Consider the following 95,064-nt stretch of genomic DNA (forward strand, 5'->3'; position numbering starts at 1 on the left):
TTTTTATAACCACCCCCGGTCTTATCCCCCCCCCCCCGCCCGGGGGGGGGGGGGCCGGGGCGGGGGGTGCCCCGCGCGCCCGGCCCGAAGGCAGGGAGGACACGGTGTCCGAGCCGGGCGGCGGACGGACGGGCAAAGGGACCGGCGGCAGCGTCCGCACGGCCCCCCGGACGGGACGGCCGGCGGGGGCCAGACCTGCGGGCACCGGCGCGCCGGACGCGAAGAAGCCGCGCCGCCGCCTCGTCGTCACTTGGGGCGGCGCCAAGGGCCGCCCGAACCGGCTGACCGGCCGCGCGGGCATCCTCGCGCTGGTGCTGTGCACCCTGGCGATCGCCCTCGTGGTCCCGGTGAAGCAGTACCTCAACCAGCGCCAGGAACGCATCGACCTGCGCGAGCAGACCAAGAAGCACGAGCAGGAAGTCGCCCGCCTGCAAGCGGAGATCGAACGCTGGAAGGACCCGGCGTACGTCCGCCAGCAGGCCCGCAAGGACCTGCATTACGTGAACCCGGGGGACACCCAGTACTCGGTGGTCCCGCCGCCGAGCGCCACGCCGAGTCCGGGCGCGAGCGGGGGACCGAAGGGGAGCATGCCGAGCCAGTTGTGGGATTCGGTGAAGAGCGCCGACGCGACGCCGCCGGCCGAGACCACCCCGACGGGACCGCCGCCGGCCCCCGCCGAGAGCATCGGCGACTCCCGCAGTCCCCGGAGATAGCCCACCCGCCGCGAGCCCCCATCCCTCGCCTCGAAAATCGGAAATACTGCACAGCATGGATCAGCAGGACGTCGCCGCCGTCACCGCTCAGCTCGGACGTACTCCCCGCGGCCTCCGCGGGGTTGCCCACCGCTGCCCGTGCGGCCTGCCGGACGTGGTCGAGACCGCGCCCCGCCTCGAAGACGGCAGCCCCTTCCCGACGATGTACTACCTGACGTGCCCGCGCGCCGCGTCCGCGATCGGCACGTTGGAGTCCGACGGGATGATGCGCGAGATGAACGAACGGCTCGCCGCCGACGCCGACCTGGCCGCCCGCTACCGGGCCGCGCACGAGGACTACCTCAAGCGCCGCGACGCGATCGACGTCCTGGAGGGCTTCCCGTCCGCGGGCGGCATGCCCGACCGGGTCAAGTGCCTGCACGTGCTCGTCGCGCACTCGCTGGCCGCCGGGCCGGGCGTCAACCCGCTCGGCGACGAGGCGATCGCCGCGCTGCCCGAGTGGTGGATGAAGGGCCCGTGCGTCCGCGCCGAACCTGCCGAACCGACCGAACCTGCCGAACCGACCGAGACCACCGACGGGGGCACGGCATGACGACCGAACGCGTCGCCGCGATCGACTGCGGCACCAACTCCATCCGTCTCCTGGTCGCCGACCTCGACCCGGAGACCGGCACGCTCACCGACCTCGACCGCCGCATGGAGATCGTCCGGCTCGGCCAAGGCGTCGACAAGGCCGGCCGCCTGGCCCCCGAGGCGCTCCAGCGCACGTTCGCCGCGTGCCGCTCCTACCGCGAGGCGATCCGCGCCCTCGGCGCCGACCGGCTGCGCTTCGTGGCCACCAGCGCGAGCCGCGACGCGGAGAACCGCGACGAGTTCCGCGCGGGCGTGCGCGAACTCCTCGGTGTCGAACCCGAGGTCATCACCGGCGACGAGGAAGCCAACCTCTCCTTCACCGGCGCGACCCGCGAGCTGACCGGCACCGCCGGGTTGGACACCCCTTACCTGGTCGTGGACATCGGCGGCGGCTCGACCGAGTTCGTGCTCGGCGCGGACCGCGTGGAAGCGGCGCGCTCCGTGGACATCGGCTGCGTCCGCATGACAGAGCGCCACTTCACCGCGGACCCGCCCACCGCCGACCAGATCGCCGCCGCGAAGGCGGACATCGACGCCGCGATCGACCTGGCCGCCAAGAGCGTCCCGCTGGACCGCGCGGAGACCCTGGTCGGCCTCGCCGGCTCGGTCACCACCGTCGCGGGCATCGCGCTGGCGCTGCCGGAGTACGACTCCACCCGCATCCACCACGCCCGGCTGACCGCCGAGCAGGTCGCCGAGGTCACCGCCCGGCTGCTCGCGACGAGCCACGAGGAGCGCGCCGCGATCCCGGTTCTGCACCCGGGCCGCGTCGACGTCATCGCGGCCGGCTCGCTGGTGCTGCAGACGATCATGGAGCGCGTCGGTGCGCGCGAAGTCGTGGTCTCCGAACACGACATCCTCGACGGGATTGCCTGGAGCGTCCTCGGCTGAGCCCCGCGGTCCCCTGCGGGGGACCGCCGAACACCCGTCCGGAAGGCCCGGAATCCCACCTCGTGGGACTCCGCCCGGAATTGTTTGTGAAACTCTTCACATGGCACCCGGGCAAACTTTTCGTCACTTTGCCACTAAGTGACTTTGTGAAAGCTTTCTCGATCACCCCGGCGGGTCGGTTGACTGCGTCACGTATCCCGCCCGCGCGGGCATGGCGCGGATCACGTAACCGCCGGGAGCGCCCCGCGCGTGTGGATCGTTGCAGGTCATAACCCTCGTCGAGGGTCGGGTTGCGATCACAAGGCGCAGCCGCCCTCCCGCCCGGACAACCGCAGGCGCGCCCCGCCGAAAACAAAAACGCGCAGGGTATCACAGGCGTGCCCGAGGGCTGCCAGCGGGCTCCCGGCAGGGCGTCGCGGTGCTCCGGGATACTTCCCTACATGAGCAGCTCCACGGATCAGCCTCGCATCCTCGTCGTCGGTGGCGGGTACGTCGGCCTGTACGCCGCGCAGCGCATCCTCAAGAAGATGCGCTACAACGAGGCGACCGTGACGGTCGTTGACCCGCGGTCGTACATGACGTACCAGCCCTTCCTCCCCGAGGCCGCGGCGGGAAGTCTGTCGCCGCGCCACGTCGTCGTCCCGCTGCGCCGCGCCCTGCCCAAGGCCGATGTCGTGACCGGGCGGGTCACCACCATCGACCAGGACACCAAGGTCGCCCGCATCGAGCCGCTCGTGGGCGAGGCGTACGACCTGAAGTTCGACTTCCTGGTCGTCGCCCTCGGCTCGATATCCCGCACGTTCCCGATCCCCGGCCTTGCCGAGAACGGCATCGGCTTCAAGACGATCGAAGAAGCCATCGCGCTGCGGAACCACGTCCTGGGGCAGCTCGACGTCGCCGACTCCACGACCGACCCGGAGATCCGCCGCAAGGCGCTCACCTTCGCGTTCGTCGGCGGCGGCTTCGCCGGCATCGAAGCGCTCGCCGAGATCGAGGACATGGCGCGCGATGCGGTGAAGTACTACAAGAACATCAGCCGCGACGACATGCGCTTCATCATGGTCGAGGCGATGCACCGCATCCTCCCCGAGGTCGGCGACGAACTCGGCAAGTGGACGCTCAAGAAGCTCAAGGAACGCGGCATCGAGTTCTACCTCGAGACCTCGCTCCAGTCCTGCGTCGACAAGCACTGCGTGCTGTCCGACGGCACCGAGTTCGACGCGAGCACCATCGTGTGGACCGCGGGTGTCAAGCCCAACCCGGCGCTCGCCGAGTTCGGCCTGCCGCTCGGCCCGCGCGGCCACGTCGACACCCGCCCGACCCTGCAGGTCACCGGCATGGACCACGTGTTCGCGGCCGGCGACAACGCGCAGGTCCCGGACCTCGCCGCGGGCGAGGGCGCGTGGTGCCCGCCGAACGCGCAGCACGCGGTGCGCCAGGCGAAGCAGCTCGGCGACAACGTGATGAGCGTGATGCGCGGGTTCCCGCCGAAGGAGTACCGCCACAAGAACCTCGGCGCGGTCGCGGGCCTCGGCCTGCACAAGGGCGTCGCGATCATGATGGGCAAGTTCAAGCTCAAGGGCCTGCCCGCGTGGCTGTTCCACCGCACGTACCACATGTACGCGATGCCGACGTTCAACCGGAAGACGCGCATCGTCGCGGACTGGACGCTCGCGATGTTCTTCCGCCGCGAGATCGTCTCGCTCGGCTCCATGGAGCACCCGCGCGACGAGTTCGCCGAGGCCGCGCTGCCGCCGGCGCCGAAGAAGGAAGAAGCCGGCAAGACGATCTGATCATCGTCTCGTCAGCCGACCGCGCGTTTCGCTGACCCGCCGTCAGGGCCCGTACCCCGGAAGGGGTACGGGCCCTTTCGCGTTTCCCGGGTAGGCCCGGTGTGACCGGGCAAACGACTGAATCGAGCGTCATTTGCGGTGATCAGGGGCAAAGTACCCACGGATGGCCTCCCGGCCGTCCGGGTCCGTCCCCGTCCCCGCGGCGCGCAGCGGGAGTGAGGCGAGAACGCAGTGAGCACGACGAGCACCGGTCCGAAGCACACCGACGAGACGCGCCACGGCGACCCGGCGGGGAAATCCCCGGCGCCCCAGGAGCGTTCCGCATCACCGGCGCGGCCGGCGGCGGACCGCTGGCCCGGCTTGGCGGAGGTTCCCGACGTACCCGCCCGCGCCCGGGTGGCGCGGCGGATCTTCCGGCACGCGGTGCGCAAGCTCCGAGTCCGGGTCCATCTCCCCGGCGGGAAGATCGTGGGCGCCGGCGGGTTCGGCGATCCGGTCATGCGCATCGCCCGCCCCGACGAGTTCTACGCCCGGATCGGCGCCGACGGCCTGATCGGCTTCGGCGAAGCGTGGATGACCGGCGCGTGGGACGCCGACGACCCGGCGGGCGTCCTCACCGTCTTCGCGCGCAAGCTGCCCGAGCTGGTCCCCGCACCACTGCAGAAGCTGCGCCGCTGGGCCCTCGCGGTGCGTCCCGCGGACGAGGAGAACACCCCGTCCGGCGCGCGCGGCAACATCAGCCGGCACTACGACCTGTCGAACGACCTGTTCGCGCTGTTCCTCGACCCGTCCATGACCTACTCCTCGGCGCTGTTCGCGCCGGGCGACGACCTGCCCGCCGCGCAGCACCGCAAGATCGACGCGGTGCTGGACGCGGCCGCCGTCGGCGAGGGCACCCGGGTCCTGGAGATCGGCACGGGCTGGGGCGAACTCGCGCTGCGGGCCGCGGCGCGCGGCGCCGAGGTCGCCACGATCACGTTGTCCGAGGAACAGCGCACGCTCGCGCGCCGCCGTTTCGAGGAGGCCGGGTACGCGGACCGCATCGAGGTCCGGCTGTGCGACTACCGCGAAGTGACCGGCACCTACGACGCGGTGGTCAGCGTCGAGATGATCGAAGCGGTGGGGGAGCGCTACTGGCCCGCGTACTTCGCCGCGATCGACCGGGCACTCGCACCGGGCGGCCGCGCGTGCGTGCAGTCGATCACCATGTCCGACGAGCGCATGCGCGCGGCGCGCGACACGTGGACGTGGATGCACAAGTACATCTTCCCGGGCGGCCTCATCCCCTCGCCCGAGGCGATCGACGGCGCGTTGGAGAAGCACACGCGGCTGCGCGTCGTGCAGCGCCGCGATTTCGGGCCGCATTATGCGGAGACGCTGCGCGTGTGGCGGGAGCGATTCCTGGCCGAAGGCGCCGCGGTCGAGGCGCTCGGGTTCGACGCGACGTTCCGGCGGATGTGGGAGTTCTACCTCGCGTACTGCGAGGCCGGGTTCCGGTCCGGCTATCTCGGCGTCGCGCAGTTCACGCTGGCCCGCGGCGTGCGCTGACCGGCGATCCGGTGACCGGGTACGGCGGCACCGCGCAAGGGTGCCGCCGTACCTCGGCGGCCGGTATTCGTCCAGGTCACGAACTTGTGGTCAACAGGGTGCTGTCTTGCCGCTACGCTCGGCATCGCGCCCGGATGGTGGAACGCAGACACGGCGAGCTTAAACCTCGCTGGCCGCACGGCCGTGCCGGTTCGAGTCCGGCTCCGGGCACCGGATGAAAGAGGCCCTGACCTGGGGAAACGCTGCCGACGCCGCCACGTCGGACCAGCTTCCCGGCAGTGCCCCGAGGCGCCCCAAGGCAGCCCGTCCGGCCCTCTTCCCGTGCCCGCGTCCGGCCTTCCGGCGGCGCGCCGGCCCCCTCCCGGCATCCCCGACCCGCCCGGCGCCCCCGATCTTCCATAGAAGACCTGATGCCGGTGCCTCGCCGCACCGATGACTGGTGCGTCGAAGGTCCGCTCAAGGTCCGCTCAAGGTCCGCCAGGGCCCGTTCCGGGGCCCGCCTCCGCGGCACAAACGGGACTTGCCGTACGTTGTCTGTTCCGGGTCCGTTCGGGTTCCGACTTGCGGGTCCGCTTCGAGTACTTCTCGAGGATGGGGCAAGGATCCTGCTTGGGGATCCCCCAAACGGCTTTACTAACCGATTACTCTTGACCCACGACCCCACACATACGCAGGGGCATGGAGGAGTTGACATGAGGAGCAGCAACCCGGTCCTCTCGCGGCGGGGGGCATTCGGGGCGCCGCAGGCCGGGCAGCAGGCGCCGCAGTACGGCGCGCCCTATGCGCAGCCGTCCGGCACCGGCAACCCGTTCGGCGGCAACGGCGCGCAGCACGCGCAGCCCGCGTCGGCCGACCAGCTGAACCAGATGTACCACCAGCAGTCCGCGGGCCCGCTGCAGACGGGCCGCATGACGATGGACGACGTGGTCGCCAAGACCACGATCTCCCTGCTGGTGCTTCTGGTGGGCGCGGCCCTCGGCTGGGCGTTCATCCCGTTCGAGAACTTCGCATGGGCCGGTGCCGCCGCGCTCCTGGCGTTCGGCGTGTACCTCGTGCTGATCTTCAAGCGCGCGGTCTCCCCGGCTCTGGTACTCGCCTACGCGGCACTCGAGGGTGTGTTCATCGGTGCGGTGAGCCATGCCTTCGAGTCCATGTACAGCGGCATCGTGGTCCAGGCCGTGCTCGGCACCGGCGGTGTCTTCCTGGGCATGCTGTGGGCCTACAAGTCGGGCCGTGTGCGGGTGACCGCCCGTGCCACCCGGATCTGGTTCGCGATCGCCATCGGCTTCCTGACCGTGGCGCTGGTCGACGCGATCGTCGTTTTGGCCGGCGGCGGCCACGGCATCGGCATCGACCAGGGCCCGATCGGCATCGTGTTCGCGCTCGTCGGCCTCGGCCTCGGCGCGTTCTTCCTGGCGCTGGACTTCCACGAAGCGGAGCAGCTCGTGGCGGCCGGCGTCCCGGAGCGCGAGTCGTGGCGCTGCGCGTTCGGCCTGGTCCTGGCGCTGGTGTGGATCTACACCTACCTGCTGCGCCTGCTGGCCATCCTGCGCGACTAACGTGCGGCCCGGAGTTCCTTCCGGATGTGACTCCGGACGTGACGGAGGCGGCGGTCCCTGCGGGGACCGCCGCCTCCGGCGTTTCCGAGCACTTCTCGTGGACTCGTGGAAGGGGCGGGACGGGACGGCCGTCTCCGACTCAGCGTTGGCCTCGCGACCAGCGGCGCCGGTCGTGCTCGCGCATGATGGCGAGGGCGTGGCCGTGCGCGACGCCGTGTTCGTCCTGAAGCCAGTGAACCCTGTCCTCGAAGCGCGAGAAACAGGGTCCGTCGTCGATTTCCTTGAACCACTGCGGGAGTTCGCGGCCGGTGACGGCCGGGACCCGCGCGAGGAGGTTCTGGTGCGTCTCTTCGGAGAAGTGCAAGGACATAAGCGCCTCCGGTGAGCGTTCCGTGTCCCGAGCGTGCATGACGGGGGAACGGTTGGCAACTGCTCGGAGCGCATCCGCCCGAGGAATCCCCGAACGGTACGCTCCGGATATGTCCTCCCTCCCCGATCGACAGCCAGGGAAACCGACCCCGGCGGCTCCGAATTCGGCGTCGGGCCCGGCCGCGGCGGACGGCACCCCGGACCCGGCCGAGCTGGCCCGCGCGGTGCGGCGGCTGGCCGACCGGTACCGGCACTTGTCGGAGTCGCGGCTGCGGGCACGGATCGACCCGGACGGGCATTCCGACGACACCCGCGCGACGCTCGGCCTCGCGTTGGCACGTCGGCTGGCCGCGCTCGGCGACGCGCCGGGCGGGGCAGAGGTCCCGGATCTGGGGGTGTTCGCGGTCGGGGACCAGATCGCGGTGACGGGGCTCGACTTGGTGCGGGAGTTGGAGGGGGCTTGGGGGGAGCCTGGCGCCGGGGGTGCGTTGGCGGAGGCTTTGGCTGCGGTGCGCGAGGTCGCCGCGCTGGTGTGAGCCAAGGGCGGCGCCTTGAAGGGCCTTCCCTCCTCATGGGGTTCATCGGGTCGTAGTCGGAAACTCGATGAGTGGCCACCGGCAGGTGAGCACTGCACTCCTGAGCCGTTTGAGTTCTGGTGGGAGACTGTGCCTCTTGCCGGGTGCGGCCGGGAGGCCGGACGGCTGATGGGATGGCGCGCCCGCCGGGGTTGTGCCGGTGTGAGCACTGGTCCCGCGCGACAGGGGCGACGCCCACGCGACGCCGGCCGACATGGTCAGCATCGACCGGGACCGGTTGCGGCCGGTCGCCGGGGACAGCGACCCAGGCCCAGGCCGTTAGGGTCGTCGCCCGCGCCAAACACCAGACGCTCGTCTGGGAACGCACCCGCGCCTTCCAACAGCTGCGGGCCGCGCTGCGCGAGTACTTCCCGGGCTCGCCGGCCGCCTATGCCGACCTGGAGCTGACCCCCGATCGCCGCAGCTTGACAGCCCAACGCCATGGGATGTCTCCCACCTTCTCCGGGATTCGGTCTCGCGTAGAAGGCCCCTCCCCCGCCCCCTCCGCCATCGGACCCTGGAAGCCCGACGCCCCCACCCTGCCCTGGCGACGCCACCCACCGCACCCCAGCCTGTGGACAATCGGCTCAGCTTCCCGGCCTCGCATAAACCCGGTCGGCCAAGCAGTAAGCCGTGCTGCCCCCCACCAGGAACGTCAGCGACCGTCCGCTGCCGACCTCGGAGGTACCGAGCAGGTGGACTTCCCGCCCGGCCTTCAGCGCGCCCGCGATCTGCGCGGCGATCTCCGGGTCGGCCGGCATGACCACGAGCGATCCGCCGTCCGCGAAGTCGAACACGTCGAGCCCGCCCGCGGTGCCCGAGCGCAGTCCGGTGACCGCCGTGCGGCGCGCGGCCAGGCTCTGCAGGTGGGCGCCGGTGAGCTGGGGCGGCAGCATCGGCGCGAGGCCCTGCGAGGGGTGCGGGGTGGTGGAGCGCAGCGGCGGAAAGGCGTCGGCCGGCACGGGCTCGGGGGCGGCCTCCGCCTCGGTGAGCACGCTCTCGGCGTCCTCCGCGGCGCCGGCGCCGGGTTCGGGCCCGCGGGAGTCCCGCGCCTCGGGCACGAACACCGGCCCGAACTCCTCGTTCCGGGCCTCCGCCGCACGGCGTGCGTCCCGCACGCGTCGGACGCGCCGCACGGCGGCGGTGAGCCCGGCGGCGCAGGCGGTGGCGATCACGGCGGGGACGACGTACGGAGACATGCGGGAACCCGGACCCTTCGCAGGCGTGGCGGTCGGCGCTCCGCCGGAGGTGGTGCAGGTGTCCGGGGGAGTGGTTCCAGGTTCGCCCGCCGGAGCGGGTCGCTTGCAGGGTGCGACGGCCCGACCTCGCCGGGACTTTCGGCGGCGGGTGGGTGTCCCGGCCGGGAATGCCCGCCGGACGCGGCGAAGCCCGTCCGAGAAACTGCTGCTCGGACGGGCTTCGCCGGTGGTGCGATGCGGTGCGGTGCCGCGGGACCTTCGGTCTGCCGAGGCCCGCGGGTCACGCGGGTCACGCGGGAAAAACAGGGGGAGCAGGGACCGCGGGGGTCAGCTCAGGCGCTCGAGCACCATCGCCATGCCCATGCCGCCGCCGACGCACATGGTCTCCAGGCCGAACTGCTTGTCGTGCCACTGCAGCGAGTTGATGAGCGTGCTGGTGATGCGCGCGCCGGTCATGCCGAACGGGTGGCCGATCGCGATGGCGCCGCCGTTGACGTTGACCTTGTCGAGTTCGAAGCCGAGGTCCCGGTAGGACGGGATGACCTGCGCGGCGAACGCCTCGTTGATCTCGACGAGGTCGATGTCGCTCGTGGTCAGGCCGGCGCGCTGCATCGCCAGGCGGGAGGCCTCGACCGGGCCGTAGCCCATGATCTCCGGCGAGAGGCCGGTCACCGCGGTGGACACCACGCGGGCGAGCGGCGTCAGGCCCAGCTCGCGGGCCTTGGTGTCGGACATGACGACCACGGCCGCGGCACCGTCGTTCAGCGGGCACGCGTTGCCCGCGGTGACCGTGCCGTCGGGGCGGAACACCGGCTTGAGCTGCGAGACGGCTTCCAGCGTGGTGCCCGGGCGCGGGCCGTCGTCGGCGCTGACGACCGTGCCGTCGGGCAGCGTGACCGGGGTGATGTCCTTGGCCCAGAAGCCGTTGGCGATCGCCTTCTCGGTGAGGTTCTGCGAGCGGACCGCGAACTCGTCCTGCTCGGCGCGCGTGATGCCCTTGAGCTGGGCCAGGTTCTCCGCGGTGAAGCCCATGCCCATGTAGACGTCGGGCAGCAGGCCCGACTCGCGCGGGTCGGCCCAGGTGTCGCCGTTCTCGACCGAGGCGACGGTGCGCGCCATGGCGTCCGCGAACAGCGGGTTCTTGGTGTCCGGGATCGAGTCGCTGCTGCCCTTGCCGCGCGTGGAGGTGACGACCTCGACACCGGCCGAGATGAAGACGTCGCCCTCGCCCGCCTTGATGGCGTGCATGGCCATGCGGGTCGTCTGCAGCGACGACGAACAGTAGCGGGTGATCGTGGTGCCGGGCAGGTGGTCGAAGCCGAGCATGACGGCCAGGTTGCGGCCCATGTTGAAGCCCTGCTCGCCGCCGGGGAGGCCGCAGCCGAGCATCAGGTCGTCGATGTCGCGCGGGTCGAGCGAGGGCACCTTGTCGAGCGCGGCCTTGACCATGAGCGCGGCGAGGTCGTCGGGACGGGTGTCCTTGAACGAGCCCTTGAAGGCACGGCCGATCGGGGAGCGCGCGGTGGCGACGATGACTGCTTCGGGCATGGGAAACTCCTTGGCCGTCGGTACGAGGACGCAGGGGAGGTCTCTCGTCTGAGCTGAAGCTACTTCCTGGTAGTCGCGGTGGCGAGGGGCTCCCGGGATTCCCCGGGTGCGATCTGTCCCACGTCGCCTCCTGACGGTCAGTCAGATCAGGCTACTCGACGCGGGCTCGGCCACCTCGTCCGCCTCCGCCGGGGACGGCTCCGGCTCGGCGATCTGCTTCCGGCGGCGGTGCCGCAGCAGCGCCCAGCGCCCGCGCGGACCGCGCTCGGCGCCCGCGACCTGCGTGCCCGCGACCTCGGTGCCGCCTTCCTCGACGGCCTCGACAGCGGCCACCGCGATCGGCAGCACGCCTTCGCCGCGGAAACTGTCCGGGCGCTCCTCGTCGAGCGGCCACAGGTCGAGCGCCGCGCACACCGACGGCAGGATCGCCATCGCGGCGGTCGCGTAGCCCTTCTCGGACGGATGGAAGCGGTCCGGCCCGAACAGCTCGCCCGGCCGCGCGGCGAACTCCGGACCGAGCAGCGAGCCGATCGACACGGTGCGCCCGCCCGCCTCGACCACCGCGATGGTCTGCGCCGCGGCCAGGCTGCGGCTCCACTGCCGGGCGATGTAGCGCAGCGGCTGCGCGATGGGCTCGATCGTGCCCAGGTCCGGGCACGTCCCGACGACGACCTCGCAGCCGGAGGCGAGCAGCCGACGGGTGGCCTGCTCCAGCCGCCGCACCGAGTCGGCGGGGCGGACCTGGTGCGTCACGTCGTTCGCGCCGACCATGATGAGCGCGACCTCGGGCTCGGCGGCCAGCGCCAGCGTGGTCTGCCGCTCGAGATCCGCGGACTGCGCACCGGACTTGGCGACGTTGACGAGCTGCACCGGGCGTTCGGCGACCGCGGCCAGGCCGCCCGCGATCAGCGCGCCGGGCGTACGCAGCGGATCGGATACGCCCAGGCCGGCCGCGGACGAGTCGCCGATCACCGCGAAGCGGATGGGGCTGCCGGGGTTGTCCGGATCGGAAGGGGAGAGCGGCAGCGACCCGTAGACCCCGTCCGCGGTCGGCGGCTCGCCGACCGGTTCGCCGACCGTGCGCCGGGCGATCCGCGCCTCGGTATACAGCAGCGCCACCATCGCGCCGGTCAGCACGCCCACTCCGCCGCCGCCGAACGCCGCCGCAGCGGCGATCCGCCGCGCGGTCCTGGTGCGGATCATCTAACCCCCGCTTCGGTGGTGAGCTGCCGGTGAGCTGCCGTGCCCCGACCCTAACCGACGGTCACGACGGGGGATTCCCGCGAACGGCCGCGAAGCGCGCGTGGAGCTGCACCGCGGCGGATATTTCGCCCTAAGGTGTCCGTTGACCGGTGATCCCGGAAACCCCCTGCCGACCAGGCCCAAGGATGCGAAGGAGCCCTGTGCGCTACGTCGACTCGATGCTCGATCTGATCGGCGACACCCCGCTGGTCAAGCTCACCGGCGTCACCGAAGGCCTGCAGGCCACCGTGCTGGCCAAGGTGGAGTACTTCAACCCCGGCGGCTCGGTGAAGGACCGTATTGCGGTGCGCATGATCGACGCCGCGGAGGCGTCCGGGCAGCTCAAGCCGGGCGGCGTCATCGTCGAGCCGACCTCCGGCAACACCGGCGTGGGCCTGGCCATGGTCGCCCAGCAGCGCGGGTACCGCTGCATTTTCGTGTGCCCCGACAAGGTGAGCACCGACAAGATCAACGTGCTGCGCGCGTACGGCGCGGACGTGGTGGTGTGCCCCACCGCTGTCGACCCGGCGCACCCGGACTCCTACTACAACGTGTCCGACCGCCTGGTGCGTGAGACGCCCGGCGCGTGGAAGCCCGACCAGTACTCCAACCCGCACAACCCCGAGTCGCACTACGTGGCGACCGGCCCGGAGATCTGGGAGCAGACCGACGGCCGGATCACCGCGTTCGTCGCGGGCGTCGGTACCGGCGGCACGATCAGCGGCACCGGGCGCTTCCTCAAGGAGGTGTCCGACGGCAAGGTGAAGGTGATCGGCGCCGACCCGGAAGGCTCGGTGTACTCGGGCGGCAGCGGGCGCCCCTATCTGGTCGAGGGCGTCGGCGAGGACTTCTGGCCGACCGCCTACGACGCGGCGGTGCCCGACGAGATCATCGCCGTGTCCGACCGCGACTCGTTCCTCATGACCCGGCGCCTGGCGCGCGAGGAAGGCCTGCTGGTCGGCGGCTCGTGCGGCATGGCGGTCGTGGCGGCGCTGCGCGCGGCCGAGACCATGGGCCCGGACGACGTCGTCGTGGTGCTGCTGCCGGACTCCGGCCGCGGCTACCTCTCGAAGATCTTCAACGACGAGTGGATGGCCGACCACGGCTTTCTGGAGGCGGGGCCCGGCGAGGCCAAGGTCGCCGATGTGCTGTCCCGCAAGCAGGGCGACCTGCCCGCGCTGGTGCACGTCCACCCGGACGAGACGGTCGGCGAGGCGATCGGCATCCTGCGGGAGTTCGGGGTCAGCCAGATGCCGGTGGTGAAGCCCGGCGCGGGGCACCCCGATGTGATGGCCGCCGAGGTGGTCGGCAAGATCGCCGAACGCGACCTGCTGGACGCCCTGGTGGCCGGCCGCGCGGTGTCCGGCGACCCGCTGGAGAAGCACATGTCCGCACCGATGCCGGTGGTCGGCTCCGGCGAATCCGTGGCCCGGCTCGCCGCGGTGCTGGAGAGCGCGGACGCGGCGCTCGTCCTGGTGGACGGCAAACCGCAGGGCGTGGTCACCCGCCAGGACCTGTTGGGACACCTGGCGGGCAACTGACATGCCGGTGTAGCCCGCGCGTAATACGTGCGGGGCAAGGTTGATCACGTGCCCGAACCCGCACGGAGGTGATCAACCATGGCGCTGTGGCGTGTCCGCGCGCAGGTCGACGACGATCCCGGACGGCTGGCCCGACTCGCGTCGGTGCTGGCCGCCCGGGACGCGAACGTGCTGGGACTGAACGTCCAGGCCTGCGAACGCGGCCCGGTCGACGAGTTCTTCGTGCACGCTCCGGCGGGCGTCGCGGCCGCCGACCTGGAGGACGGCCTCACCGCGGCGGGCGGCCGGGGCGTCGTCGCGGTGCCTGCCGACGCGCACGAACTCGTCGACGGCCCCACCAAAGCCCTCGTGCTCGCCGCGCACTTGCTGGCCCACCCCGACGCCCTGCCGCAGGCCCTCGCCGAACTTCTCGGCGCGCACGAGGCCGGCTGGATCGGCGCCGAGACGTCCCTGACCGGCGTCTACACCGGTGACCCGGACGTGCTGTTCGTGCCGGTGCCGGACGGCCGCGCGGTGCGCGTGGCGCGGCCCGGCATGCCGTTCACCATGACCGAGGCGGCCCGCGCCGCGGCGCTGGCCCGGATCCCGTCCGAGGCCCCGCTGCCGCCGCCCGCGTCCACCGGCACGTGGCTGCTGCTCGCGGACGGCACCGAGGTGCTGGTGCGGCCGGGCCGCGCCGACGACGTCGAAGGCGTGCAGCGCATGCACGACCGCTGCTCGGCGGAAAGCCGCCGGCTGCGCTACTTCACCGCCATCCCGCGGCTGCCGCGCGCCGCCTTGGAACGACTGCTCGTGCCGCGGGCCGGCGTCACCCTGGTCGCGGTCCGCCCGGACGGCGGCATCGGCGCGGTCGGTTCGCTGCTGCACACCACGGAGCCGGGCAGCGGCGAACTCGCCCTTCTCGTCGAGGACGCGTGGCAGGGCCGCGGTGTCGGCACCGCGATGCTGCGCCGCCTCGGCTCGCTCGCGCAGGCCCGCGGCCTGGCCGAGCTGCGCGCCCATGTGCTGCCCGGGAACCGGCGGATGCTGGGCGTTTTCGACCGGGCGGGCCTCACCGGGCGCCGCACGTTCGAGGACGGCGTGGTCCGGGTCAGCGTTCCGGTCGTGCCGTCGGGCGCGCCGCGCCGGTGCGCGTGACGGCGCGTCACCCGGAAGGTCCCGTCCGTCGCGCCACTAGGCTCCTCGGCATGGACACCGCACCTGTTTCCGAGAGCCCCCAGTTCATCCGGCTGAGCCTGGACATCGTCCTGGAGGTCACCGACGAGGGGCTCCTGCGCGCGGCCGCGCTGGAGGCCGTCAAGGGCGACGAGGACCTGTCCGCCGAGGAGCGCAACGACGCCGTCGCGGCGATCGAGGCCGACCTCGCCGAGTCCGTCTCCTACCTGATCGACCCGTTCCGCCTCGTCGCGGAGGTGCCGGGCACCGAACTCAGCGAGGCGGGCTGGCAGTCCGAGGGCGCCGAGTACGTCCCCGAGGACGACGACGAGGCGGCCGACGACGAGGACTGAGCCGCCGCGGGCCCGGATCGGCGGCCGTTGACGCAGCCGCGCGACGCGCGGTTGCCCGACGCCGCCGACTCCGTCCCAACGAGTGAATCGCGCCCAAAGGCGTGCCCCGCTTGGGGGTCCTTCGTTGTCCTGGATGCCGCGCGAGTTCGCGTGGCCCTGCGACATGGAGGAACTATGAACACGGTCAAGAAGGCGGTCTTCGTTTCCGCCGCCGCCGGCGGTCTCCTGGCCGGTGGCATCGGTGCTGCCTACGCGAGCGCCGGCGCCGACGGTGCCGCCACCGGCTCCCCGGGTGTGCTGTCGGGCAACGTCGTCCAGGTTCCGGTCCACGTGCCGGTCAACGTGTGCGGCAACACGGTCAACGTGATCGGCCTGCTGAACCCCGCGTTCGGCAACACCTGCATCAACCACGGCTGACGCAGCGCCGTCCCGGCCCCATGGGCCACAGCGAACGGCGGGTACCGGAAGGGGACATCCACTCCCCGGTCCGGCACCCGCCGTTCGGCGTCTCCGTGTTCTCGCCTGCCGTGCGCGCTTTCTCAGCCGCGCGGCGGCCGTGCGTCAGGCGTGCGTGCCGCCGTCGATGCGCAGCGTCGTGCCGGTGACGAACTTGCCGTCCTCGGAGGCCAGCGCGGCGATCATGCCGGCGATGACGTCCGGGTGCGCCATGCCCTCGCCGATGATCGGCATGAGCTTGCCGAACAGCTCCCACTCGGCGTCCGCGGGCACCTGGTTGGGGGTGTCGTCGACGATGCCGCTGGAGATGCTGCCCGGCGCGACGCACAGCGCGCGCAGGCCCTGGCGGCTGTACTCCAGGGCGATCGCGTGGGTGAACGCGTCGACGCCGCCCTTGCTCGCCGCGTACGCCGCCATGTACGGGTGCGCGAACGAGGCGGACGTGGAGCTGAAGTTGACGATGACGGCGCCCTCGCCGGTCTCCAGCAGCGCGGGCAGCGCGGCCTTCGTCATGAGGAACGTGCCGGTCAGGTTGATGTTGATGATCTGGTTCCACACGTCGAGCGAGAACTCGTGGGTGTGGCCGGCGCGCAGGATGCCCGCCGCGTTGACCAGCACGTCGAGGCCGCCGAGGCGGGCGACGGTCTCCGCGACGCCTTCGCCGACGGACGCCTCGTTCGACACGTCGAGGACGGCGGTCGACAGCTTCGCGGCGACACCCGCTTCCTCGGCCATCGCGCGGGTCTTCTCCAGACCGTCGGCGTTCACGTCCACGGCGTGCACGGTGCCGGCCTCGCGCAGCAGGCGCAGCACGGTGGCCTGGCCGATCCCCGAGCCGCCGCCGGTGACGATGATGCGCCGATCCTGGAACCTCTCCACTGCTTCCTCCTCGCCTGGGACGACCTGCGGCCGCCCGGTGGTGTGCCCCCATCACATGCGCAGAAGAGCGCCGGTTCAAGAGCCGTCTCCCGCGAATTGAAACACGTTCCACCCGGGGGGCGGCGAAGCCCTCCGACCGGCGATCCGTATTGGCATGATTTTCCGGGGAATGTCCGGACGGGATCGGGGGAATGTCTTGTTCTCGTACCCGCGACGCCGTACGGCAAGGAGAGAGACCCCATGGCAGAGCGCATGGACAAGCCCGCCGACCAGAGCGCCCCGGCGCGGCGCGACTCCCATTCGGTGCAGGTCTCGGCGCTGGCGTCGGACAAGGGGCGCACCGCCATCGCCGACTCGGTGGTCGCGAAGATCTCCGGCGTGGCCGCCCGCGAGATCCCCGGCGTCCACGCGCTCGGCAAGGGCGTCTCCCGGGCCTTCGCGTCGATGCGCCAGCGCGTGCCGGGCGGCAAGCCCAATGTGGCGCAGGGCGTGAGCGTAGAGGTAGGCGAGCGCCAGTGCGCCGTCGACCTGGTGATCATCGTCGAATACGGCGTGGCCATCGCCGAAGTCGCCCACGCGGTACGGGAGAACGTCATCGACTCGGTCGAGCGCATGACGGGCCTCGAAGTCGTCGAGGTCAACCTGTCCGTCGACGACGTGCACATCGACAGCGACGACGACAAGGCCCCCGGACGCTCGCTGGAGTAGCGGCAGCCGCGCGGACGGCCCCCGGAGGCTGCTCCGGGGGCCGTCCGCGCATGGCGCGTGCGGGTCGGGTGTGCTTCGGCTGTGCGGGGTGTCAGGTGTCGAACGGCGGCGGGCCGAGGATCTCGTAGCCCGCACGGTGCGCCGCGTCGGTGACCGCCGCACTGGTGGCTTCGTCGAGCGGCACGTCCGCCACGTCCGCGGCGAAGTCCTCGAACCCCGACGGCGCGGTCAGCTGGAGCAGCCGCGCGGTGTCCGACACCACCCGGAACGCGTGCGGCACGCTGTGCGGCAGGAACGCGAAGCCGCCCGGCGCCAGTTGCCACCGGACGTCCCCGCAGGCCACCTCGATCGCCCCGTCGACGAGGTAGAACGCCTCGTCCTCGATGTGGTGGACATGCAGCGGCGGCGCGTATCCGCGCTCCAGCCGCTGTTCGAACAGGGTGTACTCCAAGGTCGTCTCGGCCCCGGTCGCGAGCATGCGCAGCGGCTGCGCGAAGAATTTCCGCGCGCCGCCGAGACCCTCGTCGGGACCCAGCGCGTACCGCCGGTCGTCGGTGGCCATGGCGCCCTCCTCGGCACGTGTAGCCCCCGGACAGCCCCCGCCGTCCCTGTGCCCCCCTCCTTCGCAGTATCCCCGTGTGACACGGCGGCTGCCCACCGCAGTGCCCCCGCCGCGGTCTTGTTCCGGGCTCGGGGGCGGAGAGACGCTGGTAAGTACGCGCGGCCCGCGCGTTCCCGAGCGCCGCTCCGCGGCGCCGTACGCGGACCGCGTACGGAATCAGGTGAGATCCATGAGGATGCTGCTGACCGCCCGCTTCGACAACGCGACCGCCACCGCGGCGATCGAGGACGGTTCGCTGTCGAAGACCTTCCAGGCGGCGATCACGAGCATGAATCCGGAAGCGGCGTACTTCACGTCGACGAACGGCCAGCGGACCGCGTTCATCGTGTTCGACATGCAGGAGTCGTCGCAGCTCCCGGTGCTGGCGGAGCCGTTCTTCGCGAGCGGGGCGAGCGTCGCGGTGCGGCCGGTGATGAACCTCGAAGACCTGCAGACCGGTTTGGCCAATCTAGGCCGATGACCGCCGCCCGGCGCGGACGGCGCGTGGCAGCGCCCGCTGCCGGGTATCGTTCCTTGACCCGGTCCCCAATCGAACGGAGCCGGTCATGACACTGCTGATCGTATTCGCGGCAGTCCTCGGGGCGGCCGTTGCGGCCACCGCCTACGTCATCGCCCGTCGCACCAGCCCCACGGAAAACCCGGAGGGGCTTGCCATCGAACGCGCCCGCACGTCGTCCGCACAACGCTCCGGCGGAGTCTTCGGCGTACACGGACTGGGCGCACAGACCACGTACACGCTGGGCACGGAGGAAAACCACAAGACGTTCGGCTGACGGCCGCCCCGGCGGGCAGCGCCGCCCGGCCTCGGCCCCCCGGCCGGGCCTCGGGCGCCGCTGCCGCTCGGCCCGGAGCGATCAGACGATCAAGAGGACCGTGCAGCTGATGAGGAGAACTGCGCTGCCGGCCATCATCAGCCATCCCAGCACCTTGGCGAATCGGCGGGTGTCCTGGTCACTGGCTTCGATCATCAAGCCGAGGTTGCCCGACTGCTGGGCTTGCATCCGCTTGTTCACGAGCTGGCGGCGAACGTACGTGTCCTGCAGTCCGCGGACGTTGAAGGCGAGTCCCGTCGCCCACAGCACGCCTGCGCATCCCATCAGGATCAGGACGACGAGCACGCCGACAGGCTTGCCTTCGTCGCCGGAGGCCAGCAGTACCGCCGAGGGAGTGTCAATCACGACCGGGAGCTTCCCATAAGGGGATTCCCGCCGGTAGGGGATTTGCCAGGCTGCCGGGGTGCGCCGCGGCGTCGGCGGCTTCCGGCCGACGCCACGGTCAGTTGACGACTACCCGAACCACCCGGCGCAGCCCTCGGCGTCCACCTATCGCGTCGCGGCGTCGCGCGGCAGCGCGGTGGGTTGTGCCTCCTCGTCAGCCATTCGCCTTCGCGACGCCCACCGGGCAGCTCACGCCGGTTCCGCCCAGGCCGCAGTAGCCGTTCGGGTTCTTGTCGAGGTACTGCTGGTGGTACGTCTCGGCGAAGTAGAACGGGCCGGCCGGGAGGATCTCCGTGGTGATGTCGCCGTGCAGGGCCTTGGTCAGGACCTGCTGGTAGGCGGCGCGGGAGGCCTCCGCGGCGGTCTGCTGGGCGGGGGAGTGGGTGTAGACGGCGGAGCGGTACTGGGTGCCCTCGTCGTTGCCCTGGCGGTAGCCCTGCGTCGGGTCGTGGGACTCCCAGAAGACCTTGAGGATCTGCTCGTAGGAGACCTGCGCGGGGTCGAAGACCACGCGGACGACCTCGGTGTGGCCGGTCCGCCCGCTGCAGACCTCTTCGTACGTCGGGTTCGGCGTCGTGCCGCCCTGGTAGCCCACCGCGGTGGTCCACACACCCGGGGTCTGCCAGAACTTGCGCTCGGCGCCCCAGAAACAGCCGAGGCCGAAGTCGGCGACCTCCAGGCCGTCCGGGTACGGGCCCTCCAGCGGGTTGCCCAGCACGGTGTGCCGCTCGGGCACCGCGAACGTCCGCTCGGCGCGGCCGGACAGGACCTCCTGCGGCTCGGGCATGCGCGGGCTGAAGTCCCTGCGGTCGAAGAGCACGGTGTCCTCCGTCGTGGTCGCGTGGCGGTCGGGAAAGTACGGAAGCGTTCGGCGCGCCGACACGTTACGCCGAACACCTCGCCCAACAAATCGGGCACCGCGGCGATTCCGGCCCGCGCGGCACCCGGCGGATAGCGTTGCGCCATGAGTGACGCGAACGTGAACATCCCGCACGGCTTCGAGACGCTGGCCATCCACGCCGGCCAGGAGCCCGACCCGCTGACCGGCGCGGTGGTGCCCCCGATCTACCAGGTGTCGACGTACAAGCAGGACGGCGTGGGCGGCCTGCGCGGCGGCTACGAGTACAGCCGCTCGGCCAACCCCACCCGCACCGCCCTGGAGGAGTGCGTGGCGGCGCTGGAGGCCGGCGCCCGCGGTCTCGCCTTCGCGTCCGGGCTGGCCGCCGAGGACTGCCTGCTGCGCACCGTGTGCACGCCGGGCGACCACGTGGTGATCCCGAACGACGCGTACGGCGGCACCTTCCGGCTGTTCGCCAAGGTCCTCGACCGCTGGGGCCTGGAGTGGACCCCCGCGCAGTCCGGCGACGCCGACGCGGTACGCCGTGCGATCCGCCCCGGGCGGACCAAGGTCGTCTGGTGCGAGACGCCCAGCAACCCGCTGCTCGGTGTGGCCGACATCGAGCAGCTCGCGGGCGTGGCGCGTGAGGCGGGCGCGCTGCTCGTCGTCGACAACACGTTCGCGTCGCCGTACCTCCAGCAGCCGCTGACGCTCGGCGCCGACGTGATCGTGCACTCCACGACGAAGTACATGGGCGGGCACTCGGACGTGGTCGGCGGCGCGCTCGTCGCGGCCGACGCGGAGCTGGGCGAGCAGCTCGCGTACCACCAGAACGCGATGGGCGCGGTCGCCGGGCCGTTCGACGCGTGGCTGACGCTGCGCGGCATCCGCACGCTCGGCGTGCGCATGGACCGGCACTGCGCGAACGCCGAGAAGATCGTCGAACTGCTCCGCGGCCACAAGGCCGTCGCCGAGGTGCTCTACCCGGGGCTGCCCGGGCACCCGGGGCACGACGTGGCGGTCAAGCAGATGAAGGCGTTCGGCGGGATGGTCTCGTTCCGCGTCGCGGGCGGCGAGAACGCCGCGGTGGAGGTGTGCAACCGCACGAAGCTGTTCACCCTCGGGGAGTCGCTCGGCGGCGTGGAGTCGCTGATCGAGCACCCGGGGCGGATGACGCACGCGTCGGCCGCGGGGTCGCCGCTGGAGGTGCCCGCCGACCTGGTGCGCCTGTCGGTCGGCATCGAAACCGCCGAGGACCTGGTGGCCGACCTCGAACGAGCGCTCGGCTAGGTACTGCCGACGAGGGCTGGGCCGCTCAGCGGCCCGGCCCTCCGCATGCCCGGCACGACGCGACGAGGACGCCGTCGGGTCCGGTCACATCCACCGAGATCGGGCCGCCGCGCGAGAAGCCCCACAGGAACGCGACGCCGGTCAGCCCCGCGGCCCGGCCGACGGTGAGGTCGCCGCTGCCGCCCGTGTCGGACATCCGCCCGTGCAGCTCGCCGGGCGCTCCGGGCCGGTCGACGACGACCACGACGACGAGCGTGAAGCCGTCGGGCGCGTAGTGCCCGGGATCGAGCACCGCGACGTCGAGCTTGCCGGTCACCGGCAGGAACCGGCACGAGTCGACGGTGCCGGTGCTGCCCCGCACCGCGATGTCGCCGACGCACCAGCCGGACATCTCCACCCAGGCGCTCGCCCCCAGGCCCACGCCGGTCCGCGGTATCTCGACCTGGACGGGATACGGGTTGAGCGTCGGCGTCTCCTCCGGAAAGGTCGGCAGCGCGGACCGTCCCGAGCCCCGCGGCGCCGCCCCGGCGACCACGAGCACGGCGACCAGCCCGGCCGCGACGATCCCCAGCGCGAGGGCCCGGGCGAGCGCCATCCGCCCCGCCGAACGCCGCGCCTGCCGCGCGAGGCCGGGCGGGAAGGGCCGCGCGGGGAAGTCGGGGACGACCGCGGGCGGCACGGGGCCCGGAGGCAATGGGGCGGGGTGGTCCGCGCCCGAGGGGTTCGGTTCCCCGCTGATGCTCACCGGGCCCCCGGGGGCATACCGCGACTCGGATCGGCCCGCGGCGCGGCGAAGTCCGCCTGCCACACCACGGCCGCCGGTCCCGGGGCGAACCCGCCGGGCCGAGGCGCCCTGCCCAGCACCGGCGCCGCCCGTTCCTCCGCCACGAGCACCGCGTCGACCGGCAGCCCCAGCGCGTCCGCCGTGTCGAACGCGTCGAGCAGCGCGTACCAGCGCAGCACCGCCACCGCGCGTTCGACGCGGCTCAGGCGGTCGAGCGCGCACAGCGTGGCCGACCGCGCGTCGTCCGGGCCGGACGACGGCCGCCGGCGCCACGGCCGAGGCCGCCACGGGTCCAGGTAGCCCGCCAGCAGCGCCCGGTACGCGAGCCGCATCGGATCCGCGTCGGACGCCCGCCACCAGTGCAGGCACGTGCGCGCCAGCGCCCGCCGGACCCGGCGTTCCGCGCGCCGCGGGTCGCCGGTCAGGAGGTCGGCGGTGTGCAGCAGTGCGCCTCCGACCTCGTCCACGAAGGTGTCGAACTCACGGCGGTCGCGGCGCATGGCACCTCCTGGCGGCGGTCGGACGGACGGCGGACGGATGGCGGACGAGCGGCGGGCGAGTGCGCGATTCCGGGCCGGCCAGGGCCCGGCGGACAACGGGCGAACGGTGCGTCGGGCAGGTGCGCGGTGAGCGGCGCGTCACCGGTCGAGCGTCGGGCGCGGTGCCGGGTGGAGCTTCCGGCGGCAGCGCGGCGGGCAGCGGTTCACGGGTCGAACACCGGGCGTCTCCGCGCAGGCCTCGCGTCCGGCCCGAGCGCGTCCCCCGGCCGGCCGCACCCCCGGCCCACCCCGGCGCCGAACCCGCAGGCACCGGTCGGCGATTCCCCCTCTAGAACGAAACGAGTCCCTTGACCGGAATATCACGAGTAGACATCCATCTGGACCGTTTCCCGCGGATTTCCCCGCCCACACCGCCGGTTCGGTTGCCGCGGCACCCGCCGGCATCCCCGGATCCCTGCGGACATCGGCCGCGCACGTCCGGCCGGGGCCCTATTCTTCGAGCCACCACCACCCGATGACGAGCGAGCGGCAATGACACCCGACCTGGCGCCCGACGACGCGCTGTACGACCGCCTCCAGCACGAAGTCGCGCTGTTCGCGCGCCGCGCCGAGCAAACCCGGCTCGGTGCCTCGGGCGCGCTGCGCTACACCATGGACCGCGCCGCCTACCTGCTGCTCGGCCGCCTCGAAGTGGACGGCCCGATGGGTGTCAAAGCCCTCGCGCAGGCCATGCAGATCGACTCGTCGACGGTGACCCGGCAGGTCACCCCGCTCGTCGAACAGGGCTACGTGGACCGCGTCCCGAACCCCGACGACGGCCGCGCGGTCCTGCTCCGCCTGTCCGACCTCGGCGCCGACCGGCTGCACGAAGTGCGTCACGCCCGGATCCGGCTGATGGCCGAAATGGTCGGCGACTGGGACACCGACGACCGCGAACGGTTCACCGAACTGCTCTCCCGCTTCAACCAGGCGATGGCCCGCCGCCAAGCCCGCGCCGCGAACGCCCCCGAGACCGACGGAAGCTGACGCCCCCTCGGCCGCGGAGACGAGTCGCCGGGGGCACCCGAGAGCACCAGGAAAACCGACACACCCGGGAAAGCGGAATCAGGGTTGTCCCCGAGGCGCCGCCCCGCCCCGGCCGGACACCATGGACTCACCGATCGCCGTGGCGTTCCGGCGGACACCAGGTGAGACCCCGCTCGCCCGGTACCGCCGACGTACGGAGGGCTCCAGGGGGGAGGCCTGCCGTACGGGGTTCCGCAATCGACGTGCAAGGCCCGCATCGACCCGGGCCGTGCATGCGGCAAACCTTGGGGGGATTGCCATGCGGAGCCCGAGAACGCAACGGCGATCGCGTACGTCCGGATCCGCCCGGCCCGGGCCCGGGCACGAACGGCGCGCGATCCGGAGGAGGAGCCGGTGACGGCAACCGGCTCACCGGTCACGGTCGTCTTGGTCGACGACCACGAGGGATACCGCAGATTGGCGACCCGCCTGCTGACCGCGTGGGGCTACGCGGTCGTGGGAGAGGCGGCCGACGGCCCCGGCGCCGTGGACGCGGTGCGTACACTCCGTCCCGACCTGGTCCTGCTGGATGTCCAGCTTCCGGGCTTCGACGGCTTCACGGCCGCCGGATTGATCCGGGAAGATGACGCGGGGGTGGGAATCGTGCTGATCTCCGGTCGGGACCGGGCCGACTACGGCGACCGGGTCGTCCGCGCGCAAGCGGACGGCTATGTCGCGAAGGAAGAACTCTCGCCGCAGAGCCTCGCGGCGGTGCTGGCCACGGCGCGCCGCGCCGCGCGCGGCACCGCCGAACCCGCGTGACCGGGCCGACGGGACCGCCATGCTCCGCTCCAGACCGCGCAGCCGCCTGCGCACCGCGTTGACCGCACCCAGCACCCCGCTGCTGCTCGCCGGCCAAACCCTGGCCACCGTGCTCGGCATCGTCGGTGTGCGCTACGGCGGCTACGGCCTGACCTGGGCCGACACCGTCAGCCACACCGTCCTGCCGCTCGCCGCGGCATGGGCGTTCACGTGCTGCGCGATCGTCGCCGCGGAACGCCGCCGCCCCACCGAAGCCGTCTGGCCGATGCTGCTCGCCGCCGGACTGTGCATGCTGCTGCTCCTCGGCGGCATCAAGAACCAATTGGCGTTCCAGATCGCGTTCCTCTCCGACTGGCTCGTCATGGGCGCGATCGCGCACGTCATGACCGACTTCGCCCGCGGCGCCGCCTATCCGCGGCTGCGCCGCGCGCTCGTCGTCGCGGGCTACGTCACCACCGGCCCGTGCGTCCTGGTCTGGTTCGTGACCGCCGGCGGACTCTCCGCCCGGCCGCGCGACCTGCTCGCCGAGATCCAGGTCGACACCGTCAGCGTCGACACCGCCGACATCGTCTTCTCGATGCTGCCGACGATCGTCTACGTCGTCGGCCTCGGCCTGTTCTGCGTCCGCTGGGCCACCGCGAGCCGCATCCTGCGCCGCGGCTGGACGACCGTGCTGCTCGGCAACATCGGCATGACCGGCGTATACGTCTACACCGGCCTGATGATCATGGTCCCGGCGCTGCGCTCCACCTACGGCACCGGCATCGCCGCCTCCCGCGTCGGCCTCGCCGTATGGCCGCTGTTCCTCCTCGCCGGCCTGGTGCGCGCCCGCGCGGGCCGGTCGGTGGCCGCCGACCTCGCCGCCGAACTCGGCCACGCCCCGCCCCCGCCCGGCCGCCTGCAAGGCGCGCTCGCCCGCGCGCTCGGCGACCCGAGTCTGCGGCTCGTCTACTACCGCCCCGCGCACCGCGACTACGTCGACCCCGACGGCCGCCCGACCCCGCTGCCCGAATCCGGCCCGGACCGCACCGTCACCGTGCTCGCCGGGGTCGGCGCGATCGTCCACGACCCCGCCCTCGACGAGTCCCCGGACCTGGTGCGCGCGGTCGCCGCGACGGCCCGCCTGCTGATGGAGAACGAGCGGCTGCACGCCGAAGTCCGCGCCCAGCTCGCCCAGGTCCGCGCCTCGCGCGCCCGCATCGTGGAAGCCGGCGTCACCGCCCGCCGCAAGATCGAACGCGACCTCCACGACGGCGCCCAGCAGCGCCTCGTCACGCTGGCCCTGATGCTGCGCATCGCCCGCGGCCAAGTCCCCGAAGGGGATGCCTCGCTGGCCGCCGCCATCGACGAAGCCGCCGTCGAACTCCGGCACGCCATCGGCGAATTGCGCGAACTGGCGCGCGGCATCCACCCCGCCGTGCTCACCGAGGCCGGCCTGTCCTCCGCACTGGTCTCGCTCGCCGAACGCTCGACCGTGCCCGCCGAGGTCGTCGAGGTGCCGGAGGGCCGGTATCCGCCGGGCGTCGAGGAAGCGGTGTACTTCGTGGTCAGCGAATCGCTCGCGAACGCCGCCAAGCACGCCGGCGACGCCGCGCGCGTCACGATCACCGTGGTCGCGGGACTCCATGGAGGAAGGCAGACGATGACCGTCGAGATCGCCGACGACGGCAACGGCGGCGCCGACGCGTCGCGCGGCTCCGGCCTGCGCGGCCTCGCCGACCGCGTGGAAGCACTGGACGGCACCCTCACCGTGCACAGCCCCGCCGGGCACGGCACGCGCGTCCTCGCGGAGCTGCCGTGCGTATCGTGATCGCCGACGACGCCCTGCTGTTCCGCGAAGGCGTCGCCCGGCTGCTCGCCGAAGCCGGGTTCGCGGTCGTCGGCCAGGCCGGCGACGCGGTCGAGCTGGTCGACCTCGTGCGGGCCGAGCGCCCGGACGTCGCCATCGTCGACATCCGCATGCCGCCGACCCACACCACCGAAGGCCTCGACGCCGCGGTCACCCTGGACACGGTGCACCCGGGCATCGGCGTCCTCGTGCTGTCCCAGTACGTGGAAGCCCACCACGCCGTCCGCCTCCTGGGCGACGACCTCCCCGGCCGCGGCTACCTGCTCAAGGAGAGCGTCACCGACCTCGACCGGTTCGCCGACGCCGTCCGCACCGTCGCGGCCGGCGGCGTGGTCGTCGACCCGGACGTGGTCACCGAGATGCTCGGCCGCCGCCGCAGCGGCGGCGCCCTCGCCGGACTGTCCGACCGGGAGGCGGAAGTCCTCGGCCTGATGGCGCAGGGCCGCTCCAATCAGGCCATCTGCGCCGAGCTGTTCCTGAGTCCGAAAACCGTCGAGACCCACGTGCGGAACATCTTCACCAAGCTCGGCCTGCCTGCCGGAGCGGAGGGAAATCGGCGGGTTCTGGCTGTTCTGACCTTCCTCCGCGAGGGCCGGATCCGGCGGTGACAAACTGGGGGTCATGAGCCCCGCTGCGCCGGTTTCGGTGACCATCGACGACATCCGCGTCGCCCGCAAACTCCTCGACGGCATCGCCCGCACCACCGAACTGGAGAGCTGCCGTGCCCTCACCGACCGGCTCGGCGGCCCGGTGTACCTCAAGTGCGAGAACCTCCAGCGCACCGGCTCGTTCAAGATCCGCGGCGCATATGTGCGCATCGCCGGCCTGAGCGAATCCGAACGCGCCCGCGGCGTCGTCGCGGCCAGCGCGGGCAACCACGCGCAGGGCGTCGCCCTCGCCGCCCAGCAGCTCGGCGTACGGTCGACCGTGTTCATGCCGGCCGGCGCGCCGCTCCCGAAGATCGCCGCGACCCGCGGCTACGGCGCCGAGGTGCTGCTCGAAGGCACCACCGTGGAGCACTGCCTGACCGCCGCGAAGGCGTACTCCGAGGAGACCGGCGCGGTGTTCATCCACCCCTTCGACCACCCGGACGTGGTGGCCGGACAGGGCACCGTCGGCCTGGAGATCCTCGAGCAGTGCCCCGAGGTCCGCACGATCGTGGTCGGCACCGGCGGCGGCGGGCTGCTCGCGGGCGTCGCCGCGGCGGTCAAGGCAGTGCGGCCGGACGTCAAGGTGGTCGGCGTGCAGGCGGCCTCGGCCGCGGCCTACCCGCCTTCGCTGGCCGCCGGCCACCCGGTGGTGCTGCCGAGCGTCACGACGATGGCCGACGGCATCGCGGTCGGGCGGCCCGGCGACGTGCCGTTCGGCCTGATCCGCGACCTGGTCGACGAGGTCCGCACGGTCAGCGAGGAGTCCCTGTCGCAGGCGCTGCTGCTGTGCATGGAACGGGTCAAGCTGGTCGTCGAACCGGCCGGTGCGGCGTCCGTCGCGGCCCTGCTGGAGTCCGCGGACGCGCCGCTGGAGGCCCCGGTCGTCGCGGTGCTGTCGGGCGGCAACGTCGACCCGCTGCTGATGCTGCGCGTGCTCCGGCACGGTCTGGCCGCCGCGGGCCGCTACCTGTCGCTGCGCATCCGGCTCCCCGACCGGCCCGGCGCACTGGCCACGCTGCTGGCCGAGCTGGCCGGCACCGACGCCAACGTCGTCGACGTCGCGCACGTCCGCACCGACGCGTCCCTGCAGCTCGGCGAGGTCGAGGTGGAGCTGCACTTGGAGACCAAGGGCACCGAGCACTGCCGCGCGGTGGTGGCCCGGATGAGCGCGGCGGGTTATCCGGTCAGCGAAGGGTGAGCCGCCGCGGGCGGGGTAGTCGCGCGTCACCGGCGTTTTAACCGGTCGCCAGTTGTCGGAGCCGGAAGGCAGAGTGGGAAAGATCGACCTGTTTTCCGGCCGCGACACACGACCGAAGCGGACTTCCCCTCCGCCCTAGGAGTGAGCCACGAAATGCAAGACGCGATCCTTGCCGAAGGCCTGGTCAAGACCTTCGGTGATGTGCGCGCGCTCGACGGCGTCGACCTGAATGTGCCCACCGGCACCGTCCTCGGCCTGCTCGGGCCGAACGGCGCAGGCAAGACGACGACCGTGCGCGTGCTGACCACCTTGCTCACCCCCGACTCCGGCCGCGCGTTCGTGGCCGGGCACGACGTCCTGAAGCACCCCAACCGGGTCCGGCAGTCCATCGGGCTGTCCGGCCAGTTCGCCGCCGTCGACGAGTACCTGACCGGCCGCGAGAACCTCCAGATGGTCGGCGAGCTGTACCAGATGAGCGGCCGCGCGGCGAAGTCCCGCGCGGTCGAGCTGCTCGAATGGTTCAACCTGGCGGAGGCCGCGGACCGGCCGACCAAGACGTACTCGGGCGGCATGCGGCGGCGACTGGACCTCGCCGCGGCACTCGTCGTCCGCCCGCCGGTGATGTTCATGGACGAGCCGACCACGGGCCTCGACCCGCGCAACCGCCTCGCGCTGTGGGACGTGATCCAGAAGCTCGTCGAGGACGGCACGACCCTGCTGCTGACCACGCAGTACCTGGAAGAAGCCGACCACCTCGCGCACGACATCATCGTCGTCGACCACGGCAAGGTCATCGCCCGCGGCACCGCCGACCAGCTCAAGGCGCAGACCGGCGGCGAGCGCGTCGAGGTCGTGGTGCAGGACCGCGACCTCATCCCGACCGCGGTCGAGGTGCTGCGCGGCTTCAGCCGCGAGGACGTCGCGGTCGACAAGCACACCCGGCGCCTCACCATCCCGGTGCAGGGCGGCGCCAAGCTGCTCGCCGAGGTGATCCGCGAGCTGGACGCCCGCGGCATCGAGATCGACGACATCGGCCTGCGCCGCCCGACGCTGGACGACGTGTTCATCTCGCTGACCGGCCACCACGCCGAGGCGGCCGTCGGAAGCGACGACGAGGACGGTCCCGGCTCCGGCGAGGACGGTCCCGGCCGCGACGCGGGCGAGGCGCAGACCGCCGCGGCCGGAAAGGACGCCCGATGACCGCCGACTCGCTGACCAAGAGCCCGCTGGCCGCGGACGCCTACACGCCCAAGGCCCGCAGCCCGCTCACCCAGTCCGCGCACGACTCGCTGATCATCGCCCGGCGCAACCTGCTGCGCATGAAGCGGATCCCCGAGGTGGTCATCTTCGGGCTGATCCAGCCCGTCATGTTCGTGCTGCTGTTCGCTTACGTGTTCGGCGGCTCGATCAACGTCGACGGGTCGACCGACCCGAAGATGTTCCGCGAATTCCTGATGGCGGGCATCTTCACCCAGACGGTGACCTTCGCGACCGCCGGCTCCAGCGCCGGCATCGCCGAGGACATGACCAAGGGCCTGATCGACCGGTTCCGGTCGCTGCCGATGAGCCGCGGCGCGGTGCTCACCGGGCGCACCATCGCCGACCTGGTGCAGTCGGCGCTCACCATGGTCGTGCTGGTCGTGGTCGCGCTGCTGGTCGGCTGGCGGATCCACGAGGGCGTGCCGAAGGCGCTCGCCGCGTTCGGGCTGATGATGCTGCTCGGCTACGCGTTCACCTGGATCGGTGCGCTGATCGGCCTGTCGGTGCGCAGCCCCGAGGCGGCGACGTCGGCCGGGCTGATCTGGCTGTTCCCGCTGACCTTCGTGTCCAACGCGTTCGTGCCGACCGCGGGCATGCCGGGCTGGTTGCAGACGATCGCCGACTGGAACCCGTTCAGTGCGACGGTGCAGGCCGGGCGCGTGCTGTTCGGCAACCCCGGTGTCTCGGAGTCGGACGCCTGGCCGATGGAGCACCCGGTGTGGGCGTCGTTGTTCTGGTCGCTCCTCATCATCGCGCTCTTCCGGACGCTGGCGGTGCGGAAGTACCGGCGCGCGGCCGGCTGAGCCGACCCGGACGGGTGTACGCGGAAGGGCCCCGGCGGCGCGCCGGGGCCCTTCCGCGTACTCGACCGAGTGCGGGTCAGCCGGTGTAGGGCTTGACCTCGATGATCTCGACGTCCATCGACTTGCCGTTGGGCAGCTCGTAGGACGCGGTGTCGCCGATCTTCTTGCCGTTGATCGCGGTGCCCAGCGGCGACGCGGGGGAGTAGACCTCCATGGCGCCGCCGACGTCCTCGCGCGACCCGAGCAGGAAGGTCATGGTGTCGTCCTTGTCGCCGTCGAAAGCGATGGTCACGACCATGCCCTGCCCCACCACACCGGTGTCCGCCGGTGCCTCGCCGACCTGCGCGTTGTCCAGGATCCCGCGGAGCTGGCGGATGCGTGCTTCCGCCTTGCCCTGCTCTTCCTTGGCCGCGTGGTAGCCGGCGTTCTCCTTGAGGTCGCCCTCCTGGCGGGCTTCCTCGATCTTGGTGGCCAGCTCGGTACGGCCGGGACCCGACAGGTGCTCCAGCTCGGCGCTGAGCCGGTCGTACGCCTCCTGCGTGAGCCAGGTGACGTTGTCGCTGGTCTGGGTCACGGATGCTCCTCGTCGGTCTGGGTACGTGCTTCTGCCCCGAATAAATCAGCGCCCCCTCACCATCCGGCGGTGTTGCTCGGCACCGGCGATGAAGGGACGAAACCCCGAGACTAACAATTTCCCAGGCGAAGGGGCACTCACGCCTGCGCCGGAAGGATCCGGTCGGGGTCCGGGAGGGCGCCGGGACGGGGGTTGCGCAAGGGATCCGGCGGGTCAGCCCGCGACGATCTTGCAGCCGTCCAACTCGGCGGTATTGGGCCGCGCCGTGGTCTGCAGCACCTCGGTGACGGTCGTGGTGCGCGAGTCCGCGGCCGGGATGCGGACCTCCTTGCGGCCCACCTCCGAGCCGTCCTCGGAACGCGACCGCAGGACGCACACGGCTTCCTTGGTCTTGTCCTTGACGACCTCGACCTGGACCTCGACGCTGCGGTCGGAGGTGACCTTGAACGACGGAATACTCGCGCGCACGTCGCGGTTCGCGTTGTCGAGGCCGATCCATACGGTCCCGGAGACCAGCAGCACCAAAAACACGACGAAGGCGATCCGCATGTTGCGGTCGGAGCCCCGGCCGCCGGAGCGCGGCGTCTTGCGGCCGTAGCGGTCGCGGGACGGGGCGTCGCCCGTGCCGGAAGGCTGGCTCACTGGGTACTCCCGCGGATCGGCGTGCGGGTCCGCGGTTTCGCCCGGACCCGCTGGTTCGGCCACTATATGACGGGTCTCCGGAGCACCAGGAGGCCGCCTCCGTCAAGCCCGGGGGCGCGATTCAGGAGGAGCGACTTTTCCGTGAGCGAGCGGCTTCGGCTGATGGCGGTGCATGCGCACCCCGACGACGAGTCCAGCAAGGGCGCGGCGACCATGGCGCGGTACGTCCGCGAGGGCGCCGAAGTCCTGGTCGTCACCTGTACCGGCGGCGAACGCGGTTCGGTGCTCAACCCCAAACTCCAGGGCAACCCGGAGATCGAAGAGAACATCCACGAGATCCGCCGCGCCGAGATGGACAAGGCGCGCGAGATCCTCGGCGTCGACCAGGCCTGGCTCGGCTTCGTCGACTCCGGGCTGCCCGAAGGCGACCCGCTGCCGCCGCTGCCCGACGACTGCTTCGCCGTGCAGCCGGTCGAGAAGGCCGCGGAACCGCTGGTACGCCTGATGCGGGAGTTCCGCCCGCACGTGGTGACCACGTACGACGAGAACGGCGGCTACCCGCACCCGGACCACATCCAGACCCACCAGGTCAGCGTGGCCGCGTTCGACGCCGCCGGGGACCCGGACGCCTACCGCGAGGCCGGCGACCCGTGGCAGCCCCTGAAGCTCTACTACAACCAGGGCATCAGCAAGGCCCGCATCGAGGCGCTGCACGCCGCGATGCTGGCGCGCGGCCTCGAGTCGCCCTACGGCGAGTGGCTGGAGCGCTGGGGCGACCGCCCCGAGCGCGACATCACCACCAAGGTGCCGTGCGCCGACTACTTCGAGCTGCGCGACCAAGCGCTGATCGCGCACGCCACCCAGGTCGACCCGGACGGCTTCTGGTTCCGCATCCCGCTCGACGTGCAGCGCGACGTCTGGCCCACCGAGGACTACGAACTCGTGCGGTCGCTCGTCGACACCGAGCTGCCCGAAGACGACCTGTTCGCCGGAATCCGCCAGGCCGCCAAGGCCTGACCGGCCCGTTCCCCGAACGAGCGACACGACGGGCCGCGGTGCGGCCGCCCCTCTTTCCGCTTCCGCCATCCCGGATGCGACCCTGGAGGGGCGGCCGCACCGCGCCCTGTCGACTGGAGGACCCCCCATGACCCCGATCGCCCTGCAGTTCGCCTTGGAGGATGACAAGGTCGCCCCGGGCCTGCTCGGCTTCACCGTCGTCGCCGTCATCGCGGCGGCCACGTGGTTCCTCCTCAGGTCGATGACCAAGCAGCTCAAGCGCGTCGACTTCGAGGAGAAGACGCCCGACGGCACCACCGCCACCGACCGCTCCGGCGACGGCGACGGGGAAACCGGCGACGCGGCGAACAGCGACGCGGACCACCGCGAGCCGCAGGGCAACGGCGCCAAATAGCCGGTTTGGCGGCGCTGCCGCGCCGCCGGTGCGACCGGGCTCCAGGGACCTCACGTAGCCCTGATGATCACGCGGCTTCCGCAGAGCTTCGACCAGTCGTCGCGGTCGGAGGTCAGGACGATAGTGGGAGCGGGCGCGCGAAGTGCCAGCGCTGCGACCAGCGCGCCGATCGCGTACTTGTGCCCGTGTAGCCCGCCCGCGTCGCGGAGCAGCACCACGGCGGTCAACGCGTCCTCTTGGCCGACCGGTTCCACCTGCAACCGGGAGAGGACCCATTTCAGCCGGGCCAGGTCGGTCTTCCGCTGCGCCGCTTCCACGATGGTGAGCACGGAAACGAGCACGGGCACACCGGCTTGCCGGGAGGCCTCGATGCGCGCCGCCATGCCGCGGTCGTTGCGCAGGAGCAGGGGAAGCGCCTCGGAGTCGAGCACCAGCGATCGGGCAGGCTGTTCCTTCACGCAACGCCTCGTGCGTCGTCTCGGGTGTCTGCGTCCCCGAACAGATCGCGGCGAGCGGCTTCGATCTCCTGCTCGGTGAGTGCGCCGTGTACTTCTTCCGGGAGCGCCGGGAGTAGGGCAATCATGAAATCTCGCGGCGCCGGCACATGGCCCTGCGGCGGGTTCCGTCCGCGGACCTCGCCCGCGCTGCGAGGATGGCCCCATGGCTAACCGTCTCGCCGGATCGACCTCCCCGTACCTGCTCCAGCACGCCGACAATCCCGTGGACTGGTGGCCGTGGGGGGAGGACGCGTTCGCCGAGGCCCGGCGGCGTGGGGTGCCGGTCCTGCTGAGCGTGGGCTATGCCGCATGCCATTGGTGCCATGTCATGGCGCACGAGTCGTTCGAGGACGACGAGGTTGCGGCGTACCTCAATGCGCACTTCGTCGCGGTGAAGGTGGACCGCGAGGAGCGTCCCGACGTGGACGCGGTCTACATGGAAGCCACCCAGCGGGTGACCGGCCAGGGCGGCTGGCCGATGACGGTCTTTGCCACGCCCGACGGCGAGCCGTTCTACTGCGGCACGTACTTTCCGCCGGACGCGCGGCACGGGCTGCCGGGGTTCCGGGAGCTGCTGGAAGCCGTCGTCGACGCGTGGGAGAACCGCCGCGACGACGTGTTGGCGAGCGGGGCCAAGGTCGTCGAGGAGCTGAGTAAGCCGCACACGCCGCCGGCCGGCGATCCGCCCGGGGCCGACGAACTCCACGCGGCGCTCGTGCTGCTCTCCCGCGAGTACGACGACAGCCGCGGCGGCTTCGGCGGCGCGCCCAAGTTCCCGCCGTCGATGGTGCTGGAGTTCCTGCTGCGCCACCACGCGCGCACCGGCTCGCAGGCCGCGCTCGACATGGTCGAGCACACCTGTGCGGCCATGGGCCGCGGCGGCATGTACGACCAGCTCGGCGGCGGCTTCGCCCGCTATTCGGTCGACGCGGACTGGGTGGTGCCGCACTTCGAGAAGATGCTCTACGACAACGCGCTGCTGATTCGCGCATACACCCACCTGTGGCGCGCCACCGGATCCTCGTTCGCCCGCCGGATCGCGTTGCAGAGCGCCGACTTTCTGCTCCGCGAACTCCGCACTCCGGAAGGCGGGTTCGCGTCCGCGCTGGACGCCGACAGCCCGGACGCGGACGGGCATTCGGTCGAAGGCGCGTTCTACGTCTGGACCCCCGACCAGCTCACCGACGTGCTCGGCCCGGTCGACGGCGCCTGGGCGGCCGGCCTGTTCGGCGTCACCGACGCGGGCACCTTCGAACACGGCACTTCCGTCCTGCAGTTGCGCACCGACCCGGACGACCCGGCCCGCTACGACGCGGTGCGCGAGAAGCTGTTCCGCGCTCGCACCGACCGCACGCCGCCCGCGCGCGACGACAAGATCGTCGCGGCCTGGAACGGCCTCGCCATCGCCGCACTCGCCGAAGCGGGCGCGCTGTTCGTCCGCACCGACCTGGTCGAGGCCGCGATCGCCGCGGGCGACCTGCTGGTGAGCGTGCACCTGGGCGCGTCCGAGAACGAGGACTGGGGCGACCGGCTGTCCCGCACGTCGCGCGACGGACACGCCGGCCCCAACGCGGGTGTGCTGGAGGACTACGCGGACGTCGCCGAGGGCTTCCTGGCGCTGTACGCCGTCACCTCCGACGACGCGTGGCTGACCTTCGCCGGGGTGCTCCTCGACGTCGTGCTCAGCCACTTCGCCGGCGCCGACGGCGGGTTCCACGACACCGCCGACGACGCCGAGCAGTTGTTCCGGCGGCCCCAGGACCCGACCGACAACGCGACCCCGTCCGGATGGAGCGCCGCCGTCGGAGCGCTGCTGTCCTACGCCGCCTACACCGGATCCGCGCCGCACCGCGAAGCCGTGGAACGCAACCTCGGCGTCGTGCGGGCTTTGGCCCCGCAAGCCCCGCGGTTCGCCGGGTGGGGCCTCGCGGTCGCCGAAGCGCTGCTCGACGGGCCCCGCGAGATCGCCGTCGTCGGACCGTACGACGACCCGGCCACCCGGGCCCTGCGCCGCGTCGCACTGGCCGCCACCGCCCCCGGCGCGGTCGTCGCGGTCGGCGCCCCCGACGAGGACACGGTGCCACTGCTGCACGACCGCACGCTGCGCGACGGACGCCCGGCGGCGTACGTATGCCGCCACTTCACATGCGAGGCACCCACGACGGACGCGGACGTGCTGGCGACCCAGGTGGGGGCCCGGCAGGACGACTGACGGCGCGTCACCCGAACGGCCGACCGCACGCCGCTCGGCTTCTGCTTTTCCGGTGTATTCCGGCTAATGTCGGGCACCGGCAGAGCGGGGGACGGTCGGCTGATGCGGGTATCCATGTCCGGGCAAGGCAAAGCGCTTCGCGGGACACCCCGCACCTGGTGGGACAACCTCCGCGGCCCCGGCGCCCCCGCCCCCGCCGCGCTCGCCCTTCTGGTCGTCTCCATCGCGATGTACCTGATGGTGCGCGGCCTCACCAGGCCGTCCATGGTCGACCTGCGCGTCTACCGCATCGAGGGCGCCGCGGTCGCCGGCCACGCCGACCTGTACGGCCCGCTCCCCACCCCGCACGGACTCGCCGCGACGTACCCGCCGTTCGCCGCGCTGCTGTTCACCGGCCTGATCCTGCCGCCCTACGAAGCCCTGCGCATCGCCGTCATCGCGCTCAACATCGTCCTGCTGCTGGCCGTCGCCGCGCTGTCCTGCCGTCTGGTCGGCGTCGACGGCCGCCGCCGCGCCACCGTCGTGGTCACCGCGACCGCGCTGGGGATCTGGGCCGAACCGGTCTTCACCACGTTCCGCTACGGCCAGATCAACCTCGCGCTGCTCGCCCTCGTGCTCTGGGACTTCACCCGCCCGCCGGACGCCCGCACCCGCGGCATCGGCATCGGTCTCGCGGCCGGTTTCAAAGTCACCCCGGCGATCTTCATCGCGTACCTGCTGCTCACCCGGCGCTTCCGGGCGGCCGCCGTGTCCGCGGCGACGTTCGCCGCCACCGTCGCGATCGGCCTCGCCGCGCTGCCGGACGCGTCCCGGCGCTTCTGGACCGAGCTGCTGTTCGACACGGACCGGGTCGGCCGTCCGGAGAACGCCGCGAACCAGTCGATCCAGGGCCTCGTCGTACGGATCAGCCACACCCGCGACTTCGCCCACGTCTGGCTGCTGCTCGTCGCCGTCGCAGCCGTCGCCGGCATGGCCTGCGCGGTCTTCGCCTACCGCCGCCTCGGCGACCGGTGGGGCCTGCCCGCCGTCGCCGTCACCGGGCTGATCGCGGCGCCGATCGCCTGGACGCACCACTGGGTGTGGTGCGTCCCGATCGCCGTTCTGCTGTGGGCCGACGCGCGCCGCTGGCTCGCCGCCGCGGCGATCTTCTGGACGTTCGCGGTCTGGGCCGTCCCGCACGCCGGTTCGCTCGAACTGGCTTTCGCGCCGTGGCAGATCGCGTTGTCCGCCTGGTACGTCCTGTTCGGCGTCGGCTTCCTGGTCCTCACCGCGCACCTGGCCCACCGCGCGGGCCCGACCGCTCCCGGGACCCCGACGCCTGCGCGGTCCGAGACACCCGCGCCGGTCGGGCCCGCCTGACCCCTCGCTCCGGACCCGGTGCGCCGCCCCCGGGCCGAGGTCAGTACCCGCTCAGCGCCGACTCCAGGAAGTCCAGCGCGTCCTCCATCACTTCGGACGGGCTGCCCACGCAGCCGGCTTCCGCCCACGCCAGCATCGCCTCGTTCAGCGCGCCGCCGACGGCCGCGGCCGCGTACCGCAGGTGCCGGTCGGCGCGGCTGCGGCCGGTGCGCTCCGCGTACAAGTCGGCGAGCAGCCGCCAGCCTTCGGTCTGCTGCTGCGCGCTGCGCGCCTGCAGCGCCGGCACGCTGACCAGCAACTGCATCCGGGTGACCATCTCTTCGCGCTCGGTCTCCATGAGGACCTTCAGCGGCCCGATGACGGCGCTGCGCAGCGTCTCGATGAACGTCCGGTCCGCCGGGCTTTCCCGGATGAGCCGCTCGATGACCGGGTCGTACTCGTCGGTGAGCACGACGTCCTCCTTGGTCGGGAAGTACCGGAAGAACGTGCTCGGCGACACCTCGGCCGCCTCGGCGATCTGCTCGATCGTCGTGGCGTCGTAGCCCTGCTCGCGGAACAGCCGGTACGCCTCGCGCCGGATCGCCTCGCGGGTCCGCCGCTTCTTGCGCTCCCGCAGGCCCAGCGGGGGCTCGTCGAGGAGCGCGCGGGCCTGCGGGTCGGGGGCGGGGGCGTTCGAGGTCATACCGGCAATTCTGGTGGACCGTCCGCAGCCCGACCAAGCACGTCCCCGCCCGCGCGCCATCAGGCGTGCACCGTTTCCGACGCGGCGCCCGAGGCCGCGTCTCCTGCCGCCTCGGCGGCAGGCGCCTGCTCGGCGCCTTGCCCCTTCCGGCCCGGCAGGAATGCCGCCACCAGCGCGCCCGCCACGATCGCGGCGATCCCGCAGGCGATCAGCACCACGTCCATGCCGTGCACGAACGCGTCGCGGGCGTGCGCGAGGAGCGCCGGGTCGCCGGTGCGCTGCGCGATCTCCACGGCACTGGCGACCGAGTCGTTCGCGGGCCCGGACACGTCGAGCCGGCCGGTGTAGGCGCCGGCCAGGATGCTGCCCAGCATCGCGACGCCGAGCGCGCCCGCGACCTGCTCCAGCGTCTGCATCAAGGCCGATCCGACGCCCGCGCGTTCGGGGGAGAGGGTGGCAAGCACCGCGTCCATGCCGGGGATCATCGCCACCCCGAGCCCGAACCCGATGATGCCGAGCCAGACGGCGGTGAACGCGTAGCCGTCCGACGGGCTGCCGGTCGCGCCGAGGAAGGCTCCCGCGGCGAGGAGCAGCATGCCCGTCGGGATCACTCCGCGGAACCCGAACCGCGCCACCAGCGGGGCGCTCACTCCGGCGGACGCGAGCAGTCCGCCCATCAGCGGCAGCAGCCGCACCCCGGTGCCGAACGCGCCCTGCCCGTCGACCGCGGCCAGCCGCTGCGGCAGCACGAACAGCACGCCGACCATCACGAACGACGGGACGACCGCCGCCAGCGAACCCCACAGGAAGTTGCGGTTGCGGAACAGCGAGAAGTCGATCATCGCGACGCTCCGCCGGGTCTCCCGCAGGACCACCGCGCCGATCAGCGCGAGTCCCGCGGCGATACCGCCGAGCACCACCGGGTCGGTCCACCCGCGCCGGGCCGCCTCGTTCGCACCGAACACCAGGACGGCGAGCCCGCCCGCGGCCAGTACCGACGTGACCGGGTCGATCTTCTTGGCGGCGGGGTCACGCGATTCGGGCAGCCACAGCGTGGCGGCGACGATCGCCGCCACCACCAGCGGCACGTTCATCAGGAACACCGAGCCCCACCAGAAGTGCTCCAGCAGCGCTCCGCCGACGATCGGGCCGAGCGGCAGCCCGAGCGCGGTCGCGGCCGCCCACACCCCGATGGCCTTCGACCGCTCCTCGGGCGGGAAGACGCTCGGCAGGATCGACATCGACAGCGGTGTCACCAGTGCGGCGCCCGCGCCCATCGCCGCCCGTGCGGCGATCACCTCGCCGACCGAGCCCGCGAAGACGCCCAGCAGCGACGCGGTGCCGAACAGCGCGAGGCCGGCCACGATCAGGCGCTTGCGGCCGAATCGGTCGCCGAGCAGCCCGGCGGGCACCAGCGCCGCGGCGAACACCACGACGTAGCCGTCGACGATCCACTGCAGGTCGCCGTTGTCCGCGCCCAGCGCGGTGGCCATCGACGGCAGGGCCACGTTGAGGACGGTCGAGTCCAGCCCGAGGACCAGCACGCTCGCCGCGAGCGCCGCGAGCGCCCACCAGCGGCGGGGGTGCGCCTGCTGTGCGGTGTCTGTCGTTGTTGCGCCTGCCTGTGCCATGTCTGCCTCCCGACAGTCCCGGTGCTCCCGGTGCTTCTGCATGCGGCTATGAAATGAGAGTAGCTGTCAAAAGATGGTTACCGTCAAGAGGTTCGCGCTCTCATGTGGTGCCAGCATGCAAAAGACAGGCAAAAGGCCGAGGCCCGCATCCCTGGGGATGCGGGCCTCGGCCTGCGGCGGATCGAGTGGATCGAGTGGATCGAGTGGATCGAGTGGGGCGGTCGGGGTGCTCGGGTCGGGCGGCGCCGCGGCTCCGGGCGGCGCCGCGTCCCGGGTCAGTGCGTGTACGCGACGATCGAGACGCCGATGTAGTGCGCCGTGAACGCGGCCAGCGTGAAGGCGTGGAACACCTCGTGGAAGCCGAACCAGCGCGGCGACGGGTCGGGCCGCTTGAGCCCGTAGACCACCGCGCCCAGGCTGTACAGCGCGCCGCCGACGATGATCAGCACGAGGACGGCGACGCCGCCTTCGCGCAGGAAGTCCGGGATATAGAAGACCGCCGCCCATCCGAGGGCGACGTAGACCGGGGTGTAGAGCCATCTCGGTGCGCCGAGCCAGAAGACCCGGAAGCAGATGCCGGCGATCGCGCCGCCCCAGACCACCCACAGCAGCGGCGAGTCCACGCCGAACAGGATGATCGAGAATGGGGTGTAGGTCCCCGCGATGATCAGGAAGATGTTCGCGTGGTCCAGGCGGCGGAGCACCGCTTCGCCGCGCGGCCCCCAGTTCCCGCGGTGGTAGAGCCCGGAGGTGCCGAAGAGCATCGCCGCTGTGAGGGCGAAGACCGCACAGGCGATTCTCGCCTTGGTGCTGTCTGCGATGCTCACGAGCACGATGCCGCCGGCCACCGCCACCGGGAAGGTGCCGGCGTGCAGCCAGCCGCGCAGCTTGGGTTTGGCCCGGGCCAAAGCGGCGCCGGGCGTCATCGCGTGTACGTCCGCACTCATGCGGGAAGTGTACTTACGGGGACGTAAGTTACCGGTAAGTAGGACGTGAAACACATCACGGAATATCCCGCGTCGACCCGGGTTTCCACGCGGTTCTTTGGGTCATCCGTCCGGTTTGGGGGCACAACTTCCCGGCAGGCCCCCTCCCGCCCGATCCGGCCGTACGGGTGAAGCGTTAAAATCCCCGCAACCCTCAACCCCGACGCCGGGGGCTCGCCGTCCCCGGCGCGAAATGGAGCGATCGTGGCGTACGAGGCCCTTGGCCTGGACAAGGCCCCGACGAAACACAGTCAGCTGATCGAATGGGTGCGCGAGATCGCCGCGCTCACCCAGCCGGACCGGATCGAATGGTGCGACGGTTCCGAGGCGGAGTACCAGCGCCTCGCGGACCTGCTCGTCGAAAAGGGCACGTTCAAGAAGCTCGACGATGTGAAGCGTCCCAACAGCTACTACGCCGCGTCCGACCCTCGGGACGTCGCGCGTGTGGAGGACCGGACGTACATCTGCTCGGAGAAGCAGGAAGACGCCGGCCCGACGAACAACTGGGTCGCCCCGGCCGAGATGCGCGCCAAGTTCGGCGAGATCTTCGAGGGCTCCATGAAGGGCCGCACGATGTACGTCGTGCCGTTCTGCATGGGTCCCCTCGGCTCCCCGCTGTCGGCCTACGGCGTCGAGATCACCGACTCCGCGTACGTTGCGGTCTCCATGCGCACCATGACCCGGATGGGTCAGCCGGTGCTCGACATCCTCGGCGAAGACGGCGACTTCGTGAAGGCGGTGCACACCCTCGGTGCGCCGCTGGCCGAAGGCGAAGCCGACGTGCCGTGGCCGTGCAACGAGACCAAGTACATCTCGCACTTCCCCGAGGCTCGGGAGATCTGGTCCTACGGTTCGGGCTACGGCGGCAACGCCCTGCTCGGCAAGAAGTGCTACGCGCTCCGGATCGCCTCCGTCATGGCCCGCGACGAGGGCTGGATGGCCGAGCACATGCTCATCCTCAAGCTCACGCCGCCGTCCGGCGCCGAGCCGAAGTACGTCGCGGCCGCGTTCCCCTCCGCGTGCGGCAAGACCAACCTCGCCATGCTCCAGCCGACCGTTCCCGGCTGGAAGGTCGAGACGATCGGCGACGACATCGCCTGGATGCGCTTCGGCGCCGACGGGCGGCTGTACGCGATCAACCCCGAGGCCGGCTTCTTCGGCGTCGCGCCCGGCACCGGCGAGGAAACCAACGCCAACGCCATGAAGACCCTGTGGGGCAACGCGGTCTTCACCAACGTCGCGCTCACCGACGACAACGACATCTGGTGGGAGGGCATGACCGACGCGGCGCCCGCCCACCTGACGGACTGGAAGGGCAACGACTGGACCCCGGCCTCGGACGTGCCCGCCGCACACCCGAACGCCCGGTTCACCGTGCCCGCGTCGCAGTGCCCGACGATCGCCCCGGAGTGGGAGGACCCGGCGGGTGTGCCGATCTCGGCCATCCTGTTCGGCGGCCGCCGCGCCAGCGCGGTCCCGCTGGTCACCGAGTCCTTCGACTGGCAGCACGGCGTCTTCCTGGGCGCGAACGTCGCGTCCGAGAAGACCGCGGCAGCCGAGGGCACGGTCGGCGAGCTGCGCCGCGACCCGTTCGCCATGCTGCCGTTCTGCGGCTACAACATGGGCGACTACATGGGGCACTGGCTGAAGATCGGCCAGAGCACCGACGCGGACAAGCTGCCGAAGATCTACTACGTCAACTGGTTCCGCAAGGACGCCGACGGCAAGTTCGTCTGGCCGGGCTTCGGCGAGAACAGCCGCGTGCTCAAGTGGATCGTCGAGCGCTTGGAGGGCATCGCGGACGGCGTCGAGACGCCGATCGGCGTCCTGCCCACCAAGGACGCGCTGGACCTCAAGGGCCTGGACCTCTCGGAGAGCGAGCTGGAGCTGCTGCTCAGCGTCGACCGCGAGATCTGGAAGCAGGAGGCCGCGCTGGTCCCCGAGCACCTGGAGAAGTTCGGCACGCACACGCCGCAGGCGCTGTGGGACGAGTACAACGCGCTCGTCGCCCGCCTCGACGCGTGAGCCGGTAGATCCGCGAGCAAGAACCACGAAGGCCCCGCCGGTATACCGGCGGGGCCTTCCGCGTACCGTGAAAGGCCCGCAGCCCGCCTATCGTGAAAGAAGTGCGCGACACGCGGAGTCTTCACGGACTCTTCACGTCGCGCCGCCGGTCGGGTGATTCCTGCCGGGCGCACGCGGGAGTAGGGTTTCCGGGCGCGAGTGATCCATAGGACGGAGGAGCAGGTGGACATGAGCCTGCGGGACCTCGCCTACGGCGCTTACGGCCGGCGCATCGAGGCCTCCCTCGATCCCGGCGACGTCCCCCGCCACGTCGGCGTCATTCTGGACGGCAACCGCCGCTGGGCCAAGGCCTACGGGCACCGCGCCGCCGACGGCCACCGCAAGGGCGCCGACAAGATCCACGAGCTGCTCGGCTGGTGCGAAGAGGTCGGCGTCGAGGTGGTCACCCTGTGGCTGCTCTCCACGGACAACCTCAACCGCCCGCCGGAAGAGCTCACCGATCTCATGGAGATCATCGAGAACGCGGTCCGCGACCTGGCCGCGACCCGCCGCTGGCGCGTGCACCCGGTCGGCGCGCTCGACCTGCTGCCCGAGCACACCGCCGGGGTCCTCAAGGAGTCCGAGCAGGCCACCGCGGACATCGACGGTGTGCTGGTCAACGTCGCGGTCGGCTACGGCGGCCGCCGCGAGATCGCCGACGCGGTGCGGTCGCTGCTCCAGGAGCACGCGGGCCGTGGCACCTCGATCGAGGAGCTGGCGGAGGTGCTCGATGTCGAACACATCTCCGAGCACCTGTACACGCGCGGCCAGCCGGATCCCGACCTGGTGATCCGCACATCGGGTGAACAGCGGCTGTCCGGATTCCTGCTCTGGCAGAGCGCCCATTCGGAGTTCTACTTCTGCGAGGCTTTCTGGCCGGACTTCCGCAAGGTCGACTTCCTGCGGGCCTTGCGCGACTACGCAGTGCGCCACCGGCGTTACGGAACCTGAAGGGCGTACGCCACCCCCGCGCGACACAGCGAATTCGGTGCTGATACCCCGTCGGACCTGCATGTGAACACCCGGCAAATGATCGCGCGGATTGTGTTGCGACGCATCCGGTAGGGAATAACTCCGCCAGACCCGGCGGTCATCCGCCGGGTATTGCAACGCAGGTGACACCCCGTCATCTGCCAGGGAGGCCCTTCCGTGCGGATACTGCGCCGCGTTCCACGGCGACAGGAGGGCCAGGCACCCGGCCCTCGGGCCGGGTCCTGGACTCCGAGCGATCAGGGCGCCGGTGCGCGCGCCCTGAAAGGGGGCGAGGCATCCCGTGGCCACGAACCAACGCCGTGCTCCGCAGCGCCGCACGTACGTCCTTGACACGAGCGTGCTGCTTGCGGACCCCGCCGCATTCTTGCGGTTCGACGAGCACGAAGTGGTCCTGCCCGTCATCGTGATCACCGAGTTGGAAGCCAAACGGCACCACCCCGAACTCGGTTACTTCGCCCGGCACGCGCTGCGCAGCCTTGACGAACTGCGCACCCGTTACGGCCGTCTGGACTGCCCGATGCCCATCGGGGAGGTCGGCGGCACCCTCCGGGTGGAGTTGAATCACATCGACGCGACGGTCCTCCCTCCGGGCTTCCGGCTCGGCGACAACGACTCGCGCATCCTGGCGGTGTCGCGGCACCTCCAGGCCGAGGGGCACGACGTGACGCTCGTGTCCAAGGACGTCCCCATGCGGGTGAAAGCGTCCGCGGTGGGTTTGAACGCCGAGGAGTACCGCGCCGAACTCGTCAACACGTCCGGCTGGAACGGCATGGCGGAACTCCAGGTCGCCGCGTCGGATGTGGACGATCTGTTCGAATGCGACAAAATCACCCTCGACGAGGCGGCCGAGCTGCCGTGCCACACCGGCCTCGTGCTGGTGAGCGAGCGCGGCAAGGCCCTCGCCCGGGTGACGCCGGACAAGCGCGTCCGGCTGGTGCGCGGCGACCGCGAGGTGTTCGGCCTGCACGGCCGCAGCGCCGAACAGCGCATTGCGCTGGACCTGTTGCTCGACCCCGAGGTCGGCATCGTGTCGCTGGGCGGCCGGGCGGGCACCGGCAAGTCCGCGCTGGCGATGTGCGCGGGCCTGGAAGCCGTCCTGGAACGCCGCCAGCACCGCAAGGTGATGGTGTTCCGCCCGCTGTACGCGGTCGGCGGCCAGGAGTTGGGGTACCTGCCCGGTACCGAGAACGAGAAGATGAGCCCGTGGGCGCAGGCGGTCTTCGACACGCTGTCCGCGGTCACCACCGCGGACGTCATCGAAGAGGTCGTCGGGCGGGGCATGTTGGAAGTGCTGCCGCTCACCCACATCCGCGGCCGTTCGCTGCACGACGCGTTCGTCATCGTCGACGAGGCGCAGTCCCTGGAGCGCAACGTGCTGCTGACCGTGCTGTCGCGGATCGGCAGCAACTCCCGCGTGGTGCTCACCCATGACGTCGCCCAGCGCGACAACCTGCGGGTGGGGCGGCACGACGGCGTGGTCGCGGTGGTGGAGAAGCTCAAGGGGCATCCGCTGTTCGCGCACATCACGCTGACCCGGTCGGAGCGTTCGCCGATTGCCGCGCTGGTGACCGAGATGCTGGAGGATTTGCCCGGATAAGGGGCCGAACACCCCTGTGTCGTACGACCGGAAGGCCCGCCGCCGGCGGGCCTTCCGGCCTGTCGGCGTTCTCCCTGGGCGTTCTTCCTGGGCCGTACCCGGGTGCCGGCCGGACGTTGCCGGGGAAAAGGTTCGAGCGTAATCCCGGTCACAACTGCCGCGTGGAAGAACCGTATTGTTGCCCGTCTTTACGCTGCTGTGACGTTCGACACGCGTGCGGAAATTGCCTTGGCGGGTTGTCCTGCGGCACGCTCGATGACTTGTAGGACCCCGCGTACGGCTTGGTGTGCCCCGTTGTCGGGTGCATACACCGGCGAGAACTCGCCGTAGCTCCACGCAAACTGAACAGCTCGACGCCGTACGCCGCCCGAACGCAGTGCCCGCCCTTTCGGGGCGAGCCGGGCCAGAGCCTCCCGTGACCAGCACGAAGGGGAGGCCCGCGACCAAGGGGTGAGGCACGTCTGCCGCCGTCAGGCGACGGACGACTGCGGAAGGAATTTGTGTGAGCCGGGTTTCGGTCCGGGGGATAGCCGTGGCCTCTGCCACGGCCGTGACGGCGGTCGGCGCCGTCGTCGGTATCACGGGTACCGGCGCGGGGACCTCCAACGCCCAGACGGTCGACACCGCGAGCACCACCACGAAGCTCCTCGACGTGCCGGGCACCGCCCAGGTGCAGCAGGTCAGCTCCGGTGTTCTGACGCAGGCGGACGCGCAGACCGCCGCCTATGACGAGGCCCAGCGGGCCGCGGCCGAAGAGGCCGCGCGCATCCAGGCCGAGCAGAAGGCCGCGGCCGACAAGGCCGCCGCGGACAAGGCGGCCGCCGACAAGGCCGCGGCGGACAAAGCGGCTGCCGACAAGGCTGCCGCGGACAAGGCCGCCGCCGACCGCGCGAGCCGCTCCGACACGCGTACGCCGGTGGGCAGCGCCGCGACGGGCGACCCCAAGGCCATCGCGCGCAGCATGATGAGCGCCTCGCAGTTCCAGTGCTTCAGCAACATCGTGGAGCGCGAGAGCGGTTGGAACTACAAGGCGACCAACCCGTCTTCGGGCGCCTACGGTCTGGTCCAGGCGCTGCCGGGTTCGAAGATGGCCTCGGCCGGCTCGGACTGGCGCACCAACCCCGAGACGCAGATCAAGTGGGGCCTGAGCTACATGAACAGCCGGTACGGCAGCCCGTGTGGCGCTTGGTCGTTCTGGCAGTCGCACAACTGGTACTGAGTCGGACCCGGCGCGCCCCGCATCGGGGCGGCGCCGTCCGGCGGCCGTGAGAACGGGCCTGGCTGCCCGTCTGGGCGCACGACGAGCCCCGTCCGGTCCCCCTGAGGGATCCGGGCGGGGCTCGTCGCGTAGACGCGTTGTCTGCGGTTTTCGGCGCGTACCGGTCGGGGCGCTTCTCGGGGTGCCGGTTCCGGTCGTCTGCCGGGGTGCTTCGCCGTGGACCGGGGGTGGTGACCAGCGCACCGCCCGGGCCGGGTGAGGCGTGTGCGCCGCGGGGGAAGGAAGCCCGAGGCGTACGAAGAGGTAGCTACCCGGCGCGGTGGGGAGTAAACCGGACAACTGAGCGAATGCCCGGCGAACGCGCCGGACCCGGCGCGCCCTGACGGGCGGCCGGGTCCGGGGAGAGCGTCCGGGTCAGATGCGCTCGATGATCGTGCCCGAGGCGTTGGCGCCGCCCGCGCACATGGTGACCAGCGCGGTGCTGCCGCCGGTGCGCTCCAGCTCGGACAGCGCGGTGGTGAGCAGGCGCGCGCCGGTCGAGCCGACCGGGTGGCCGAGCGCGATCGCGCCGCCGTTGACGTTGAGCTTGTCCATGTCCGCGCCCTGCACCTTGGCCCAGGACAGCACGACGGAGGCGAAGGCCTCGTTGACCTCGTAGAGGTCGATGTCCGACAGCTTCATGCCGGACTGCTTGAGCAGGCGCTCGGTGGCGTCGTTCGGGCCGTCCAGGTGGTAGTACGGGTCGGCGCCGACGAGGCACTGGGCGATGATCCGGGCGCGCGGGCGCAGGCCGAGCGCGCGGGCCTTGTCCTCGTCCATGAGCAGGATCGCGGCGGCGCCGTCGGAGATCTGCGACGAGTTGCCGGCGGTGTGGATGCCGTCCGGGACGACCGGCTTGAGGTTCGCGAGGGCTTCGCGGGTGGTGTCGCGCAGTCCTTGGTCGACGGAGACGGTGCGGGTCTCGCCGGTGGGCTTGCCCTCGGCGTCCAGGATCGGCGCCTCGACCGGCACGACCTGCGACGCGAAGCGGCCTTCCTCCCACGCGCGCTTGGCGTTGGCCTGCGAGCGGAAGCCCAGTTCGTCGACGTCGGCGCGGGTGATGCCGCGGTTCTTCGCGATGCGCTCGGCGGAGGTGAACTGGTCCGGCAGGTCGATGTCCCAGTCGGACGGCTTGGAACTCTGCCCCGGGCGGGCGCCGTGGCCGAGCGGGTTGCGGCTCATCGACTCGATGCCGCACGCGACGCCGGCGTCGATGGCGCCGGTCGCGATGAGGCCCGCGATCAGGTGCACCGACTGCTGGGCGGAACCGCACTGGCAGTCGATGGTGGTGCCGCCGGTGCGGTGCGGCAGGCCGCCGTAGAGCCAGGCGTGCCGGACGATGTCGCCCGACTGCTCGCCGGACTGGGTCACGCAGCCGCCGATCACCTGGTCGACCAGCTCGGGGTCGATGCCGGAGCGCTCGACGACGGCGCGCTGGGCCTTGCTCAGCAGTTGCAGCGGGTGCAGCCCGGCGAGGTGGCCGTTGCGCTTGCCGATGGGGGTGCGTACCACCTCGACGATGACGGGGTTGCCCACGGAGTGGCTCCTTTGCTCGTCCGGGCTGCCGGCCCCCGGATCGCCGGATCGGGTGGTGCGCGCCGACAGGCTTCCACGATGCGATTCTATGACTTGGTCAAGGATATCCCCGCTCACGGTACGGCCCGTCGGCGGTACCGACAAGCCCCGGTTCGCCCGGGTGACGGAATTCGCAGGTCCACACCACTGCCGCGAGCCCCGCGGACAATTACGCTTAGTAGCGTGAACAGCGAGACGGGGGAAAACCCACGGGGCGCGCGTGTTCGGCCCTCGGACCGCCGTTCCCAAATCCTGCGGCACGCCGGGGCACTTTTCGCCCGGCAGGGTTACGGCGCGACGACCGTGCGTCAGATCGCCGACGCGGCCGAACTGTTGTCCGGAAGCCTTTATCACCACTTCCCTTCCAAGGAAGCGATGCTGCTGGACATCATGGAGGACGTCATTGCCGACGCCCTGCGCCGCTATCGCGCGGCGGTGCGGACGACAACCGACCCGGTTGTTGCGCTCCGTAATCTTGTTCGAGGAACGCTCGCGCTGATCCAGGCAAATCCGGACGGCACGATCGTGAGCGTGGGCGAGGGCCGGCGTCTGGCGAGGACGGAACGTTTTTTCTGGTTGGCCGAACGCACGGCCGAAGCCTCCGGGCTGTGGGTGGAGGCCGCCCGCGACGGGTGGGAGAAGGGCGTCTTCCGGCCGGACCTGCCGCCCGAGGTGGTCGCGCACCTGCTGCAGAGCACCGCCTGGTCGATGGCGCAATGGCTCCGCTCCGGCCGGGTGTTCGACCCCGACGAGGCCGCGGACCGGATCGTGGACGGGTTCGTGCGCGGCATCGCGGTGCCGGGTGCCTACCAGTCGCGCGACCTCGGCGCGGTGCTGGCCGCGGCGCGGCCGTCGTGCCCGGGCGGCGGCATCGATCCTGCGCTGCTGGTGCCCGTGCCCGCGCGGATCGTCTTCGAGGGTTCCGACGCGCGCACGCGCATCATGATCGCGGCGAGCGGGCTGTTCGCCCAGCAGGGCTTCGCGCGGACCACGACGCGGCAGATCGCGGAAGCGGCCGGTGTCCCGGTGGGCAGCCTCGCCCACCACATCGGCAGCAAGGAGCGGCTGATCTCGGAGATGCTGGCCGAGTTCCTCGACGAACTCCGCACCGGCTTCGCGAAGGACGCCGCGGACGCGGCCGGGCCGGTCGAGCAGGTCGGCGCGTTCATCGTGCGGACCGTGCGGATGCTGGCCGAGCACGGCGTCGCTTCGGTGATACAGCTCAACGAGTCGGCGATGCAGGAGTTGCCGCGCCGCGAGCTCGACGCGCTGTTCGGGCATGTGTCGCGGACGTGGCACGGGGCGGTGGAAGACGGCATCCGGGCCGGGGTGTTCCGGGCCGAGGTGGACCCGGACTTCGCGCACCGGGTGATCCGCACGGCGATCTCCGCGGGCAGCGGGGTGTACCAGGCGATGGGCGTGCCGGACGTGCCGGGGCTGTACCAGGAGATCGTGCTGGCGGGGGTCGGCGCGCGGCGCTGAGCGGGCCCACCGGAGCGGGGCCGCCGACGGCGCCGGGTCTTCCGGGGTCGGCGGGGGGCCTGCGAGGGCCTGCAGATGTATCGGAAACGCGCACGGGCGGTACGGAGGAGTCCTCCGTACCGCCCGTGCGGTGTGTGCGGGTGCGTCAGCCGATGACGGCTTCCGCCTCCAGCGTCGCGCCGACCGCGTTGATCACCGCGGCGATCTTGATCGCCTCCTGGACCGTCTCGCGCGGCAGGCCTTCCTTGCGGAGGACCTGCTCGTGCGACTCCAGGCAGCGGCCGCAGCCGTTGATCGCGGAGACCGCGAGCGACCACAGTTCGAAGTCGGCCTTCGGGGCGCCCGGGTTGGCCATGATGTTCATGCGCAGCCCGGCCCGCAGGTTGCCGTACTCCGGGTCGCCGATGAGGTGCATGGCCCGGTAGTAGACGTTGTTCATCGCCATGATCGCCGCCGCGGCCTTGGCCGCGTCGAACGCCTCGGGCGACAGGTGCGTCTTGGCCTCGGGCTCCAGCTCGCGGAGCACCTTCGGGCTGCGCGAGGCGATCGCGCAGGCCAGCACGGTGCCCCAGAGCGTCTGCTCGGGGAGCTTGGAGTTGCCGACGACGGAGCCCAGGTTGAGCTTCAGGTCCTTGGCGTACTCCGGCAGCTCGGCCTTGAGGACGTCGAGACCCATGTCAGCCCGCCATCAGCGCGGCGGCGTCCAGCGTCTCCGAGCCCTTCTGCCAGTTGCAGGGGCACAGCTCGTCGGTCTGCAGCGCGTCGAGGACCCGCAGGACCTCCTCCGGGTTCCGGCCGACGGAGCCCGCGGTGACCATCACGAACTGGATCTCGTTGTTCGGGTCGACGATGAAGACCGCGCGGTCGGCGACGCCGTCCGCGTTCAGCACGCCGCAGGCCTCGGCCAGCTCGCGCTTGAGGTCGGACAGCATCGGGAACGGGAGGTCGTTCAGGTCCGGGTGGTCCTTGCGCCAGGCGTAGTGCACGAACTCGGAGTCGACGGAGACGCCGAGGATCTGCGCGTCGCGGTCGGCGAAGTCCTCGTTGAGGCGGCCGAACGCGGCGATCTCCGTCGGACAGATGAAGGTGAAGTCCTTCGGCCAGAAGAAGACGACGCGCCACTTGCCGTCGTGCGACTTGTTGGAGATCTGCTCGAACGCCTTGTCCGCGTCGAGGGACACGACCGCCGTCAGGTCGTACTCGGGGAACTGGTTACCGACAGTAAGCACTGGGTCTCCTCCGCGATGGTGCCCGGCACACTGGGTTCGTGCGCCGTTCGGACGTACTCGGACGTACGCAGCACACCGTGCCATGTTTTCATTGATCAGAGAAATAGAGTGATCCTGATCATTTGATAGGGAGTAGTTATCAGTACCCGGATGCCGACGATTGCCCAGCTCAGAGCGTTCTCGGCGGTGGCCGACACGCTGCATTTCCGCGATGCGGCGGCCGTCGTCGGGACCAGCCAGCCCGCTTTGTCGAGTGCGGTGGCGGCACTTGAGGAGGCGCTGGGGACTCAGCTCGTGGAACGTACCACGCGGCGTGTCCTCTTGACGCCGGCCGGAGAGCGGGTCGCCCGGCATGCACGGAGAGTGCTCGCCGCCCTGGAGGATCTGGTCGGCGAGGCGGAGGCGGCTCGGCGGCCCTTCACCGGTCCCCTGCACCTGGGCGTGATCCCGACGGTGGCGCCGTACGTACTGCCCTCGCTGCTGCGGCTGGTGCGCAAGGAGTACCGCGAACTCGACCTGTACGTGCACGAGGAGCAGACCCACTCGCTGCTCGACGGCCTGGCGACGGGGCGGCTCGACCTGCTCGTCCTGGCGCTCCCGGCGGGTGTCCCGGGCGTCGACGAAATCCCGCTGTACGACGAGGATTTCACGCTCGTGGTGCCGGAGGGATCGGCGCTCGGCGGGCGGAGCGACGTGCCGCGCGAGACGTTGCGGAACCTCGACGTGCTGCTGCTCGACGAGGGGCACTGCCTGCGCGACCAGGCGCTGGACGTGTGCCGCGAGGTGGGCGCGGGCGAGGCGGGCGCGACGCGGGCGGCGTCGCTGCCGACCCTCGTGCAGCTCGTCGCGGGCGGCCTCGGGGTGACGCTGCTGCCGGAGACCGCGATCAATGTGGAGACCCGGCCCGGGTCGCAGCTGGAGGTGGCCCGGTTCTCGGCGCCCGCTCCCTACCGGCGCATCGGACTGGTGATGCGGGCGAGCACCGGGCGGGCGGCGGAATTCGGCCAGTTGGCGGCGTCGCTGCGGAACGCGGTGGCGGGGCTGCCGGTGCGGGTGGCCGAGCCGGCCTGAGTCAGCGGCGGACACTCTCCACGGCGGCGGCCATCCGTGCGGTGATCTCGCCGAGGATCGGCCGCGAGGTGGCCAGGTTGAGGCGGACGAAGCCGTCGCCGGCCGTACCGAACCGGCGCCCGTCGGCCAGCGCCACGCGGGCCTTCTCCAGGAAGAACGCCGCGGGGTCGGCCAAGCCGAGCGCCCGGCAGTCGAGCCACGCCAGGTAGGTGCCCTCCGGGGCGCGGTGCCCGAGTTCCGGCATGTGCCGGGCCACGGCCTCGTCGAATGCGCGCCGGTTGCCGTCCAGGTAGGCGACGGTGTCGGCGAGCCACGGGCCGCCGTGGTCGTAGGCGGCTATCTGTGCGGCGATGCCGAACGTGGTGGCGCCGTTGCGGGCGAAGTCCGGGATCGACCACCACGTCGCGGCGGTCCCGGCGTCGCCCAGCACGACCTGGGCGCACTTGAGCCCGGCGAGGTTCCAGGCTTTCGAAGCGGACGTCACGGTGACGCTGTGGGCGGCGGCGGAGGGGTGGATCGACGCGTACGGGGTGTGCGTCTCGCCGGGCATCGCCAGCGGGGCGTGGATCTCGTCGGCGATCACCCGGGCGCCGTGGAAGTCCACGACCCCGGCGAGTTCGAGCAGCTCGGGACGGGTGAAGACGCGGCCGACGGGGTTGTACGGGTTGCACAGCAGCACGGTGCGGGCGCCCGCGCCGAGAGCGCGCGAGATCGCGTCGATGTCCAGGATCGGCCGGTCGCTCGGCACGTCCGCGGTGGTCAGGGGCACCGGGACGGCTTCCCGGCCGGACCGCGCGACGACGTCGAAGAACGGCGGATATGCCGGCACCGGCACGACCACGCCGGTCCCGTGCGGCGAGAACGCCTCCAGGGCGAGCTCGATCCCGCGGACCACGTCCGGCACCAGGCCGACGCGCGACGGGTCGACATGCCACCCCCACGTCCGCGCCGCGTACGCCGCGAACGCGTCGGGCAGCCCGGTCCGGGCGTCCTCGTCCGGATACCCGAAGTCCTGCCGCGCGACCGCGTCGGTGACCGCCTCCCGGACCGGCTCCGCCACCGCGAAGTCCATTTCGGCGACCCAGGCGGCGAGCACGTCCCCCTCGACGGACCGCCACTTCACCGTCCGCCGCCGACGCAACGCAGATATGTCCACCTCGTCATGCATGCGCCTAGTCTGCACGCCTCCGTCGCGGGGACCACAAGCCGACGACTCGACCTACACCGCTTCCGTCGGCGCGGCGGCGGGGACGTCGGCCCAGTTCGCGGGCAGTTCGGGGAGCGGCCAGGCGGGGTCGGGGCGGAAGTCCGGCCACGGGCCGTCGAAGGGCGGGCCCCACGCTTTGATCACGTCGACGGCGCGGTGGCCGTCGGCGTAGATGGCGGCGACATCGGCGTCGGTGTAGCGGCCCGCGTCGCGGGACGCGGCGAGTTCGTCCTCGTCCTTGAAGTGCCAGCGGCGCTCGGGGGTGACCCAGATGTCGAGGGTGTGGTCCTCGGTGTCGACGCCGCCGGACCAGCGGACGCGGGGGCGTTCGAGGTTGACGTACCAGCCGTTGAGGCGCCACTCCGGGCTCCAGAACAGCCAGACCGACCACGGCTCGTCCGGCCGCGCGAGCATCAGGACGCCGGTGCCGGACCACTCGGCGACCGCCGGGATCCGGCCCGCGCGGAAACGGCGGTCGATCGGCAGCGCGCGGATGTCGCCGCCGTCCGGGAGGACCGGCTTGATCCGCCGGGTGCCGCCCGCGAGCCAGACGGCGAGTTGGTCCGGGTCGTCGCGCACGACCGTCACCGGTCGGCAGTCGAGTACTTCGCCGTTCCGCAGGTACCGCCACAGGATGTGGTCGCCGGGGGCCCAAGCCTCCGGCCGAGTGCGCTGTGCGCCGTCCGCCGTCATGCCGGGATGGTATGCGGCGGGACGGACGGATGGCGGCGCATTGCCAACTGTTCGGCTAAGGGCGGGTCATGCGCAGCACGTCGAGGGCCTCGTCGAGCTGGGTTTCGGTGAGGCGCCCGGCGGCGACGTGGCCGCGTTCGATCACCACCTGGCGGATGGTCTTGCGCTCGGCGAGGGACTGCTTCGCGATCCGGGCGGCTTCCTCGTAGCCGAGGTAGCGGTTGAGCGGGGTGACGATCGACGGGGAGCTTTCCGCGTACTCGCGCAGGCGCTCGGCGTTCGCGGTGATGCCGTCGATCGTGCGGTCGGCCAGGATACGCGCGACCGCGGCCAGCAGCCGGATCGATTCGAGCAGGTTGCGGGCGATCACCGGCAGCATGACGTTGAGTTCGAAATTGCCGGCCGCGCCGCCGAACGCCACCGCCGCGTCGTTGCCGATCACCTGGGCGACGACCTGGCCGACCGCCTCGGGGATCACCGGGTTGACCTTGCCCGGCATGATCGAGCTGCCGGGCTGCAGGTCGGGCAGGTGGATTTCGCCGAGGCCGGTGCGCGGGCCGGAACCCATCCAGCGGATGTCGTTGGCGACCTTGTTGAGGCCGACGGCGATGGTGCGCAGCTGGCCGGACAGTTCGACGAGGCCGTCGCGCGCGCCCTGCGCCTCGAAGTGGTCGCGGGCCTCGGTGAACGGCAGCCCGGTGGCGGCGGCGAGTTCCTCGATGACGCGGGCGGAGAATCCCGGCGGGGTGTTGATGCCGGTGCCGACGGCGGTGCCGCCGAGCGGGAGTTCGGCGACGCGGGGGAGCGACGCCCGGAGGCGTTCGATGCCGTACCGGACCTGGGCCGCGTAGCCGCCGAACTCCTGGCCGAGGGTGACCGGCGTCGCATCCATCAGGTGGGTGCGGCCGGCCTTGACGACCTCGGAGTACTCGTCGGCCTTGCGGCCCAGCGACAGCGCCAGGTGGTCGAGCGCGGGGACGAGGTTGCGGGTCACGGCCTCGGCCGCGGCGACGTGGATCGACGACGGGAAGGTGTCGTTCGACGACTGCGACGCGTTGACGTGGTCGTTCGGGTGCACGTCCCGGCCGAGGCGCTCGGAGGCGAGCGTGGCCAGCACCTCGTTCATGTTCATGTTGGACGACGTGCCCGAGCCGGTCTGGAACACGTCGACGGGGAACTCGGCGTCCCAGTGCCCCTCCGCGACCTCGCCCGCGGCAAGCCGGATCGCCTCGGCCACGTCCGCGTCCAGCACCCCGAGTTCGGCGTTGACCTTGGCGGCCGCCGCCTTGATCTGCGCGAGCGCCGCGATGTGCGCGTGTTCGAGGGTGCCGCCGGAGATCGGGAAGTTCTCCACCGCGCGCTGCGTCTGCGCCCGCCACTTCGCCGCCGCGGGCACCCGGACCTCGCCCATCGAGTCGTGTTCGATGCGGTACGCGCCCGTGTCCCGGGCCCCCTCGTCGCTCATCGCCGTGCCTCCGTGGTGCGGTGCTGGTGTACGGGGAACCCTCGCGCCCGGCCGGGTGTTCCCCGGCCGGGCGCGACGGCGGTCACCCCAGGACGAGGACGTGCAGGGTGCGCGGACCGTGCACGCCCGCGACGCGGACCATCTCGATGTCGACGGTCGCCGACGGGCCGCTGATCCACGTCTGCGGCCGCGTCGGGTCGAGCCGGGCGACGGCCTCGGGCACGGTGCCGACGACCTGGTCCGCACGTACGACGCACAGGTGGTAGTCCGGCAGCAGCGTGAGCGCGCGGCGGCCCTGGTCGGGCCCGGTGTCCAGCACGATGGTGCCGGTCTCCGCGATGGCCAGCGCACAGCCGGTGGCGACCGCGCCGATGTCCTCCAACTGCGTGTCGGACAGCGGCGGATCGTCGACGACCAGCTCGACGCCGGTGGCCGCCAGCCAGGACAGCCGCCTGTCGAGGTTGGGCACCGCGATCCGGCGGATGCCGGCGAGCGCCAGCAGGTCGTCGGCCGCGGCGATCATGTCGCCGGTCCTGATGTACCGCACAGTCGCGTCATAGTCCGCGAGACGGTCGGCGAACACCCCGACGACATCGGTGCCTTCCTGCCGTTCGCGGCGGTACGTGCGGTCCACCTCGACGCGCTCCGGCGGATGCTGCGCCAGCGCGCCGCGGATGCGGGTGAGGATCTCGGACTTGGCCTCGGACGGCAGTCCGGGGTTCGGGGGCGGGGTGGTGGGCGCGGTCATCGCTCGTCCCCGTTCGCCGGGTCGGCCGGTGCGAATCCTTCGGGTTCTTCGTCGTGTCCGCCCGCGGTGCGCTTGTACCAGGAGCGGAAGGACTCCGGCGGCGGCGCCGGAGCGTCGCGGCTGTCCGTCCAGCCCGCCACCGGGCCGGCCAGCAGGTGCGGGATCCGTCTGATGCGGCCCTTGCGGCCGATGAAGTGCCGGGTGAACGACGCGGCGTGCTGGGCGAGTCCGAGCCGCCACGGTTCGCCGAACGTCCACCCCGCAGCCGCCATCGCGGCCTTCTCGGCGGGATGCGACGGCCCGCGCTTGAGGTCGACCAGCTGGGCGCGCTGGCGGGTGAGGATCGCCGGGATGTCGATGCGGACCGGGCACGCTTCGAAGCACGCGCCGCACAGGGACGACGCGTACGGCAGCGACGCGGTCTGCTCGTCCACCTCGTGCTGGTTGATGCCGCGCAGCTGCGGCGTGAGGATCGCGCCGATCGGGCCCGGGTAGACGGAGCCGTAGGCGTGGCCGCCGACGCGCTCGTAGACCGGGCACACGTTCAGGCAGGCCGAGCAGCGGATGCAGCGCAGCGCCTGCCGCCCCAGCTCGTCGGCGAGGACGTCGGTGCGGCCGTTGTCGAGCAGCACCAGATGGAAGGTGCGCGGCCCGTCGCCTTCGGTGACGCCCGTCCACATCGACGTGTAGGGGTTCATCCGCTCGCCGGTGGACGACCGCGGCAGCAACTGGAGGAACACCTCCATGTCCCGCCACGTCGGCAGCAGCTTCTCGATCCCCAGCACGGTGATCAGCACGTCGGGCAGCGTCAGGCACATGCGGCCGTTGCCTTCGGACTCGACGACGCACACCGTCCCGGTCTCCGCGACGGCGAAGTTGCCGCCGCTGATCGCGACCCTGGTCCGCAGGAACTTCTCCCGCAGGTGGCGGCGCGACGCCTCGGCGAGGTCCGCGGGCACGTCGGTCAGCCCGGGGGGCGCCGGGGTGCCGGCATGGCGCATCTCGCGCGCGAAGATGTCGCGGATCTGCGACCGGTTCCGGTGGATCGCCGGGACCAGGATGTGCGACGGCAGGTCGTGCCCGAGCTGCACGATCAACTCGGCCAGGTCGGTCTCCCACGCGTGGACGCCGGCCGCGGCGAGCGCGTTGTTGAGGCCGATCTCCTGGGTCGCCATCGACTTGACCTTGACGACCTCCTCGGCGCCGTGGCCGCGGACGATGTCGACGACGATCGCGTTCGCCTCGGCGGCGTCGCGAGCCCAGTGCACGGTCCCGCCCGCCGCGGTGACCTTGGCCTCCAACTGCTCCAGGTAGCGGGGCAGATGCGCGAGGACGTCGTCCTTGATGGCAGCCCCGGCGTGGCGCAGCTTCTCCCAGTCGGGCACCTCGCGGACGGCCGCGGCGCGCTTGGCGCGGATCGTGTGGGTGGCGTTCCGCAGGTTGGCGCGCAGCTGCCGGTTCGCCAGCTCCTTGCGGGCCATGTCGGGGAACGCGGGCATCCCCACGAAAGTGGGTTCCGGGCGGACGGCGGTCACGGCGTCACCGCCGTCCGCACGGCACCCGAGGGGTACGGATCCAGCTCCGGATGCGGCCCTTCGGAGGCGAGGATGTCGGCCAGGTGCATCACCCGCACGCCCGCGTGCTGCCGGGACAGCAGCCCGCCGATATGGGTGAGGCACGAGTTGTCGCCCGCGCACAGCACCTGCGCGCCGGACTCCAGGACGGCCTCCGCCTTGTCGAGGCCGATCGCCGTCGACGTGTCGGCGTTCTTCAGGGCGAACGTGCCGCCGAACCCGCAGCACTCGTCGGCGCGCGGCAGCTCCACGAGCCGCAGCCCGCGGACCGCGCGCAGCAGCCGCAGCGGCTTGTCGCCGACGCCGAGCGTCCGGGCCGAATGGCAGGTGGGGTGGTAGGTGACCGTGTGCGGGAACACCGCCCCGACGTCCTCGACGCCCAGCACGTCGACGAGGAATTCGCTGAATTCGTACACGCGCGGCGCAATGGCGGCGACCGTCCGGGCGAATTCCGCCGAGTGCGAGCTGTCCGCGAGCGGTGGATAGGAGTCGCGGACCATGGCCGCGCACGAGCCCGACGGGGTGACGACCGCGTCGTACGGCGCGAACGTCTTCGCGAACGACTCGGCCAGCGGCCGGGTCTCGTGCCGGTAGCCGGTGTTGAAGTGCATCTGCCCGCAGCAGGTCTGCGCGTACGGGAACTCCACGTCGTGCCCCAACCTGCGCAGCACCCGGACGACCGATTTGCCGGTCTCCGGGAACAACGTGTCGTTGAAGCAGGTGATGAACAGGGCAACGCGCACGATTCACCTCCAAACAAGTGGAATCGACTCTAAGACGGTCCGGCCCGGTCCGCCCGTCGCATGCCCGCCCGTGGCGCCGCGCGCCACACCGTAGGGTCGGGCCATGACGTGGAGGACGGCGGTGCGCCGCCGCATGCCCGCGACCCGGCGCGGCCGGGCCCTGACCGCCGCCGCGGTCGCCCTGGCGCTGCTCGCCGTGGTGCTGGCCGCGGGGGCGTCGGGAGGCGGCGGGTCATCACCCGTCCGCAGCACCGAGCAGCGCATCGAGGTCGCCGCCGGACCCGGCTCGGCCGACCGGATCCCGCTCGACACCACCGTGTACTGGCCGGACACCGGCGCACCCGCGCCCGCGCTGCTCCTCGGCCACGGTTTCGGCGGCAGCAAGCTGTCGGTGCGGGCCGAGGCGCAGGACTACGCCCGGCGCGGCTACGTCGTCATGACCTGGTCGGCGCGCGGCTTCGGCGCGTCCGGCGGGGCGATCGCGCTCGACCAACCGGACTACGAGGTCGCCGACGCCCGCGCCCTGGTCGACTGGCTCGCCGCACGGCCCGAGGTGAAGTCCGACGGGCCCGGAGACCCGCGGGTCGGCGCCGCGGGCGCGTCCTACGGCGGCGCGCTCGCGCTGCTGCTCGCCGCCTACGACCCGCGCGTCGACGCCGTGGCCCCGCAGTGGACCTGGAACGACCTCGCCGCGTCGCTGCTGCCCAACGCGGGCGGCACCGGCGGCAACGACGGCGTGTTCAAGAAGATGTGGGCGGGTGTGTTCTTCTCCGCCGGTGCCGGCGGGGGCCTGCCGGGCGGTACTCCCGAAGGCGGTGTCCCGGGCGGCGCCGGCGCGGGCGGGGCGGGTGCCGCGCCGAGCGCGGACACCGCGCTGTGCGGCCGCTTCGCCCCCGACGTGTGCGCGGTCTACGAAGAGGTCGCCCGCACCGGCAAGGCCACCCCGCATGCCGTCGAGCTGATGCGCCGGGCCAGCCCGGCGCTGGTCGCCGACCGGCTGCGGGTGCCGACGCTGCTGATCCAGGGGCAGAGCGACTCGCTGTTCCCGCTGTCCGAGGCGGACGCGACCGCGAAGGCGGTGACCGCCAACGGCTTCCCGGTGGAGATGGCGTGGACCGCGGGCGGGCACGACGGCGGGCCCACCCAGGACGCGTGGGTGGCCGACAAGACGGTGTCCTGGCTCGACCGCTGGGTGAAGTCGGACGCGGGCGCGGCGCAGACCCGCGCGACCCGGGCCGGCGGCACGCGGCCCGTCGCCGCGGGGCCGTTCTCGGTCACCCGCTTCGGCGGCGTCGACACCTCCACCCGCGAACAGGTCGTGAAGATCGCGTCCGGGCCGAGCTACCCGGGCAGCGGCGGCAGCTCCCGGCGCGAGATCCCGCTGCTCGGGGTGCCGCAGACGGTGGTCAACCCGCCCGGCGGCGTCCCTCCGTCGATCTCCACGCTGCCCGGGCTGGGGGCGCTCGGCACGCTGGGGCAACTCGGCGGCGGCAGCGGCACGGTAGGACAGCTCGCCCTCGACATGCCCGGGCAGACCGCGGTGTTCGACAGCGCCACGCAGAACGGCACCTTCCGCATCACCGGCGGCACGACGGCGAAGGTGCGGGTCTCCGGGGCGGACGACATCGTGCTGTTCGCCAAGCTGTACGACGTCGACTCGGGCGGTTCGGCGGTCCTGCCCTACCAGCTCGCCGCACCGGTCCGGGTGTCGGGCGCCCGCGACGGCCGCGAGGTGGAGATCCGGCTGCCGGAGATCGACCGGGAGATCGACGCCGGGCACCGGCTGCGGCTCGTGTTCACCACCACCGACCTCGGCTTTGCCACCCCGGCCGAACCCGCGGTCTACCAGGTCGCCGTCACCGGCCCGCTCGTTGTGCCGTCGGTGTCCGGACTGAAGGCGCCGCCCGCCGGATACCCCTGGTGGACCTGGGGCCTGCCGCTGATCGCCGCCGCGGCGGCCGCGGTGCTCGTGGCCACCGGGCGCCGCCGGATCAAGGCGCGGGCGCCGATCGCCGGACTGCGCGACGTGCCGCTGCGGATCCACGGCCTGACCAAGCGCTACAAGGGCGGCAAACTCGCCGTCGAAGACCTGTCGTTCGAGGTGGCGCGCGGCGAAGTCCTGGGCCTGCTGGGCCCCAACGGTGCGGGCAAGACGACGACGCTGCGCATGCTCATGGGCCTCATCCACCCCGACGAGGGGGAGATCCGGATCTTCGGGCACGTCGTCACGCCCGGGGCGCCGGTGCTGTCCCGGCTCGGGTCGTTCGTCGAAGGGCCGGGGTTCCTGCCGCACCTGTCGGGACGGGACAACCTGCGGCTGTACTGGCGCGCCACCGGGCGACCGGAAGCGGACGCGCACGTCGAGGAAGCGCTGGAGATCGCCGGGCTCGGCGAGGCGCTGGACCGCGCGGTCCGCACGTACTCGCAGGGCATGCGGCAACGGCTCGCCATCGCGCAGGCCATGCTCGGGCTCCCGGACCTGCTGGTGCTCGACGAGCCGACCAACGGGCTCGACCCGCCGCAGATCCGCGCGATGCGCGACGTGCTGATCCGATACGCGTCGGACGGCCGCACCGTGGTGGTTTCCAGCCACCTGCTGGCCGAGGTCGAACAGACCTGCACACACGTCGTGGTCATGCACCGCGGCCGCCTGGTCGCGCAGGGCCCGGTCGAGGACATCACCGGCGACGGCAACACACTCGCGATCGGCACACCCGCACCCGAGCGGGCGGTGGCCGCGCTCGCGGGCCTGAAGGGCGTCGCCTCGGTCGAACCCGAAGGCGAAGGCGTGCTCGTGCACCTCGCGGGCGCCGAACCCTCCGCGGTGGTCGCCGAACTCGTCGGCGCCGGCGTCGCGGTCGACCGGGTCGCCGCGAAACGGCGGCTGGAGGACGCGTTCCTGACACTGATCGGAGAACAGCAGTGACCGCCGTCGACCCGGCGCCGGACGGCGCAGTCCCTGCGAACGAGCCCGTGGACGAACCCGCGCCCTCCCGCGCACACGGCTACCGGCCCCGGCACACCCTGCCCTTCCGGGTCGAGGCAATGCGGCAACTGCGCCGCCGACGCACGCTGGTGATGCTGGGGCTGCTCGCGGCGCTGCCGTGGATCCTGGTCGTCGCGTTCAAGGTGGGCGGCTCACCGTCGCGCGACAACGTGCCGACGCTCGTCGACGTGGCCACCCGCAGCGGGCTCAACCTCACGGCCTTCGCGCTGTTCGTGTCGACCGGGTTCCTGCTGGTCGTGGCGGTCGCGCTGTTCTGCGGCGACACCGTGGCGAGCGAGGCGAGCTGGTCGTCGCTGCGCTACCTGCTCGCCGCGCCCGTGCCGCGCGCCCGGCTGCTGCGGGTCAAGCTCGCGGTCTCGCTGGCCTACAGCGCGTTCGCACTGGTGCTGCTCCCCGCGATGGCGCTGCTCGCCGGGACGATCGCCTTCGGGTGGGGGCCCCTGGAGATCCCGATCGGCGGGACGCTGGGGGCAGGCGACGCGATGGAGCGCATGCTGATCGTCGTCGTCTACGGGATCGTGTCCCAACTCGTGGTCGCCGCGGTCGCGTTCTGGCTGTCCACGGTCACCGACGCGCCGCTCGGCGCGGTCGGCGGCGCGGTCGGGCTCGTCGTCGTGTCCAACATCGTCGACGCGGTGACCGCGCTCGGATCATGGCGCGATGTCCTCCCCACACACTGGCAGTTCGCCTGGGTCGACGCGCTGCAGGCCGACCTGGAATGGGAGGGCATGGTCAAGGGATCGGCGATCTCGGTGGCCTATGCGTGCGTCTTCATCGCCCTGGCTTTCCGGCACTTCGAGCGCAAGGACATCGTTTCCTGACCCCTGCGCGGGCGGGGTGAGCGGGCTCGACACGTGTCACCGCGAGCCGGGGCATTTTGCCTGATTCCGACTGTTCACATCTCCGCTACCGGCAGGTAGTTTGCGTCCGCACGTGTTCCTGTTACTCCCGGGTACACCCCTGCGACGAAGGCGAGGATCATGTCCCCATCCCTGCCGTCCCACCCCAAGCGAAGACTGATCGGGGCGCTCACGGCCGCCCTGCTCGCGGTCGGCGGCCTTGGCACGCTGGCCACTTCGCCGTCCGCCGCGGCGGGCACCACGGCGACTCCGCTGCGGGCCGACCTGGAAACGGTCCGCGCCGCGGAGGCGCAGCAGCTGTACGGCGACCCGGCCGTCAAGCCGATGGCCGACCGCAAGACGTCGCTCATCTCGCTCGGCGACAGCGAGATCTCCGGTGAAGGCGTCGGCACCTACGAAGCCCCCACCGACGGCCCGGACAACTGGTGCCACCGCTCGCCGCTCTCGGCGATCCACCGCACCGGCATCCCCGCCGACGTCACCTACAACGTCGCCTGCTCGGGCGCGTCGTCGGTCAACATCCGCATCGGCGGGAGCAAGCAATACCCCGACGAGCTGGTGCAGTCCGACAACCTCGCCATCAAGGCGCGCAACACGCGCCTGAAGATGGTCCTGCTCGTCATCGGCGCCAACGACGACCTGCAGTTCGGCCCGACCGTCACCGACTGCGTCACCAAACGGGTGTTCTTCCAAGGCGAGTGCTACGGCACCTACCAGCCGCAGTGGCCGGGCCGCATCGCCGCGCTCCAGCCCAAGGTCGAGCAGTCGATCCGCGACCTGCGCACCGTCATGACCGACGCCGGCTACGCCAACGGCGACTACAAGCTGGTCGTCATGGGCTACCCCTCGCCGATGAGCCCGGACGTCGAGGACAACCCGAACTTCCCGGGCTGGTACGACGGCGGCTGCCTCGGCTACCTGCGCGACATGGCGTGGGGCCGCAACGAGGCCGTCCCGATGTTCGCCGAAGCGGAACGCAAGGCCGCGGCGAACACCGGCGCCGTCTACCTCGACAACAGCCGGCTGTTCCACGGCCACGAAGTCTGTACCGACAACACCTGGGCACGCGGCCTGTACTTCGCGAACCTCGACCTGTTCAACGAGAACACCACGCGCCAGTCCTTCCACCCCAACGAGCGCGGCCACCTCGCGTTCGCGTCCTGCCTGACGCAGCTCTACAACTCGAACTACCAGACCGCGGGCTGCGTCGACCCGGCCAGCACCGGCACCCCGGTGCTCACCGAAGGGGTCAAGGACTTCCGGCAGTTGCGGAACGAGGGCACCGGGTTGTGCGCCGACTCGTACGGCTACTCGTCGCGCAACTACACCGCGATGGAACTGTGGGCGTGCAGCGGCGGCCGCAACCAGGGCTTCTGGTACGACCCGTCGTACCAGTCCCTGCACATCGAACTGAGCCACGACCGCTGCCTCGACCCGCAAGGCGGCGCCCGCACCACCGGCACCCCCGTGGTGCTGTGGAACTGCAACGGCGGTGACAACCAGCGCTTCGTGCTGACCGGCGGCACCATCCGCCCGGCCAACGCGCAGACGCTGTGCCTGGCGCCGTCCGGCGCGGATCCGACGCTCGGCGCCAAGCTCGTGCTGGCGGCCTGCGACGGCTCGGCGGCCCAGCGGTTCGTCTCCGAACCGCACCAGGCCGCGGTGTTCACCGAGCTGAAGGCCGGCAACACCGGCAAATGCCTGGACATCAACGCCGGGACGATGGCGAACGGCACCAACGTCATCGCGTGGGACTGCACCGGCAACACCAACCAGAAGTGGTACCGCAACCCGGCGACCGGCCAGGTGCACAGCCTCAAGGACCCGACGTACTGCCTCGACAACCGGGGCAGCGTGGCGGCAGGTGCCGCGCTGGGGATCTGGGCGTGCAAGGACGGCACCGGCGCGGTGCGCGACAACCTGCGGTTCGACGCGTCGAACGGGGCGCTGGTGAGCCGGGTGTCGGGGCTGCGCATCACGGCGCCCACGAGCGGCACGGGCGCGGTGACGCAGACCGCGGCCAACGGCTCGACGGCCCAGGTGTGGAACGCGGGGGCGAGCGCCCCGCTGACGTTCAGCCCGATCCCGTATGACGCTTACTGACCGGGGCTGTTCCGGTAGGTGAGTGGTGACACACCGAGGCCCGGCTCCGGGAAGGGAGCCGGGCCTCGGTGCTGCGCCCTTACGGGCGCTTGCCGATCTGCAGCGTCGGGCTGGTCACGTCGGCGAAGAAGTCGTTTCTTTGGTTTGTCTCACTGGAACGACTGCTAGCGTCCGGAGCATGATCGAGCAACCGCGCGTACTCGGGGGAGTGCGCCTCAGCGTGACGACGGACGACACGACGTCGCCGGAGCGCCAGCGCCAGGGCATCGAGCACTGGGCGTACGGGCCGACGGTGAACGCGACCATCGTGGGGTGGGCGGAAGACCTTGACGTCTCGGGTGGCCTGCACCCCTTCAAGCGGCCTGGACTCGGCCCATGGCTCACCGAACGGGCCGACGAGTTCGACGTCATGGCCTGGCTGAAACTGGACCGGCTGACGCGGCGCTCCGCGCATTTCTGCGAGCTGTACGACTGGTGCCAGGAGAACGGCAAGACGATCGTCTCCATCACCGAGGGCATCGACATGTCCACGCCGATGGGGAGGATGTTCGCCCAGATCATCGCGGCCTTCGCCGAAGGCGAGTTGGAGACGATCCGAACCCGGGCTCTCTCCGGCGCTCAGACGCGCCGGAACATGGGTGTGTGGGTGGGCGGAGTCGAGCCTTTCGGCTACGTCTTCCAGAAGTTGGAGACCGGCGGCAAGCGGCTGACTCCGGAACCCGAGTACGCCAAGGTCGCGGAAGAGATGATCGGCCGTCTCAAGGATGACTGGTCCACGTACAAGATCGCTCGGGACTTCAACGAACGTGGCGTTCTGACCTGGCGCGATCGACTCCGCGTCTTGAGGGGCGAGGAGCCCCGCGGCTTGCAGTGGACGTCCAGCACGGTGCTTGCCTGCGTCAGGAATGCCACCATCGCCGGGTACTACACGTACAAGGGGAACCTCGTCGAAGACGATGAAGGCAACCCGGTCGCCATCACCGATGAACCGATCATGCCGTACGCGGAGTGGGCGGAACTGGTCGCAGGATTGGAGGCGAACAAGCGCGTCCTCCGCTCGATCCCGTCGCGATCGATGCTGGGCGGCGTGCCCGGGTGCGGCAGTTGCGGCAGCCGCATGTCTGCTGCCCGCAAGTCCCGTCAGGGTTCGGCGCGTGAGTACCGCTACTACGTCTGCAATACCGGTACGCAGAAGGGGACGTGCCCCAATCCGGCACGGGTGCGCTGTGACGACCTGGACTCGGCGGTGAACCGCATCCTGGTGGACGCGATCGGCGAATTCCCGGTGGTGGAGCGTGTAGCGAGCCGGACCAGTGAGATCAAAGCGGAGCTGGCCACTGCCAAGGAACGCTTGAATCGCTTGGAGGCCGACTACCTTGCGGGCCGGTACGACGGCGAGGGACAGGCTGACTCCTACTGGCGTATGCACGCGCCGCTGAGTGCCAAGGTAGCCAAGCTGTCCGCTGCCGTGGCGGAGTCGGAGAGCGGGCCTCGGTACGTGGACACGGGTCGCTCCTACCGTGATGTGTGGTCGGGGATGGACGACGAGCAGAAGCGGGTGTTCCTCCAGCGCCACGAGATCTCGGTGATTGTCCGGCCTGCCGCGGATGCCGAGACGGCCGGTCAGGTGATCGTTACCGTGCCCAACATGCGGCAGCTTGCCGAGCGCGCCGGCCTGCGTCTCCCGTCGCAGCTCGATTGGGACGTCTGGGAGATGACAGAGGAACTCCCGGGCCGTCGCCGTCGTGGTGATGGACAGGTACGCCACTGACTCACCGGGAACGGCCGGGGCCGACGGTCCCGGCCGTTCTGGGCCTTGTGCTCCGCGGAGCCTTCGCTAGGGTTCACGTGGATCAACAACTCAATATCGCTGGGGGTTCCATGCGTGTCGTGTGGCATGTCCAAGACCTGGCCGATCACTTCGGTGTGAGCGCAGCATGGGTGCTGAAGAACGCGAGCCGGATGGGTCTGCCTCACCACGGTCACGGCGATGCGATGACTTTCGACCCCGGCGAGATTGATCGTTGGGTTGCGGCGCGCCGTCTGGCTGATGCCGCATGAGCGTCCTCGCCATCAAATCCGTGCAAGAAGTGCTGGCCGAATCGGCCGCCGTTCCCCCCTTCCTTGTGGAAGGACTGGTGAGTGCGACGGCAACGGTCTTGTACGGCCAGCCAAAAGCCGGAAAGGGCTGGCTGTCCATTTCGCTGGCGCATGCGCTCGCGACCGGAGAACGCGAGTGGCTCGGGCATCGGATCCACGGCTCTGCCCGGCGGGTCCTGGTTGCTTGTACTGATCCCGGTGGTGCGAGTGAGACGGCTACCCGCTATGCCGCCCTCGGCGGTTCAGGGGATCTGCTGATCGCCGATCTGCGCCCGAACGGCGATCCCGACTACTGGTCACGCCTTGCCTGCCAGATTGCGGGCGAGGGGATCGGCGTCCTGATCGTGGACAACTTGCTTGGGGCCATGCCGCCCGGGGGTGAGGTCAACAACCAGGCGCACGTGGCGAGCGTGACCCATGGCCTGAGAAACATCACGGATCAAGGTATCGCCGTGGTGCTGATCCACCATCAGGCCAAGGTGGGTGTGGACGGAGGCGTGAGCCGAACACCTATGGGGTCGCAGCAGATCAGGGCATGGGCACGGTCGTTGCTGCGTCTGGAGCGGCCCGGCGACGGTACGAGGCGTCTTCTGTACGTGGAGGGCAACAACGCGCAGCAGCAGACGCTCTCGCTTGCACTCGACGTTGTGGGCGGTGCCGGATACTTCACCGTCAGCGGCAAACACGAAGACTCACGGGTGCCGAGGAACCGGACAGCTGAGCGTGTGGCAGCGGAGAACGCGGAGGCGCGGTTTGTGCTTGCGTCGACAGAGGCCCGTCGGTTGACCGGCATGCCTCTCGGCCAGTGGCTGGCGGCCAACTCCGGGGAGTCGATGGCGTGCCGTACCGCCGACGCGTGGCGGAAGCGGGTCGAGCGCCTGGAGAAGCGCGGGTTCCTGGCGGCAGGGCCCGATGGCTGGCTCCCAGGCTGGCAGCTCGGCGCGACCGCGGGATAGGTGGACTGGACGGGACCCCCTTGAGAAATCCCCGTCCAATCGGATTGGTCCAGGTCGTGAACATCCAGCCATCGCGGTTGAAGTGAGCCGACGGAGACGGCCCCGGAGCGGGCCGTCTCCACGGAAGCCACACAACATAATCGGCCTTCCGTTGTGCTTTACGTATCAAATGATCGCGATGGATCTGGTCGTTACGTAACCCGTGATCGGCACCGGGGGTAGTACCCGCTGCCCCTCCGGGGGAACCCGCGGGAGGGCCCGCCCTCGCGCGATGTAGGGCCTGGGGTCTCAACGTGCGGCTTGGCATGCCTCCACATCGATGCAGACGTACCGCATGTCTTCGAACGATCCCGGCCTGTCGGAGGGGTAACAGATGTCGATGAGTTCGCGGCGGGGGCGTGGCGTGCCGCACTTGCCGCAGAGGATGACCGTGTCTGGTTCCTGCTTCCGGCACGTCAGTGCGACGCCGAGCATCGCGGCCAGTGCTTCGGCCAACGCGCGATGCTGCGCGATGGTCAGGTACTCCAAGGTGAATCCCTGCGATGGATCGCCGTCGCGGGCGAACTTGAGCAGCGTCGAGTACCCGTTGACGTCCGCCGGTGCCACACGCACCGGAGCGGTCTGCTGGCGTGTGCTCATGGCTCATGTCTCCTCAGGGGCCACGTACGGCAGTTCGAACCAGACGGCCTTGCGGCCGTCGCGGTAGTCCACGCCCCACTTGTCGGCGAAGGCATCCACGATGGCGATGCCACGGCCATGGGTTTCGTTGCCCGACGCGTACCGCAGGAGCGGTACGCGGGGGTCGTCGTCGGTCACGCCTACGCGGATGCGATCCGGGTGGATGGTGAGCGAGATTCCCACGGCGCCGAGCGGCGCCAGGGCGTGCTGAATGGCATTGGTGACCAGCTCCGATGCCAGCAGTCCGGCCGTGTCGGTCAATGCATGGTGGCCGTGATCCCGGAGCACGCTCACCAGAGCGTGACGCAGGAAGGGAACGGCCTGTCGAGTGGCCGACTGCCACGTCTCCCACACCGGCGTCGCAGACGCTGTCACCGTTTCCCCTCCCGATGGCCTGGCTGAGACCACTTCAGGGAAAGTAACGAGAGGCGGGAAATCGGGGGAGGGTGTTTCCCGACCTGGAAAATATCCGTGCTGGAATCCGTGCGGGTTCAGTGCGTCCGGTGGGAATCGCGGATGCGTGTCAGTGCTTCGCGCATGGCATCGCCGGCCAGTGCAGTGGCAGCGAAGCCTTCGAACTTGGCGACATACAAGGCCACGTCCCGCGGATCTGTCACCACGACTTCCGCATGGACGGTCTCCACACTGACGATCCGGTCGTCTCGGATGACGAAAGCATGGTTCGGGATGTCTGTCTGTGGCGCATCCAGGGGTGTAAGTCGAATATCGACGTGGGGCAGGCGCGAAACCGAGATGATGCGGTCGATCTGCGCAGCGAGCTTGGCTGGTGAGACTATCCGCCAGTGAAGGACCGGCTCCGTGATGATGAAGCGCAGGTCTTTGCTGGAGTCGTACAGAACCTCCTGACGCTCCAGCCGCGTGGCCATCGTGCGTCGAAGGACCTCATCACCCAGCGCATGACGCCCCAGCACTGCACGGATGTACTCGGGAGTCTGGAGCAAGCCCGGGATGAGCGCGGGCTGAAACAGACGCAGCAACGACATCTGCGCTTCCAGCGCCTTCGTCTTCTCTTGGGCCTTGTGGAGTCCCGCCCTGCGGATGATGCGCCACGCCGTGGTCTCGGTCGCCGCCGCGCGCGCGATGTTGGCGTACTCGGCTTTGACCTCGTCGGAGACGCCCACGGCCGTCAGGATCTGCTCGACGTCCAGGACGCTGGGACTGACCCGGCCAGTCTCGATCTTGCTGAGCTTCGGGGCGGACATGGCGGCGGCACGGGCCACCGCCTTGGCTTCCTTGCCGGATGCCAACCGCAGGGCCCGCAGTGCCGCGCCAAGTTCCGTCTTGTTCACTCGCCGTACTTCGCCCACCAATCGGCGAAAGGCACGGCGTGCCTCAGCGCTGTGTCTCGGAGCGCAACGTAGTCCGCAGCACTGTCCCCGGGCAGGATCTCCCGGCTGACAATGGCGCCGTCCGCGTCGTAGTTCATCGTGACCGCGGTGGCTTCGTCGAAGAGCCAGAAGTCCGACGCCGCTGATACGGGGTTCGGCTGATCTGTGGTGTCGAGGATGTGGAACTCTTCTCCCGCGGTTGCGTTTGTCCGGTAGCCCCAGCCCAGTTCAAACCGCAGGTACGGCGTGAGCGGCCGGCTCAGGACGTGGACGCGGTAGATCCGCTTACCGGCCTGAGTGATGGCCTGGACTTCCGAACACCACGCGCGGTTGTAGTCGTCCGGCTTGGGATGTCCGTCGAGAAACGCATGCAGGCTCGGATTGCTCGACGGAACCGAGTAGGTGTCGAGCGTCTCCAGGCGGAAGGCTTCTCGCTCGAACGTGTCGAAGAGTTCGTTGAAAGCGTCAGCCATGGTTCTCGCGCGCCAGCTTGTCGAGCAGATCGCGGGGAACCTCCACGATGGCTTCTCCGGGCGGGACATCAAGTCCGTGGTCTGCGGACACGTAACCCTGCACGAGGTACGTACCCTGCTCGGTCACGTAGACCGCAGGGCAGTCCTTCACATCGCAATTACCGGCTACTTTGACTGGCTTCTGCATGATGCCCTTCCCCCGGCCGGCAGCTTTCCGGTGTCATCCTCGCCACGTGGCCGGACGTCAGGCAAGACGCCATGGTTTCCGGAACGGGAAACCGGGTGCGCCAACGACAAGGCGCCCCGTCCGGAGAGGAGGGGGCGCCTGCTGTCGCGTCGTCAGGTCGCGACCGGTCCGGCCGGTGCCGGTTGCGGATCAGGACTTGCGGACCGGAATGTCCCGGATGAGGGCCTGAGTTGGTTCCAGTTGGTTAAAGAAGTCGTTGCCCTTGTCGTCCACGACGATGAACGCTGGGAAGTCCTCGACCTCGATCTTCCAGACGGCTTCCATGCCGAGTTCCGGGTACTCGATGACCTCGACGGACTTGATGCAGTCCTGCGCGAGGCGCGCGGCGGGGCCGCCGATCGAGCCGAGGTAGAAGCCGCCGTGCTTGGCGCACGCGTCGGTGACCTGCTGCGAGCGGTTGCCCTTGGCGAGCATGACGAACGAGCCGCCGGCCGCCTGGAACTGCTCGACGTAGGAGTCCATCCGGCCCGCGGTGGTCGGGCCGAACGAGCCGGACGCGTAGCCCTCCGGGGTCTTCGCCGGGCCCGCGTAGTACACCGCGTGGTCGCGCAGGTACTGCGGCATCTCCTCGCCCGCGTCCAGTCGCTCCTTGATCTTCGCGTGCGCGATGTCGCGCGCCACGACGACCGGGCCGGACAGCGAAAGCCGGGTCTTGACCGGGTACTTGGACAGCTCGGCGCGGATCTCGCTCATCGGCCGGTTGAGGTCGACGTGCACGACCTCGCCGTCCAGGTCTTCGTGCGTGGTGTCCGGCAGGTACTTGGCCGGGTCGGTCTCCAGCTGCTCCAGGAACACGCCCTCGGCGGTGATCTTGGCGAGCGCCTGGCGGTCCGCGCTGCACGACACCGCGATCGCGACCGGCAGCGACGCGCCGTGCCGGGGCAGGCGGATGACCCGCACGTCGTGGCAGAAGTACTTGCCGCCGAACTGCGCGCCGATGCCCATGTCCTGGGTGAGCTTGAGGATCTCCGCTTCCAGGTCGAGGTCGCGGAAGCCGTTGCCGAGCGGCGAGCCCTCGGTCGGGAGGGTGTCGAGGTAGCGCGCGGACGCGTACTTCGCGGTCTTCAGCGCGAACTCGGCGCTGGTGCCGCCGATGACCACGGCCAGGTGGTACGGCGGGCAGGCGGCGGTGCCGAGCGAACGGATCTTGCCGTCCAGGAACTTCAGCATCGCGGCCGGGTTCAGGATGGCCTTGGTCTCCTGGTACAGGTACGACTTGTTGGCGCTGCCCCCGCCCTTGGCCATGAACAGGAACTTGTAGGCCTCGCCCGCCGCGGCGTACAGCTCGACCTGGGCCGGCAGGTTGTTGCCGGTGTTCTTCTCGTCCCACATGGTCAGCGGGGCCATCTGCGAGTAGCGCAGGTTCAGCTCGGTGTACGCGTTGCGGATGCCGCGCGACAGGTGCTCCTCGTCGCGGCCGTCGGTGAGGACGTGCTGGCCGCGCTTGCCCATGACGATCGCCGTGCCGGTGTCCTGGCACATCGGCAGCACACCGCCGGCCGCGATGTTCGCGTTCTTGAGCAGGTCGAGCGCGACGAAGCGGTCGTTGGGGGAGGCCTCCGGGTCGTCGAGGATCTTCGCGACCTGCGCGAGGTGCCCCGGGCGCAGCAGGTGCGCGATGTCGCGCATCGCCTCGCGCGCGAGCAGCGTCATCGCCTCGGGCTCGACCTGCAGGAAACGGCGGCCGCCGGCCTCGAAGGTGGAGACACCCTCGCTGGTGACCAGACGGTACGGCGTGGTGTCGGCGCCCAGCGGAAGCAGGTCGGTGTACGAGCCGGAGAAACTGTCGGCGGGGGGCATGGCCATCCTCACTCGGCGGTATGGGGCGTCCTCCAGCGTAGAACGGCCGCGGGGCGGTACCGGGTGTGAGGTCGGGCTCACTGCGGGGGAGCGGCGGCACGGGGGTGTGGCGGGCGGGAACGCGCGGGATGTTATGCCGCTTATACCGCTTATGAGGCTTTCCTGGGTGGAGTCTGCGGCTCAGCGGGCGGTCACCGTGATGCGCACGCTCGCGCTGTCGGTGCGGCCTTCGGCGTCTTTGACGGTGTAGGAGAAGACGTCGGTGCCGGTCCGGAAGCCGTCGTAGGTCCGGTACGTGCACGCGCCGGAGCGCTTGTCGCACGTGATCAGGCCGTACCGGCCGAACGCCAGCGGGGCGCCGGTCATGCGGAGCCGGTCGCCGCGGTCGTTGGCCAGCACGTCGAGGGCGACCGTGCCGCCCGCGCGGACGGTGGCCGCGTCGTCGGCGGCCAGCGGGGCGGGGTGCTGGGTCGGGGGCCGCGTGGTGGGCGGGACGGTGGTCCGCGTCGGCGTTGGGGGAGGCGTCGTGGCGGGTGGGCGCGTGGGTGCGGGCCGGGTGGTGGGCGGTGCCGTGGGGTGGGGTGATTCCGGGCCGGGGGAACGGGGCGGGCCGGACGCCGCGGTGGCCGGGGGTGCGGCGGCGTCCGCCTCCCCCTCCGCAGGTTTGGGCGTGGTCGACGGCGGTGCCGTGAGGAGGGCGCTCGGGGAGCCGCCGGGCACGGACGGCGCGTCGGAATCCGCGGGTGCGGGGGACTGCCGCGCGGATCCCGCGGCCGGGCCCGGGGGCTCGGGCGGGGCGGGTCGGGCGATGCGCGGCGCACGGTCGTCGGGGTGCCGGCCGGAGTCGTCGCCGGATCCGGCGAGAATCGCCGCGAAGGCCACGCCCGCCATGGCGACGGCGCCCGCGGCGAACGTGAGCTTCCACGCGGCGTCCGGGTGCGGGCCCGGGAGGCCCGGAGCGCCCGAGCCGGTGCCTGCCGGGCCCGGCGCCACCGCCGCTCCGCCCGTGGCCGCTTCGATCAGGGGCGCCGCGGCCGCGGCGGTGCCGAGGACTGCCGGGAGGAGCAGGGCGCGCAGGTGGGCGTTGGCCGCGGTCAGCTCGGCGCACACGCGGGTACACGTGTCGCATCCGGCCAAGTGGTCGTCGACCGCGCGCTTGTCGCGGAGGCGCAGGGTGCCGCGGACGTAGCCGCCGAACCGGGTGCCGTAGTCGCGGCAGCGGTCGGGCAGGCGCCCCACGTGCGCTTCGAGGAAGGCGGCGCTGAGGCCTTCGCGGGCGCGGACCGCGAGTTGGGAGACCGCGTTCGGCGTGATGCCCAGCAACCGGGCGATGGCGCGCGGCTTCTCGCCTTCCACCTCGGTGTGCCACAGCACCGCCTGCCAGCGGTCGGGCAGCGACCCGAAGGCCTGCTGGACGAGCATGAGGTCCGGCTTCACCTCGGCGGATTCCGCCGACGGGCCGCCGAGGCTGTCGAGTTCGGCGTCGTCGCCGGTGAGTAAGACGCCTTTGCGGGCCTTGACGCGGTCGATGAAGGCATTGCGCATCGTCGTGCACAGGTAGGCGCGGAACGACTCCCGGGGTCCGCCGCCGCGCCGCAGTTGGGCGAGTACCTCGACGAACGCGTCGGACACCAGGTCTTCGGCGGCGTCCCGGTCGGCTTCCAGGCGTCGGGCGTGCCGCAGGCCCGCGGCGTGGTGGCGCTGGTGCAGGGCGGCGAACGCGGTTTCCGCGTCGGGGCCGCCGTCGCGTACCCGCTGGGCGAGTTCGGCGTCCGGCGTATCGGGGGCGGCGCCGTCGTGGTGCTGCGGTATGGCGCCGCACACGATGGGAGGTTCGCCGTGCCTGTCCCCGTTCATGTCCGGACAGCTTGCCATGATCGTCGCGGAGCGAACATGCCGAGGGCGACGCCCAGGCCGACCAGCGCACTTCCGGCCACCTGCTCGGGGTGGACCGTGCCGGTGCCGAGGACGAGGGCGGACAACGCCGCCGCGATCGGCACCAGGCCGGAGAACAGCCCTGCGCGCTCGGGGCCGAGCCGGCCGAGTGCGCTGTACCAGAGCAGGAACGCCACGACGGTGGCGATCAGTCCGAGGAACACCAAGGCGGCTGCTTCGGCGACGGTGGGCATCTGGACCATGGCCTCGCCGTCGGACAGCCACCCGATGGCAAGCGACTGCGGCCCGGCGAGCAGCGTCGAGTAGGCCGCTACCCGCAGCGGCCCGAGCCTTGGCAGCAGCGGCACCGCCAGCAGCGAGAAGGCCAGTTCGCACACCAGCACGCCGAGCGCCATGGCCAGCCCGGTCGGGGTGGCGCTGCCGAATCCCTCGACGGCCACCGCACCTGCGACGACCAGCAGCGACGCGGCCACGATGCGCCGCCCGGGCCGCCGTCCGGCCAGCAGCGCGCCGACGGTGGCGAGGACCACCGGGGCGCACCCGAGGATGCTGCCGACCGTCGCCGGGTCGGCGTGGTCGAGCGCGCCGAGGAGGAGCTGGTTGAACAGCGTCTGGCCGGTCAGCGCGAGCAGGAACAGCAGGGCCCACTCGCGCGGCCGCACGCGGATCCGCGGCCGGTCGCCGCCCCGGGTGCGCAGCTTCAGGAGCGCGTACATCGCCACCCCGGCCAAGCCGTAGCGCAGGGCCTGCCCGGTGCCCACCGGATACGCGGTGAGCGCCGCGGACACCCCCGTGCAGGTGCCCACCAGGACCTGGGAAACCGCAGCGGACGTCGCGCCGGTGGACCGCGCCTCTACCGATCGCCTCATGTCGGGTTACGTTATGGAGGCAGTGGATCGGAACACAGGACCACATTTGGCCGTCAGGAGGGGACCACTCGTGAGCGACTTGCTGGTGGGGATCGACCGTGCGCTGGGCAACGTCGGTGCGCAGATCACCGCGGGTCTGCGGGAAGCGGTGCGCAGCGGCCGGCTGGCGCCGGGCGACCGGCTGCCGTCGAGCCGGGCACTGGCCGCCGACCTGGGGGTGTCGCGCGGCATGGTCGTCGAGGCGTACGAGCAGCTTGTCGCCGAGGGCTACCTGACCAGCCGGCACGGCTCCGGTACGCGCGTCGCGCAGCTGCCGGAGCAGCACACCTCGCGCGGCCCCGAGCTGCCGCGCGACGTGAGCGACGTGTCGGAGCTGCCGTTCGACCTCAAGCCGGGATCGTCCGACATGTCGGCGTTCCCGCGTTCCGCGTGGCTGGCGGCGACCCGGCACGCGCTGGCGACCGTGCCGCACAGCCGCCTGTCGTACGGCGACCCCGGCGGCGTGCCCGAGCTGCGTATCGCGCTCGCGGGCTACCTGGGCCGGGTGCGGGCCGCGAACGCGTCGCCGGACCGCATCGTGGTGGTCGGCGGGGTCGCCCAGGGGATCGCGCTGGTCGTGCAGGCGCTGGTCGTCCGCGAGCACCGGCTGCTGGCCGTCGAGGACCCGTCGAGTGCGACCCAGCGCGGGCTGCTGCGCAGCAACGGGCTGCCGATCGTGGGGATCCCGGTCGACGGCGACGGCATAGACGTCGACGTGCTGGCCCGCAGTGGCGCCCGTGCGGTCCTGGTGACGCCCGCGCACCAGTACCCGACCGGCGTGGTGCTGTCGCCGGAGCGCCGGGCCCGGCTGACCGCGTGGGCGCGGGACGTCGACGGCCTGATCATCGAGGACGACTACGACGCCGAGTTCCGCTACGACCGCGACCCGGTCGGCTGCCTCCAGGGCCTCGACCCCGACCACGTCGTGCACCTGGGCTCGACCAGCAAGGCGCTCGCGCCGGGCATGCGGCTCGGCTGGGCCGTGGTGCCGGAGCCGTGGCTGGAACAGATCCGCGAACTGAAGCAGTACGCCGACCTGGGCTCCGCGGTGATCAACCAGTTCGCGTTCGTGCGGCTGCTGGAGAGCGGCGCCTACGACCGGCACTTGCGCGCGATGCGGCTGCGCTACCGGGGTCGGCGGGACGCGGTGGCGGACGCGTTCGCCGAGTTCCTGCCCGAGGTCGAGGTCAACGGCATCCGCGCCGGCCTGCACCTGTACGTCGAACTCCCGGTCGGCTGCAGCGAGGACGCCGTGGTCGCCGCCGCCGCCGAACGCGGCGTCCGGGTGGAGCCGGTCGGCCCGATGCGCGAGGACGCCGCCGCCGGACCGCAGGCGCTCGTCCTGGGCTACGCGATGCTCGCCGAGGACCGGCTGCACGAGGCCGTCCGGCGGATTGCGGAGGCGTGCCGCGAGGTCGTGTGACCGCGAGGCGGGCATGGAGCGGCGGTGTGGCGTGCGTCATGTCTGTGGCGTGCCTTGCCCGGCGGCTATCGTCGTCGTGTGGACCCGACTTCCGAAACCGACGCGCCCGCCACGCCGGCTGTCCCGGCGCCCGCCCCGGCGGCCCCGCCCCCGGTCCTGCCCGCGGTCCCGGCCGACAGGCCGCTGCCGCCCTCGGCGATGCGCGCGTCCGACGCGGACCGCGACCGGGTCGCCGACGTGCTGCGCACCGCGTTCGAGGAAGGCCGTCTCACGGTCGAGGAGCACGCCGAGCGGATCGACATCCTGTACGGCATCAAGACCGTCGGCGAACTGGAGCCGTTGACCCGCGATCTGCCCGTCCCCGGGCGGCTGAATCTGGCCAAACCCGCGACCCCGAGTCCGCGCCCGCGGCCGGATGCCGAGCCGCGGTGGCGCACCGCCGAGCCGTCCGGCCGGCCCGCGGAATCGCCGACCCTGGTCGCGGTGTTCGGCAGCGCGTCGCGGAAGGGCCCCGGGCGGGTGGGCCGGAAGATCCGCGCGGTGTCGGTGTTCGGCGGCGTGGAGATCGATCTGTCGCAGGCGACGTTCGAACATCCGGTCATGTACATCGACGCGGTCACGGTGTTCGGGGGCGTGGAAGTGCGGGTCCCCGAAGGGGTGACGGTGCGCGGGCACGGCGCCGGGATCTTCGGCGGGTTCGACGTCCACCAGCACGAGGCGGAGAGCCCCGACGCGCCGGTTGTGGTGGTCCGCGGCGCGGCGGTCTTCGGTGGGGTGGACGTGCGGCCGAAGCGTGTGAAGGGCCGCAAGAGCTTGGACCGGGAACGCGGCGACGACTGATCCAAAGCGCCGCGAGCATCGGCCAACTTCCGGTATGGCGGGGGTGTTTCGCGGGTGTTGCTTTCCCGTCAGTTGTCGCATTGCGGGGCTTGTACCGGGATTTGGGCGGGTACTCGCTTGGTGGGACGGTCCTACCCGCCGAGAGCGAGGAGTGTTCACGTGCCCGACCGGAGCGATCTGCCTTCCTCCGCAAGCGACATCGCCGAACCGCCCGCCGCCCGCGCGTCCACCTGGATTCCCCCGGCGGCGGGCGCGTGCCGCGTCGAGGACCTCGCCCTGTTCCTGGGCCTGCCCGGGGAGCCCGCGGTCGCCCGGATCGCCCGCGAGGAGGAAGCCAAGCGCATCTGTGCACGCTGCGCGGTGCTGGTGGAATGCCGCGCCGCCGCCCTGGCCGAGGCCGACCCGGAGACCACGGGGGTCCGGGGCGGCCTGACCCCCGAGGAACGGCGCGCCGTCGCCCGCCGCCGCCGACGACGCGGCGGACTGCGCGCGAAGTAACGCTGCCCCGCGTGTGATTCCGCGGGGATCCGTGGCTCGTTCTCCCCGATCCGCCGCGGTCGTCCGTGCGGTCTCCGCCGGGCCGATTCCGCGGCGTCGGTCTCAGGCCCCGTGCCGGGGTGCTTCGCCGACCAAGTGGTCGCGCGTGGTGTCCGTGGTCAGCCGGGCCATCTTGCGGAGCAGTGCCATGAGCTCGGCATGCTCTTCGGGGGACAGGTCCGCGGTGACCTGGGCGAGGAGTTCGCGGCGGGCGTCGACGAGGCGTTCGACGATGTCGTGGCCGGACGCGGTGAGGCCCAGGCGGCCTTCCGCGTCGGTAGTGGCATGGCCGGCGTCCTGGAGCTGTGCGGCGTATTTGCGGACCGAGTCGATCGGTTCGTGGAGCTTTTTGGCCAGGGCGGTGTCCTGGATCGGCCCGAAGTGGTCGAGTTGGACGAGGCCGAACGCGCACGGCACCGAGATGTCGACGCCCGCGCGGGCGATCATGCGTTCGTAGCGGGCCCAGCCGTTCTCCCGGTGGGCGATCTGGGTCAGGGCGCGTTCGACCTCTTCCACCGAGCTGCGCGACGCGTTGCGGTAGGCGTCGAGGCTGTCCGCGGAGGTCGCCTGGCGCAGCGGGATCTCCTTGAGGAACAGGCTGAGCACGAAAGCCGCGACGATGATGATCGAGGCGATCAGGAACACGGTCTGCAGGGATTGCGCGTAGGCGTGGATGAACGTCTGGTGGGCGGCCGGGGGCAGTTTGGCGAGTGCGTCCGGACTGGACGCCACCGAATTCGGGTCGACGCCGGGCGGCAGTTGCAGGCCCGACGTGCGGGCGTCCTCGATGTGGCCGTTGAGCTGGGCGTTGAAGATCGTCCCGAAGATCGCCGCGCCGAAGGACCCGCCGATCGACCGGAAGAACGTCGCACCGGAGGTGGCCGCGCCCAGGTCGCGGTAGTCGACCGAGTTCTGCACCGCGAGCACGATGACCTGCATGACGAGGCCGAGGCCGAAACCGAACACGAACATGGAGAGCGACGACGCGGTCGTGGTCGTGAACTCGTCCATGCGGGACAGCAGGAACATGCCGACCGCCATCACGGCGGTGCCGACGATCGGGAAGATCTTGTAGCGGCCCCAGCGGGTGATGAGCTGGCCGCTGCCGATGGACGCGATGAGCAGGCCGGCCATCATCGGCAGCAGCCGCAGCCCGGACTCGGTCGGCGACGCGCCGTTGACGACCTGCATGAACAGCGGCAGGAAGCTGAGCGCGCCCATCATCGCGAAGCCGACGACGAAGCCGATCGCGGCCGTGATGCGGAAGATCGGCTGGGCGAACAGGTGGAGCGGCAGGACCGGTTCCGCGGCCCTGCGTTCGACCGCGACGAACAGCGCGAGCAGGATGACGGCGGCGACCCCGAGCCCGATGATCTCGCCGGACAGCCACGGGTAGGTCGTTCCGCCGAAGGTGCTGAGCAGGACGAGGCAGGTGGTGGCCGTCGCCAGCAGGACGATGCCGGTGTAGTCGATGCGCGGTTTGCCGCGGGTGACGTCGGTGTGCAGGGCGAAGGCGATGACGATCAGTGCGAGGGCACCGATCGGCAGGTTGATGTAGAAGACCCAGCGCCACGACAGGTTGTCGACGAAGAAGCCGCCGAGCAGCGGCCCGGCGACGCTGGTGACGCCGAAGACGGCGCCGAACAGGCCGGTGTAGCGGCCGCGTTCCCGGGGCGGGACGACGTCGCCGATGATCGCCTGGGACAGCACCATGAGACCGCCGCCGCCGAGGCCCTGGATGCCGCGGAAGGCGATCAGCTCGCCCATGTTCTGCGCGATACCGCACAGCACCGAGCCGATGAGGAAGATGACGATCGATGCCTGGAAGAGCGTTTTCCGGCCGATCAGGTCGCCGAGCTTGCCCCATAGCGGAGTGCTGACGGTGGAGGCGAGAAGGTAGGCGGTGACCACCCACGAAAGGTGGTTGAGCCCGCCGAGGTCGCCGACGATCGTCGGGAGCGCGGTGGACACGATGGTCTGGTCGAGCGCGGCGACCAGCATGCCGAGCATGAGGCCGGTGAAGATCAGCCAGAGCTTCTGGGGACGTTGCGTGGGCGGACCCGCCGCGGTGTCGGCCTGGAGCGAGGACGTGGTTCCGCCGCCTCCGCGGGACTCGGGCACGGGCTCCTCCTGGGGGTGGGCGCTGACGACTTTCAGCACATACCCCGATGGCGGGATAAAACTGATGAAAACTGTATGGTTGGTTCGGGTGGGTGGACAGCGGGTTTTTGGACGGCTCGTGGACCACGCGGTCGTGGACGAGCCAGGGGATCCGCGACAAGGTCGGCGCCACCCACCTGCCCCTTGCCGCACTGCTCGGCGCGTTCGTGGACGCGGGCCTGACCCTCGACCGCTTCGTCGAATCCGGTGCTCCGACGCCGGCCGTCCTGGCGGTCGGCGCGGTCAAGTGAGCCCGGCTGCCGTCCTGCCGACGGCGCGGCCCGGGTACATGCCGACGCCCGGGGCCGCGTGAAGCGGCCCCGGGCGTCGAAACCGGGCGCGGGCGGAACCCGGCCCGGGAGGATCAGCGGGCGCGGTCGAAGTCGATGGCGCTGTAGGCGCGGAGCTTCGCCAGGCGGTGCTGGCTGTCGATGTTGCGGATCGTGCCGCTCTTGGAGCGCATGACCAGCGACGACGTCAGGGCCGTGCTCGCCCGGTAGCGGACGCCGCGGAGGAGTTCGCCGTCGGTGATGCCGGTGGCGACGAAGAAGACGTTCTCGCCGGACACCAGGTCGTCGGTCAGCAGCACGCGGTTGAGGTCGTGGCCCGCGTCGAGGGCCTTCTGGCGCTCGGCCTCGTCCTTCGGCCACAGGCGGCCCTGGATCACGCCGCCCATGCACTTGATCGCGGCCGCGGCGATGATGCCTTCCGGGGTGCCGCCGATGCCGAGGAGCAGGTCGACGCCGGTGCCGTCCTTGGCCGCCATGATGGCGCCCGCGACGTCGCCGTCGGTGATGAACTTGATCCGGGCGCCGGCCTCGCGGATCTCCTTGACGATCGACTCGTGGCGCGGCCGGTCGAGGATGCAGACGGTGACGTCCTCCGGCGCCGAGTTCTTCGCCTTGGCGACCCGGCGGATGTTCTCGCCGACCGGAGCGGTCAGGTCCACGACGTCCGCGGCCTCGGGGCCGGTGACGAGCTTCTCCATGTAGAACACCGCGGACGGGTCGTACATCGACCCGCGTTCCGCGACCGCCATGACCGCCACGGCGTTGTTCATGCCCTTGGCGGTGAGCGTGGTGCCGTCGACCGGGTCGACGGCGACGTCGCACTCGGGGCCGGAGCCGTCGCCGACCCGTTCCCCGTTGAACAGCATCGGCGCGTTGTCCTTCTCGCCTTCGCCGATCACCACGACGCCGTTCATGGACACCGTGCCGATGAGGGTGCGCATGGCCTTCACGGCCGCGCCGTCGGCGCCGTTCTTGTCGCCGCGTCCCACCCACCGGCCGGCCGCCATGGCGGCGGCCTCGGTGACGCGGACGAGTTCGAGGGCGAGGTTCCGGTCGGGAGCCTCGGAGGGGACCGTGAGCTGCGGCGGTACGGACTGGTCCGTCATTCTGGCGGGCCTTCCTGTCGGGGAACCTCGGCCGGGACCGCTGAGGGGTGCCCTGATCCCCGGTGACCCCGTGGTCCTGCTCGGTGCGCGTGAGGGTTGCACCGACCGAGATTCCGTGCGGCGCGCGGCATGCGGCTTTTCGGCCGACTGCCACGACACTGCGACGAAAACGACTACGCGGCCCCGGGCCCGGACGGATTCCAACGGGATTGCCCCGATGTTATCGGCCCCGCCCGGCATCGGTGCAGGTAGCCCGGCGGGCGAATCGTTTCGGCGCGATGATCATGACGCTGCGCGCAGACCAGGCATGGCCGGTTCGCGCCTTCCCGGGAGCCTCCCGGAGGCGCCCCCCGGGCCGCCACGCGGCTCACAGCGCCGTCACGCCCACGCCCGTCGCCTTGACCCCGACCCACACCGGCAGGCCTTCACCGACGCCCAGTTCGGCCGCGGCCGCCGCGGTCACCTCGGCGACCACGTCGGGCCCGTCCGTGCCCCGCACCGTGACCCGCAGCCGAGTGCCGGTGCCGGTCACCTCGGCGACCGTCCCGGGCCAGGTGTTGCGGGCGCTGCCTTCCGGACGCTCCCGGTGCAGCGTGACGTGGTCGGGGTGCACGGTCGCCAGCACCGGGCCCGCGGGCACGGGTTCTGCGGTGCTCAGGGTGTGGCCGCCGTCCCGGACGCGGATGCCGGTGCCGTCGGCGACCCCCTCGTACGCGTTCAGCCCGAGCATGCGCGCGACCCACGCGGACCGCGGGGCCCGGGTGACCTCGGCGGCCGGGGCGTCCTGCGCGATCGCGCCGTCCTCCACGACGAGCATGCGCCCGGCCAGGCTGAGCGCGTCGACGGGGTCGTGGGTGACGATCAGGCACGCACCGTCGTACGGGCCGAGGTGGCTGCGCAGCGTGTGCCGGACCGCGGCGCGGGTCTCCACGTCCAGTGGTGCGAGCGGTTCGTCGAGGAGCAGCAGCCGGGGCTCGGGGGCGAGCGCCCGCGCGAGCGCGACGCGCTGCTGCTGGCCGCCGGACAGCTGCCCGGGGCGGCGGCCGGCCAGGTCGGCAAGGCCGAGGCGGGCAAGCCAGTCGTGTGCGGTACGGCGGGCTTCGGCACGGGAGCCGCCGCGGCCGCGCAGGCCGTAGGCGACGTTGCGGGCGGCGGTGAGGTGCGGGAACAGCGCGCCGTCCTGCGGGACATAGCCGACCCGGCGGGCGTGCGGGGGCAGGTGTCCGACCGGACGGCCGTCGATGGCGACGGCGGCGCGCGCCGGGCCGGGGAGTCCGGCGAGGGCGCGCAGCAGGGTGGATTTGCCGGCCCCGTTGGGGCCCACGACGGCGACGACTTCGCCCGCCGCGACGGTGAGTTCGGCGGTGACGAGGCCTTCGGTGCGGGCGTGCAGCGCGGGGGTCACCGCGGTCCCCCCTTGCCGGTCAGGCTGCGAGCCGACGCGGCGCGGGGTGGCGTCTTGCGGGCCGCGGGGCTGAGCCACCGGCCGCGCAGCGCGACCAGGACGACGACCGAGACGACGAGGAGCAGCAGGCTGACCGCGATCGCGGTGTCCGGGTCGTCCTGGAGCATCAGGTAGACGGCGAGCGGCAGCGTCTGCGTTTCGCCGGGGAGGTTGCCCGCGAAGGTGATGGTGGCGCCGAACTCGCCCAGGGCGCGCGCCCATGCGAGGGCGGCGCCGGCGGCGAGGCCGGGGGCGATCAGCGGGAGCGTCACGGTGGTGAAGACGCGCAGCGGGCCGGCGCCGAGGGTGGCGGCGGTCTCTTCGTACTTGCGGTCCAGGCCGGCGATGGCGCCTTCCACGGACAGCACGAGGAACGGCAGGGCGACGAACGCGCCCGCGAGCATGGCGCCGGTCATGGAGAACGTCAGCCGGATGCCCATGGACTCCAGCCAGGGCCCGAGCAGGCCGCGCCGTCCGAAGGCGAGCAGCAGCGCGACACCGCCGACCACGGGCGGCAGCACGAGCGGCAGCAGGACCAGCGCGCGGAGCACCGATTTGCCGGGGAAGTCGACGCGGGCGAACAGCCATGCGAGCGGGACGCCGAGCAGCAGGCTGATGCCGAGCGCGCCGAACGAGCACTCCAGCGAGAGCCGCAGCGCGGTCCGCACCGCCGGGTCGCCGAGCCGGTCGAGGACCGACCGCCACGGTGCGCGGACCAGCAGCCCGGCCAACGGCAGGACGACGAACGCGAGCCCGGCGAGCGCGGGCACCCACAGCAGCAGCGGGACGCGGGTGCGCGGGGTGCGCGGTGCGTCCTCCCACGGGGGCGCCGGGGCGCGCTCGCCCGGCGGCGTGGCGGACCCGGGGTCCGCGGCGGCCGCCGCCGGGTCGGGCGCGGGTGTCACCGCGTCGGGCGTGCCGGTCACGGCGCGGCGAAGCCGTACTTCTTGAGGACTTCCTGGGCCTCGGGGGTGAGCAGCCACTGGGCGAACGCGTTCGCCGGGTCCTGCTTCCTGCTGTCCTTGATCACCGCGACCGGGTAGGACGCGACGACGTTGGCGGCGTCCGGGATGTCGACGGCCGCGACGGCGTTGCCGGCCGCGGCGATGTCGGTGGCGTAGACGATCCCGGCGTCGGCTTCGCCCATGCGCACCCGGGTCACGACCGCCTTGACGTCGGCTTCCTCGGACTTGGGCTTGAGCGTGACGCCGGCCTTGGCGATCGCGTCGCGGGCGTAGCGGCCGACCGGGACGGTCGGGCCGGCGAGCACCACGGTCAGGTCGCTCTTGGCCAGGTCGGCGAGGGTGGCGATGTTCTTGGGGTTGCCCGGCGGGACGACGATCGCCAGCTTGTTCTTGGCGAACACCCGGGGCTGGTTGACCTGCCCGGTGAGCCCGTCCATGGTCTTGGTGTCGGCGGTCGCGATGGCGTCCGCGGGGGCGCCCTGCTTGACCTGCGCGGCGAGTTCCTGCGACCCGGCGAAGGAGAACTTCACCGTCTGGTCCTTGTGGCCCTTGGTGTAGACCGTGCTCATCTCGTTGAAGGCGCCGGTCAGGGACGCCGCGGCGAGCACGGTGATCGTGGACGGCGCGGCGCCGGCGTCCTTCGTCTTGTCCTTCTTGGCGTCCTTGTCGTCGCCGCAACCGGCGAGGAGCAGGCTTGCCGCGGTGGCGGCGGCTATCGGGGCGGCGGCGAAGCGGAGGGATCTCACGGCAACTCCACGGTCACGTTGGTCGACTTGACCGAGGCGACCGCTTCGACGCCGGGGGCGAGCCCCAGTTCCTCGACGGCCTCCCGGGTCAGCAGGGAAACCACCCGGTGCGGTCCCGCCTGGATCTCCACCTGTGCGGCGACGTCGCCGAGGATGACCTTGGTGACGATGCCGGGGAACGCGTTGCGGGCCGACGTCGCCCGCGGGACCTCGGCGGCCGGGCTCGGCGCGTCCTCGGCGAGGGCGACCGCGAAGGCGGCGAGTGCCGCGCCTTCGACGACCCGGTGGCCGTTCTCGTCGCGGGCCGTGGGCAGGCGCCCCGAGTCGGCCCAGCGGCGGGCGGTGTCCGGGCTGACCCCGAGAAGCTGCGCGACGCGGCCCATGCGGTAGGTGGGCATATGCGGGACCTTACTCCCTTCATGGCTGGCAAATGCAATGGACCCTCGTCCAGGCCTTCGCAGATGCGATGGCTCGACTATGGCCTGGCTGTGGCCCGGTGACGGCCCCGTGACGGCTCTGTGGCGGCCCCGTGCGGCTCCGTGGCGGCTCTGTGGCGGCTCCGTCAGGCCCGAGCACCCGGTGCCGGAGCATCGGGCGCGATGGGGGACCATGGTGCGGTGGCAGAGAAGCGTGGTATCCAGACGGTACGCAGCATGGTCATCTCCTTGGGCGTCGTCGGCATTGTCGTCGTCGCGCTGCTGATCGCCGGACGGCACAGCGCGCAGGACCCGGTCAAGCGCATCGACTACTCGGTGAAGTTCCAGCAGGCGAGCCAGGACGCCCCGTACCCGCTGCTCGCGCCCACCGGCCTGCCCGGCCGCTGGCGCGCGACGTCGGCGGAGTACCAGGGCATGGACCCGGCTGCGACGGCCTGGCACGTGGGCCTGATCAGTCCGGACGGCGACTACGTCGCGGTCGAGCAGAGCAACGGCACGCCCGCGCCGTTCGTGAAGGACAAGAGCAAGAACGGCACGGCGGTCGGCGAACGCGACGTCGCGGGCGAGCAGTGGCAGACCTACGACGGCGACAAGTACCGCTCGCTGGTCCGCACCAAGGACGGCGTGACCACGGTCGTCACCGGCACCGCCCCGTACGACACGCTCGCGCAGTTCGCCGCCGCGCTGAAGCCGTCCGTGGCGGGACAGCCGATCAACGGCTGACCGATTCCGCGTCGCTTCCGCCCGTGCTCCGTGCGGTCGCCCGCACGGTTCGAAAACGCCCGTTAACCGGACGGAACGTGTTCCGCGACCCGGCATCGACTGTTCACCCGGCGGACGCCCGCAAGTCTTGATCACGGTGTCAGCCTTCCGCGGTGGACGTCTCGTACTTCTGCGGAACACTCGCCGAGCTGAGCGCCGAGCGGCTCTACCGCCTGCTCGCGCTGCGCAGCCAGGTCTTCGTGGTCGCGCGCCAGCGCGCCCGCCACGAACCCGACGGCTTGGACATCGAGCCGAGCACCTTGCACGTGTGGGCCGAACGCGGCGGCATGCCGATCGCCACGCTGCGGCTGACCGCGGAAGCCGACGGGATCCTGCGCCTCGGCCGCCTGTGCACCGCCACCGCGGAACGCCGTAACGGCCACGCGGGCACCCTCGTCGAACACGCCGTCATGCTCGCCGAAGGCCGCCCGATCCTCGCGGACGTGTTCGTGCGCAGCGCCCCGTGGTTCGAGCAGCGCGGCTTCACCGTGCTCGGCGGGCGCGAGGTGGTCGACGGCGAGCCGCATGTGCGGGTGCGCTACGAGCCGGTCCGGCCGGCACAGCCGGCGCTCGGCCCCGACGGGCAGCCGTACGTTCCGGCGTGGGTGGCGCTGTGAGCCGGGCGCGCGCGGCCGCGCGGTTCGCCCGTCTGGAACGGTGCTGGCGCCCCACCGGGACCCGGCCGCGCGAAGGCTGGGAGGTCCTGCCGCCGCTGCGCTGGGTGCTGCTCGGCGGGGCGGCCGCGGTGGTGCTGCTGGTGCTGTCGCTGGCGGCCGCGCTCGCGGACGGGTGAGGCGGGCGCCCTCAGCCCTCGTCTTCGGTCTCCCGCTTCACCACGGCGTCGAGGCGGGCGCGGGCGCCGTCCAGCCACTGCTGGCACACCGCGGCGAGCTTCTCGCCGCGCTCCCACAGCGCGAGGGACTCCTCCAGGGTGATCCCGCCGGTCTCCAAGCGCCGCACGACGTCGATCAGCTCGTCGCGGGCCTGCTCGTAGCCCAGCGACTCCAGGGCTTCCCCGGACTCGCCGGATGCCGCACCCGCCTCGCCCGCCGCGTCCGCACTCTTCTTGGCCATGCGCCCCAGCCTATGCGGCGCTACCGACGCGCCGGCGCGACGTCGACCAGCGCGCCGCGGGCGGCGTTGCGGGGGTCGAGGAAGCGGACGACGCGCACCGTGACGCCGTAGGCCCGGTCCGGGCCCGGGTCGCCCGAGCCGAGGACCGAGCCGCCCCACTTCTCGCCGTAGTGCGCGGTGTCGGGGGTGCCGTCCGGGAGCACGACGCGGGTCGAGTAGGGCTCGCGTGCGGGGACGACGGTGCTGCCGTCCCGGAACCGCTCCAGCGGGGTGTCCCCGGAGTACTCGGCGCCGGCCGCCCATCCGCGGGTGTCGGTGAACTCCGGGATGCCGGGCAGGGCGGGGAAGTCCTGGCACCAGGTGCCCGCGCTGTGGCACGCGGTGAACGGCAGCGTGGCGGCGGGGGAGAAGGCCGCGTTCGACGACTGCGCGCGGTTCTCCAGGTTCTTGAATGGGTTGCGGACGCTCGGCGGGTAGTGCGCCCCGGCCTCGCCGCTCCAGCGCAGCGGGTCGAAGTGCGCGTCGACGAGCAGGACCTGGCCCTTGGGGCCGTGGCTCGGCGGGTTGTCGAGCCCGAACCGGACGCCGTTGTTCTGGTACTCGGCGTCGCGCAGCCACACCAGGAGGCCGGGGGCGTTGTAGGGCACGCGTGCGATCTGCGTGCCGTCGGTGCCGCTGCGGACGGTGGTGTAGGCGTACTTCAGGCCCTCGTCGAAGCCGGTCGGGGTGCGCCACTCCAGCAGGTAATACTGCTCGCGTTCGAGCGCGCCGGACGTGCGGGACCAGCCCGCGCCGCGGGTGATCGTGGACGTGCCGCCGACCGGGCTCCAGCCGTTGTCGCCCTGCTCGGCGTCGTCGGTCCACACCGTCGCGCCGTCCGCTTCGAGGCTGAAGTCGTCGGCGAACCAGCCGCGTTCCTGGAAGGCGGCGTCGGTCATGACGCCGAGGCGCAGGCGCACGGTGGTGCCCGCGTAGGGGGTGAGGTCGATGTGGTCGTGGCGCCAGCCGCCGCTGCTGCCGGTGAGGCCGTTCGCCTTGTGGAACTCGGCGAGGTTGCGGTTGGGGTCGGGGTAGTCCGGCGGAGTGGACACCAGCGTGCCCTGCGCGTCGCGGACGGGGAGCGGGGACCAGGTGCGGCCGCCGTCGGCGGAGGCTTCGACGAAGCCGTAGTCCCAGTCCTGTTCGATGACGTAGTCGTTCCACAGGGAGAAGGTCGCCTGGGCGGCGGCGGGCACGGCGATGTCGCGCACGATCGCGGTGTCGGCCCATTCCTGGTCGCGGCCGGAGTACCACATGCCGGTGCCGGAGTGCGGGGTGCCGATGCGGGTGGACTTGGGCGGCAGGTCGACCCGTACCGAATCCCTCAGCCCGGGGCCCGGTTTGGCGGCGGCGCCGAGTGCGACGGGGCGGGACCGGCCGTCGACGGGGACGGTCTGGGGGTCCGTCCAGCCGAGCACGTACTTCGACCAGGCGCCCATGTGGGTGGGCATCGTCTGGAACAGCGGTCCGGCGTGTGATCCGGACGACATCAAGTCCCAGAAGTCGACGTCGGTTTCGCCGCCGCTGAAGTTGTCGTAGAGGTCCGGGAGGCCGAGGTCGTGGCCGAACTCGTGGGCGAAGACGCCGACTCCGGAATCCTCGGGCTGCACGATGTAGTTCGCGACCTTGAGGTCGGTGCCGGGGACCGTGTGGCCGCCGAGCACGTTGCTGGCATGTGCCCAGATGGCGTACGTGCCTTCGGTGCCGCCGCCCGCGGACTTGTCGCGTCCGGCGTGGACGAGGACCAAGTGGTCGACCACGCCGTCGGGTTCGTCGACGTTGCCGTCGTGGTCGGCGTCGCTGATGTCCTCGTGGTCGTAGTCGGCCCACGGGAAATCGGGGCGGGCCTTGGCGAGCGCGTCGACGGCGTCGATCGCGAACTGGCGTACGCCGCGGGGGTTGTCGGGGTGGCCGCTGTTGTCCTGGCGGGCGTTGCCGCACTTGCCGGCCGCGTACCAGGCTTCGGAGTGCGGGACGGTGACCCAGCCGACCGCTTCGCCGCCGACGCGGTACTTGCCGTGCGACATCTCGTTGTACATCGCGCGCATGGTCAGCCCGGACACGTCGACGCCGGGCTTGCCGTCGGGGCCGGTCAGATCCGGGCGGATGCGCTCGCTCAGACCGCGGTCGGAGTACAGCATCGCGTTGTAGTGGCCGGGGGAGAAGTCCGGCACCCAGAGGGTGTTGTTGTCGGGCTTGGTGGCTTTTGCGGGGTCGGGGAGCCGGTTGTGCCGTGGCCCGTTCGTCAGGGTGCCGGGAGGTTCGGTGACGCACGTGGGATCGGCGACGCTCGTCGGCCGCTCATAGCCGGAGAAGTCGTCGTTCGCCTGGTCGTTGAACTCGACCAGGATCGTGAGGAGTTTCGCGTCGCGGGGTTGGCCCGGGATGCGTCCGGCCTGGCGGTCCCGTGCGTCGAGGAGAGCGCGGGGAGTGCGTCCGGTGGCGGTGGACTCGGCTTCGACGGCGGCGAGGGCGCGGGCGGCCGGCGGATTGCCGTCCGCGAACTTGCGGTCGAGGTCGCGGGCTCGCCGGTCGGCCTGCTTGATGCGAGATTGCGCAGAGTTATCCACAGGCTGTGGATAATTCGGGTCGGATGGAAGGTCGTCCCGAGGGGCTACGTAGTTGACGTAGTCGTCCGCGGCGGAGGGGTGCCAGGCGGCTTTGGTGGTGTCCGTGGCGCCGATCGGCGCGGCGGGGGCGGGCGGGACGGCCAGGGCGAGCGTCGTCGCCAGCGTGGCAATGGCCGTTCCCAAGGCGGAAGTTCTCCGCATCCGGCGGGTGGCTGAGGATCCGGTTCGGCGCATGGCGGCCCTTCGCGGCGGCGGCGCACACCGCACGGAGCACGCCGCAGGGGCGGGTGAAGCCCGACGCTAGATCGCGCGCCGGGCGCCGCTGGGGAAGGGCGCGGGTACGCGCCGGTCGGGTCACCCGGACGGGGGATGGCCCGGCTGGTTCCGCTCGGTCGTCCGGCCCGTCATGCGGGCCGGCCTGGCGGTCAGAGGTCGGCGATGACGAGCCGGTAGCCGCCGTCGAAGGTGTCGCGGCCGAGCAGGTCGGCGTGGCGCTCGTGCCACACGCCCGACGCGAGGTCGTCGGCGAGGCGGACGAGACCCGGGCGGATGGCGTCCTCACTGGACTGGGCGAGCATCGAGATGCCGGCCCGCACCGTCGGGTCGAGGTAGGCCTCCGGGCGGCGCCAGAAGGCGGCGCCGAAACCGTCCGTGCAGTCGTGCGGAACCGGCACCTCCTCGACCCGGGCGCCACCCAGCAGCGCGGCCAACCGGTCGACGGGGACGGCCCGTTCGTCGTCGAAGGCGATCACCTCCGGCAAGTACTCGTCCAGCAGCCAGAACGTGCGCGTGACCGTCTGGTCCCAGGTGAAGACGACCACCCGCCGCCGCGCGATCCGCCGCAACTCCGCGATCCCGGCCTCCAGATCGCTCCAGTGGTGCACGGTCAGCAACGCCATCACCGCATCGGCCGCGTCGTCCTCGACGGGGATGGCCTCCGCCGAGGCTTGTATCGCCGGGGCGGAGTCAGGCGGCCGTTGGGCGATCATGACCGCGCTGGGCTCGACGGCAAGGACGGTTTGCGGGGGCTCGTAGGAGCCGGACCCGGCACCCACATTGATCACGCTGACGGCGTCACCGAGAGCCGCGTGGATCTGCGCGGCGATCCGCGGGTCGGGGCGGCGGGTGGTGGCGTAGGTGGCGCCGATGCGGTCATACGTCGTCATGGTGAGAGTATTCGCGGGACCAACTCGCTGATGGGGTTGGGGTGATCGACGTCACCGCACCATCGGGCCCCAGCACCGCGGCGCCACCGCACATCGAATCGGGTATCGACCGAATCAACCTCTCTCGATCGCCTCGAAGATGTCGGCATCGGTCTCTTGCTGCCACTTGGGGAGATCCGGCCAGTCGGCGACATACCCCGACTTGGGGTTCTCGAAGTGCCTGTACATCTGGGCGGTCCAGCAGGTGGCGACGAAACGGCTCTTCTGTTCGCGTGACAGGCGGGCAGCGTGTCCGCCGCTGACCTCGACGAACTGGCGGACCTGCGCGTAGACCGAGCCTGCGGCCTGGCGTTCCCATTCCGGAGTGTCGTCCCAGGGCGTCACGTATCCGGGTTTCGGCTCCCCTGGGAAGTGCTGGCGCACACCTGCGATCCAAGCTTCCCTGAAGCGACGTGCACCCTCGGTCGGCGACATGCCTACCCCTCTCGTCAAGGCGTGTTCAGTGCGACGATCTCGGCCCGCAGCTCCGCAACGCGGCGGTCATTGGTCAGTGCGCCGCACCCTTCAGACAGAGTTCGGAGTCTACGGGCGACATAGCCGGATGAAGAGGCGTGGGCCAGGCGCAGCGCCTCCCGGCCATGTGCGACCAGTTGTTCCGAGTCGCGCCGCTTGGCGCCGATCGCGGCAAGATCCGTCAGGACGGCGCCTCGTCGTCGATACGACTGCCCGGAAGCCAAGGCATTCTGCTGGAGAGCCTGTTCCAACGTTGCCTCGGCCAAGTCGAGGCGACCAAGTTCCACGTAGCGCGCTCCCCGCTCCTCAGCCAGACGCGACCCATCGAACCGCAGCCATCCGCCGTTGGCGCTCTCTGCCCCCAGATTTGCTACCTGCTCGGCACGCTCCAAGGCTCGCTCGCATCCCGACAGGTCCCCGAGGCCGGCGTACGCCTGTGCTTGGACAGCCGCAACCCAATGCCGGGTTGCCAACGCGCTGTCCCCATGTCGAGCCAATCTTTCGGCCGCCTCCAGGGTCTGGACGGCCTGGAGGAATCGCCGCTCCGACACGTCGATGTACGTTCGCCGAATCAAGGCGCACGCCCACAGGTCAAACGCTCTTGCGTCCCGACTGACGGAAGCGGCAAGCGTGTAGGAGGCTTCTGCATCGGTGTACCGGTTGGCGTCGAAGGAGACTTCGCCGGCCAGTTGGAAGAGGTCGGCTGCCGCGCGCAGAACGGTGCCGGACACGTTGCGATTGTTGGCCGAGAGGGCAGCGTTGAACGTGGCCAGTTGATCGCGGACCAGCGGATACACCGCTTCCTTGGATCGGGCTAGCTGGTAGACCTGCCAAAGATGGTCGTTCATCCGCCCGAAGTCTTCGCGGGTGGGACTGGGGACCGCCCACGATTGGGCTTCCGCCTCCTCTGATGGCAGGGCAGCCAGCGCGCTGCCGACGGTGAGCATTCGGAGGAATTCGCGGCGAATCACGTCGTCTGGGTCTCCCACGATCGGCTGGTAGCCACGTTGCCCGCCTTCGGTTCCCGGCGGCGCCAGAAGAGCGTCCAACTCCTTGAGGCCGAGTTCAAGGACGCCAGCCAGTCTGATCCGCTGTTGCGGGTGGGGGAGAACCCTGCCGCTCTCCCAACGTCCGACGGTTGTGCGGTCCACGCCGACCAACTCCGCCAGGTTCTCCTGGCTGTAGCCGAGGGCCTTTCGCCGTTCTGCCAGCCCCATGACGCCCCCTGGCCGTGCACGGATCTGCATCAAGACTGCCGCATCGATGCCGTGGAGCCCCAGAGCTCGACCCGGTTACCTGAGGTTATCCAAAGAACACTGTGAGCAGCGACCGGTGGAGGCGTGGGATGGGCACTGAACTTCCATTTACGACCGTGGGGGTGATTCGACCCAACGCGGTTCGGCCCTACGTCCCTGAGCTGGGCCCCTTGCCGGCCGCCCGCACATGCTCCGTCGCGCCTGACCTCAACGGCTTCCACGGGAAGATCCGTATCGTGGCGTGGGGATTCGACCCTGTGCACGCCGCCGTAGCCCTTCGGCTGGCTGGGGAGTACGCCCGTGCCTTCGGCTACGAGGTCGTCGATGAACTTGCCAGCTATGGGCCGGACATGGTGGCGGCGCCGCTCGTGAAAGTCGCACTGGCGCGGTTCGAACGGCGAGATGTCTCGTACGACCGCGCCTGGTGGGCTGTGCCGCACGGCGCCATTTCGCGTGACGAGTTCGAACGCGCGAGATGGACCGTTCGTCAGCAATGGGCCGCCGAGGCCGCTGGTGAGGGCGACATGCGCGCGCCGAACTTCGATTCTCTGACACCCACCGCCGACGCTTGCCCGCCGACCTCGGGTGGCGAGCCGCGCGCCGTCGCCGACTCCGCACACCCTGACGTCTGAAGGGGTAGATCGTGCAAAGCACCAGCACAGACAGTGACGCAGCACGAACGGACTGGACGGCACTCCAGAACTACGCCGCTCTGCGGGGGCAACTCCGCGTGTCCTTCGGCCCGGTCTGCAATATCGGCTGCTACTTCTGCCACAACGAAGGTGACATTCCGCCGCTGACCACCCGCCTGGACCGGAACCGGCGGCCACGGCGACGCAAGTTCGAGGCCACGGACTACGTCATGACGATCACGCGGCTGATGGACGCCGGCCTCAAACGGGTCTACTTCACGGGCGGCGAGCCACTCGTGTCGCCATTGGCGAGGCCCGTCCTTGAACAGCTTCCCGCGCCGCAGCCGGATGCGTCCTACACGCTCATCACCAACGGGACCCGGATCCGCCGCAACGCTGATTGGCTCACCGCAACGCCGCTGGACAAGGTCAAGGTCTCATTGCACTATTTCTCGGACGAGTCGTTCAGGAGGATCGCGAAGACCCGCCTTGGCATCTGCGAAGTGCTGGACGGGATCGAGGCGGCCCGTGAGCGCTTCCAGCGTGTGGAACTGAACTGCCTTCTGTTGCGGGACAACGCCGCGGAGATCCCGGCAATTCTCGACTATGCGCTGACTCGGCGTTTGCCGATCCAGTTCATCGAGCTGGTCGACACCGATTACAACGGAGACGCCGCCGGCGACGCCCTGACAGCGGATGACGTAGTCGGCCGTCTGCGCAACCTCACTACCGACGAGCGGATTGAGATCGCCGGAGTCGGCCAAGGGCGTCGCGTTTTCCGCGTGGACGGCGTCGAGATTGACGTCATCCAGAGCAGCCTCGGGCGCCACCACGTGGGGCAATGCGGCACCTGTCCGAAGCGCCGCCAATGCGTCGAAGGGTTCTGGGCGCTGCGGCTCGATCACGCCGGGGCGCTCCAGCCGTGCCTTCTCCGCGAGGACTTACGGTTGGACGTGACTGGCATGCCAGCCGAGTCCATTGGCCCATCTGTTGCCGCGCACATCGACGCGTTTACCCAGGGGGTTTTGTGATGCTGTCGCGCAACTACACCCCGCTTCGCGACAGCGCGGAGGTCGGCGCGTTCGTCATCCTCGAGGGCCCATCTGCCATCGGCAAGTCCACCCTGGCAGTTGAAGTCGCCCAGCGGCTTGGCGGAGCCTCGATTCACACCGTCCCAGATCCGCATGTGGCATGGTGCGCGACGGTGAACCGCGAGCTCCGCGCACTTCCGCAGTTCGGGTTCTACCTCTCCGGGCTGCTTCACTCGGCCGATCTCATCCGTCGCCACCGACGCATCGGTCCAGTTGTGGCGGACCGCTACGTCTCGTCTGTCGTCGCCTGCCACGCCGCCGTAAACCGGGTGAGTCTGCGGCAAGTTCAGCAACTGATGCAGCCGTTCGCGGAGTACCTGGAAACGCCGGATGCCACGTTCTATCTGCGGTGCTCGCTGAGCACGCTCGCAGAACGGATGCAGGCGAAGCTCCATTCGAACGCGGCGACCGCCGACGACGTCGCACTGTTCTCCAAGCCCGGCCGCCTGGTCGATGTCATGGCCGGCTTCGAGGAACTGGCGTCCGAGGACCCGACGGCGGTCATCTTGGACACTGACGATCGCACCCCTCAGCAAATCGCCGACCGGATCGTCAGCCACCTGAAGGCCCAAGGTGCAGCAGATTAATCCGATCAACACCGTGCAAGTGATCCGCGACGGCGGGGCCCACGGCCAGATCCCTGGCGACCTGCATGTGGGGGTCGGCTGGTGGCTGGCCGCGTGCCTCGTCGTTGTGGAGCGCGCGTCGACCGTGGTCATTGGGCATGACGGTGCGGCTGTAAGCGCCGAGATCCACGACCGCGCCTGTGGTGGCGTGAGGAACGCCGAGCATTACGCATGCTGTGCGCTGAGTCTCGGCCATGTCACCGAATCTCGCGTCCTTGATGCCGTCAGTTCCCTCGGAGCTCCCGGAATCCATGTGTCGATTGATCGGTACCGCGGTCGGATGGTGAGCATCCGTCTTTACGGCCGCAAGGGTGCGCTCTTGGAAGAGTCCACGGGGCTCGCGCGTATTCGGCAGTTGATCGCCGAAGACAGGGTGCCCCGGCCGGTGAACTCGGCAGCACAAGGGCGTCTAGGGCGCTACAGCGCACCTGGCCGCCGGTTGCAGTGAACAAATCGTGTTGCCTGCCGGGTGCGGCACTGTACCGGGCTAGGCTGCCGGAACATGGAGAGCGCAGTCCCGCAGGAATTGCCCAATCGCGATGCCGCAGTTGTCGTCGCCCGCGATGCGCAGGGGCGGGTGGCGTTGTTGCAAGCTTGGTTCGATGATCACGATGGGGAGTACCTGTTCCTTCCGGGCGGGCGGATGGAACCCGGGGAGTCGATCCTCGAATGCGCAGCGCGCGAACTGAAGGAGGAGTCGGGGGCAACCGCTGTCGAGCTGAGGCCACTCGGAGACTTTGCCATCACGCTCGGATCGACGGCCCGGGTCCACCTCTACGAGGCCCGCGGGCTCACACTCGGTCCGCAAGAACTGACCGCCAGCGAGACCGATTTCCAGCTCACCTGGTGGACCATGGCTGACGCGGTGGATGCCGCGGTCAACGGCCGTTTCCTCCTGCCAGCCGGGCCGTTGGCGCTTTTCATGGCTTCCCGTCAGGAGTCTGATGCGGGTTGGGTTCCGGCTCCGGGTCACTGAAACCGGGTAGTGGGCCGAGCGGGGGGACGTACCTGATCGGCAGGCGAGGACGGTGTCCTCGCCGTCGAGCCTGGGTCTCTCAGCGCGCCGCGGCCGTGCCGCGGCGCGCAACGATTGGGGCTTTTTGACGTGGTGGCGGATGGCTGAGCCTTGGACCCGAAATTGGGCCACGACGACGAAGAGTTCGTGCGGGGGCGCTTTGATCGGCGGGCGAGGATGGCGAAGCCTTCGAGCCCGAAACGTTCGGCGCGGGGGGGGGGGGGCGGCGGGGCCCCCACGGGGGGGGGTGGGGGGGCCCCCCGCCCCCCCCCCACCCCCGCCCCCCACCCCCGCCCCCCCCG

94 protein-coding genes and 1 tRNA gene are annotated in these 95,064 nt (G+C 71.2%); 51 read left to right on the top strand and 44 right to left on the bottom strand.

From position 1 onward, the window contains the following. The first annotated feature begins 104 nt into the window (after positions 1-104). The 7 genes from ACPA54_RS08665 (at position 105) to ACPA54_RS08695 (ending at position 7,137) form a co-directional block, all read left to right on the top strand. Positions 105-713, top strand: a complete 609-nt coding sequence (locus ACPA54_RS08665; protein WP_423528089.1) for an FtsB family cell division protein — start codon at positions 105-107, stop codon at positions 711-713. Positions 714-768: 55 nt separating this feature from the next. Continuing rightward, a complete protein-coding gene (locus ACPA54_RS08670; RefSeq protein ID WP_423528090.1) occupies positions 769-1,305 on the top strand; it encodes a DUF501 domain-containing protein in 537 nt (178 codons plus the stop codon). After that, positions 1,302-2,237 (top strand): Ppx/GppA phosphatase family protein, encoded by a 936-nt coding sequence (locus ACPA54_RS08675; protein WP_423528091.1) that lies wholly within the window; start codon positions 1,302-1,304, stop codon positions 2,235-2,237. Before ACPA54_RS08670 ends, ACPA54_RS08675 begins: the two co-directional genes overlap by 4 nt. Before the next feature lie 440 nt (positions 2,238-2,677). Continuing rightward, the gene (locus tag ACPA54_RS08680) at positions 2,678-4,030 is read left to right on the top strand and encodes an NAD(P)/FAD-dependent oxidoreductase (protein ID WP_423528092.1); all 1,353 of its coding nucleotides are present in this window, start codon (positions 2,678-2,680) and stop codon (positions 4,028-4,030) included. 231 nt (positions 4,031-4,261) lie between these two features. Further along, positions 4,262-5,578 (top strand): class I SAM-dependent methyltransferase, encoded by a 1,317-nt coding sequence (locus ACPA54_RS08685; RefSeq protein ID WP_423528093.1) that lies wholly within the window; start codon positions 4,262-4,264, stop codon positions 5,576-5,578. Between the two features lie 128 nt (positions 5,579-5,706). Then, positions 5,707-5,788 (top strand) — tRNA-Leu (locus ACPA54_RS08690). A 482-nt stretch (positions 5,789-6,270) separates the two neighbouring features. After that, positions 6,271-7,137, top strand: a complete 867-nt coding sequence (locus ACPA54_RS08695) for a Bax inhibitor-1/YccA family protein (protein WP_423528094.1) — start codon at positions 6,271-6,273, stop codon at positions 7,135-7,137. Positions 7,138-7,276: 139 nt separating this feature from the next. Here ACPA54_RS08695 and ACPA54_RS08700 read toward each other — a convergent pair whose 3' ends face one another. Then, positions 7,277-7,507 (bottom strand): DUF4287 domain-containing protein, encoded by a 231-nt coding sequence (locus tag ACPA54_RS08700; protein WP_345675833.1) that lies wholly within the window; start codon positions 7,505-7,507, stop codon positions 7,277-7,279. 109 nt (positions 7,508-7,616) lie between these two features. Between ACPA54_RS08700 and ACPA54_RS08705 the strand changes: the two genes are divergently transcribed. Further along, positions 7,617-8,042 (top strand): hypothetical protein, encoded by a 426-nt coding sequence (locus ACPA54_RS08705; RefSeq protein ID WP_423528095.1) that lies wholly within the window; start codon positions 7,617-7,619, stop codon positions 8,040-8,042. Positions 8,043-8,668: 626 nt separating this feature from the next. Here ACPA54_RS08705 and ACPA54_RS08710 read toward each other — a convergent pair. The 3 genes from ACPA54_RS08710 to ACPA54_RS08720 form a co-directional block, all read right to left on the bottom strand. Further along, on the bottom strand, positions 8,669-9,280 hold the full coding sequence (locus ACPA54_RS08710; protein ID WP_423528096.1) for a hypothetical protein: 612 nt from the start codon (positions 9,278-9,280) through the stop codon (positions 8,669-8,671). A gap of 327 nt (positions 9,281-9,607) precedes the next feature. Then, a complete protein-coding gene (locus ACPA54_RS08715; RefSeq protein WP_423528097.1) occupies positions 9,608-10,828 on the bottom strand; it encodes an acetyl-CoA C-acetyltransferase in 1,221 nt (406 codons plus the stop codon). Between the two features lie 141 nt (positions 10,829-10,969). Further along, entirely contained in the window at positions 10,970-12,031 is a 1,062-nt protein-coding gene (locus tag ACPA54_RS08720; RefSeq protein WP_345675837.1) for an SGNH/GDSL hydrolase family protein, read from the bottom strand. A gap of 200 nt (positions 12,032-12,231) precedes the next feature. Here ACPA54_RS08720 and ACPA54_RS08725 point away from each other — a divergent pair, with 200 nt between their 5' ends. The 4 genes from ACPA54_RS08725 (at position 12,232) to ACPA54_RS08740 (ending at position 15,536) form a co-directional block, all read left to right on the top strand. Further along, positions 12,232-13,611 carry a cystathionine beta-synthase gene (locus ACPA54_RS08725; protein ID WP_423528098.1) on the top strand — a complete coding sequence of 460 codons (1,380 nt, stop codon included), beginning with the start codon at positions 12,232-12,234 and terminating at the stop codon, positions 13,609-13,611. A 78-nt stretch (positions 13,612-13,689) separates the two neighbouring features. After that, positions 13,690-14,748, top strand: coding sequence for a GNAT family N-acetyltransferase (locus ACPA54_RS08730; RefSeq protein ID WP_423528099.1), 1,059 nt, complete (start codon positions 13,690-13,692; stop codon positions 14,746-14,748). A gap of 50 nt (positions 14,749-14,798) precedes the next feature. Beyond that, positions 14,799-15,119: a hypothetical protein gene (locus tag ACPA54_RS08735; protein ID WP_345675840.1), complete on the top strand. Its 321-nt coding sequence runs from the start codon at positions 14,799-14,801 to the stop codon at positions 15,117-15,119. 174 nt (positions 15,120-15,293) lie between these two features. Next, positions 15,294-15,536, top strand: coding sequence for a chaplin (locus tag ACPA54_RS08740; RefSeq protein WP_423528100.1), 243 nt, complete (start codon positions 15,294-15,296; stop codon positions 15,534-15,536). Between the two features lie 144 nt (positions 15,537-15,680). Here ACPA54_RS08740 and ACPA54_RS08745 read toward each other — a convergent pair whose 3' ends face one another. Next, the gene (locus ACPA54_RS08745) at positions 15,681-16,454 is read right to left on the bottom strand and encodes an SDR family NAD(P)-dependent oxidoreductase (RefSeq protein WP_423528101.1); all 774 of its coding nucleotides are present in this window, start codon (positions 16,452-16,454) and stop codon (positions 15,681-15,683) included. A gap of 240 nt (positions 16,455-16,694) precedes the next feature. On the opposite strand from ACPA54_RS08745, the gene ACPA54_RS08750 reads away from it, so the two are divergent. Then, positions 16,695-17,162, top strand: a complete 468-nt coding sequence (locus tag ACPA54_RS08750) for an Asp23/Gls24 family envelope stress response protein (RefSeq protein ID WP_423528102.1) — start codon at positions 16,695-16,697, stop codon at positions 17,160-17,162. Positions 17,163-17,253: 91 nt separating this feature from the next. Here the strand turns inward: ACPA54_RS08750 and ACPA54_RS08755 are convergent, their stop codons facing one another. After that, the gene (locus ACPA54_RS08755; RefSeq protein ID WP_423528103.1) at positions 17,254-17,724 is read right to left on the bottom strand and encodes a cupin domain-containing protein; all 471 of its coding nucleotides are present in this window, start codon (positions 17,722-17,724) and stop codon (positions 17,254-17,256) included. A gap of 229 nt (positions 17,725-17,953) precedes the next feature. On the opposite strand from ACPA54_RS08755, the gene ACPA54_RS08760 reads away from it, so the two are divergent. Together ACPA54_RS08760 and ACPA54_RS08765 are read left to right on the top strand one after the other, a co-directional pair. After that, a complete protein-coding gene (locus tag ACPA54_RS08760; protein ID WP_423528104.1) occupies positions 17,954-18,244 on the top strand; it encodes a hypothetical protein in 291 nt (96 codons plus the stop codon). 85 nt (positions 18,245-18,329) lie between these two features. Beyond that, the gene (locus ACPA54_RS08765; protein ID WP_423528105.1) at positions 18,330-18,557 is read left to right on the top strand and encodes a hypothetical protein; all 228 of its coding nucleotides are present in this window, start codon (positions 18,330-18,332) and stop codon (positions 18,555-18,557) included. Between the two features lie 81 nt (positions 18,558-18,638). Here the strand turns inward: ACPA54_RS08765 and ACPA54_RS08770 are convergent, their stop codons facing one another. Continuing rightward, entirely contained in the window at positions 18,639-18,962 is a 324-nt protein-coding gene (locus ACPA54_RS08770; RefSeq protein WP_423528106.1) for a hypothetical protein, read from the bottom strand. Positions 18,963-19,155: 193 nt separating this feature from the next. Beyond that, positions 19,156-19,788, bottom strand: coding sequence for a peptide-methionine (S)-S-oxide reductase MsrA (gene msrA, locus ACPA54_RS08775; protein ID WP_423528305.1), 633 nt, complete (start codon positions 19,786-19,788; stop codon positions 19,156-19,158). A gap of 177 nt (positions 19,789-19,965) precedes the next feature. Here msrA and ACPA54_RS08780 point away from each other — a divergent pair, with 177 nt between their 5' ends. After that, complete coding sequence (locus tag ACPA54_RS08780; protein ID WP_423528107.1) at positions 19,966-21,129, top strand: cystathionine gamma-synthase; 1,164 nt, start codon at positions 19,966-19,968, stop codon at positions 21,127-21,129. 25 nt (positions 21,130-21,154) lie between these two features. On the opposite strand, the gene ACPA54_RS08785 is transcribed toward ACPA54_RS08780, so the two are convergent. Both ACPA54_RS08785 and ACPA54_RS08790 read right to left on the bottom strand, forming a co-directional pair. Continuing rightward, a complete protein-coding gene (locus tag ACPA54_RS08785) occupies positions 21,155-21,808 on the bottom strand; it encodes a hypothetical protein (protein ID WP_423528108.1) in 654 nt (217 codons plus the stop codon). Positions 21,809-21,870: 62 nt separating this feature from the next. Continuing rightward, on the bottom strand, positions 21,871-22,413 hold the full coding sequence (locus tag ACPA54_RS08790) for a SigE family RNA polymerase sigma factor (protein WP_423528109.1): 543 nt from the start codon (positions 22,411-22,413) through the stop codon (positions 21,871-21,873). 531 nt (positions 22,414-22,944) lie between these two features. On the opposite strand from ACPA54_RS08790, the gene ACPA54_RS08795 reads away from it, so the two are divergent. The 7 genes from ACPA54_RS08795 to ACPA54_RS08825 all read left to right on the top strand — a co-directional run bounded on the left by ACPA54_RS08795 (position 22,945) and on the right by ACPA54_RS08825 (position 30,000). Continuing rightward, the gene (locus ACPA54_RS08795) at positions 22,945-23,439 is read left to right on the top strand and encodes a MarR family winged helix-turn-helix transcriptional regulator (RefSeq protein WP_345675850.1); all 495 of its coding nucleotides are present in this window, start codon (positions 22,945-22,947) and stop codon (positions 23,437-23,439) included. Positions 23,440-23,832: 393 nt separating this feature from the next. After that, entirely contained in the window at positions 23,833-24,240 is a 408-nt protein-coding gene (locus ACPA54_RS08800) for a response regulator transcription factor (protein WP_423528110.1), read from the top strand. A gap of 19 nt (positions 24,241-24,259) precedes the next feature. Then, on the top strand, positions 24,260-26,050 hold the full coding sequence (locus ACPA54_RS08805; RefSeq protein ID WP_423528111.1) for a sensor histidine kinase: 1,791 nt from the start codon (positions 24,260-24,262) through the stop codon (positions 26,048-26,050). Next, complete coding sequence (locus ACPA54_RS08810; RefSeq protein WP_423528112.1) at positions 26,038-26,697, top strand: response regulator transcription factor; 660 nt, start codon at positions 26,038-26,040, stop codon at positions 26,695-26,697. Before ACPA54_RS08805 ends, ACPA54_RS08810 begins: the two co-directional genes overlap by 13 nt. A 13-nt stretch (positions 26,698-26,710) precedes the next feature. Continuing rightward, positions 26,711-27,937, top strand: coding sequence for a threonine ammonia-lyase (gene ilvA / locus ACPA54_RS08815; RefSeq protein ID WP_423528113.1), 1,227 nt, complete (start codon positions 26,711-26,713; stop codon positions 27,935-27,937). Between the two features lie 153 nt (positions 27,938-28,090). Further along, the gene (locus ACPA54_RS08820) at positions 28,091-29,137 is read left to right on the top strand and encodes an ATP-binding cassette domain-containing protein (protein WP_423528114.1); all 1,047 of its coding nucleotides are present in this window, start codon (positions 28,091-28,093) and stop codon (positions 29,135-29,137) included. Further along, positions 29,134-30,000 (top strand): ABC transporter permease, encoded by an 867-nt coding sequence (locus ACPA54_RS08825; RefSeq protein ID WP_423528115.1) that lies wholly within the window; start codon positions 29,134-29,136, stop codon positions 29,998-30,000. Before ACPA54_RS08820 ends, ACPA54_RS08825 begins: the two co-directional genes overlap by 4 nt. Positions 30,001-30,076: 76 nt before the next feature. On the opposite strand, the gene greA is transcribed toward ACPA54_RS08825, so the two are convergent. Next, positions 30,077-30,574: a transcription elongation factor GreA gene (gene greA, locus ACPA54_RS08830; protein ID WP_345675857.1), complete on the bottom strand. Its 498-nt coding sequence runs from the start codon at positions 30,572-30,574 to the stop codon at positions 30,077-30,079. 213 nt (positions 30,575-30,787) lie between these two features. Next, complete coding sequence (locus ACPA54_RS08835) at positions 30,788-31,216, bottom strand: DUF4307 domain-containing protein (RefSeq protein WP_345675858.1); 429 nt, start codon at positions 31,214-31,216, stop codon at positions 30,788-30,790. Positions 31,217-31,357: 141 nt separating this feature from the next. On the opposite strand from ACPA54_RS08835, the gene mca reads away from it, so the two are divergent. Both mca and ACPA54_RS08845 read left to right on the top strand, forming a co-directional pair. Beyond that, on the top strand, positions 31,358-32,233 hold the full coding sequence (gene mca / locus ACPA54_RS08840) for a mycothiol conjugate amidase Mca (protein WP_423528116.1): 876 nt from the start codon (positions 31,358-31,360) through the stop codon (positions 32,231-32,233). Between the two features lie 127 nt (positions 32,234-32,360). Then, a complete protein-coding gene (locus ACPA54_RS08845) occupies positions 32,361-32,627 on the top strand; it encodes a hypothetical protein (RefSeq protein ID WP_423528117.1) in 267 nt (88 codons plus the stop codon). A 50-nt stretch (positions 32,628-32,677) separates the two neighbouring features. On the opposite strand, the gene ACPA54_RS08850 is transcribed toward ACPA54_RS08845, so the two are convergent. Beyond that, the gene (locus tag ACPA54_RS08850) at positions 32,678-33,085 is read right to left on the bottom strand and encodes a DNA-binding protein (RefSeq protein ID WP_423528118.1); all 408 of its coding nucleotides are present in this window, start codon (positions 33,083-33,085) and stop codon (positions 32,678-32,680) included. A gap of 202 nt (positions 33,086-33,287) precedes the next feature. On the opposite strand from ACPA54_RS08850, the gene ACPA54_RS08855 reads away from it, so the two are divergent. Continuing rightward, on the top strand, positions 33,288-35,336 hold the full coding sequence (locus ACPA54_RS08855; protein ID WP_423528119.1) for a thioredoxin domain-containing protein: 2,049 nt from the start codon (positions 33,288-33,290) through the stop codon (positions 35,334-35,336). A 102-nt stretch (positions 35,337-35,438) separates the two neighbouring features. Further along, entirely contained in the window at positions 35,439-36,695 is a 1,257-nt protein-coding gene (locus tag ACPA54_RS08860) for a glycosyltransferase 87 family protein (RefSeq protein ID WP_423528120.1), read from the top strand. 40 nt (positions 36,696-36,735) lie between these two features. On the opposite strand, the gene ACPA54_RS08865 is transcribed toward ACPA54_RS08860, so the two are convergent. From ACPA54_RS08865 to trhA, 3 genes are all read right to left on the bottom strand, one after another. After that, positions 36,736-37,377, bottom strand: coding sequence for a TetR family transcriptional regulator (locus ACPA54_RS08865; RefSeq protein WP_345675863.1), 642 nt, complete (start codon positions 37,375-37,377; stop codon positions 36,736-36,738). A gap of 59 nt (positions 37,378-37,436) precedes the next feature. Then, entirely contained in the window at positions 37,437-39,008 is a 1,572-nt protein-coding gene (locus tag ACPA54_RS08870) for a DHA2 family efflux MFS transporter permease subunit (RefSeq protein WP_423528121.1), read from the bottom strand. 275 nt (positions 39,009-39,283) lie between these two features. After that, the gene (trhA, locus tag ACPA54_RS08875) at positions 39,284-39,955 is read right to left on the bottom strand and encodes a PAQR family membrane homeostasis protein TrhA (RefSeq protein ID WP_423528122.1); all 672 of its coding nucleotides are present in this window, start codon (positions 39,953-39,955) and stop codon (positions 39,284-39,286) included. 240 nt (positions 39,956-40,195) lie between these two features. On the opposite strand from trhA, the gene ACPA54_RS08880 reads away from it, so the two are divergent. The 4 genes from ACPA54_RS08880 to ACPA54_RS08895 all read left to right on the top strand — a co-directional run bounded on the left by ACPA54_RS08880 (position 40,196) and on the right by ACPA54_RS08895 (position 45,867). Further along, entirely contained in the window at positions 40,196-42,019 is a 1,824-nt protein-coding gene (locus ACPA54_RS08880; protein ID WP_423528306.1) for a phosphoenolpyruvate carboxykinase (GTP), read from the top strand. Between the two features lie 228 nt (positions 42,020-42,247). Then, positions 42,248-43,009, top strand: a complete 762-nt coding sequence (locus ACPA54_RS08885; RefSeq protein WP_345675867.1) for an isoprenyl transferase — start codon at positions 42,248-42,250, stop codon at positions 43,007-43,009. A 322-nt stretch (positions 43,010-43,331) separates the two neighbouring features. After that, positions 43,332-44,648 carry an RNA 5'-3' helicase PhoH2 gene (locus ACPA54_RS08890; RefSeq protein WP_423528123.1) on the top strand — a complete coding sequence of 439 codons (1,317 nt, stop codon included), beginning with the start codon at positions 43,332-43,334 and terminating at the stop codon, positions 44,646-44,648. A 502-nt stretch (positions 44,649-45,150) separates the two neighbouring features. Further along, positions 45,151-45,867, top strand: coding sequence for an aggregation-promoting factor C-terminal-like domain-containing protein (locus ACPA54_RS08895; protein ID WP_479729422.1), 717 nt, complete (start codon positions 45,151-45,153; stop codon positions 45,865-45,867). 414 nt (positions 45,868-46,281) lie between these two features. Here the strand turns inward: ACPA54_RS08895 and ACPA54_RS08900 are convergent, their stop codons facing one another. Further along, on the bottom strand, positions 46,282-47,442 hold the full coding sequence (locus tag ACPA54_RS08900) for a steroid 3-ketoacyl-CoA thiolase (protein ID WP_423528125.1): 1,161 nt from the start codon (positions 47,440-47,442) through the stop codon (positions 46,282-46,284). 78 nt (positions 47,443-47,520) lie between these two features. On the opposite strand from ACPA54_RS08900, the gene ACPA54_RS08905 reads away from it, so the two are divergent. Further along, positions 47,521-48,963, top strand: a complete 1,443-nt coding sequence (locus ACPA54_RS08905; RefSeq protein WP_423528126.1) for a TetR/AcrR family transcriptional regulator — start codon at positions 47,521-47,523, stop codon at positions 48,961-48,963. 145 nt (positions 48,964-49,108) lie between these two features. Here ACPA54_RS08905 and ACPA54_RS08910 read toward each other — a convergent pair whose 3' ends face one another. Continuing rightward, positions 49,109-49,639: an alkyl hydroperoxide reductase gene (locus ACPA54_RS08910; protein ID WP_345675872.1), complete on the bottom strand. Its 531-nt coding sequence runs from the start codon at positions 49,637-49,639 to the stop codon at positions 49,109-49,111. Between the two features lies 1 nt (position 49,640). Then, positions 49,641-50,192: a peroxiredoxin gene (locus ACPA54_RS08915; protein WP_423528127.1), complete on the bottom strand. Its 552-nt coding sequence runs from the start codon at positions 50,190-50,192 to the stop codon at positions 49,641-49,643. A 150-nt stretch (positions 50,193-50,342) separates the two neighbouring features. On the opposite strand from ACPA54_RS08915, the gene ACPA54_RS08920 reads away from it, so the two are divergent. Next, the gene (locus ACPA54_RS08920; RefSeq protein ID WP_423528128.1) at positions 50,343-51,263 is read left to right on the top strand and encodes a hydrogen peroxide-inducible genes activator; all 921 of its coding nucleotides are present in this window, start codon (positions 50,343-50,345) and stop codon (positions 51,261-51,263) included. 1 nt (position 51,264) lies between these two features. On the opposite strand, the gene ACPA54_RS08925 is transcribed toward ACPA54_RS08920, so the two are convergent. The 6 genes from ACPA54_RS08925 to ACPA54_RS08950 form a co-directional block, all read right to left on the bottom strand. After that, positions 51,265-52,431 (bottom strand): MalY/PatB family protein, encoded by a 1,167-nt coding sequence (locus ACPA54_RS08925; protein WP_423528129.1) that lies wholly within the window; start codon positions 52,429-52,431, stop codon positions 51,265-51,267. Between the two features lie 51 nt (positions 52,432-52,482). After that, the gene (locus tag ACPA54_RS08930) at positions 52,483-53,163 is read right to left on the bottom strand and encodes a ribonuclease FAU-1 family protein (RefSeq protein WP_423528130.1); all 681 of its coding nucleotides are present in this window, start codon (positions 53,161-53,163) and stop codon (positions 52,483-52,485) included. A 55-nt stretch (positions 53,164-53,218) separates the two neighbouring features. Further along, positions 53,219-54,628 carry a class II fumarate hydratase gene (locus ACPA54_RS08935; protein WP_423528131.1) on the bottom strand — a complete coding sequence of 470 codons (1,410 nt, stop codon included), beginning with the start codon at positions 54,626-54,628 and terminating at the stop codon, positions 53,219-53,221. Between the two features lie 82 nt (positions 54,629-54,710). Then, a complete protein-coding gene (locus tag ACPA54_RS08940) occupies positions 54,711-55,376 on the bottom strand; it encodes a LutC/YkgG family protein (protein ID WP_423528132.1) in 666 nt (221 codons plus the stop codon). Further along, a complete protein-coding gene (locus ACPA54_RS08945) occupies positions 55,373-56,875 on the bottom strand; it encodes a LutB/LldF family L-lactate oxidation iron-sulfur protein (protein WP_423528133.1) in 1,503 nt (500 codons plus the stop codon). The genes ACPA54_RS08940 and ACPA54_RS08945 overlap by 4 nt, the downstream gene beginning before the upstream one ends. 32 nt (positions 56,876-56,907) lie before the next feature. Beyond that, positions 56,908-57,693, bottom strand: a complete 786-nt coding sequence (locus tag ACPA54_RS08950) for a (Fe-S)-binding protein (RefSeq protein ID WP_423528134.1) — start codon at positions 57,691-57,693, stop codon at positions 56,908-56,910. A 103-nt stretch (positions 57,694-57,796) separates the two neighbouring features. Here ACPA54_RS08950 and ACPA54_RS08955 point away from each other — a divergent pair, with 103 nt between their 5' ends. The 6 genes from ACPA54_RS08955 to ACPA54_RS08980 all read left to right on the top strand — a co-directional run bounded on the left by ACPA54_RS08955 (position 57,797) and on the right by ACPA54_RS08980 (position 66,719). After that, on the top strand, positions 57,797-60,619 hold the full coding sequence (locus ACPA54_RS08955) for an alpha/beta fold hydrolase (protein WP_423528135.1): 2,823 nt from the start codon (positions 57,797-57,799) through the stop codon (positions 60,617-60,619). Positions 60,620-60,738: 119 nt separating this feature from the next. Then, entirely contained in the window at positions 60,739-61,521 is a 783-nt protein-coding gene (locus ACPA54_RS08960) for an ABC transporter permease (protein WP_423528307.1), read from the top strand. Positions 61,522-61,680: 159 nt separating this feature from the next. After that, positions 61,681-63,663, top strand: coding sequence for a ricin-type beta-trefoil lectin domain protein (locus ACPA54_RS08965; RefSeq protein WP_423528136.1), 1,983 nt, complete (start codon positions 61,681-61,683; stop codon positions 63,661-63,663). 178 nt (positions 63,664-63,841) lie between these two features. Then, positions 63,842-65,434 (top strand): recombinase family protein, encoded by a 1,593-nt coding sequence (locus ACPA54_RS08970; protein WP_423528137.1) that lies wholly within the window; start codon positions 63,842-63,844, stop codon positions 65,432-65,434. A gap of 77 nt (positions 65,435-65,511) precedes the next feature. Next, positions 65,512-65,724 (top strand): helix-turn-helix domain-containing protein, encoded by a 213-nt coding sequence (locus ACPA54_RS08975; RefSeq protein WP_423528138.1) that lies wholly within the window; start codon positions 65,512-65,514, stop codon positions 65,722-65,724. Then, positions 65,721-66,719, top strand: coding sequence for an AAA family ATPase (locus ACPA54_RS08980; RefSeq protein WP_423528139.1), 999 nt, complete (start codon positions 65,721-65,723; stop codon positions 66,717-66,719). Before ACPA54_RS08975 ends, ACPA54_RS08980 begins: the two co-directional genes overlap by 4 nt. 288 nt (positions 66,720-67,007) lie before the next feature. Here the strand turns inward: ACPA54_RS08980 and ACPA54_RS08985 are convergent, their stop codons facing one another. The 8 genes from ACPA54_RS08985 to ACPA54_RS09020 form a co-directional block, all read right to left on the bottom strand. Beyond that, positions 67,008-67,358: a hypothetical protein gene (locus tag ACPA54_RS08985; RefSeq protein WP_423528140.1), complete on the bottom strand. Its 351-nt coding sequence runs from the start codon at positions 67,356-67,358 to the stop codon at positions 67,008-67,010. A 3-nt stretch (positions 67,359-67,361) separates the two neighbouring features. Beyond that, positions 67,362-67,772 (bottom strand): ATP-binding protein, encoded by a 411-nt coding sequence (locus tag ACPA54_RS08990; protein ID WP_423528141.1) that lies wholly within the window; start codon positions 67,770-67,772, stop codon positions 67,362-67,364. A gap of 116 nt (positions 67,773-67,888) precedes the next feature. Next, entirely contained in the window at positions 67,889-68,707 is an 819-nt protein-coding gene (locus ACPA54_RS08995) for a helix-turn-helix domain-containing protein (protein ID WP_423528142.1), read from the bottom strand. After that, complete coding sequence (locus ACPA54_RS09000; protein WP_423528143.1) at positions 68,704-69,219, bottom strand: DUF6879 family protein; 516 nt, start codon at positions 69,217-69,219, stop codon at positions 68,704-68,706. Before ACPA54_RS09000 ends, ACPA54_RS08995 begins: the two co-directional genes overlap by 4 nt. Continuing rightward, positions 69,212-69,406: a hypothetical protein gene (locus ACPA54_RS09005; protein WP_423528144.1), complete on the bottom strand. Its 195-nt coding sequence runs from the start codon at positions 69,404-69,406 to the stop codon at positions 69,212-69,214. Before ACPA54_RS09005 ends, ACPA54_RS09000 begins: the two co-directional genes overlap by 8 nt. 189 nt (positions 69,407-69,595) lie before the next feature. Then, positions 69,596-71,266: a fumarate hydratase gene (locus ACPA54_RS09010; RefSeq protein ID WP_423528145.1), complete on the bottom strand. Its 1,671-nt coding sequence runs from the start codon at positions 71,264-71,266 to the stop codon at positions 69,596-69,598. Positions 71,267-71,446: 180 nt separating this feature from the next. Next, positions 71,447-73,123, bottom strand: coding sequence for a sigma-70 family RNA polymerase sigma factor (locus ACPA54_RS09015; RefSeq protein WP_423528146.1), 1,677 nt, complete (start codon positions 73,121-73,123; stop codon positions 71,447-71,449). Further along, complete coding sequence (locus tag ACPA54_RS09020) at positions 73,120-74,031, bottom strand: DMT family transporter (RefSeq protein ID WP_423528147.1); 912 nt, start codon at positions 74,029-74,031, stop codon at positions 73,120-73,122. The genes ACPA54_RS09015 and ACPA54_RS09020 overlap by 4 nt, the downstream gene beginning before the upstream one ends. Before the next feature lie 70 nt (positions 74,032-74,101). On the opposite strand from ACPA54_RS09020, the gene pdxR reads away from it, so the two are divergent. The 3 genes from pdxR to ACPA54_RS09035 all read left to right on the top strand — a co-directional run bounded on the left by pdxR (position 74,102) and on the right by ACPA54_RS09035 (position 76,831). Next, on the top strand, positions 74,102-75,493 hold the full coding sequence (gene pdxR, locus ACPA54_RS09025) for a MocR-like pyridoxine biosynthesis transcription factor PdxR (RefSeq protein WP_423528148.1): 1,392 nt from the start codon (positions 74,102-74,104) through the stop codon (positions 75,491-75,493). Between the two features lie 78 nt (positions 75,494-75,571). Then, complete coding sequence (locus ACPA54_RS09030; RefSeq protein WP_423528149.1) at positions 75,572-76,333, top strand: DUF1707 SHOCT-like domain-containing protein; 762 nt, start codon at positions 75,572-75,574, stop codon at positions 76,331-76,333. A 159-nt stretch (positions 76,334-76,492) separates the two neighbouring features. Beyond that, the gene (locus ACPA54_RS09035) at positions 76,493-76,831 is read left to right on the top strand and encodes a WhiB family transcriptional regulator (protein WP_423528150.1); all 339 of its coding nucleotides are present in this window, start codon (positions 76,493-76,495) and stop codon (positions 76,829-76,831) included. A gap of 102 nt (positions 76,832-76,933) precedes the next feature. Here the strand turns inward: ACPA54_RS09035 and ACPA54_RS09040 are convergent, their stop codons facing one another. Next, positions 76,934-78,991: an MFS transporter gene (locus ACPA54_RS09040; RefSeq protein ID WP_423528151.1), complete on the bottom strand. Its 2,058-nt coding sequence runs from the start codon at positions 78,989-78,991 to the stop codon at positions 76,934-76,936. A 92-nt stretch (positions 78,992-79,083) separates the two neighbouring features. Between ACPA54_RS09040 and ACPA54_RS09045 the strand changes: the two genes are divergently transcribed. Continuing rightward, positions 79,084-79,281 (top strand): hypothetical protein, encoded by a 198-nt coding sequence (locus ACPA54_RS09045; RefSeq protein ID WP_423528152.1) that lies wholly within the window; start codon positions 79,084-79,086, stop codon positions 79,279-79,281. Between the two features lie 113 nt (positions 79,282-79,394). Here the strand turns inward: ACPA54_RS09045 and glpX are convergent, their stop codons facing one another. From glpX to ACPA54_RS09070, 5 genes are all read right to left on the bottom strand, one after another. Further along, complete coding sequence (glpX, locus tag ACPA54_RS09050) at positions 79,395-80,426, bottom strand: class II fructose-bisphosphatase (protein ID WP_423528153.1); 1,032 nt, start codon at positions 80,424-80,426, stop codon at positions 79,395-79,397. 367 nt (positions 80,427-80,793) lie between these two features. Then, positions 80,794-81,831 carry an ABC transporter ATP-binding protein gene (locus tag ACPA54_RS09055; protein ID WP_423528154.1) on the bottom strand — a complete coding sequence of 346 codons (1,038 nt, stop codon included), beginning with the start codon at positions 81,829-81,831 and terminating at the stop codon, positions 80,794-80,796. Then, a complete protein-coding gene (locus ACPA54_RS09060) occupies positions 81,828-82,796 on the bottom strand; it encodes an ABC transporter permease (RefSeq protein ID WP_423528155.1) in 969 nt (322 codons plus the stop codon). The genes ACPA54_RS09055 and ACPA54_RS09060 overlap by 4 nt, the downstream gene beginning before the upstream one ends. Beyond that, entirely contained in the window at positions 82,793-83,581 is a 789-nt protein-coding gene (modA, locus tag ACPA54_RS09065) for a molybdate ABC transporter substrate-binding protein (protein WP_423528156.1), read from the bottom strand. The genes ACPA54_RS09060 and modA overlap by 4 nt, the downstream gene beginning before the upstream one ends. Beyond that, on the bottom strand, positions 83,578-83,979 hold the full coding sequence (locus ACPA54_RS09070; RefSeq protein ID WP_423528157.1) for a TOBE domain-containing protein: 402 nt from the start codon (positions 83,977-83,979) through the stop codon (positions 83,578-83,580). The genes modA and ACPA54_RS09070 overlap by 4 nt, the downstream gene beginning before the upstream one ends. A gap of 219 nt (positions 83,980-84,198) precedes the next feature. Between ACPA54_RS09070 and ACPA54_RS09075 the strand changes: the two genes are divergently transcribed. The 3 genes from ACPA54_RS09075 (at position 84,199) to ACPA54_RS09085 (ending at position 85,573) form a co-directional block, all read left to right on the top strand. Then, entirely contained in the window at positions 84,199-84,741 is a 543-nt protein-coding gene (locus tag ACPA54_RS09075) for a DUF4245 domain-containing protein (RefSeq protein WP_423528158.1), read from the top strand. A gap of 152 nt (positions 84,742-84,893) precedes the next feature. Continuing rightward, on the top strand, positions 84,894-85,397 hold the full coding sequence (locus ACPA54_RS09080; protein WP_345675894.1) for a GNAT family N-acetyltransferase: 504 nt from the start codon (positions 84,894-84,896) through the stop codon (positions 85,395-85,397). Continuing rightward, positions 85,394-85,573, top strand: coding sequence for a hypothetical protein (locus ACPA54_RS09085; protein ID WP_423528159.1), 180 nt, complete (start codon positions 85,394-85,396; stop codon positions 85,571-85,573). The genes ACPA54_RS09080 and ACPA54_RS09085 overlap by 4 nt, the downstream gene beginning before the upstream one ends. 11 nt (positions 85,574-85,584) lie before the next feature. On the opposite strand, the gene ACPA54_RS09090 is transcribed toward ACPA54_RS09085, so the two are convergent. The 5 genes from ACPA54_RS09090 to ACPA54_RS09110 form a co-directional block, all read right to left on the bottom strand. Continuing rightward, complete coding sequence (locus ACPA54_RS09090; RefSeq protein WP_345675896.1) at positions 85,585-85,854, bottom strand: exodeoxyribonuclease VII small subunit; 270 nt, start codon at positions 85,852-85,854, stop codon at positions 85,585-85,587. A gap of 20 nt (positions 85,855-85,874) precedes the next feature. Next, entirely contained in the window at positions 85,875-88,646 is a 2,772-nt protein-coding gene (locus ACPA54_RS09095; protein ID WP_423528160.1) for an immune inhibitor A domain-containing protein, read from the bottom strand. 242 nt (positions 88,647-88,888) lie between these two features. Continuing rightward, on the bottom strand, positions 88,889-89,629 hold the full coding sequence (locus tag ACPA54_RS09100) for a class I SAM-dependent methyltransferase (RefSeq protein ID WP_423528161.1): 741 nt from the start codon (positions 89,627-89,629) through the stop codon (positions 88,889-88,891). Positions 89,630-89,743: 114 nt separating this feature from the next. Then, the gene (locus ACPA54_RS09105; RefSeq protein WP_423528162.1) at positions 89,744-90,103 is read right to left on the bottom strand and encodes a hypothetical protein; all 360 of its coding nucleotides are present in this window, start codon (positions 90,101-90,103) and stop codon (positions 89,744-89,746) included. A 14-nt stretch (positions 90,104-90,117) separates the two neighbouring features. Then, positions 90,118-91,359 carry a helix-turn-helix transcriptional regulator gene (locus tag ACPA54_RS09110; RefSeq protein ID WP_423528163.1) on the bottom strand — a complete coding sequence of 414 codons (1,242 nt, stop codon included), beginning with the start codon at positions 91,357-91,359 and terminating at the stop codon, positions 90,118-90,120. A 128-nt stretch (positions 91,360-91,487) separates the two neighbouring features. On the opposite strand from ACPA54_RS09110, the gene ACPA54_RS09115 reads away from it, so the two are divergent. From ACPA54_RS09115 to ACPA54_RS09135, 5 genes are read left to right on the top strand one after another with little or no spacing between them, the layout of a single operon-like run. Beyond that, positions 91,488-92,030: a hypothetical protein gene (locus ACPA54_RS09115; protein ID WP_423528164.1), complete on the top strand. Its 543-nt coding sequence runs from the start codon at positions 91,488-91,490 to the stop codon at positions 92,028-92,030. 11 nt (positions 92,031-92,041) lie between these two features. Continuing rightward, on the top strand, positions 92,042-93,061 hold the full coding sequence (locus ACPA54_RS09120; RefSeq protein WP_423528165.1) for a radical SAM protein: 1,020 nt from the start codon (positions 92,042-92,044) through the stop codon (positions 93,059-93,061). Next, on the top strand, positions 93,061-93,708 hold the full coding sequence (locus ACPA54_RS09125; protein WP_423528166.1) for a dTMP kinase: 648 nt from the start codon (positions 93,061-93,063) through the stop codon (positions 93,706-93,708). The genes ACPA54_RS09120 and ACPA54_RS09125 overlap by 1 nt, the downstream gene beginning before the upstream one ends. Continuing rightward, positions 93,695-94,195: a hypothetical protein gene (locus ACPA54_RS09130; RefSeq protein WP_423528167.1), complete on the top strand. Its 501-nt coding sequence runs from the start codon at positions 93,695-93,697 to the stop codon at positions 94,193-94,195. Before ACPA54_RS09125 ends, ACPA54_RS09130 begins: the two co-directional genes overlap by 14 nt. 54 nt (positions 94,196-94,249) lie before the next feature. Then, positions 94,250-94,723: an NUDIX hydrolase gene (locus ACPA54_RS09135; RefSeq protein ID WP_423528168.1), complete on the top strand. Its 474-nt coding sequence runs from the start codon at positions 94,250-94,252 to the stop codon at positions 94,721-94,723. Positions 94,724-95,064: the final 341 nt, after the last annotated feature.

It is taken from the genome of Uniformispora flossi, from assembly GCF_049534875.1.
GTDB classification, from domain to species: domain Bacteria; phylum Actinomycetota; class Actinomycetes; order Streptomycetales; family Streptomycetaceae; genus Yinghuangia; species Yinghuangia aomiensis.

What these genes read in the sequence shown, in the direction of transcription:
- ACPA54_RS08670 (WP_423528090.1), top strand. Translation starts at nt 769, where the DNA reads ATGGATCAGCAGGACGTCGCCGCCGTCACCGCTCAGCTCGGACGTACT.
- ACPA54_RS08675 (WP_423528091.1), top strand. Translation starts at nt 1,302, where the DNA reads ATGACGACCGAACGCGTCGCCGCGATCGACTGCGGCACCAACTCCATC.
- ACPA54_RS08680 (WP_423528092.1), top strand. Translation starts at nt 2,678, where the DNA reads ATGAGCAGCTCCACGGATCAGCCTCGCATCCTCGTCGTCGGTGGCGGG.
- ACPA54_RS08695 (WP_423528094.1), top strand. Translation starts at nt 6,271, where the DNA reads ATGAGGAGCAGCAACCCGGTCCTCTCGCGGCGGGGGGCATTCGGGGCG.
- ACPA54_RS08700 (WP_345675833.1), bottom strand. Translation starts at nt 7,507, where the DNA reads ATGTCCTTGCACTTCTCCGAAGAGACGCACCAGAACCTCCTCGCGCGG.
- ACPA54_RS08705 (WP_423528095.1), top strand. Translation starts at nt 7,617, where the DNA reads ATGTCCTCCCTCCCCGATCGACAGCCAGGGAAACCGACCCCGGCGGCT.
- ACPA54_RS08710 (WP_423528096.1), bottom strand. Translation starts at nt 9,280, where the DNA reads ATGTCTCCGTACGTCGTCCCCGCCGTGATCGCCACCGCCTGCGCCGCC.
- ACPA54_RS08715 (WP_423528097.1), bottom strand. Translation starts at nt 10,828, where the DNA reads ATGCCCGAAGCAGTCATCGTCGCCACCGCGCGCTCCCCGATCGGCCGT.
- ACPA54_RS08720 (WP_345675837.1), bottom strand. Translation starts at nt 12,031, where the DNA reads ATGATCCGCACCAGGACCGCGCGGCGGATCGCCGCTGCGGCGGCGTTC.
- ACPA54_RS08730 (WP_423528099.1), top strand. Translation starts at nt 13,690, where the DNA reads ATGGCGCTGTGGCGTGTCCGCGCGCAGGTCGACGACGATCCCGGACGG.
- ACPA54_RS08735 (WP_345675840.1), top strand. Translation starts at nt 14,799, where the DNA reads ATGGACACCGCACCTGTTTCCGAGAGCCCCCAGTTCATCCGGCTGAGC.
- ACPA54_RS08740 (WP_423528100.1), top strand. Translation starts at nt 15,294, where the DNA reads ATGAACACGGTCAAGAAGGCGGTCTTCGTTTCCGCCGCCGCCGGCGGT.
- ACPA54_RS08750 (WP_423528102.1), top strand. Translation starts at nt 16,695, where the DNA reads ATGGCAGAGCGCATGGACAAGCCCGCCGACCAGAGCGCCCCGGCGCGG.
- ACPA54_RS08755 (WP_423528103.1), bottom strand. Translation starts at nt 17,724, where the DNA reads ATGGCCACCGACGACCGGCGGTACGCGCTGGGTCCCGACGAGGGTCTC.
- ACPA54_RS08760 (WP_423528104.1), top strand. Translation starts at nt 17,954, where the DNA reads ATGAGGATGCTGCTGACCGCCCGCTTCGACAACGCGACCGCCACCGCG.
- ACPA54_RS08765 (WP_423528105.1), top strand. Translation starts at nt 18,330, where the DNA reads ATGACACTGCTGATCGTATTCGCGGCAGTCCTCGGGGCGGCCGTTGCG.
- msrA (WP_423528305.1), bottom strand. Translation starts at nt 19,788, where the DNA reads ATGCCCGAGCCGCAGGAGGTCCTGTCCGGCCGCGCCGAGCGGACGTTC.
- ACPA54_RS08780 (WP_423528107.1), top strand. Translation starts at nt 19,966, where the DNA reads ATGAGTGACGCGAACGTGAACATCCCGCACGGCTTCGAGACGCTGGCC.
- ACPA54_RS08790 (WP_423528109.1), bottom strand. Translation starts at nt 22,413, where the DNA reads ATGCGCCGCGACCGCCGTGAGTTCGACACCTTCGTGGACGAGGTCGGA.
- ACPA54_RS08795 (WP_345675850.1), top strand. Translation starts at nt 22,945, where the DNA reads ATGACACCCGACCTGGCGCCCGACGACGCGCTGTACGACCGCCTCCAG.
- ACPA54_RS08805 (WP_423528111.1), top strand. Translation starts at nt 24,260, where the DNA reads ATGCTCCGCTCCAGACCGCGCAGCCGCCTGCGCACCGCGTTGACCGCA.
- ilvA (WP_423528113.1), top strand. Translation starts at nt 26,711, where the DNA reads ATGAGCCCCGCTGCGCCGGTTTCGGTGACCATCGACGACATCCGCGTC.
- ACPA54_RS08820 (WP_423528114.1), top strand. Translation starts at nt 28,091, where the DNA reads ATGCAAGACGCGATCCTTGCCGAAGGCCTGGTCAAGACCTTCGGTGAT.
- ACPA54_RS08825 (WP_423528115.1), top strand. Translation starts at nt 29,134, where the DNA reads ATGACCGCCGACTCGCTGACCAAGAGCCCGCTGGCCGCGGACGCCTAC.
- ACPA54_RS08845 (WP_423528117.1), top strand. Translation starts at nt 32,361, where the DNA reads ATGACCCCGATCGCCCTGCAGTTCGCCTTGGAGGATGACAAGGTCGCC.
- ACPA54_RS08855 (WP_423528119.1), top strand. Translation starts at nt 33,288, where the DNA reads ATGGCTAACCGTCTCGCCGGATCGACCTCCCCGTACCTGCTCCAGCAC.
- ACPA54_RS08860 (WP_423528120.1), top strand. Translation starts at nt 35,439, where the DNA reads ATGCGGGTATCCATGTCCGGGCAAGGCAAAGCGCTTCGCGGGACACCC.
- ACPA54_RS08865 (WP_345675863.1), bottom strand. Translation starts at nt 37,377, where the DNA reads ATGACCTCGAACGCCCCCGCCCCCGACCCGCAGGCCCGCGCGCTCCTC.
- ACPA54_RS08870 (WP_423528121.1), bottom strand. Translation starts at nt 39,008, where the DNA reads ATGGCACAGGCAGGCGCAACAACGACAGACACCGCACAGCAGGCGCAC.
- trhA (WP_423528122.1), bottom strand. Translation starts at nt 39,955, where the DNA reads ATGAGTGCGGACGTACACGCGATGACGCCCGGCGCCGCTTTGGCCCGG.
- ACPA54_RS08885 (WP_345675867.1), top strand. Translation starts at nt 42,248, where the DNA reads ATGAGCCTGCGGGACCTCGCCTACGGCGCTTACGGCCGGCGCATCGAG.
- ACPA54_RS08905 (WP_423528126.1), top strand. Translation starts at nt 47,521, where the DNA reads ATGCGATTCTATGACTTGGTCAAGGATATCCCCGCTCACGGTACGGCC.
- ACPA54_RS08910 (WP_345675872.1), bottom strand. Translation starts at nt 49,639, where the DNA reads ATGGGTCTCGACGTCCTCAAGGCCGAGCTGCCGGAGTACGCCAAGGAC.
- ACPA54_RS08920 (WP_423528128.1), top strand. Translation starts at nt 50,343, where the DNA reads ATGCCGACGATTGCCCAGCTCAGAGCGTTCTCGGCGGTGGCCGACACG.
- ACPA54_RS08925 (WP_423528129.1), bottom strand. Translation starts at nt 52,431, where the DNA reads ATGCATGACGAGGTGGACATATCTGCGTTGCGTCGGCGGCGGACGGTG.
- ACPA54_RS08930 (WP_423528130.1), bottom strand. Translation starts at nt 53,163, where the DNA reads ATGACGGCGGACGGCGCACAGCGCACTCGGCCGGAGGCTTGGGCCCCC.
- ACPA54_RS08935 (WP_423528131.1), bottom strand. Translation starts at nt 54,628, where the DNA reads ATGAGCGACGAGGGGGCCCGGGACACGGGCGCGTACCGCATCGAACAC.
- ACPA54_RS08940 (WP_423528132.1), bottom strand. Translation starts at nt 55,376, where the DNA reads ATGACCGCGCCCACCACCCCGCCCCCGAACCCCGGACTGCCGTCCGAG.
- ACPA54_RS08945 (WP_423528133.1), bottom strand. Translation starts at nt 56,875, where the DNA reads ATGCCCGCGTTCCCCGACATGGCCCGCAAGGAGCTGGCGAACCGGCAG.
- ACPA54_RS08955 (WP_423528135.1), top strand. Translation starts at nt 57,797, where the DNA reads ATGACGTGGAGGACGGCGGTGCGCCGCCGCATGCCCGCGACCCGGCGC.
- ACPA54_RS08960 (WP_423528307.1), top strand. Translation starts at nt 60,739, where the DNA reads ATGCGGCAACTGCGCCGCCGACGCACGCTGGTGATGCTGGGGCTGCTC.
- ACPA54_RS08965 (WP_423528136.1), top strand. Translation starts at nt 61,681, where the DNA reads ATGTCCCCATCCCTGCCGTCCCACCCCAAGCGAAGACTGATCGGGGCG.
- ACPA54_RS08970 (WP_423528137.1), top strand. Translation starts at nt 63,842, where the DNA reads ATGATCGAGCAACCGCGCGTACTCGGGGGAGTGCGCCTCAGCGTGACG.
- ACPA54_RS08980 (WP_423528139.1), top strand. Translation starts at nt 65,721, where the DNA reads ATGAGCGTCCTCGCCATCAAATCCGTGCAAGAAGTGCTGGCCGAATCG.
- ACPA54_RS08985 (WP_423528140.1), bottom strand. Translation starts at nt 67,358, where the DNA reads ATGAGCACACGCCAGCAGACCGCTCCGGTGCGTGTGGCACCGGCGGAC.
- ACPA54_RS09000 (WP_423528143.1), bottom strand. Translation starts at nt 69,219, where the DNA reads ATGGCTGACGCTTTCAACGAACTCTTCGACACGTTCGAGCGAGAAGCC.
- ACPA54_RS09005 (WP_423528144.1), bottom strand. Translation starts at nt 69,406, where the DNA reads ATGCAGAAGCCAGTCAAAGTAGCCGGTAATTGCGATGTGAAGGACTGC.
- ACPA54_RS09010 (WP_423528145.1), bottom strand. Translation starts at nt 71,266, where the DNA reads ATGCCCCCCGCCGACAGTTTCTCCGGCTCGTACACCGACCTGCTTCCG.
- ACPA54_RS09015 (WP_423528146.1), bottom strand. Translation starts at nt 73,123, where the DNA reads ATGAACGGGGACAGGCACGGCGAACCTCCCATCGTGTGCGGCGCCATA.
- ACPA54_RS09020 (WP_423528147.1), bottom strand. Translation starts at nt 74,031, where the DNA reads ATGAGGCGATCGGTAGAGGCGCGGTCCACCGGCGCGACGTCCGCTGCG.
- glpX (WP_423528153.1), bottom strand. Translation starts at nt 80,426, where the DNA reads ATGACGGACCAGTCCGTACCGCCGCAGCTCACGGTCCCCTCCGAGGCT.
- ACPA54_RS09070 (WP_423528157.1), bottom strand. Translation starts at nt 83,979, where the DNA reads ATGCCCACCTACCGCATGGGCCGCGTCGCGCAGCTTCTCGGGGTCAGC.
- ACPA54_RS09090 (WP_345675896.1), bottom strand. Translation starts at nt 85,854, where the DNA reads ATGGCCAAGAAGAGTGCGGACGCGGCGGGCGAGGCGGGTGCGGCATCC.
- ACPA54_RS09100 (WP_423528161.1), bottom strand. Translation starts at nt 89,629, where the DNA reads ATGACGACGTATGACCGCATCGGCGCCACCTACGCCACCACCCGCCGC.
- ACPA54_RS09105 (WP_423528162.1), bottom strand. Translation starts at nt 90,103, where the DNA reads ATGTCGCCGACCGAGGGTGCACGTCGCTTCAGGGAAGCTTGGATCGCA.
- ACPA54_RS09110 (WP_423528163.1), bottom strand. Translation starts at nt 91,359, where the DNA reads ATGGGGCTGGCAGAACGGCGAAAGGCCCTCGGCTACAGCCAGGAGAAC.
- ACPA54_RS09115 (WP_423528164.1), top strand. Translation starts at nt 91,488, where the DNA reads ATGGGCACTGAACTTCCATTTACGACCGTGGGGGTGATTCGACCCAAC.
- ACPA54_RS09125 (WP_423528166.1), top strand. Translation starts at nt 93,061, where the DNA reads ATGCTGTCGCGCAACTACACCCCGCTTCGCGACAGCGCGGAGGTCGGC.
- ACPA54_RS09135 (WP_423528168.1), top strand. Translation starts at nt 94,250, where the DNA reads ATGGAGAGCGCAGTCCCGCAGGAATTGCCCAATCGCGATGCCGCAGTT.